This window comes from Gillisia sp. CAL575 (assembly GCF_000403785.1).
GTDB lineage: Bacteria > Bacteroidota > Bacteroidia > Flavobacteriales > Flavobacteriaceae > Gillisia.
The window spans coordinates 1-104,270 of sequence record NZ_APHJ01000024.1; the positions used below are offsets into that span (position 1 = coordinate 1).

The 104,270-nt window shown below is 34.0% G+C and carries 82 protein-coding genes, 1 rRNA gene and 1 pseudogene; 48 read left to right on the forward strand and 36 right to left on the reverse strand.

Annotated elements, in window-relative coordinates; all coding sequences use genetic code 11:
* Positions 1 to 1,381, reverse strand: a 1,381-nt coding sequence (locus I130_RS07535) for an MFS transporter (RefSeq protein WP_034921031.1), incomplete at its 3' end; no start/stop codon positions are given.
* A 133-nt stretch (positions 1,382 to 1,514) separates the two neighbouring features.
* Positions 1,515 to 2,537: a LacI family DNA-binding transcriptional regulator gene (locus I130_RS07540; RefSeq protein ID WP_034921033.1), complete on the reverse strand. Its 1,023-nt coding sequence runs from the start codon at positions 2,535 to 2,537 to the stop codon at positions 1,515 to 1,517.
* A 218-nt stretch (positions 2,538 to 2,755) separates the two neighbouring features.
* On the opposite strand from I130_RS07540, the gene I130_RS07545 reads away from it, so the two are divergent.
* From I130_RS07545 to I130_RS07560, 4 genes are all read left to right on the forward strand, one after another.
* Positions 2,756 to 5,668: a SusC/RagA family TonB-linked outer membrane protein gene (locus tag I130_RS07545; RefSeq protein WP_034921036.1), complete on the forward strand. Its 2,913-nt coding sequence runs from the start codon at positions 2,756 to 2,758 to the stop codon at positions 5,666 to 5,668.
* Between the two features lie 10 nt (positions 5,669 to 5,678).
* Positions 5,679 to 7,304, forward strand: coding sequence for a RagB/SusD family nutrient uptake outer membrane protein (locus I130_RS07550; protein ID WP_034921037.1), 1,626 nt, complete (start codon positions 5,679 to 5,681; stop codon positions 7,302 to 7,304).
* A gap of 15 nt (positions 7,305 to 7,319) precedes the next feature.
* Complete coding sequence (locus I130_RS07555; protein WP_034921040.1) at positions 7,320 to 8,477, forward strand: SusF/SusE family outer membrane protein; 1,158 nt, start codon at positions 7,320 to 7,322, stop codon at positions 8,475 to 8,477.
* Between the two features lie 123 nt (positions 8,478 to 8,600).
* Positions 8,601 to 10,046, forward strand: coding sequence for an alpha-amylase (locus I130_RS07560; RefSeq protein ID WP_034921043.1), 1,446 nt, complete (start codon positions 8,601 to 8,603; stop codon positions 10,044 to 10,046).
* A 64-nt stretch (positions 10,047 to 10,110) separates the two neighbouring features.
* Here the strand turns inward: I130_RS07560 and I130_RS07565 are convergent, their stop codons facing one another.
* From I130_RS07565 to gltB, 3 genes are all read right to left on the reverse strand, one after another.
* Entirely contained in the window at positions 10,111 to 11,103 is a 993-nt protein-coding gene (locus I130_RS07565; RefSeq protein WP_034921046.1) for an aldose epimerase family protein, read from the reverse strand.
* A gap of 208 nt (positions 11,104 to 11,311) precedes the next feature.
* The gene (locus tag I130_RS07570; protein WP_034921049.1) at positions 11,312 to 12,778 is read right to left on the reverse strand and encodes a glutamate synthase subunit beta; all 1,467 of its coding nucleotides are present in this window, start codon (positions 12,776 to 12,778) and stop codon (positions 11,312 to 11,314) included.
* A gap of 4 nt (positions 12,779 to 12,782) precedes the next feature.
* Positions 12,783 to 17,291 carry a glutamate synthase large subunit gene (gene gltB, locus I130_RS07575; protein ID WP_034921053.1) on the reverse strand — a complete coding sequence of 1,503 codons (4,509 nt, stop codon included), beginning with the start codon at positions 17,289 to 17,291 and terminating at the stop codon, positions 12,783 to 12,785.
* Positions 17,292 to 17,758: 467 nt separating this feature from the next.
* Between gltB and I130_RS07580 the strand changes: the two genes are divergently transcribed.
* The 4 genes from I130_RS07580 to I130_RS07595 all read left to right on the forward strand — a co-directional run bounded on the left by I130_RS07580 (position 17,759) and on the right by I130_RS07595 (position 20,963).
* Entirely contained in the window at positions 17,759 to 18,904 is a 1,146-nt protein-coding gene (locus I130_RS07580; protein WP_034921056.1) for a porin, read from the forward strand.
* Between the two features lie 15 nt (positions 18,905 to 18,919).
* Positions 18,920 to 19,258, forward strand: coding sequence for a P-II family nitrogen regulator (locus I130_RS07585; RefSeq protein WP_034921059.1), 339 nt, complete (start codon positions 18,920 to 18,922; stop codon positions 19,256 to 19,258).
* Positions 19,259 to 19,283: 25 nt separating this feature from the next.
* Positions 19,284 to 20,522: an ammonium transporter gene (locus I130_RS07590; RefSeq protein WP_034921062.1), complete on the forward strand. Its 1,239-nt coding sequence runs from the start codon at positions 19,284 to 19,286 to the stop codon at positions 20,520 to 20,522.
* Positions 20,523 to 20,702: 180 nt separating this feature from the next.
* Positions 20,703 to 20,963: a DUF1456 family protein gene (locus I130_RS07595; RefSeq protein ID WP_034921064.1), complete on the forward strand. Its 261-nt coding sequence runs from the start codon at positions 20,703 to 20,705 to the stop codon at positions 20,961 to 20,963.
* A gap of 27 nt (positions 20,964 to 20,990) precedes the next feature.
* Here I130_RS07595 and I130_RS07600 read toward each other — a convergent pair whose 3' ends face one another.
* Both I130_RS07600 and sucC read right to left on the reverse strand, forming a co-directional pair.
* Positions 20,991 to 21,995, reverse strand: a complete 1,005-nt coding sequence (locus I130_RS07600) for a mechanosensitive ion channel family protein (protein ID WP_034921067.1) — start codon at positions 21,993 to 21,995, stop codon at positions 20,991 to 20,993.
* A 308-nt stretch (positions 21,996 to 22,303) separates the two neighbouring features.
* A complete protein-coding gene (gene sucC / locus I130_RS07605; protein ID WP_034921295.1) occupies positions 22,304 to 23,494 on the reverse strand; it encodes an ADP-forming succinate--CoA ligase subunit beta in 1,191 nt (396 codons plus the stop codon).
* Positions 23,495 to 23,720: 226 nt separating this feature from the next.
* Between sucC and I130_RS07610 the strand changes: the two genes are divergently transcribed.
* The 7 genes from I130_RS07610 to I130_RS07640 all read left to right on the forward strand — a co-directional run bounded on the left by I130_RS07610 (position 23,721) and on the right by I130_RS07640 (position 34,243).
* Positions 23,721 to 24,899 carry an MFS transporter gene (locus tag I130_RS07610; protein ID WP_034921070.1) on the forward strand — a complete coding sequence of 393 codons (1,179 nt, stop codon included), beginning with the start codon at positions 23,721 to 23,723 and terminating at the stop codon, positions 24,897 to 24,899.
* Between the two features lie 162 nt (positions 24,900 to 25,061).
* The gene (gene lysA, locus I130_RS07615; RefSeq protein ID WP_034921073.1) at positions 25,062 to 26,267 is read left to right on the forward strand and encodes a diaminopimelate decarboxylase; all 1,206 of its coding nucleotides are present in this window, start codon (positions 25,062 to 25,064) and stop codon (positions 26,265 to 26,267) included.
* Between the two features lie 142 nt (positions 26,268 to 26,409).
* On the forward strand, positions 26,410 to 28,278 hold the full coding sequence (locus I130_RS07620) for a TIGR00341 family protein (protein ID WP_034921076.1): 1,869 nt from the start codon (positions 26,410 to 26,412) through the stop codon (positions 28,276 to 28,278).
* 157 nt (positions 28,279 to 28,435) lie between these two features.
* The gene (locus I130_RS07625; protein ID WP_034921079.1) at positions 28,436 to 29,065 is read left to right on the forward strand and encodes a chloramphenicol acetyltransferase; all 630 of its coding nucleotides are present in this window, start codon (positions 28,436 to 28,438) and stop codon (positions 29,063 to 29,065) included.
* Between the two features lie 79 nt (positions 29,066 to 29,144).
* Positions 29,145 to 29,600: an FKBP-type peptidyl-prolyl cis-trans isomerase gene (locus I130_RS07630; protein WP_034921082.1), complete on the forward strand. Its 456-nt coding sequence runs from the start codon at positions 29,145 to 29,147 to the stop codon at positions 29,598 to 29,600.
* 646 nt (positions 29,601 to 30,246) lie between these two features.
* Positions 30,247 to 33,051, forward strand: a complete 2,805-nt coding sequence (locus tag I130_RS07635) for a TonB-dependent receptor (RefSeq protein ID WP_232224041.1) — start codon at positions 30,247 to 30,249, stop codon at positions 33,049 to 33,051.
* A gap of 154 nt (positions 33,052 to 33,205) precedes the next feature.
* Entirely contained in the window at positions 33,206 to 34,243 is a 1,038-nt protein-coding gene (locus tag I130_RS07640; protein WP_034921085.1) for a flavin-containing monooxygenase, read from the forward strand.
* 74 nt (positions 34,244 to 34,317) lie between these two features.
* Here I130_RS07640 and I130_RS07645 read toward each other — a convergent pair whose 3' ends face one another.
* Positions 34,318 to 37,524: a carboxypeptidase regulatory-like domain-containing protein gene (locus I130_RS07645; RefSeq protein ID WP_034921303.1), complete on the reverse strand. Its 3,207-nt coding sequence runs from the start codon at positions 37,522 to 37,524 to the stop codon at positions 34,318 to 34,320.
* Positions 37,525 to 38,104: 580 nt separating this feature from the next.
* Between I130_RS07645 and I130_RS07650 the strand changes: the two genes are divergently transcribed.
* The 4 genes and pseudogenes from I130_RS07650 (at position 38,105) to I130_RS07665 (ending at position 40,822) form a co-directional block, all read left to right on the forward strand.
* A complete protein-coding gene (locus I130_RS07650) occupies positions 38,105 to 38,599 on the forward strand; it encodes a hypothetical protein (RefSeq protein WP_034921088.1) in 495 nt (164 codons plus the stop codon).
* 131 nt (positions 38,600 to 38,730) lie between these two features.
* A pseudogene (locus I130_RS07655) lies at positions 38,731 to 39,185 on the forward strand (DUF1801 domain-containing protein).
* A 136-nt stretch (positions 39,186 to 39,321) separates the two neighbouring features.
* On the forward strand, positions 39,322 to 39,636 hold the full coding sequence (locus I130_RS07660) for a putative quinol monooxygenase (RefSeq protein ID WP_034921091.1): 315 nt from the start codon (positions 39,322 to 39,324) through the stop codon (positions 39,634 to 39,636).
* Between the two features lie 517 nt (positions 39,637 to 40,153).
* Entirely contained in the window at positions 40,154 to 40,822 is a 669-nt protein-coding gene (locus I130_RS07665) for an ATP-binding cassette domain-containing protein (RefSeq protein WP_034921095.1), read from the forward strand.
* A 44-nt stretch (positions 40,823 to 40,866) separates the two neighbouring features.
* Here I130_RS07665 and I130_RS07670 read toward each other — a convergent pair whose 3' ends face one another.
* A complete protein-coding gene (locus I130_RS07670; protein WP_034921098.1) occupies positions 40,867 to 41,619 on the reverse strand; it encodes a DUF6503 family protein in 753 nt (250 codons plus the stop codon).
* 205 nt (positions 41,620 to 41,824) lie between these two features.
* On the opposite strand from I130_RS07670, the gene smpB reads away from it, so the two are divergent.
* Positions 41,825 to 42,280 (forward strand): SsrA-binding protein SmpB, encoded by a 456-nt coding sequence (smpB, locus tag I130_RS07675; protein WP_034921100.1) that lies wholly within the window; start codon positions 41,825 to 41,827, stop codon positions 42,278 to 42,280.
* 54 nt (positions 42,281 to 42,334) lie between these two features.
* Positions 42,335 to 44,818: a DUF5686 and carboxypeptidase regulatory-like domain-containing protein gene (locus I130_RS07680; protein ID WP_034921105.1), complete on the forward strand. Its 2,484-nt coding sequence runs from the start codon at positions 42,335 to 42,337 to the stop codon at positions 44,816 to 44,818.
* A gap of 187 nt (positions 44,819 to 45,005) precedes the next feature.
* Here I130_RS07680 and I130_RS07685 read toward each other — a convergent pair whose 3' ends face one another.
* Positions 45,006 to 45,647 (reverse strand): protein-L-isoaspartate(D-aspartate) O-methyltransferase, encoded by a 642-nt coding sequence (locus I130_RS07685; RefSeq protein ID WP_034921108.1) that lies wholly within the window; start codon positions 45,645 to 45,647, stop codon positions 45,006 to 45,008.
* A gap of 157 nt (positions 45,648 to 45,804) precedes the next feature.
* Between I130_RS07685 and I130_RS07690 the strand changes: the two genes are divergently transcribed.
* The 7 genes from I130_RS07690 (at position 45,805) to miaA (ending at position 53,104) form a co-directional block, all read left to right on the forward strand.
* Positions 45,805 to 46,770, forward strand: a complete 966-nt coding sequence (locus tag I130_RS07690; protein ID WP_034921112.1) for a Gfo/Idh/MocA family protein — start codon at positions 45,805 to 45,807, stop codon at positions 46,768 to 46,770.
* 195 nt (positions 46,771 to 46,965) lie between these two features.
* Positions 46,966 to 47,853 carry a 3-hydroxyacyl-CoA dehydrogenase family protein gene (locus I130_RS07695; protein WP_034921115.1) on the forward strand — a complete coding sequence of 296 codons (888 nt, stop codon included), beginning with the start codon at positions 46,966 to 46,968 and terminating at the stop codon, positions 47,851 to 47,853.
* A gap of 68 nt (positions 47,854 to 47,921) precedes the next feature.
* On the forward strand, positions 47,922 to 49,157 hold the full coding sequence (locus I130_RS07700) for a DUF1015 domain-containing protein (RefSeq protein ID WP_034921118.1): 1,236 nt from the start codon (positions 47,922 to 47,924) through the stop codon (positions 49,155 to 49,157).
* A 43-nt stretch (positions 49,158 to 49,200) separates the two neighbouring features.
* Positions 49,201 to 49,860 (forward strand): YggS family pyridoxal phosphate-dependent enzyme, encoded by a 660-nt coding sequence (locus I130_RS07705; protein ID WP_034921122.1) that lies wholly within the window; start codon positions 49,201 to 49,203, stop codon positions 49,858 to 49,860.
* A gap of 15 nt (positions 49,861 to 49,875) precedes the next feature.
* Positions 49,876 to 51,258, forward strand: coding sequence for an exonuclease domain-containing protein (locus tag I130_RS07710; protein WP_034921125.1), 1,383 nt, complete (start codon positions 49,876 to 49,878; stop codon positions 51,256 to 51,258).
* 93 nt (positions 51,259 to 51,351) lie between these two features.
* Positions 51,352 to 52,194: an ion transporter gene (locus I130_RS07715; protein WP_034921130.1), complete on the forward strand. Its 843-nt coding sequence runs from the start codon at positions 51,352 to 51,354 to the stop codon at positions 52,192 to 52,194.
* The gene (gene miaA, locus I130_RS07720) at positions 52,184 to 53,104 is read left to right on the forward strand and encodes a tRNA (adenosine(37)-N6)-dimethylallyltransferase MiaA (protein ID WP_034921133.1); all 921 of its coding nucleotides are present in this window, start codon (positions 52,184 to 52,186) and stop codon (positions 53,102 to 53,104) included. Before I130_RS07715 ends, miaA begins: the two co-directional genes overlap by 11 nt.
* Positions 53,105 to 53,436: 332 nt before the next feature.
* On the opposite strand, the gene I130_RS07725 is transcribed toward miaA, so the two are convergent.
* The 15 genes from I130_RS07725 to I130_RS07795 all read right to left on the reverse strand — a co-directional run bounded on the left by I130_RS07725 (position 53,437) and on the right by I130_RS07795 (position 71,589).
* A complete protein-coding gene (locus tag I130_RS07725; protein ID WP_083932883.1) occupies positions 53,437 to 58,158 on the reverse strand; it encodes an HYR domain-containing protein in 4,722 nt (1,573 codons plus the stop codon).
* 206 nt (positions 58,159 to 58,364) lie between these two features.
* Positions 58,365 to 59,084: a response regulator transcription factor gene (locus tag I130_RS07730; RefSeq protein WP_026837943.1), complete on the reverse strand. Its 720-nt coding sequence runs from the start codon at positions 59,082 to 59,084 to the stop codon at positions 58,365 to 58,367.
* Positions 59,085 to 59,087: 3 nt separating this feature from the next.
* Positions 59,088 to 60,647, reverse strand: a complete 1,560-nt coding sequence (locus I130_RS07735; RefSeq protein ID WP_034921142.1) for a sensor histidine kinase — start codon at positions 60,645 to 60,647, stop codon at positions 59,088 to 59,090.
* Positions 60,648 to 60,713: 66 nt separating this feature from the next.
* The gene (gene coaE / locus I130_RS07740; protein ID WP_034921145.1) at positions 60,714 to 61,304 is read right to left on the reverse strand and encodes a dephospho-CoA kinase; all 591 of its coding nucleotides are present in this window, start codon (positions 61,302 to 61,304) and stop codon (positions 60,714 to 60,716) included.
* Positions 61,301 to 62,257 carry a CdaR family protein gene (locus I130_RS07745; RefSeq protein WP_034921148.1) on the reverse strand — a complete coding sequence of 319 codons (957 nt, stop codon included), beginning with the start codon at positions 62,255 to 62,257 and terminating at the stop codon, positions 61,301 to 61,303. Before I130_RS07745 ends, coaE begins: the two co-directional genes overlap by 4 nt.
* Positions 62,247 to 63,257 (reverse strand): glycosyltransferase, encoded by a 1,011-nt coding sequence (locus tag I130_RS07750; RefSeq protein WP_034921152.1) that lies wholly within the window; start codon positions 63,255 to 63,257, stop codon positions 62,247 to 62,249. The genes I130_RS07745 and I130_RS07750 overlap by 11 nt, the downstream gene beginning before the upstream one ends.
* Positions 63,258 to 63,337: 80 nt before the next feature.
* On the reverse strand, positions 63,338 to 64,159 hold the full coding sequence (locus tag I130_RS07755) for an enoyl-ACP reductase (protein WP_034921156.1): 822 nt from the start codon (positions 64,157 to 64,159) through the stop codon (positions 63,338 to 63,340).
* Positions 64,160 to 64,305: 146 nt separating this feature from the next.
* The gene (gene recN, locus I130_RS07760; RefSeq protein ID WP_034921160.1) at positions 64,306 to 65,958 is read right to left on the reverse strand and encodes a DNA repair protein RecN; all 1,653 of its coding nucleotides are present in this window, start codon (positions 65,956 to 65,958) and stop codon (positions 64,306 to 64,308) included.
* Between the two features lie 61 nt (positions 65,959 to 66,019).
* Positions 66,020 to 66,910 carry a DUF4835 family protein gene (locus tag I130_RS07765; RefSeq protein ID WP_034921163.1) on the reverse strand — a complete coding sequence of 297 codons (891 nt, stop codon included), beginning with the start codon at positions 66,908 to 66,910 and terminating at the stop codon, positions 66,020 to 66,022.
* Positions 66,903 to 68,111 carry a bifunctional phosphopantothenoylcysteine decarboxylase/phosphopantothenate--cysteine ligase CoaBC gene (gene coaBC / locus I130_RS07770; protein WP_034921166.1) on the reverse strand — a complete coding sequence of 403 codons (1,209 nt, stop codon included), beginning with the start codon at positions 68,109 to 68,111 and terminating at the stop codon, positions 66,903 to 66,905. Before coaBC ends, I130_RS07765 begins: the two co-directional genes overlap by 8 nt.
* 6 nt (positions 68,112 to 68,117) lie before the next feature.
* Positions 68,118 to 68,447, reverse strand: a complete 330-nt coding sequence (locus tag I130_RS07775) for a DNA-directed RNA polymerase subunit omega (RefSeq protein ID WP_034921170.1) — start codon at positions 68,445 to 68,447, stop codon at positions 68,118 to 68,120.
* Between the two features lie 11 nt (positions 68,448 to 68,458).
* Entirely contained in the window at positions 68,459 to 69,286 is an 828-nt protein-coding gene (locus tag I130_RS07780) for an outer membrane protein assembly factor BamD (protein ID WP_034921173.1), read from the reverse strand.
* A gap of 198 nt (positions 69,287 to 69,484) precedes the next feature.
* Positions 69,485 to 70,360 carry a 4-hydroxy-tetrahydrodipicolinate synthase gene (gene dapA / locus I130_RS07785; RefSeq protein ID WP_034921176.1) on the reverse strand — a complete coding sequence of 292 codons (876 nt, stop codon included), beginning with the start codon at positions 70,358 to 70,360 and terminating at the stop codon, positions 69,485 to 69,487.
* The gene (locus I130_RS07790; RefSeq protein ID WP_034921180.1) at positions 70,353 to 70,730 is read right to left on the reverse strand and encodes a DUF6913 domain-containing protein; all 378 of its coding nucleotides are present in this window, start codon (positions 70,728 to 70,730) and stop codon (positions 70,353 to 70,355) included. Before I130_RS07790 ends, dapA begins: the two co-directional genes overlap by 8 nt.
* A gap of 160 nt (positions 70,731 to 70,890) precedes the next feature.
* Complete coding sequence (locus tag I130_RS07795; RefSeq protein WP_034921184.1) at positions 70,891 to 71,589, reverse strand: hypothetical protein; 699 nt, start codon at positions 71,587 to 71,589, stop codon at positions 70,891 to 70,893.
* Between the two features lie 167 nt (positions 71,590 to 71,756).
* On the opposite strand from I130_RS07795, the gene I130_RS07800 reads away from it, so the two are divergent.
* Complete coding sequence (locus I130_RS07800; protein ID WP_034921186.1) at positions 71,757 to 72,524, forward strand: 5'-nucleotidase C-terminal domain-containing protein; 768 nt, start codon at positions 71,757 to 71,759, stop codon at positions 72,522 to 72,524.
* 2 nt (positions 72,525 to 72,526) lie between these two features.
* Entirely contained in the window at positions 72,527 to 73,435 is a 909-nt protein-coding gene (locus tag I130_RS07805) for a bifunctional metallophosphatase/5'-nucleotidase (protein WP_034921189.1), read from the forward strand.
* Positions 73,436 to 73,526: 91 nt separating this feature from the next.
* Here I130_RS07805 and ligA read toward each other — a convergent pair whose 3' ends face one another.
* From ligA to I130_RS07830, 5 genes are all read right to left on the reverse strand, one after another.
* Entirely contained in the window at positions 73,527 to 75,527 is a 2,001-nt protein-coding gene (gene ligA, locus I130_RS07810) for an NAD-dependent DNA ligase LigA (protein WP_034921194.1), read from the reverse strand.
* 22 nt (positions 75,528 to 75,549) lie between these two features.
* Positions 75,550 to 76,230, reverse strand: a complete 681-nt coding sequence (locus tag I130_RS07815) for a VOC family protein (protein ID WP_034921197.1) — start codon at positions 76,228 to 76,230, stop codon at positions 75,550 to 75,552.
* 287 nt (positions 76,231 to 76,517) lie between these two features.
* Positions 76,518 to 77,099: a TIGR00730 family Rossman fold protein gene (locus I130_RS16790; RefSeq protein ID WP_034921202.1), complete on the reverse strand. Its 582-nt coding sequence runs from the start codon at positions 77,097 to 77,099 to the stop codon at positions 76,518 to 76,520.
* 57 nt (positions 77,100 to 77,156) lie between these two features.
* Positions 77,157 to 78,008 (reverse strand): peptide chain release factor N(5)-glutamine methyltransferase, encoded by an 852-nt coding sequence (prmC, locus tag I130_RS16795; RefSeq protein ID WP_034921206.1) that lies wholly within the window; start codon positions 78,006 to 78,008, stop codon positions 77,157 to 77,159.
* 47 nt (positions 78,009 to 78,055) lie between these two features.
* The gene (locus I130_RS07830) at positions 78,056 to 78,544 is read right to left on the reverse strand and encodes a GNAT family N-acetyltransferase (RefSeq protein ID WP_034921211.1); all 489 of its coding nucleotides are present in this window, start codon (positions 78,542 to 78,544) and stop codon (positions 78,056 to 78,058) included.
* A 28-nt stretch (positions 78,545 to 78,572) separates the two neighbouring features.
* Between I130_RS07830 and ribD the strand changes: the two genes are divergently transcribed.
* Genes ribD through I130_RS07850 form a run of 4 tightly spaced genes read left to right on the forward strand, consistent with a single transcriptional unit; the run spans position 78,573 to position 81,726 of the window.
* Positions 78,573 to 79,637, forward strand: coding sequence for a bifunctional diaminohydroxyphosphoribosylaminopyrimidine deaminase/5-amino-6-(5-phosphoribosylamino)uracil reductase RibD (gene ribD, locus I130_RS07835; protein WP_034921215.1), 1,065 nt, complete (start codon positions 78,573 to 78,575; stop codon positions 79,635 to 79,637).
* The gene (locus I130_RS07840; RefSeq protein ID WP_034921218.1) at positions 79,630 to 80,238 is read left to right on the forward strand and encodes an HAD family hydrolase; all 609 of its coding nucleotides are present in this window, start codon (positions 79,630 to 79,632) and stop codon (positions 80,236 to 80,238) included. The genes ribD and I130_RS07840 overlap by 8 nt, the downstream gene beginning before the upstream one ends.
* Positions 80,235 to 81,101, forward strand: coding sequence for an EamA family transporter (locus I130_RS07845; RefSeq protein ID WP_034921221.1), 867 nt, complete (start codon positions 80,235 to 80,237; stop codon positions 81,099 to 81,101). Before I130_RS07840 ends, I130_RS07845 begins: the two co-directional genes overlap by 4 nt.
* A gap of 10 nt (positions 81,102 to 81,111) precedes the next feature.
* Positions 81,112 to 81,726, forward strand: a complete 615-nt coding sequence (locus tag I130_RS07850) for an IMPACT family protein (protein WP_034921306.1) — start codon at positions 81,112 to 81,114, stop codon at positions 81,724 to 81,726.
* Here I130_RS07850 and I130_RS07855 read toward each other — a convergent pair.
* Positions 81,723 to 82,121 (reverse strand): acyl-CoA thioesterase, encoded by a 399-nt coding sequence (locus I130_RS07855; RefSeq protein WP_034921225.1) that lies wholly within the window; start codon positions 82,119 to 82,121, stop codon positions 81,723 to 81,725. The two genes, I130_RS07850 and I130_RS07855, sit on opposite strands and share 4 nt — an antisense overlap.
* A gap of 206 nt (positions 82,122 to 82,327) precedes the next feature.
* Between I130_RS07855 and dnaA the strand changes: the two genes are divergently transcribed.
* The 3 genes from dnaA to I130_RS07870 are packed head-to-tail and all read left to right on the forward strand — an operon-like array spanning position 82,328 to position 84,985.
* Positions 82,328 to 83,755, forward strand: coding sequence for a chromosomal replication initiator protein DnaA (gene dnaA / locus I130_RS07860; protein ID WP_034921229.1), 1,428 nt, complete (start codon positions 82,328 to 82,330; stop codon positions 83,753 to 83,755).
* A 10-nt stretch (positions 83,756 to 83,765) separates the two neighbouring features.
* Complete coding sequence (locus tag I130_RS07865; protein WP_034921233.1) at positions 83,766 to 84,230, forward strand: low molecular weight protein-tyrosine-phosphatase; 465 nt, start codon at positions 83,766 to 83,768, stop codon at positions 84,228 to 84,230.
* Between the two features lie 23 nt (positions 84,231 to 84,253).
* A complete protein-coding gene (locus I130_RS07870) occupies positions 84,254 to 84,985 on the forward strand; it encodes an SAM-dependent methyltransferase (RefSeq protein ID WP_034921237.1) in 732 nt (243 codons plus the stop codon).
* Here the strand turns inward: I130_RS07870 and I130_RS07875 are convergent.
* The 4 genes from I130_RS07875 to dapF form a co-directional block, all read right to left on the reverse strand.
* On the reverse strand, positions 84,982 to 85,641 hold the full coding sequence (locus I130_RS07875; protein ID WP_034921311.1) for a hypothetical protein: 660 nt from the start codon (positions 85,639 to 85,641) through the stop codon (positions 84,982 to 84,984). The genes I130_RS07870 and I130_RS07875 overlap by 4 nt on opposite strands.
* 760 nt (positions 85,642 to 86,401) lie before the next feature.
* Positions 86,402 to 87,445 (reverse strand): endolytic transglycosylase MltG, encoded by a 1,044-nt coding sequence (mltG, locus tag I130_RS07880; RefSeq protein WP_034921241.1) that lies wholly within the window; start codon positions 87,443 to 87,445, stop codon positions 86,402 to 86,404.
* Positions 87,435 to 87,965 (reverse strand): GNAT family N-acetyltransferase, encoded by a 531-nt coding sequence (locus I130_RS07885; protein WP_034921245.1) that lies wholly within the window; start codon positions 87,963 to 87,965, stop codon positions 87,435 to 87,437. Before I130_RS07885 ends, mltG begins: the two co-directional genes overlap by 11 nt.
* Positions 87,959 to 88,747 (reverse strand): diaminopimelate epimerase, encoded by a 789-nt coding sequence (gene dapF, locus I130_RS07890; protein WP_034921248.1) that lies wholly within the window; start codon positions 88,745 to 88,747, stop codon positions 87,959 to 87,961. The genes I130_RS07885 and dapF overlap by 7 nt, the downstream gene beginning before the upstream one ends.
* A 136-nt stretch (positions 88,748 to 88,883) precedes the next feature.
* Between dapF and I130_RS07895 the strand changes: the two genes are divergently transcribed.
* The 11 genes from I130_RS07895 to I130_RS07945 all read left to right on the forward strand — a co-directional run bounded on the left by I130_RS07895 (position 88,884) and on the right by I130_RS07945 (position 103,635).
* Positions 88,884 to 90,284: a trypsin-like peptidase domain-containing protein gene (locus I130_RS07895; RefSeq protein WP_034921252.1), complete on the forward strand. Its 1,401-nt coding sequence runs from the start codon at positions 88,884 to 88,886 to the stop codon at positions 90,282 to 90,284.
* 131 nt (positions 90,285 to 90,415) lie between these two features.
* Positions 90,416 to 91,864 carry a glyceraldehyde-3-phosphate dehydrogenase gene (locus I130_RS07900; RefSeq protein ID WP_034921255.1) on the forward strand — a complete coding sequence of 483 codons (1,449 nt, stop codon included), beginning with the start codon at positions 90,416 to 90,418 and terminating at the stop codon, positions 91,862 to 91,864.
* A gap of 177 nt (positions 91,865 to 92,041) precedes the next feature.
* Complete coding sequence (locus I130_RS07905; RefSeq protein WP_034921259.1) at positions 92,042 to 93,214, forward strand: DUF748 domain-containing protein; 1,173 nt, start codon at positions 92,042 to 92,044, stop codon at positions 93,212 to 93,214.
* A gap of 214 nt (positions 93,215 to 93,428) precedes the next feature.
* A complete protein-coding gene (locus I130_RS07910; RefSeq protein ID WP_034921263.1) occupies positions 93,429 to 94,013 on the forward strand; it encodes a hypothetical protein in 585 nt (194 codons plus the stop codon).
* 67 nt (positions 94,014 to 94,080) lie between these two features.
* Positions 94,081 to 94,761, forward strand: a complete 681-nt coding sequence (gene trmD / locus I130_RS07915) for a tRNA (guanosine(37)-N1)-methyltransferase TrmD (RefSeq protein ID WP_034921267.1) — start codon at positions 94,081 to 94,083, stop codon at positions 94,759 to 94,761.
* 113 nt (positions 94,762 to 94,874) lie between these two features.
* Entirely contained in the window at positions 94,875 to 95,228 is a 354-nt protein-coding gene (gene rplS, locus I130_RS07920; RefSeq protein WP_034921271.1) for a 50S ribosomal protein L19, read from the forward strand.
* Between the two features lie 502 nt (positions 95,229 to 95,730).
* Positions 95,731 to 97,146: a S8 family peptidase gene (locus tag I130_RS07925; protein ID WP_034921275.1), complete on the forward strand. Its 1,416-nt coding sequence runs from the start codon at positions 95,731 to 95,733 to the stop codon at positions 97,144 to 97,146.
* Positions 97,147 to 97,823: 677 nt separating this feature from the next.
* Positions 97,824 to 100,046, forward strand: coding sequence for an NADP-dependent isocitrate dehydrogenase (locus I130_RS07930; RefSeq protein ID WP_034921280.1), 2,223 nt, complete (start codon positions 97,824 to 97,826; stop codon positions 100,044 to 100,046).
* 158 nt (positions 100,047 to 100,204) lie between these two features.
* A complete protein-coding gene (locus I130_RS07935; RefSeq protein ID WP_034921283.1) occupies positions 100,205 to 102,571 on the forward strand; it encodes a TonB-dependent receptor in 2,367 nt (788 codons plus the stop codon).
* Positions 102,572 to 102,574: 3 nt separating this feature from the next.
* Positions 102,575 to 103,387, forward strand: a complete 813-nt coding sequence (locus I130_RS07940; protein WP_034921286.1) for a DUF4249 family protein — start codon at positions 102,575 to 102,577, stop codon at positions 103,385 to 103,387.
* Between the two features lie 26 nt (positions 103,388 to 103,413).
* Positions 103,414 to 103,635, forward strand: a complete 222-nt coding sequence (locus I130_RS07945; protein ID WP_034921290.1) for a DUF6095 family protein — start codon at positions 103,414 to 103,416, stop codon at positions 103,633 to 103,635.
* Between the two features lie 353 nt (positions 103,636 to 103,988).
* Here I130_RS07945 and rrf read toward each other — a convergent pair.
* Positions 103,989 to 104,098, reverse strand: a 5S ribosomal RNA gene (rrf, locus tag I130_RS07950).
* Positions 104,099 to 104,270 lie beyond the last annotated feature (172 nt).

Below are 104,270 nucleotides of genomic sequence, written 5' to 3' on the forward strand. Positions count from 1 at the left end.
AAATTGTGGCTGCCACAATTTGAGGGATCACTATAAAGAAATTAAAAACTCCCATATAATATCCCATTTTATTAGAAGGTAATGAACCTGATAACATAGCATAAGGAATAGATAGAATACTCGCCCAAGCGATCCCTACTCCTACCATTGCTAATAATAATCCTGTTTTATCTGAAAGAAAATAAATAGATATTAATCCAATTCCTCCAGCGCAAAGTGCTAATAAATGGGTGAATTTGTTACTTGTTCTTCTCGCCAGTACTGGTAATAGAAATGCAACTGCTGCTGCAACCCCATTATATACAGTAAACATCACCGTTACCCAATCTGCTGCATCATTATAAAGTACAGAAGTAGTGTCTGATGTTCCAAATACATGTCCTGTTACTGCTTGAGTTGTATAGATCCACATAGAAAATAATGCGAACCAGGAGAAAAATTGAACCCATGCTAGTTGCTTCATTGCCCTAGGCATGTTAAGCATATCTGTAATTATTATGGTAAAACCATTACGAACTTGCTGTTTTCGTAATTGAGATACTATTATAAAAAGTACACCTGCGACTAATAGACCTATAAAAAGTATATATAACTCTTTCGTTAAATCCCTAAAAAAGATAATTCCAGCGAACAAGGCTCCAACTGCAGCCATACTAATACCAGCAGTAAATTGAGATTTAATGTTTTTTTGTTTGTCTACAATCTCGTCATTTACTCTTGAAATTTCTTTATCTGCCTTATCAAAAGCAGCTAATTCTGCTGGTGAGTATTCTTTAGACTTAAAAACTGTCCAGAGAACTGCTAGTAAGAAAACCACACCACCAACATAGAACGACCATTTTACAGAGTCGGGAATAACTCCTTCTGCTGCAGTATTGCTAACTCCAAACCAGTTGGTAAACATATAGGGTAATAATGAACCAACAACGGCGCCAATTCCAATAAAAAAACTTTGCATTGAGAAGCCTAAGGTGCGTTGCCTTTCTGGAAGATTATCTCCAACGAATGCCCTAAAAGGTTCCATAGAAATATTAATGGATGCATCCATGATCCATAAAGTTCCTGCTGCCACCCAAAGAGTAGGCGAATTAGGCATAATGAATAAGGCTAAAGAGGAAAGAATAGCTCCTATTAAAAAGTAGGGCCGTCTTCGTCCTAGTTTTGTCCAGGTTCTATCACTAAAATAACCTATTATTGGCTGAACTACTAGTCCAGTAACTGGGGCAGCTATCCATAGAATTGGAATATCCTCTACTTGTGCTCCAAGAGTTTCAAAGATCCTCGAGGTATTAGCATTTTGTAAAGCAAATCCAAATTGAATTCCTAAGAATCCAAAACTCATGTTCCAGATCTCCCAGAAACTAAGATTGCGTTTTTGCATATCGTAAGATTAAATTTCTACTACGACAAGCACTATGACTCGTCAAAACGTATTTACGGAAGTGAAAATATCAGTTTTGACTAAAATTATAAGTTGGTAAAGATATATAAAATTTTAAATGCTCAAAGAGAAATTATCGTTTTGTAGAATTACGCTCTACTAAACCGGTTTCAATAATTATCGTTTCAAAGGGCTCATCCTCAGATTCATCGTTCTCTAATTTTCTAATAAGCAAGCGGGCTGCCTGTGCGCCCATCTCTTCTCCATGCTGATTTATAGTGGTTAAACTTGGGATAAATCTTTTTGAAAGTTCTCCATCTGTAAAGGCGATTACAGAAACATCCTTTGGCACATCTAAGCCTTGTTCTTTAAAAGCTTTAATTGCGTAAATCGCAAAATGCTCATTCACGGCAAAGACCGCATCCATAGCTTTATCACTTAAAAATTTGCTTATTTCTATTTCACTTTGGTCAAAATCATCCACTTTTAAGATCAAGGATTCATTTAACTCTATATTATTTTCAGATAATGCTTCTAAATACCCTTGAGTTCTAAGTTTTCCAACACTTACATAATCTATGGTACTTATTAGCCCTATGTTTTTACAACCTATATTTATTAAATGTTGCACTGCTTTTTTTGCACCCAAAGTATCATCAATAATTACCTTATCGCAATTAATCTCTTCTATAACCCTATCAAACATCACCAAAGGCATCCCCTGTTCTATCACCTCTGTTAAATGATGATAATCTCTTTTTTGCTGAGTCTCCTTAGCTACTGAAAGAATGAACCCATCTGTACTTCCATTCGCCAAGATCTCCATATTTATTACTTCTTTATCAAAAGAGTTGTTGGAGGTACATATTATTACATGATAACCCTTTTCGTTAGCCACCTTTTCTATTCCGCTTATCACGGTTGTAAAGTAATGATGAACGATCTCTGGAATGATTACACCAATAGTCTTGGATTTTCTGTTCTTTAGACTAAGAGCAATATTGTTAGGCTTGTAATTATATAGCTTAGCGAAGGCTTTTATTTTTTGACGAGTGTCTTCACTAATTTCAGCACTATCACGCAAAGCTTTAGATACAGTAGAAACAGAAACATCTAATTCTTTAGCTATCAATTTAAGGGTTAATCTTTTCTTCATAGGATATTAAAAGTAGGCAGTAAGTAGTTTGTTGTAAGCTACAACAAAATTACAAAAAAACGCTTATAAGAATTAAATACGAAAGTTGTCAACACGAAAACGTTTTCGTAGTGTCCGTAAGGCAAATGCGCAAGAAATTAACTTTTAGTTTACATACATTTAACCTCAGGAAGTGAAAATATACAGTTAAATTTTATTCAAATTAATCAAAATTATTTATGGAAAAATTTTTTAAAAGTTCGTTGATTCTGCTGTTAATGCTACCGATGAGCTTTTTTGCCCAACAAAGCTTAAGCGGTACTGTTACTGAAAGCGCTACCGGATTACCGGTTCCTGGGGTAAATATTATAGTAAAGGGTACAAGTAATGGAACAATTACCGATTTTGATGGTAATTACACTTTAACTAAGCTTGAGAACGAAAACGTTTTAGTATTCTCCTTTTTAGGATTTAATACCAAAGAAGTAATCTATTCTGGTCAAGCAACTTTAGATATTCTATTTGAGGAAAGCCAGAATGCTTTAGAGGAAATAGTAGTTATTGGATATGGATCTGTTAGAAAAAAGGATGCAACTGGTGCAGTGAACCAAGTTTCTACCGAAGAATTTAACAAAGGTCAAATAAGTACCGCCGGGGAATTAATAACCGGTAAGATTGCCGGAGTTAATGTTACCTCTGGAGGTGGTGCACCTGGTGAAGGTCAAAATATTGTAATTCGTGGTCAGGGATCTTTATCTTTAAATAGTTCTCCTTTAATAGTTGTTGATGGAGTTCCGATAAGTGATCTTAATGTAGGAGGATCAAGAAATGCTCTAGATTTCATTAATCCAAATGATATTGAAACCATGACCGTTTTAAAAGATGCGTCTTCTACAGCCATTTACGGTGCTAGAGCTGCAAACGGAGTGATCTTGATCACTACTAAAAGAGGAACCGGACAAGAATTTTCATTTAACTATTCTGGATCTACCAGTATTTTTCGTCCAACAGATTATGTAGACGTTTTAGATAGTGAGCAGTTTAAAACCTTAATCAATGAAGTTGGAACTCCAGAGGCTATAGAAAAACTTGGTACAAGTAGCACGAACTGGCAGAAAGAAATTTATAAAGAAGCAATTGGTTACAATCATGATTTAAGCACGATGGGTAACATTGGAGGTTTTATGCCAACAAGAGCCAGTATAGGTTATACAGATCAAGATGGTATTCTACAAGGAGACAACTTCTCTAGAACTACTGCATCTGTGAGTTTACGTCCAACTTTTTTAGATGGTCATATTAAAGTAGAAGTAAATGGTCGTGGAATGTATACTGAAAATACTTTCGCAAATAGAGATGCCATTGGAAGCTCAGTAGATTTTGATCCAACTCAGTCTATTTTTGATGCTAACTCTCCTTATGGAGGTTATTTTACCTGGTTAAATAATGAAGGAGTTCAAAATAATTTAGCTCCAACCAACCCAGTTGCATTGATTAATCTTAAAGATGATACTGCAGAAGTTAGAAGATTAATTGGAAATGCTAAAGTAGATTACAAATTGCATTTCTTTCCAGACCTAACCGCAACAGTAAATATTGGATATGATAAATCAAATAGTCACGGTAGAAATATAGTGTCAGACCAAATGCCTTCTTCCTCTTTAGACTGGAATGGTTCTTATTCAAATTACGTTAATAACGCGACGAATCAGTTATTCGATGCCTATGCAACCTATTCTAAAGACATAAATCAACATTCAATTTCGGCAGTTGCAGGATACTCTTACCAGAAATTTGAAAATGATGAGTACAGCTTTGATAGCGAAGCTCAAGAAGATGGTAATGATTTTGAATTCATAAATAAATGGAGAAGCACGTTACTTTCTTACTTCGGGAGAGCTAATTATAATTTTGATGACAGATATTTAGTAACTGCAACCCTTAGAGCAGATGCATCCTCAAAATTAAACCCAAACGATCGTTGGGGATATTTCCCATCATTTGCAGTAGCTTGGAATGTTTTTAATGAAGATTTCTTTAATTCTAACACAATAGACCAGTTAAAATTGAGAGTTGGGTATGGAGAGATTGGAAACGTTAACGGATTGGGAGATTATAATTTCTTAACTAGATACACAGGTAGTAGATCTAATGCTAATTATCAATTTGGATCTGGATATTTTCAAACCTACCGTCCAGAAGGAATTAATGAGGATTTAAGATGGGAAATTGGTAAAACTTTAAATGTCGGGATAGACTACTCTCTTTTTAATAGTAGAGTTTCTGGTTCTGTTAATGCTTATCTTAAGAAAACTGAAGACCTTATTAGCTTTGTAACTATAGATCCTTTTACCAATTTCTCTAACGGAATTGATAAGAATATTGGTGATATGGAGAATAAAGGAATAGAGTTTGAAATTAACGTAGTACCTGTACAATCAGATAATTTAAAATGGAGTATTGGTTATAATATTTCATACAATAAAAATGAAATAACAAACCTTCCAGTTCAAGTTGAAAAAGGTGGTATTAATGGTGGTACTGGTAACAATGTACAGCTTCATAAAGAAGGTTATTCTCCACTTAGTTACTGGGTTTACAAACAAGTTTACAATGAAGCTGGAAGACCAGTAGAAGGAGCTTATGTAGATAGAAATGGTGATAACCAAATTAACGAGCTGGATAAATACCTATACAAAGATCCTTATGCAGATATTATAATGGGATTAAATACTAATGTTAACTTTAAGGGATGGGATTTAGCGATAGTCTCTAGAGCTAATTTAGGTAACTACGCTTATAATAACATGGCATCCAGTAAAGCGCATGAAGATAGAGCCACTGCTAATAGCATCCTTACTAACTTACATACAGATTATTTTAATGCCGGTTTCCAAACAATTACAGAAACTAATCTTCAAAGTGACTACTACGTGCAGGATGCATCATTCTTTAAATTGGACAATATAACTTTAGGACACACTTTTGCAAATATCTCTGAAGACTCAAATCTTAGAGTGTATGGATCTGTACAAAATGTATTGACCATTACAGATTACGAAGGACTTGACCCTGAAATAGGTGGAGGTATTGATAATAGTTTCTACCCTAGACCTAGAACCTTTACTGTTGGTGTAAATCTGAACTTCTAATAATAGAAATATGAAAATGAATTATATAAAAAGATTAATATTAATCATTCCGGCACTTATAATAGTGTCGTGTCATGCCGATCTAGATCAAACACCTATAGATCCAGATAGTTTTACTGAAGCTGATGTGTTTGTGAATGCTGAAGAAGCTAAAGGAGCTTTAGCTAAATTATATGCTAGTTTGGCCCTAACAGGACAGGAAGGTCCATCTGGTCAAGCTGATATTTCTGGAATTGATGAAGGAACTTCTCAATATTCTAGAATGTTATTCAGCTTAAACGAACTTACTACAGACAATGCAGTTGTTGGTTGGGGTGACCCAGGTCTTCCAAATTTACATGCAATGAGTTGGGGAGCAAGTAATGACTTTACTACAGCAATGTATTATCGTTTAGCTCAAGAAGTTTCATTTTGCAACTCATTTATCTCTAATGCAGAATCATTAAATGATAATGCTGAAGTTAATGCTTACATCGCTGAAGCTAGATTCTTAAGAGCTTTTGCTTACTACAACTTAGTAGATCTATATGCAAATGTTCCTTTAGTAGACAAAGTTTCTACAGATTTACCAACTCAGTCTAGTCGTACAGATGTTTTTAACTATGTAGAGTCTGAACTTCTGGAAATTCAGGATCTATTGAAAGATAGTGGATCAAATGAGTATGGTCGTGTAGATAAAGTGGCTGCTTGGGCACTATTATCTAAACTTTATCTTAATGCTGAAGTTTATATAGGAGAGCCTCGTTATTCCGAGTCGGTTACATTTGCATCAAAAGCAATAAACTCTAGTTATTCTATTAATACTACAGACGCTAATGGAAATGGTTCGGCATATGACGAATTGTTCCTTGCAGATAACAATACGAATGGAGCTCAAAAAGAATTTATTTTCGCAATAAATTTTGATGGAGATCAATCTAGAACCTACGGAGGAACTACTTTCCTTGTTCACGCATCTATTGGAGGTACTATGAAACCTTCCGATTTTGGTGTAAATGGTGGATGGGAAGGTCTTAGAACTACAAAAGCTTTGGTAAACAAATTTGATTATGCAGTTACAGCTAAGGACGATGATGAAAATCCAACATCTTGGGCAGATGGAAGAGCAATGTTTCATAGTGATGGTCAAAATTTAGAGATCAATAAAATTGCAAATACATTTACAGATGGTTATGCCGTAACAAAGTTCAAGAATATAAAATCTAATGGAGAACAAGGAAGTGATGCTGGTGGAGATTTTGTAGATACAGATCTTCCTTTAATACGTTTGGCCGAAATTTATCTTACTTATGCAGAAGCTGTTTTAAGAGGTGGTTCTGGCGGTGATCAGCAGACTGCCGTGGGTTATATTAATGAGCTAAGAGAAAGAGCTTTTGGTGATAATACCGGAAACATCAACAGTGGTGATCTTACACTAGATTTCATCATAGATGAAAGAGCAAGAGAACTTTATTGGGAAGGTCAAAGAAGAACAGATCTTATACGTTTTAATGATTTTACATCTGGTAACTACCTATGGCCTTTTAAAGGCGGTGCAAAATCTGGAACGTCTGTAGAATCATTTAGAGCATTATTCCCTCTACCAAGCAATATAATTTTAATTAATACTAATCTTCAGCAAAATCCTGGCTACTAATAAATAAAAAACACAATGAAAAAAATAACAAACTTATTCATAGCGTTTATCGCAATCATTAGCTTAAATGCGTGTTCAGAGGACGATGAATTTACATTTACCGCTACACCAGATCCAGAAGGAATCTCGTTTACAAACTCTACATTAGAAGTTTATACGCTTAAAGCCGCGAATGCCGATAATTTAGCGGAGAGATTTGTATGGAATGCGGTAGATTTTGATGTTCAGACACCTATTAATTATGAGCTTCAAGGTTCTGCTTCAGAATCATTCGAAAGTTATTCAGTTTTAGGAGATGTTACTGCAACTAATCTTTCTGTAACTGTAGCTTCTATGTTAGACCTTGCTGCAGAGGCAGGTTTAGATAATGACCCTGAAACAGACCTTCCTAACACAGGTAATCTATATTTTAAAGTTAGAGCTTATGCTGGTAGTGATACCGGAAATGTTGTAGAACAATCTTCAGAAGTTTTATCTCTTGCAGTAATTTTACCTGAGGCATCTTTAGAAGAAGGTCCTTCTTTTAAAGAATTCTATTTAGTTGGAGATGCAACTGCTGCAGGATGGAGCAACGATAATAATAACACTCCATTATTTAGAGATGCAACAAATGAGAATATCTATTACTATACTGGAAGATTTGCTGGTGGAGATGAAATAGAAGGATTTAAATTGCTTGAAACATTAGGTGATTGGGATTCTCAATGGGGTGTAGATGGAGATTCTTTTACAAGCAAAGCTATTTTAGGAAATGATCCTTCTGCATTTGCTGTAGATTCAGACCAATACTATTCTTTAACCGTTAACAGAGAAGCGTTTACTTACTCTTTTACCGCTTTTGATGCTAGCGCAGCTGCTACTTATGATGTTGTAGGTATCGTCGGAGCCGGAACTTCTGTAGGATGGCCAAGTGACGATAATCCAACTCCAGATATCAAAATGACTAATTCAGATTTTGATAAACATATCTGGCAAGCAAATGATGTTGTTCTTACAGATGGCCCAGTAAAGTTTAGAGCTAATCTAGCCTGGGATGTTAATTGGGGAGGTGGAGAGAACTTCCCTAGCGGAATAGCAAATGGTGATGATATCATGGCTTCAGCGGGAACATATACTGTTTGGTTTAATGATATTACTGGACGTTATACTTTTATTCCGGTAGTAACTGAATAAATTTTAGATTTTAATTACACTAAAGCTGTCTAAAGATTAAGGCTTAACCTATTTCTAATTATTAGAAGTTAAGTTAAATCTTAATAATCCTTAGGCAGCTTTATTCATTTTAAACAATTACAAATGATAAAAAAAATAATATTTGGTGCTGCCGTTTCCGTCTTGATATTCGGGACATCATGTTCTACAGATAATGATCCTGTAGATCCTACAGACGATGTTGTTGGTGGTGGAGAAACACCAGAACAAGTAACAGCTAAACCTTTAAATTTATCCAGCTACGATAATGGTTCTGGAGTAATGATGCAGACTTTTTACTGGGATGTAGAACCAAGACATGAATGGTGGAAAATTCTTAACGATAAAGTTGCAGGATGGGCAGATGCCGGAGTAAACAAGATTTGGTTACCAGTAGCCACAAAAGGACAATCCGGTGGATATTCTATGGGATACGATCCTTCAGATTATTTCGATTTTGGTGAATATTTCCAACAGGGCACCCTTCCTACCAGGTTTGGAACTCGTGAAGAATTGGAAACCTTAATAGCTAGTGCACACAGTGCAGATCTAGAAGTGATAGCAGATATCGTGCTTAATCATAATTCTGGAGGTGGTGAGGAATTTAATCCCTTCAGAAATAAGAACACCTATACTTTATTTGACGAAACTCATGGGAATGCCTCTGGAATGTTCAATAGAAGTTATAAAGATTACCATCCAAATGATATTCATGAGAGAGATGCAGGAGATCTTTTCTATTCAGAGCAAGATGTGTGTCATGATCAAGAATATGTGCAGCAGTGGTTTTGGAAAAAAGAGAATTCGGTTGCCAAATATTACAAAAATGTAATGGGATTTGACGGGTGGAGATTTGATTATGTAAAAGGATTTGAACCTTGGGTAGTTAAAGCCTGGGTAGATGAAATTGGTGGTTTTGCCGTAGGTGAGAATTACGATGGAAATAGTGCGGTACTTGAGGAATGGGTAGAAGCTTCTGAAGCATCTGCGTTTGATTTTGCATGTTTTTATAAAATGGAGGAAGCTTTTGATAGAAATAATGATCTTACTTATTTAGGAAAAGATATGTTACGTAAAACATATCCAGATAAGGCGGTTACTTTTGTTGCCAATCATGATACAGAAAAAGATGATAACGAGGATAACCGCATAGATGAGGCTAATAAGATGAAAGCCTATGCTTATATTTTAACTCACGATGGGTATCCAACAATTTTCTATTCAGATTACGAAAATGCTGATTTTAAAGAGGAGATAAAAAACATGATTTTATTGCACAACACCTTAGCAACTGGAGATGTAGAAGTGCTTTATAATGACAATGATGAATATATAATGAGAAGAGCTGGAAGCACAAATAATCCAGGTTTAGTATTATATATAAACACCAGCGGAAATACTAAAAGACGTGAAATAGTAACTAATTGGACCTCCAAAAAGTTAATGGATTATGGAAATAATTCTTCATATTCTCCAACTACTGGAGGAGATGGTGTAGTGAGTATAGAAGCTCCAGCAAATTCTTATAGTATCTACTCTATTATGGAGTAAGAGTTTCAATTATTTAATAAAAAAAAGGTCGGATGATAACTCATTCGGGCTTTTTTTTGTTGAATTAATCTTTAACTACATTGAATTTATAGGAGATCTTATTTGTATAGGTATCCCCTGCATTTAGAATTGCAGAAGGAAAATTTGAATGATTAGGAGCATCAGGATAATTTTGTGCCTCTAAACAAATAGATGGAAATTGCTTACTAACTCTTGTATTGTAATTCCAATGATGAGGTAAATTCTTCGGAATAAAAATCACCACCGCTGGCTGATTGGTTTTCAAAATAAGCTCTATCTTAGTTTTTGCTGAGTAAACTCTTGCATCTGTTTCATCTAATTTATCCAAAACAAAAGTATCATCTACTTGAATATTTTCTATCTTTTTAGAAACCGAAAAGTTCTTTTCAGTTTCTAAATTCAGGGTTCTTAGAATTCCAATTGGTCTTAACTTAGCATCTACTTCCAGATTTTTAGCTGCATTAATTTGTAATTCATGACCACTAACACTCCCCTCTCCATTTAAATTGAAATATGTATGATTGGTAAGATTCACTATGGTTTTTTTGTCACTTTTTGCAGTGTACTCTATTTTTAATTCATTCTCTTCAGTAAGAGTATAGCAAACCTCAACTTTTAAATTACCAGGATACCCCTCTTCTCCATCTTCAGAAAAACAACTAAGAGACATAGAAGGATTTTCACCAAATGTTTGAGAATTCATATTCCATATTTTATGTTGAAGTCCTCTAATTCCTCCATGTAAATGCACCCCGTCATTTTGAAAAAGCTTATAATTAGTTTCATCTAATTTAAATTCACCATCAGAAATTCTTCCTGCATAGCGACCAATAGAGGCACCAAAACACATGTTTTCTTGTAAATATTCTTCTGTTATGTAATCTTCTTTCTTTTCAGGGCCAACTACAATATTTATTAAATTTCCTTCTATATCATTTATTTTTAGGCTGAAGACCGAAGCGCCTAAATTCAAAATTTCTAAAGTAGTTTCAGCTGTATTTGTAAGTTTATATATTTGAAGATTGTTTGTAGTCATGAAAATTATAGTTAAGTCCGGTTAAAATTTAAACGAACTTCAAAGGTCGTAATTATTTATTTCTGAACATTTCACTTTTATAATCTTATCTACTTCATTATATATTACTTAAAAAAACCCCAAGTGAAAGTTCACTCAGGGTTAATTGAAATATTTATTTTAAAATTAAAAATCCCGAAGAATTAAAATCTTCACTGAAGAGGAGCAATTAAATTCTTGGTAGATCTCCTTCTCCTTTAAGAGGCAGATCTGAAGAACCCATTAAATATTCATCTACATAATAAGCAGCTTGACGCCCTTCTGAAATTGCCCAAACTATCAATGACTGACCACGTCTCATATCTCCAGCTACAAAAATTCCGGGCACATTACTTTTATAGTCTTCAATAGAAGCCTGAATATTTGTTCTAGCATCCATCTTTAAACCAAGCTGTTCCGCCAAAGTTGTTTCACTCCCTGTAAAACCTAAGGCTAGCAACGCGAGATCACAATCCCATCGTTTATCTGTCCCAGGAATTTCTTCTAACAGAGGTCTTTCTCCTAATTTATGTGTCCATTCTACCTCTGTAGTGATCAAGCCAATAAGATTTCCCTGTGCATCCCCCAAAAACTCTTTTGTAGAAATACTCCATTCCCTGTCTGCACCTTCTTCATGAGAAGAAGTTGTTTTAAGCTTCATCGGCCAATAAGGCCAAGGCTGATCTGCTGCACGATCTACCGAGGCCTTTTTCAAAATCTCAAAATTTAGTACACTTTCTGCTCCTTGTCTAAATGATGTTCCAATACAATCACTTCCTGTATCTCCTCCCCCAATTACCACTACATTTTTTCCTTTAGCTGAAATTTCATTTCCAGAAAATTCTAGTCCATCTACTCTTCTATTATTTTGTCCAAGAAAATCCATGGCTTGATGTACTCCTTTTAAATGCGCACCTTTAATAGGCAATTGTCTGTTAACTGTGGCTCCTCCACAAAGCACAATTGCATCATGATTTAGTTTCACTTCTTCAATGGCAATATTTTTCCCTACATGAGCATTTGTAATAAATTTGATGCCTTCCTGTTCTAAAACTTCCAATCTTCGATCAATAACATTTTTCTCCATTTTAAAATCTGGAATTCCATAACGAAGTAATCCTCCAATTTTCTCATCCCTTTCATAAACAGTTACCTCATGCCCAGCTCTATTTAATTGTTGTGCTGCAGCTAATCCAGCCGGTCCAGAACCAATAACTGCAACTTTTTTATCAGTTCTATGCTCCGGAATTTGAGGTTTCACCCAGCCATTTTTAAAAGCTTCTTCGGCAATGTTCTTCTCTATATTTTCTATGGTTACCGGATCTTCATTGATATTAAGCACACAGGCTTCTTCACATGGGGCAGGACATAACCTTCCTGTAAACTCTGGAAAATTATTAGTGCCATGTAAAATTTCAGCTGCTTTTTGCCACTTTCCTTGGTAAACGGCATCATTAAAATCTGGGATAAGATTCCCTAAAGGACAACCACTATGGCAAAAAGGAATACCACAATCCATACATCTAGCGCCTTGATCTTCTAATTCAGATTCTTTTAGCTTTACTGTAAATTCATTATAATTATCAAGTCTATTTTCAACCGGTGCGTAATCTTCTGTCTTTCTTTTGAATTCCAAGAATCCTGTTACCTTTCCCATTTTCTTACTCCGTTATATCTGTTAATTTTTCTTCTTCTAATCTTATCAATGCCAGTCTATATTCTTCAGGAAGTACTTTCACGAATTTATTCAGACTAGTTTCCCAGTTTTCTAAAATCCTTTGAGCGTGCCTGCTTTGTGTATAATTATAATGATTAGTAATTAATTGATGTAATTGCTCCTGATCTTCACTTTCCGTAACTGGTTCTAGGTTTAGATCACTTGTATTGCAATTCTTTTTAAACGAATCATTTTCATCAAAAACATATGCTATTCCTCCACTCATTCCTGCGCCAAAGTTTCTTCCTGTTTCTCCTAGAATAACAGCTACTCCTCCAGTCATATATTCACAACCATGATCGCCAATTCCTTCAACCACAGCCTGCGCTCCACTATTTCTTACACAAAAACGCTCTCCTGCAATTCCATTAAAATAGGCTTCCCCCTCTATGGCGCCGTATAAAGCTACATTTCCTATAATGATATTTTTCTCTGCCTCTAATGTAGATTCTTCTGGTATCTTTACAATTATTCTACCTCCAGATAGCCCTTTCCCTACATAATCATTTGCATTTCCATCTATCTTTAAAGTTAAACCTCGGGTTGCAAAAGCTCCAAAACTCTGACCTGCAGCTCCTTTAAAATTGACCTTTAAAGTATTGTCTGGCAAGCCTTGTTCTCCATAGATCTTAGAAATTTCATTGCTTAAGATTGCTCCTACTGCTCTGTCTGTATTGTGGATCTTAAGATCTAACACGGTCTTTTCCTTTCTAAAAAGTGCTGTGTGTGCCAATTCTATAATTTCAAAATCTATAGATTTTTCCAGATGATGGTCTTGAGAGGCTGTATTGTAAATATCTACACCTTCTGGCGTTTCAATTTTATGAAGTATTGGAGAAAGATCTATTCCCGCTGCTTTAAAATGATCGATAGCTTTATTTCTATTCAATTTATGAACCTGACCCACCATTTCATCAACGGTTCTAAAACCTAATTGCGCCATGATCTCTCTTAATTCTTCAGCAATAAAATACATGTAGTTCACCACATGCTCTGGCTTGCCCTTAAATTTCTTTCTTAAATCTGGATTCTGAGTAGCAATACCAACTGGGCATGTATTTAAATGACAAACACGCATCATTATACAACCCGACGCTACCAAAGGCGCTGTGGCGAAACCGAATTCTTCTGCACCTAAAAGACAAGCTACTGCTACATCTCTACCGGTTTTTAACTGTCCGTCACACTCCAACCTTATTCTACTTCTAAGATCATTTAAAACCAAAGTTTGCTGAGCTTCAGCAATTCCTAGTTCCCATGGTAAACCTGCGTGTCTAAGCGATGTTAGCGGGGAAGCTCCCGTCCCACCATCATATCCAGAAATTAAAATCACATCTGCCTTGGCTTTAGCAACTCCAGCAGCGACGGTTCCAACCCCAACTTCAGAAACCAGTTTTACATTTATTCTAGCTGCTCTGTTAGCAGATTTTAGATCATATATTAACTGCGCCAGATCTTCAATAGAATAAATATCGTGATGTGGTGGCGGAGAAATAAGACCTACGTACGGTGTGCTATTTCTTGTTTTAGCTATAAATTTATTCACTTTAGATCCTGGCAAATGTCCGCCTTCTCCTGGCTTAGCACCTTGAGCCATCTTTATCTGAATTTCGGTAGCATTAGTAAGATAATTACTCGAAACTCCAAATCTTCCTGAAGCCACTTGTTTTATCGCGCTATTTGCCCAATCTCCATTGGCATTCTTATAATATCTGTTAGAATCTTCTCCTCCTTCTCCACTATTGCTCTTTCCGCCTATTCTATTCATTGCAATGGCAAGATTCTCATGAGCTTCTTTACTTATAGAACCATAAGACATAGCCCCGGTTTTAAATCTTTTCACGATCTCTGTCCAAGGTTCCACTTCAGCTAAAGGAATAGGATCAAAATTAGAAAATTCGAACATTCCTCTAATAGTCATTAACTGTTTAGACTGCTCATTAACCAACGCTGCGTATTCTTTATAAGTCGCAGGATTATTGGTTCTTACAGACTCCTGTAATTTTGCAATGGTCACTGGATTAAACATATGCTTTTCTCCATTTCTTCTCCAGCGATAATCCCCTCCAATCTCCATTCCTATAGACCCAGGAATATTTCTCTCCTTAAAAGTTCTTAAATGTCTTTTTGCAACCTCTTTTTCTACTTCATATAGGCCAATACCTTCAATTCTACTTGGGGTATTTGGAAAGTATTTATCTATAAGTGCAGAGTTGAGTCCCAAAGCTTCAAATAATTGAGAACCTCTGTAAGAATTAAGGGTGGAGATACCTATTTTATTCATAATCTTCACTACCCCTTTCCCAACAGCTTTGTTATAATTATACACCGCATCAACAAAACCTATATTATTAAGGTTCTTTTCTTCAATTTGTTCATTTATAATCTCATTCACTAAATATGGATTAATAGCACTCGCTCCATAACCAAATAGTAAAGCGAAATGATGAACTTCCCGAGGCTCAGCAGATTCTATTATAAAGCTCATTTTAGACCTTTTACCTATTTTAAATAAACCGTTATTTAAATAAGAACATGCAAGTAATGCAGGTATTGGAGCCATATCTTTATCTACACCTCTATCCGAAAGGATCAAAATGGTATATCCTTCGTCTATTTTCTTCGAGGCAGTTTTCAACATAACTTCAAGCGCCTCTTCCAATCCATTTAATCCTTTTACAGCACTATATAAAATAGGAATGCTTACCGACTTGAAATCTGGATGTTCAAAATTTTTGATCTTATCTAGGTCTTCTTTAGAAATAACTGGATTTTGAATCATGATCTTTTTGCAGTAATCTGGTGATATCTGCATTAAATTTGAATCTGTTCCCAGAGTAAGACTGAGATCTGTGATTAACTCTTCACGAATTCCATCTAAGGGCGGATTAGTTACTTGGGCGAACATTTGTTTAAAGTAATTGTACATCAACTGAGGCCTTTGGGATAATACCGCCAATGGAGTATCTGTACCCATAGATCCAATTGGCTCTTTACCTTGACCGGCCATTGGTAAGATGATGGTTTCTATATCTTCATTTGTATAACCAAAAATATTCTTTCTTAAGTTGATTGGAGTTTTTTCCAATTCTAAAGGCTCATGTCTGTAAGGAATCTCTTTTAATGGAATTCTATTTTGTGAAAGCCATTTTTTATAATCATGATTTCCAGCTATTTTTTCTTTTATCTCTTCATCATTGATAATTCGGCCTTCTTTCATATTTACAAGGAACATACGTCCAGGCTGCAGTCTGCCGTGATATGCTATATTCTCAGGCTGTAAATCTAAAACTCCCGTTTCTGAAGACATGATTACATAATCATCTTTAGTTACAGAATATCTAGAAGGTCTTAGTCCGTTTCTATCTAATACTGCACCTATATAATCTCCATCTGTAAATGGTACAGAAGCGGGCCCGTCCCAAGGTTCCATGATGCAACTATTAAATTCATAGAAGGATTTTTTAGTTTCACTCATTTCCTTATGCTTCTCCCATGCTTCAGGAATCAACATCATCATAATTTCCGGAAGTGACCTGCCAGACATTAATAATAATTCTACAACCATATCCATAGATGCAGAATCTGACTTACCTTTTAATATAATTGGAAATAATTCTTTTAGATCATCATCAAAAAGATCACTTTTCAATAACTCCTCTCTACTCCTCATTCGGGCAATATTTCCTCTTAAAGTATTGATCTCACCATTATGGCACATATATCTAAAAGGTTGTGCGAGATCCCAAGTTGGGAAGGTATTGGTTGAAAATCTTTGGTGTACCAGCGCGAGTCTAGTAACAACCTTTGGATCTAAAAGATCTTTATAATAGAACTTAATATCTTCGGGCATTAAAAGCCCTTTGAAAATAAGAGTTTTAGTTGAAAGACTTGGCAAGTAAAAATAAGCTCTTTCAGATAATTTAGATTTTAAAATAATATGTTCTGTTACCTTTCTGGCTGCAAAAAGCTGGATCTGGAATTTCTGATCATTCATTCCTTCTTCAGGTTTGCCTATAAATATTTGCTCTATAAAAGGCTCTACTTCTGCTGCTATAGCTCCCAAATGTTCATTATCTACCGGAACATTACGCCAACCTAATAAAACCAATCCTTTAAGTTTAATTTGCTCCTCAAAGATCCGTTTACAATATTCTCGCTGATTTAATTTTCTGGGCAAAAACACATTACCCATGGCGTATTCGCGAGCTTCCGGAATTTCAAAATCACAATTTTCCACAAAAAAGTCATGCGGTATATCTATCAAAATTCCCGCTCCATCTCCGGTCTTTCCATCGCTACTTACAGCACCTCGATGCTCCAATTTTTCTAAGATCTCTAAAGCTTTATGTATAATATCATTAGATTTCTTTCCTTTTAGATTGCATATAAACCCTGCTCCGCAATTTTCATGTTCAAATTCGGGTGAATATAAGCCTTGTTTCTCTTTCATCTTTTAATCAATTTTTCATCTTATTCTTTCCTAAAGTAGAGAATAAACTCAATATTGAATAATAATTAATAAACTGATTTTTACATTTAATAATTTCTCAAAAAATCAATATTTTATTTTGAATTTGATAATTAAATCCGGTTTAATTATCAGATTAGTAATAAATTTTTACTTCATATTTTATAAAAACGAAGATTCTACAACTTTTATATAAGATTGAAAATCAGAATCTGACGTTTTAATCGATTTTTAAGGGTGTTTTTCCACTCTTATTCTTATAAATAAGTAAAATTTCATCAAGAATATAACAATTTACAATACATTAAGCATAAAAATATTATCACCCCCTAAATTTTAGGGGGTGATAATTCATAATTCACTAAATTTAAACACTTACCCCTATTAATTTTAAGGTTTAGTTCAAAATATATTTAGTTTAGTAGCCAACAAATTAAATGTATATCAATATGAAAAAAATCTATCTACCTCTTGTTATGCTTTTTGCTCTCAATTCTTATGCACAAGAAGAAGACGCTCCAACAAAAAGTTTCCAAATATCAGGTTCAGCTGACGTATATGCACGTTTCAATTTAAATTCCTTTAATAGGAATTATGACGATATGGATGCACCTTCTCCTGCGACTTCTTTCGCCAATGACCCGGGATTTGCAATAGGTATGGCCAACGTAATAGCGAGTTATGAATTTGGAAAAGTAGGTGCAGTTGCAGACCTTGTATTTGGACCTAGGGGAGAAGATGCAGTTTTTAATTCCACGGGGAGTTCTAATATAGTAAATCAACTTTATGTTTACTGGAACGTTAATGATAAAGTTAGCTTAACGCTTGGTAACTGGAATACCTATTTGGGTTATGAAGTTATTTCTCCAACTGCAAACTTTAATTATTCTACTTCTTACATGTTCTCTTATGGACCTTTCTCTCATACGGGACTAAAAGCAGATTTTGTTTTAAGCGATGAGTTTAGCGCTATGGTAGCGATTATGAATCCTACAGATTTTACTGAATTTAATCCTGCAGGCACCTATACTCTTGGAGCACAACTTGGATATGCTAAGGATGCAGGAAGTGCATATTTAAATTTTCTTTACGGAGATCAAGACGGAAAACTTGATGGAAATGGGAATAATGGCGGAGATGATTCTTCGGGATCAACCTTTCAGGTAGACCTAACTGCAGGTGTAGATCTATCCGATGACTTTTACTTAGGCTTTAATACTACTTACAACACTACCTCTACTGGAGAAGCCTATACAGATACTGGCATACGAGATGTGGATGGAGACGATTTCGGGTTTTATGGTGCCGCAATATATCTTCAGTATAGCTTAAGTGACAGTTTTGCAATTGGTACAAGAGGAGAATATTTCCAGGAATTTAATGGCGGTGCTGGAGCTTTAGGTGTATATGATGCAGATGGCGATGCTGGAGTATTTGCTGTAACCGTTTCAGGAAATATTGCAATAGGAGATCTAATGTTAATTCCAGAGATACGCCTTGATTCCGCAGACCAAGATATATTCACTAATAAAGAAATAGATGGAACCCAAAAAAGTCTGGCATCCCTTCTTCTAGCAGCAGTTTATAAATTCTAATCTAAACATATAAAAATGAAAAAAATAGAAGCCATCATCAGGAAAGCAAAATTTTCTGCAGTTAAAAAGGCCTTACATGAAAAAGGCATCAACTTCTTTTCCTACTGGGATGTTACCGGTTTGGGAAATGAAACACAAGGAAGTGTTTATCGAGGAGTGTCCTATAGCACAAGCGATATTCAGCGTAGATATTTATCTATCGTGGTAGACGATTCTTATGAGGAATCCACTATCGAAGCTATTCTTAAAGCAGGCCGCACAGGAGAAGTGGGAGATGGAAAAATATTTGTTTCCGAAATCAGTGAAGCATATAGAATTCGTACTGGGGATAAAGGAAAAGAAACTCTAAACTAATTATTAAAGCTTAAAATGTTAATATATGGACTCAGGATTATTTACAATAAACAATGTATGGATGATGATATGTACCGGACTGGTATTTTTCATGCATCTCGGTTTTTCATTGCTCGAAATTGGACTAACAAGGCAAAAGAATACCATAAATATACTCTTCAAAAATCTATTTATTATTTGTGCAGGTTTACTTATGTACTATATAGGAGGTTTCAATTTAATGTATCCCGGATTTGAAGAAGGATCTGCAGGGATTTTAAAATTTGCAGGATTTGGAATATCGGCACCAGAAAATGGAATGCTTGCTGAGTATGCCAGCGGAGGTTATACTTGGTGGACAGATTTTCTTTTTCAAGGAATGTTTGCAGCTACTGCAGCAACTATAGTATCTGGGGCTGTTGCAGAACGTATTAAGATTGGAGGATTTATGATATTTGTTGTTATTTACGTAGGACTTATTTATCCAATAGTTGGCTCGTGGAAATGGGGTGGTGGATTTCTTGATGCAATGAATTTTTATGACTTTGCAGGATCAACCCTAGTTCACTCTGTTGGAGGATGGGCCGCGTTAGTAGCTATATTTATATTAGGACCTCGTATTGGTAAATTCAATGAAAATAACAAACCGCAACCAATTCCTGGGCATAATATTCCGTTTGCAGCGGCAGGAGTACTAATTTTATGGTTAGGATGGTTTGGTTTTAACGGAGGATCTGTACTTTCTGCCGATCCTGCAATTACTTCTTTGGTACTTGTAACAACTTCTTTGGCAGCAGCAGCTGGTGGAATTTCAGCTTTTTTAACATCTACTTTAATGTATAAAAACTATGACCTCACTATGTTCTTAAACGGAATATTAGGAGGACTTGTGGGTATTACCGCCGGAGCCGATTTAATGTCTCCAAATGAAGCTGTAGTAATTGGATTAATTGCGGGTGTTGTTATAGTATTTGGAGTAGCGCTTATAGATAAATTAAAACTTGATGATCCTGTAGGTGCAGTTGCTGTACATTTAATATGTGGAATTTGGGGTACACTCGCCGTAGGAATATTTGGAAGCATGGCAGGAATAGATCAGTTCTTTATTCAATTAGCTGGTGTTGGAATTGTAGGTGCCTTTTGTGTAATTAGTACTTTCATAATTCTTAAAACAATTAAAGCTGTAGCTGGATTAAGAGTTTCTGAAATAGAAGAATTAGAAGGTTTAGATAGACATGAGCATGGAATGGATGCATATCCAGATTTTAGATCTAATGAGCATTAAGAAATAATAAAGTTCCTCGATGCAAGCATATAAGATATTTAGTAGAAGAAAGCTTTCTCGATGAAAACCTTAGGTTTTCCAACTTTCTTCTTCGTATAATGTAAGCATCGGGGAATTAAACTCTAGGAGATTAATATCGCAATTTTTCCGCTTGCTCATAAAAATGTTTATTTTTGCAATATGGGATTAACAAATAACGACACATTTAAAAAACTAAGAGTTGCGTTAAAATTACGCGATGATGATATAGTACAAATTTGTGCACTGGTAGATTTTAAAGTTACCAAAAGTGAGCTAGGTGCGATCTTTAGAAATGAAGATCATCCAAAATATGTGGAATGTGGAGATCAATTCTTAAGAAATTTTCTGAATGGGTTGGTGATTCATATGCGCGGACCAATGCCTAAGAAAAACAAACCAGAAATAGAAAACAAGAGCTAGAAATCTCAGGAATTATATTCCTGAGATTTAATTATTTTCGCTATCAGTTTTAGATTCAGATTGTTTTTTAGCTTTTTTAGATATGGCGCTTTGATGCAATTCTCCCTTTAACTTTTTACCTTCTTGAGCTTCCTTCAAATCATGTGCATTCTGAATTTCTACATGTGTTGGAAATGGTAAATCTATACCTGCATCATTCATTGCCTGTTGAGTTTGTAATAAAACTTTTGACCAAATTTGGACAACACTTGCGCGATCGCTTTTCGTCCACCATCGAACACGAATAGTCAACCAACTATCTGCCTGATCCCAAACTAAGGTTTCTACAGGTTTTTCTGAACTTACACCCTCCACTTTTTGTACCGTCTGTTTTAGAATTTTCATGGCTTCCAAATAATCTTCATCATAACCCACACCAACATCATATTGGGAACGTATAAGTTCATGCGCAGTTATTACCTTGACTGAGTTATTATAAACTGTATTATTTGGAATAACCACTCGTTGACCGTCGTAGGTGGTAATTATCGTAGATCTTATTTGCACCATTTCTACTGTACCTTCAAATTCATTTACAACAATCTGATCTCCAATTTTAAATGGTTGCCTAAGTAATATTAGAATTCCTGCCAACCAATTTTGTAAAATATCCTGAAAAGCAAAACCAATAGCCACCGAAGATACCCCAAGACTAGCAATTAAATCGGCTGGACTTAAACCTGGTGCCATTATAGTAAGAGATAGTGCTATCCCAGCAATTACAATTATGTAGCGAGTAAAAGCACCAAGAAGATCACCAAAGTTCTCGCGCCCTCTTTTATTCATCAAACGATTAACGACTTTACCTAACCAACGTCCTAAATATAAGAATGCAATAAAAACAGCTATTCCAATAAGTATGTTCGGTAATGCTCTGATAGTTCCATCAACCCAACTATCTAATTTTTCTATTATAGACTGTGGATTTACATCAATTTCGCCTGTTTTATCTTTTGGGGTATCTTGGAGAGTAAAAAATAAGGGAATCTTCATAAATTTATTTTAAATGGTCAAAATACATTTTTTTGCATTTAAAATATCATAATGGAAACCTAAATCAACTTGTATCGCCAATTTATTATCACCAAATCATAGTGATTTGAATTGAGAAGAATACACGAATAATCGTGATTAGCTACAAAGATGGCTCTCAAGAATTAATGCTTAAATATAAATTTAACGTAAGTAACCTTAGGCCAAATATTTTTAATATTTTTTTAATACCCTACGATTAGCCCTACCCTAACAAAAAAGGTCCCAAGAAATATCTCGGGACCTTTTTTAATAAACTATTGAAAAGTTTAAGCTAAAACAGCCTGAACTTTATCTGCAGCTTCTTGGAATTCTATTGCACTTTGTACATCCAATCCGCTATTATCTATAATTTCTTTTGCTATATCTGCATTAGTACCTTGTAAACGAACAATAATAGGCACATTTATGTTCCCCATGTTCTTATATGCATCTACAATTCCTTGTGCAACACGATCACATCTTACAATACCACCAAAGATATTAATAAGGATCGCTTTTACATTTTCATCCTTTAAGATAAGTCTAAATGCCTCTTCTACTCTCTTTGCATCAGCAGTTCCACCAACATCTAAAAAGTTAGCTGGTTCACCACCTGCTTGTTTAATAAGATCCATTGTTGCCATTGCAAGTCCGGCTCCATTCACCATACACCCAACGTTTCCGTCGAGATCTACATAGTTAAGTCCAACTTCTCTCGCTTCAACTTCAACAGCATTTTCCTCACGAATATCACGCATAGCTGCATAATCTTTGTGTCTAAATAATGCGTTATCGTCTAAAGTTACTTTAGCATCTACCGCCATTATTTTATCGTCACTTGTTTTAAGAACAGGATTGATTTCAAATAAAGCAGAATCAGATTCTACATAAGCAGTATAAAGAGCAGTAACGAATTTAGTCATTTCTTTAAATCCATTTCCACTAAGTCCTAAGTTAAAAGCGATTCTTCTAGCTTGAAAACCTTGTAATCCAACTGAAGGATCAATTTCTTCAGTAAAAATTAAATGCGGAGTTTCTTCTGCAACAGTTTCTATATCCATTCCACCTTCCGTAGAATACATAATCATATTACGGCCTGTCGTTCTATTTAGAAGAACAGACATATAATACTCTTCTGGCTCACTATCTCCAGGATAATAAACATCTTCTGTAACTAATACTTGGTGAACTTTCTTACCTTCAGCAGAGGTTTGAGGAGTAACCAGATTCATCCCGATTATTTGTCCTGCAATTTCTTCTACTTCTTTAAGATTCTTAGCAAGTTTTACCCCACCACCTTTACCACGACCCCCGGCATGCACCTGAGCTTTTATTACGTGCCAACCAGTTCCGGTTAATTCAGTAAGTTCTTTTGCAGCCTCAACTGCTTCTTTTGGGGTACTGGCAACAATACCACGCTGAATGCGCACTCCAAAGCTATTTAAAATTTCTTTTCCTTGATATTCGTGTATGTTCATAATCTGCTTTTCTTCAGTATTAATTACGGAACGCAAAAGTAACAAATGTAAAAGTATTGTACCAATCTTTTTTGGGTTATAACTCTCTTCTCCTCAAAAGCTTTATAAAGCATATCTAATAATAACAATTTGTATCCCGAATTCACTAAATCGTTATAGCGTTTTCCCTTGATAATATTACATAAAACAAGAATTCTATCTTATTTTTGTAGATTAATTTTTTTAGATGAATAAAGGATTATTAGCTTTAGCAATAGGTGGTTTTGGGATAGGAATGACAGAGTTTGTGATGATGGGAATTTTACCAGATGTTGCCGGTGCTTTGGATATAAGTATTCCAAAAGCAGGACATTTTATTTCTGCCTATGCGTTAGGGGTGGTGGTTGGCGCTCCTTTAATTACAGCTATTGGTGGAAAATGGCCAGCACATAAGGTCTTACTATTATTAATGCTTTGGTTCACAGTCTTCAACACACTCTCTGCTTTTGCTGGAAGTTATGAAATGTTACTCGCTGCTAGGTTTTTGTCTGGTTTACCTCATGGAGCTTTTTTCGGAATTGGAGCCGTGGTAGCTGGGAAACTAGCTAAACCAGGAAAATCTGCTCAGGCCATTGCAACTATGTTTACTGGTTTAACTTTAGCCAACGTTTTAGGTGTTCCTCTTGGCACCTATTTGGGACATCAGTATAATTGGGGGATTTCATTTTTAATGGTTGGTGTTATAGGTATTCTTGCCATGTTGGGAATTAAATTTTGGATGCCAGATCTGGATAAATCTTCTCCAGACGGATTTAAAAAAGATTTAAAGGTTCTTAAAAAACCCGAGCTTTGGATGGTGATTTTACTTACTACTGTTGGGACAGGAGGGTTTTTTGCTTGGTATAGTTATATAGCCCCATTAATAACTAATGTGGCAGGACATGATGAAAGTGTGGTGAGTTATGCTATGATCCTTGCTGGAGTTGGAATGGTCGTTGGAAACATCTTAGGTGCAAAATTGGCAGAAATGTTTAGCCCTATATATGCAGTTATTCTTACTCTAATCACAATGTCAATTCTATTAGTTGCCAATTCTTATCTGGCTCATGATCCAGTTTTCATTTTAATTATGACCTTCCTTATAGGTATGGTTGCATTCTGCATCTCTACTCCTATTCAAATGGCAGTTATAAATTCATCTAAAGGTTCAGAGATGTTAGGTTCTTCTTTAAATCAAAGCGCATTTAATATGGGAAATGCCTCTGGAGCATATTTGGCGGGATTACCAATTGCCATGGGATATGGTTTTACCTCTGCAACATTGGTAGGTGCTGCTATGGCAGGAAGTGGAGTTTTAATAGCTATTGCAGTTATTTTGATAAGAAAAAGACATTCAGAAAGAATTCCTGTCCCCGTGGAGAATTAGTGATCGCCATCTGCCACGAAAGACGAAATATCATTTATTATGATTAAATTCATAAAATTTAAATATTATAAAATGCACAAATTGTTAGAATGTGTTATATTTTTATAAAATTTATAGTCTACAAATAATCTAGAGTATTTTTGCCCGCAATTTAATTTCCATATGAATAATCAAGACCTTTTAAACATAGCTGCAGAGTATGGCAGCCCAGTATATGTGTATGATGCTGAAAAAATTGAGTCTCAATATAATAGACTTACTTCCGCATTTAAACAAGTGGATAGCCTTAAAATTAATTATGCAGTAAAAGCCTTATCAAATATTTCTATTCTGAAGTTATTTAAAAAATTTGGAGCGGGATTAGATACCGTTTCTATTCAGGAAGTTAAATTAGGTTTGAAAGCGGGGTTTGAGCCTTCAAAAATCATATATACTCCCAATGGAGTTTCTTTGGAAGAAATTGAAGAAGCAACCACTTTGGGAGTACAAATAAATATAGACAACCTTTCCATTTTAGAACAATTTGGAACCAGACATCCTAAAATTCCTGTATGCATCAGGATCAATCCTCATGTAATGGCTGGCGGAAATAGTAATATTTCTGTAGGCCATATAGATTCTAAATTCGGAATTTCCATTCATCAAATTCCGCATTTATTAAGAATTATAGAAAATACGGGGATGCATATAAATGGGATCCATATGCATACAGGAAGTGACATTTTGGATATTGAAGTGTTCTTATATGCATCTGAGATCTTATTTGAAACGGCTAAGCACTTTCCAGATCTCGATTTTATAGACTTTGGAAGCGGATTCAAAGTTCCCTACAAACCTGGTGATATTGAAACCAATATAGAAGAATTAGGCGAAAAATTAAGCGAGCGCTTTATAAAATTCTGTAAAGAATATGGCAGAGATCTTACTCTTGCTTTCGAACCTGGAAAATTCTTGGTTAGTGAAGCTGGGAAATTTGTTGCAAAGGTAAATGTGATTAAACAAACTACCTCTACAGTTTTTGCTGGGATAGATTCAGGTTTTAATCATTTAATACGGCCGATGCTTTATGGATCTCGACATGAAATAAGCAATATTTCTCACCCAGATGGGAAAGAGCGATTCTACTCTGTAGTAGGATATATCTGCGAAACAGACACTTTTGCTACCAATAAACGTATTCCTGAAATTAAAGAAGGAGACCTTCTAAGTTTTAGCAATGCCGGTGCTTATTGTTTTAGCATGGCCAGTAATTACAATTCTAGATATCGCCCAGCTGAAGTCTTATGGTATAATGGCGAAGCTCATCTTATAAGAAAAAGAGAGGTATTTGAAGACTTGGTTTATAATCAAGTTGAATTAGAATTTTAATTTTTATCCTTTAATTGGGGTTTTCTGCAGTAAGACTATTTTAAAAAAATAATGAGTTCTTGGAAATCCCCAACTTTTGGTTAAATCTAAACTGAAAGTTCTCAAAAGTGATATCTTGCAGCGTAATCGCAGCTATCCAACTATGTTTTATCTAGTTCATCATCCAGACGATTTTGAGAAAATTACAGAGACTGTAATTCCGTTTTTCGAAAAATCTAATTTTACTCTTCTTACACTTCCTATATCAAATCAGTTTTCACCAGAAGAGGATTCGGTATTAGTCACTTACCTCTCCGATTTAAATTTTAAAGACTTATTACTTAAGACTACTAAACATAATTGGAATTTGGCGGTCCTACCACATCCCGAGGGTCAAAAAGCAATAAAATTATTGGGGATCACTGGCAAAATGGAAGAGATTACGATGGAAATCTTGGATGGAGAAGAAGTGAATGAATTGGATTTGCTTTATTGTAATGAGATTCCTGTATTACAATCTGTAAATGTAGGAGATGTTCTTATTTTTTCTGAACAAAAAGGAGCACAAGGTTTTATTTCTGAAGTATATCAATTTATAAAAAACATCAGAAGGTTGCCAGGGTTAATTCATAAATCATTTCTCTTAACTGCAGACGAAGAACAAATTATTCACACTTCGGCTTTAGGAATTATTGCGGTGGAACATCCTTCGGCTTCAGTGATCTCTAAAAGATTGCTAGAAAACATAGTGTTGAATGATGGGAAATTTCAGGTACTCATACTTTCGCCACAAAGCATTTTTCAGCTATTAACTTTTCTATTCAAAAGTTTACTACCCAACCCTACTTTCAAGGCACAATTACCCTCATTTATAGGATATATTAAAACAACAAATCTAAAGATCGAGAATGGGGAGCCAATAGATTTCTCTATAGATGGGGAAAAATTAACGGCGAAAGAAATAAACTTAAACGTACACAACCGGGAAATAAAACTTCATCAAAAAAGCGAATATGCATCAAAAAATGAAGGTGTAGACGAAAAAAAGAATCTCAAAATAGACAAATTACCCACGGGAGAAAAAAGGGAAGAGCTTACACAAAGAAAAATGCCTTTTTTACCCAGAGCTACCACAGAGGAATTTCAGGAATTATTCAAAGTTTTAAAAGAGAATGCAAAGCTTAGCTCTTCATTTTTAGTGATGATGATCCTCGCGACCTTAATTGCCACATTTGGATTATTTGGAGATTCATCTCCAGTAATTATTGGCGCTATGATACTTGCTCCCATCATCGCTCCTATTGTTTCATTTTCTATGGGAATGGTGCGATATGATACTAATATGCTTAAAACAGGAATAGTTACCATCTTAATTGGAACTATTGTGGCATTAATATTTGCAGCCGGAGTAAGTATGATTATACCTCTTAAAGTGCTGACCTCAGAAATTGATGCACGTCTCACTCCTACCCTTTTAGATATGGGAATAGCGGTAGCCTCTGGGATTGCAGCAGCATATGCGCATGCAAAAGAAGGTATTGCGAAAAGTTTGGCTGGGGTAGCAATTGCCGTTGCCTTGGTACCTCCATTGGCTGTAGCAGGAATAGGTATTGGTTGGTGGGACTGGGATGTGTTTTCTGGTGCTTTTCTTCTTTATTTAACCAATCTTGCAGGAATTATCATGTTTGCGGGTCTCACATTTCTACTTTTAGGTTTTGCACCTTTTAGACGCGCAAGAATGGGATTAGTTTATACGCTTATAACCATTAGTATTGTTATGATTCCTCTTTCCCTCTCTTTTAATAGAATTAAGCAAGAAGCCAATATAACCTCAAAATTGGAGGGAACAAATTTTGATAAGATTTATCTTAGAGATGTAAAAGTTAGAACAGGAAAACCGATCATGGTTTCTTTAAAATTAGTGAGTCCGGAAGCAATAGATTCTAAAGAAATGGAAACTATTAAGGAACAAATTGAAGAAAAAATTGGAGAACCAATAATTTTAGAAGTTATTTCTGCTATTGAATTTTAACCCAAATTAAAGGATTTATACTTTTTTATCTTGCCAGTATTTATGGAGCTTTGCCTAAACATTTTTGTTTTAATAGCTATCGAAAAAATTTAAAGTAAAATGTTCTAAGGATCTTGATTCAATAAAAATATTACAGCATAAAAAGCCTACATCAAAGATGAAAAAATTGGATTTGAAAAATTGGAATAGAAGAGAGCATTTTGAATTTTTCTCAAGCTTCGATGAACCTTTTTTCGGGATAGTTTCTGAAGTTGATTGTACAAAAGCCTATAAATTCTGTAAAAATAATAATCGTTCCTTTTTTGCGCATTATTTGCATAAGGCATTAACCGCGGTTAACGAGGTTCCAGAATTTAAGTATAGAATCTTGAATAACGAAGTAGTGGTGTATGAGGAAGTGCACTCTGCCGCGACCATTGCCAGACCAGATGGTACTTTCGCTTTTTCATTTGCTGAGTTCGATTCAGATTTCTCAGTTTTTCAAGAAAGATTGAATAAAGAAATTGAGGAGGTTCAAAATACAACAGGATTAAGACTCAGCGATGCTTCACAACGTTTAGATGCAATCCATATTTCATCATTTCCTTGGCATAAACTTACAGGCCTAACTCACTCTCGAAATTTTAAATATCCAGACAGTGTTCCAAAAATAACCTTTGGTAAAATGTATGCAATGGGAAATGAGAATAAATTACCAGTTGCTATTAACGTTCATCATGGATTAATGGATGGTTTTCATGTGGCTAAATTCCTTGAAGTATTTCAAAAATTATTAGATTCAGAATAAACTATAAGAATTTCATAATTTAAATTTCTGCTTTAAAGCAGTGTTTACATTTCCTATATTTACCCTCAAAAAAATAACTATGAAATATCCCCTATTAGCATTTGTATTTATCTTATTTCTATCCTGTGATAATAATGATAAGGAGAATGTAGATTATAAAGTTCAGAACGAAAAAGAAATTGCTGAATACATCAGCGAAAATAATTTAAATGCTCAAAAAAGCAATTCCGGATTGTACTATGTTATAGAGGAAGAAGGAGCTGGTGTGCAACCTACTTCAAATTCAGATGTTACCGTTGCCTATAAAGGATATTTTTTAAATGGATCTGTATTCGATCAAAGTAATTCTAACGGGATAAGTCTCAACTTACAACAAGTTATAAAAGGTTGGACAGAGGGAATCACTTATTTTAAAGAAGGGGGATCAGGGCTTTTACTAGTTCCAGCGCATCTTGGATATGGAAATAATAACTCCAATGGAATTCCCGGGGGTTCAGTACTTATTTTTGAGATTGATTTGATTTCTGTTAATTAGAAAGTCATTAGTTGTAATAGGATAGTTTTCTGAGGACTATTATTTACTAAAAAGTTGGTAACTATATACTTGAATATGAGTTAATTCTAAGACTTTTAAGTTTACACTGAATAATCTAACTGAATAAAAAAGCTTCAAAATTAAAACTTTTGAAGCTTTTTTATTTTACATCTTTAGATCGCCTATTTACACATTCATATAAAACTTAGAAAAAGATCACAATTCAAATATTTGTAACCTGTTTAAAACAAGCATTTTCCGTTTTAATCTTTTATAAGTAGATTTTATCTAAAAAGCCACCATTACGCTCACAATCTATTGCCTATCAGTCGATTAGACCCCACGATTAAATTTTACCTATATTCGTTCCTTGGTTCCAAGGATATTCATCCTTAATTATTCAAAAAATAGTGAGTTGAAAATTGACTCATTAATCTTTATAATTTTCCTAAAACTATAATTAATAGAGAATAGGAAATCACCCTTTTTTGAAAACCCAAAATTTTAGTTCACATAATTCTTATCTGATCTCGGTTATTCTACCCTATCAGTGTCCTCCCAATATTTTAAATGAAATCCAGATTTGGAGTTTCACAATTCACATGTGTTGAAAATCAACATATATTTCAATTAAATATTTAATGAAATGAGAAAAGATTACTCAAAAAGATCATTACCCAACTTATTAAAATCACAAAGCAAAATGCCATTGGCCCTAAAATATAGCCTTTTCATTTTCGCTCTCTGTACATTTCCAATGTCGGCTTCCAGTAATAATTTTAATATTACAATAGAGAACAGTAATTCATACCAAGAGCGCGAGGTTACCGGAATTGTAAGAGATAATACTGGAACTCCACTCCCAGGTGCAACAATTTTAGTTAAAGGAACCAACATAGGTGTACAATCAGATTTTGATGGGAAATTTAGCTTGATGTTACCTGAAGATAAAAACATTATAGTTATTTCCTTTATAAGTTTTAAAACTAAAGAGGTGGATGTTTCAAAATCAAAGACCATTGATGTAAAATTAGATGAGGCCGCTGCAAGATTAGATGATGTAGTGATCATTGGAAGTCGCGGGAAACCACGAACATCTTTCGATTCTCCGGTTCCTGTTGATAATATCTCAACCGCAGAATTAAAGCAAACCGGCAAAGGAGTGTTGGATCAACAGCTTATGGCTAAAGTACCATCTTACAACTCTACAGAACAACCAGTATCTGATGCTGCAGCACATTTTAGTCCTGCAGGCCTTAGAGGTTTGTTTCCTAGTAGAACCTTGGTTTTGGTAAATGGTAAAAGAAAGAACTTAAGTGCATTAGTTTATAGCTATGTAACCCCTGGTCGTGGGGAAGTAGGTGTAGATATGAAAGCAATACCATCTGCAGCTTTAGAACGAGTAGAGATCCTTAGAGATGGTGCTGCCGCGCAATATGGTTCTGATGCCGTTGCCGGAGTAATCAACCTTGTGCTTAAAGAAAATTCGGATCCATTTATAAATACTGGTTATAGCGTAACTACAGAAGGGGATGGAGAACAGTACCAAATTGAAACTGGGTTTGGAGTTAAAATAGCCGATAAAGGCTTTGCAAACTTCACTTTTAGTTATTTCGATCAGAAACAAACTCAGAGAGCGGGAACAATAACCAGCGTAGAAGATGAAGCTAACTATTGGGGAGTTACAGATGATACAGATTTTACAATATCAGATCTGCAATCTTTCTTACAACGTAATCCGAGTGCAGGATTCCAAGTGGGATCACCAGATGTAACCATAACCAATTTCGCTTACAATACAGGTTATACTTTAGATGAAGAAACTAATACTGAAATTTATTCTTTTGGTACATTGGCTAATAGAACCGGATCTTCTCCTCAATTTGCAAGAGTTCCTTACTGGGTTCCTGGTTTCGAACAAATTTACCCGGGTACTGATTTTTTCTTAGCAGAAATGGCACCTAGAATTAATGATTACACTTTTGCATTGGGTTTAAAAACCACTTACAATGAGTGGGATTTCGACTTAAGTTCTACTATGGGAAGGAACAGAATAGATTATTATATTGAAAATTCCTTTAACCAATCTTTTGGAGCAAGTAGCCCATCAGACTTTTATAATGGGGCTCATCAATTTAGCCATGTTGTAAATAATCTTGATGTAGTTAGATCTTTTGAAGATACTGGATTAAATTCCTTAACTGTAGGATTTGGTGCAGAGCATCGTACAGAGCGTTTTGTTACTGAAGAAGGAGAATTTGCTTCTTATGGAGATGGTACGCCAGACGATCTAACAGATAGAACGGGATCTGAATCTTTTGGTGGATTTAGACCCGAAAATGCTTCTAATGATTACAGGAGTAATATAGGTCTATATACAGATGTGACAGCAGATATAACTGAAGACTTCCTACTGGGAGGAGCTGTACGTTATGAAAATTATTCTGATTTTGGATCTAATTTAAGCTGGAAAGCAAATACCAGATATAAAACATTAGATAACAAATTAGCCATAAGAGGTTCTATAAGTACTGGTTTTAGAGCGCCAGCCTTACACCAAATTTATTATACGGCTACTACTACCACTCTTACAGAAAACGGAATACAACAAAATGGAATTTTGAACAATGCAGATCCTGCATTACGCGCTTTAGGGATTCCAAAATTAGATGCAGAAACCTCTTTTAATCTTGGAGCAGGTTTGACTTATAGATTCAGTAGAAAAATTGGTTTAACAATGGATGTTTATCAAATAGATGTTGATGATAGAATTGTGCTTTCTGGTCAGGTAACTCCAACCGGAGATCCAAGCAGTCCAATAGATCAAACCCTATCTAGTGTAAATGTAGGAGCTGCAGGATTCTTTTTGAATGCTATTAATACGCGTACAAAAGGAATTGATATTGTATTTAGTTATGATAATATTGAATTAGGTAAAGGATTTTTAAGTGGTAGTTTAGCTGCTAACTTTAATAAAACTGAAGTAAGAAGCACTCAGTTTCCAAAATTCATTGAAGACAATAATCTAGGAGACGCTTTATTCTCTAGAGAAGACGTATCTAGAGTAGAGTCATGGAGACCTAGATCTAAGATCATAGGTTCAATAAATTATACTTTAGATAAATTCTCTACGAACTTATCTATGATGCACTACGGAAAAGTTACTTATAGACACCCAAGTAACCCGGCAGATGATGCTACTTATGGCAGTAAGTTATTGACTAATCTTAGTTTTAGTTATGATTTCACAGAGAAAATCGCTTTAACTGTGGGAGTTAATAATTTATTTAATGTGTATCCAGATACTTTTGCAGATGCTTATAGTAATAATGGAGGTGTTCCTAAAGACCGAAACTTAGATTTCGTAGGAAGATTCAAATACCCTTGGCAAACCACTCAATTTGGAATTGATGGTACAAGAATATTTACCAATATAGCTTTCAAATTCTAGAACATAAGAAAGTTTATATAATCCGCATTCAAGTAAAACTGAATGCGGATTTTTTTTTGACAACATTATTATAGGAATTTCTTTAGCTATATTAAGCCTTACCAAGTTAGAAGAGTCCGCTTAACTCTACTATATTTGCATTAAACCCTAAAAAATGTTCGATTTTATTATTGTAGGTAGTGCACAAGCTGGCCTTAGTATGGCTTATCACTTGAAGCAAATGGGGAAATCTTTTCTTGTTGTGGATAAGGAAAGTAAAATTGGAGAGTCTTGGTTAAGCAGATGGGATTCATTAACTCTTTTTACACCTACGGAATTCAATCATTTAGAAGGAATGGAATTTCCTGCTCCAAAAGGGCATTACCCCAATAAATATGAAGTCGCAGACTATTTTGATGCTTATGTTGAAAAATTCGAACTGCCTATTCAGTTTAATATTCTTATAACTTCAATAGAAAAAAAAAACGGGATATTTATATTGACCCACCAAAATGGAGAGTTAAAATGCTCCAATGTTATAGTTGCTACAGGCCCGTTTTATACACCTTATACGCCTCCCTTTTCGATTAAAATTAATAAGGAGGTTAGACAGATACATAGTAACTTTTATAAGAATAGTGAACAATTACAGCATGGTGACACTTTAGTTGTTGGCGGGGGAGATTCTGGATTTCAGATCCTTGATGAGGTCTCACAAAATGGATTGACAACCTATTTTGCAGGTCCAGATGATGCTAAAACCTTACCTCAAGAAATTTTAGGAAAAACATTATGGTGGTGGTTTACTAAAACTGGTTTTCTTAGTGCCAGCAAACATTCCTGGATTGGTAAAATGATAGCAAATAGACCTCAACCAATAATTGGGCTTGATATTAAAGAAATTTTAGACAGAAAGAACGTTCATCTTGTTGGAAGAGCATTAGATGCAGATGAAAAATCTATAAACTTTGATAAGGAGGAAGTAAGCAGTATTAAAAATATAGTTTGGGCAACAGGATACCGCCCAAATTTTAACTGGATACAAGGTCTAGAACTAGATAAAAATGGATATCCTAAAAACAAAAGAGGAATAAGTTCTATAAAGGGTTTATACTTTATTGGTTTACCTTGGTTACATACTCGAGGCTCTGCCACTTTAGGTGGAGTTAAAAAGGATGCAGCTTATATATCTGAGATCATAGAAAAACAGTAAAACTACATATGGATATAAATAGAAACTGCTCCAGAAATGGAGCAGTTTTTTTATGCTTATAATTTTGAAGAAGCTTAGAAAATATATCTAAGACCAACTTGCATTTGCCATCTAGAATCTAAACTAAAGTCATTTGTAAAAGTGTTTTTCTGAGATGGATCAAAACTATATACCGGAGTATTTGTATCATCTACAGAAACACCCAGAGGTTGATCGTTCACAGGCAATTCAATTACTCCCCAATCAGAATTGATTAAGTTTCCAAGGTTCAATACGTCTAAACTCAACTGGATGGTGTTTGTTCCATTTGCAACCCTAAAGTCGTAATCTTGTAAGAATTTTACATCCCAACGTCCTCTCCAAGGGCTTAATACGGCATATTTCTCTGCATAATCTCCTCTTCTATCTCTTAAGTAATCATCTTGCTGAATATAAGATTCAAAAGCAAGTCTTTGGGCTTCCTGCTCTGCATCAGTCCCAGTAAAATTATAACCTGAAAGATCAGATTCGGTAGGAATATAAATCAAATCATTTAATACAGAACCATCATTGTTGATGTCTCCAGAATAAGTATAAGAGAATCTACCTCCCTGTGCGTATTCATAAAATGCTCCAAAAGAAGTTCTCCATTGTTTGTTTTCACCATAACTGAAGGATTTATTTAGTTGTCCTACGATTCTATGCTTATCTCCATAACGAGATGTTGTACTTACCGCTTCATTCACATTTCCAAATGCCGGGTTTCTATCGTAAGCATCACTAGAAATCTCAGCATCTAGGGAACTTGCATCTTCAGCCTCTAAATAATTGTAAGCAATAGTTGCAAACAATCCATTATTAAAAGTCTTTTGTAATTTAAAAGACCAGTTAAAAGAATACCCAACATCTGTGTTAGAGAAAACATACGCATTGGTAACTCCACCAAATTCGTTAACAGCTCTATCAGAATTTAAATATACCATTCTATTATCTGCTCCATTAAGAGTTCCTGTTGGTGTTGCCAATCCATAGTTTCTTACCATTTGAGAATTCACATCTCTTGTGTAGATGATATCTGTGGTAGCAAGAATACCGTTTTCAAATTTATAATCGAATCCTAAGTTACTTCGCCATACTTGTGGAAATTGAAAATCTGGTGCAGAAGTAGTGTAAAAGAAAAAGTTAGGGTTTGCAACTTGGTTTCCAATCCATACGAAAGGTAAACGGCCTGTAAAAATCCCAGTTCCACCTCTTACTTGTAGTGTTTTATTTCCTCTTACATCATAGTTAAAACCTAATCTTGGGGAGAATAACAATTTCTTGGAAGGAAGTTCCAGGCTATTTAATTTAGTTTCTGCCCCATTTTCATCAAAATAAGTGATTCCTGGCTGGTAGTTTCCATCAGGAAAGGTTCCTCCAGCGGCTCTATCAATATTTTCTTGAATCTTGTCTTTTGTATCAAAATATAAAGGCTGATCTACTCTTAATCCGTAAGTTAATGTAAATTTTTCTGTTGCCTTCCATTTGTCCTGAGCATAGAATGCTAATTGTCCAACATTGGTCTCAGCTAAAGCCCAAGAATCATTTGAATTATTATTGTCAAATATTCCTTGTGCGTTAGCTAATGCTGCGCCAATAGTTCCGTTATTAATTGCTTCTTCAAAACTTCCAGCTCCACCTCTAACACTTGTAAAAGCATCAAAAAATGTACTTATTGGTCCCTGTCCTGCATCAGGATTTCCTCCAAAATCATATAAACCTAAGTTGAAAGAGTTATCGAATTCAAATTTTTCAAAACTTCCACCAATAGTGATTGTGTGGTTTCCAAGTAGAAAGTTTAGGTTATCTGTTATCTGATAAACATTTTGTTCTAATCTGTTATTGATAGAAAAAGGCTCATGTCCTGCAACTATATAACGAACTCCATCTTCTTGGATATTAATTGGCGGCGCAGGTGCAGAGAAAGGATCTCTACTATCGTCAAAATTCGTATAACCCGCTTGGAATTTGTTAGTGATAGTTCCAGAGAAATTAGAGTTTAATTCCACTAAAAAAGAGCTGATCTTATTATTGATTCTGTATCCTGAATTTCTAAACTGTAATGTTGTAAGGTCTGGACCCCTTCTACCAATTGCTTCTCTGTTGGCAGGCACATCTCTGGATGCATCCAAAAAGTTGTAGATAAAAGCTAATCTGTGTTTGTCTGACACATTCCAATCTAATTTGAATAGTCCCTTTGTAGATTCTGTTTTATGAGTATAACCTTCATATGCTCCAGTATCATAACCTAAAGTTCCTAATTGAGTAGAAACAAAATCAAGATCATCTGCAGTTACCCTAGAAACATTAGATCCAGATAATCCAGGTCTTGATGCTACAAAGTTAGATCCTAGATCTTCTCTATCATCTTTTTCAAAATTACCAAATACAAAAAGTTTGTTTTTTATAATTGGTCCTCCAACACTAATTCCATACTGAGCTTGAGAAAGATCTGGAACAATGATGTCATCTCCGGCCACTTTTCCACCTGTTAAATCCTCGTTTCTATAGAATCCGTAAACTGTACCTTTCCAAGTATTAGTTCCACTTTTGGTAACTGCATTTACAGATGCACCAGTAAAACCAGCCTGAGTAACGTCGTAAGGCGCAGTGGAAACCTGAATTTGTTCTATCGCATCTAAAGAGACTGGTTGTGCGCTGGTCTGTCCTCCAGGTGTTGCTGCATCCAATCCGAATGGATTATTAAAAATAGATCCATCTAAACTGAAATTATTGAATTGGTCATTTCTACCTCCAAAAGATCCATTGCTAGAAGCAGTTGGCTCTAACCTGTAAAAATCTGCAGCAGATCTTGTAATAGTTGGCAAGGTTTTTAACTCTCTACTTCCAATACTAGTCTCTGCACCTGTTCTATCACTGTTAATAATTGCGTTTTTGGCGCTGCTTATTACCACTGCATCTAAGGCTGTAGCATCTGCAGCCATTGTAACTTCTAAATTAAAAGTTTGACCTAATTTTAGATCTACATCTGTTAAAATATATTCTTTAAAGCCTACAAAACTAATAGTGATGGTATAAGGTCCACCAATTCTTAGGTTCAATAAAGTAAATCTCCCATCAAAATTAGTAACAGCACCATATACAGTCCCAGTCGGGGTATGCACTGCTTTTACATTAGCTCCAGGAAGCACAAGATCTTGAGCTTCATAAACAATACCACTCATTTCTGCTGTAGTTACCTGAGAAAATCCGGTAAAAGACAGCAAAATAGCAGTTACAAATAAAAGTAAATTGCGTTTCATTTTTAATTTTTTAATTGGTGTGTTATGATTGTTAGTATTTTGCAAAATTACTGTAAAATAATTGTAAAAATTAGCTCATTGTTGCGAAATAACTAATTAAAACAGGCCTTCGGTTTATCTTAAATTTGACAACATAATAAATTTATAACTTATTGGTTTAAAACAAGTTATATTTAAAAGTTTGTTTTCTAGTTTTCAGGTATGAAATTATTTATATATATAACCTTTCAAAAAAATTAAATTTTTAAAAATTCTGTGAATTCCACTAGACTAGAATTATATATCCTCTTAGCCTTTTTTGAATTTGAGATTACTTGTTATCAAAGATTAAAAATATAATAGACCTAATAAATGAAATACGGAGACTGTCTTATAATTCATAAGGGAAGTGAATACATTTAAAAAGCAGATTCATTATTATCAAATTGAACCTTAGACCATTTTTTTGTATTTTTAGTTAATTAATAGTTTGCTACCCAAGCACTCACAAAATCCTCAATTTAGGTTGACAAGCCAATTAAAACTACCCTATATTTATTCGAAATAAAATTCAACGACTTGAATTGTAAATACGTAAGGTATGAATAGTCTTAAATCACCTATATTATTTTTGTTGCTAATAATAGGAATTTCATTTTCCTGCAAAAATGAATCTGAAAATCTAGAAATTGGTTTGAATGAAAGCATTCTTCATGATGAGCTAGAATATTTAGTGACAGATTTTAACATTTTACCTATAGATAAACATACTAATAGATACAGAATAAAATTTAAAGTGATTAATAATTCCAAAGTTGCAGAGCACACTTGGAACAACTCGATTGCATACATCGTAGATTCTAAGGGAAATATTTACAATAACAATACAGAGCTTCAAATCAAACTTAATCAAAGAGAATCTTTTGGATGGCAAGAGGAGTATCACACCCATCCTAATTCGGAAGAAACCACTACCTTAATTTTTGATCTACCAAAAAATGTTATCCAACCCTTTTTAAAAGTATCAGGGAAATTTATGATAGGTGATGTTTTGGATCTTCACGAGTATAAAAAGATGAAAGTAAAATTGTTTTAAGGAGGTTTATAATTGAAGAAGTGACAAGAATACCTTTAAGCAAACATGATGTTCAGACATATTTCGATAGTTGACTAAAGGTTTACTTATATGAAGATATCATACTTACAATTAGGGAAATTGAACGAATAATGCAAATAAAAGCAACATCCCCAGATGATTATATAGAAAAGATCCCTGAAGATCGTAAAGAAAGTATGTCCAGATTGAGGACTGTAATAAAAAAAAACTGCCAGAGGGTTTTCAAGAAACGATGAGTTATGGGATGATAGGTTATGTGGTTCCTCACACTATATATCCAGATGGATATCATTGTAATCCAAAATTACCATTACCTTTTATAAACATTGCATCCCAGAAAAATTTTATTGCAATATATCACATGGGAATTTATGCCAATAAAGACTTACTAGATTGGTTTACAAGTGAATTCCCTAAACACAGCAATTTAAGGTTGGATATGGGTAAAAGTTGCATAAGATTTAAAAAAACAAAGGATATCCCTTTTGAGCTAATTGGAGAACTTACTACAAAAATGACTTGTGAAGAATGGATAAGGATTTACGATTCTAACTTAAAACGTTAGTTTCATTAGCTTTTATAAGTAAGAACTGTCTAAAGCGGTTATTTTATAAACCCTAATTTGTCTTTTTAGTATATTTCAAAAAAAGTTCTAAATTTACGTAGTGACCAATAATTATTTACCCTACAAAAATTCAAATATGTATAAGTACGGACTTAGCGTAAAATTTAAATCGACTGAGGATAACGGACAGAAATTGTCTTCGGTATTATTAAAAGCTTCAGAATTAGTGTCGAGAGCCAAAGGATGTCAGCTATATTTAGTAAGTCTAGATGCAGACGAAACAGACACTGTATGGACTACAGAAATCTGGGATTCCAGAGAGGATCATGAAAATTCCTTATCTGTTATAGGAGTAAAAGAGCTTATTTCTCAAGCCATGCCCTTGCTTGTTGCTCCACCAGAAAGAGTCAAGGAAATAAAAATATTAGGAGGCTATGGTATCAATCCATAACCACGTCATATTAAAATTGATTTATCAAATTCTTATTTGAAAGAGCTAAGAACCATATTTATTACATCTTTATCTTTTGGTTTTTAGAAAACATTCCCTTTGCTGCGGCGCCGTGCTTATTAGTATATATCGTATATAAAAGAATAAAATAATCCTGTATAATTTTATAAAAAAAACTGTAATAATTAAAAATCCTACATTCAATCAATTAACTTTAATTCCAATTACCTAGAGAATGAATGTCAAAGCAATTTGGAGCTATTATATAGATATTAATATCGTTAATTTAGTTTTCTCCTTTTTCATTATGTTTTTATTCAATAGATATTGGGGCATCTTCATGTTCTGCACTCTTGGGATTTTTGTTGGACGGTTTGCCTTTAAATATTTTAAAAATAACGAGTACAATCTTTACTACAACCTGGGTTTTAATAAATTGAAATTGCTTAAAATAGTCTGGGTACTAAATCTTATTGTTGCCATCCCGCTATTAATAATTGCTTTAATTTTATAAAGCATGGGACATCTTCTGGAAATAAACGAAGCGCATAAATATTTTGGTCAAAAAAGGATTTTGGAGAATATTTCTTTCGAACTAAACACTGGAGATATTCTGGGAGTCTTCGGAAGAAATGGCTGCGGAAAATCTTCGCTATTAAAGTTGATATTTGGAACTTTATCTGCAAACAAAATCCAAATTAAATTTGATTCAGAAATAATTGAGGCCAAAGAAATAATTCCACGGCAACTCGTTGCTTATCTTCCACAGGACAGTTTTTTGCCTAAAGGAATAAAAGTTAGGGATATCATTCCTCTTTTTTGCGATGATGAAGAAAAGCAAAACAAAGTTTTCTACGCTCCCGGTGTTTCAAAATTCGATAATACTAAAATCGGAAAGCTTTCTATGGGACAATTGAGGTATTTGGAAACATTATTGGTAGGTTCTCTGGATCATCCGTTTATTATGCTAGATGAACCATTTTCTATGTTAGAGCCACTATATAAAGAACTTCTCAAAGAGCTTTTAAGAAAATTAAGTAAAACAAAGGGCATCATTATTACAGATCATTATTATCATGATATTTTGGACATTACAAATGCAAATTTTCTTATAAAAGACGGGAATAGAATAGAAATTTCAGAAAAAATTGATCTGGAAAAGAACGGATATCTCTCATCTAATTAAAACTTTCCGCCTCAATACCTATTATTTTAGTCTCAGGTAGTAGTCTAAGATTTTTTCAGCTTTACATGAACATCTGTAGTCTCAATTTTAGAAAGTAATTTTAATTTACCTTCTTCAAATAATTCATCAAGTTGACATAGATCGGTGTTAAAATCGTCTTGAGTATAATTTTTATAATCTACAAACCTAATTCCTTCGATAACACGCGGATTATAAGCTTCTCTAAAACGAAGTCCGCCTTCATTTATATGAAACTTATAAGCAAGATAATCTATAGTAAAATTCTCTTTATGGATCCAATATAAAAATTCATCATGATGATCTGTTCCTCCTCCATTCTGACTAAAAGTAACTTTCAATTGGTAATAGGGCATTCCATTAATTTCTGCATCCCCCACTAATTTCTTGTTAACCGCTTTGTCATTTAAACCATATGGTAAATGTGCGAAGTAATGAACCGAATTTATACTCCCTGTATATTTAACAACCATACTATCTGGCACAGTGATTAAACTATCATTTAAGAATCTTTTATAACCAGTGTTACTTACTACATCAAGAATGGTATCTATCCCAAGAGAATCAATAATTTCACGTTCTAAAAGGAACTCTCCACCATTTCTAACACTTTTATATTGGTTATCTCGAAATTTAAAATCAATGCTTGCATTTTTGTAAATATCACCACCAGCAGTAGCTATTGTTTTATTGATGATCTCATCTGCAGACAACTGCTCTTTTTCATTTTGGCAGGAAGCAAATAGCAGTAATATGGCTAATATTGAAAGGTATCTCATAATTCAGTTAAAATAGGCGCTAAGATAAAAAAATTAACACAATAGAAGTTTTATAATCTAGCATATCACTATTCTAAGACTATAATTTTCTTAAATCCTTACATCTAATATAATTTGTCCCTAATTAATTAGAACGAAGCAATCTTGAAACTTTACAAAATCATTATAGGAATTTCTAAAGAAACCTTCCTACTTTTGTGCCTCTATGAAGAATACCATCAACATAAAGAACCGTAAAGCGAAATTTGAATATGAATTTCTGGAAACCTATGTAGCAGGAATAAAACTTGCCGGGACAGAGATCAAAGCAATTCGATTAGGGAAAGCGTCTATTACAGAAAGTTTTTGTGAGTTCCAGAATAATGAACTCTTTGTAATAAATATGCATGTAGAAGAATATTCTCACGCCACACACTTTAATCATAATCCCAAAAGTGAGCGTAAACTTCTTCTGCAAAAGCGAGAGCTTAAAAAGTTGGAGAAAGAAGTTAAGAATACTGGCTTAACTATTATTCCCATCAGACTCTTTATTAATGATCGCGGAATAGCAAAGCTTAAAATCACCTTAGCTAAAGGTAAGAAGTTATACGATAAGCGAGAAACAATGAAAGACAGAGACAATAAACGTAGCTTAGATCGAATTAAAAAAGAGTTTAATTAAGCTAATCCCGCATTCCTTTTATTTAGCTATTTTGCAGAAATAAATCCTCTGCTTATGAATGGTAGCTTAAAATTTCTCTTATTTCTCTCACTTTTTTGTCAATTTACATTCGCACAAGTTTCTGGAACTGTTAGGGATAACAACGAAATTCCTCTCCCCTATGTTAACATTTATACCGAAGATGGAACACAAGGAACTACCACTAATGAAGATGGAGATTTTGAGCTCCGTATATCCAAAACAGGCGAATACGAATTAGTTTTTCAGTTTTTAGGCTATCAAACTCTCAAAAAAAAGATAATTGTAGAAAAATTTCCTTTTCAATTAGATGTCCAATTAACTTCAGAAACTACCAATCTAGACGAGGTTACTATCAACTCTAAAGACAATCCAGCTGATAGAATTATTCGAAATGCCATTACAAGCAGAAAGGAAAACCTTGAAAAATTAGAACAATACACAGCCAATTATTATTCCCGTGGATTATGGAGAATTAAAAATGCTCCAGAAAAAATCTTGGGTCAAGAGCTGGGAGATTTGGGTGGTGGATTAGATTCTACCAGAAGCGGAATAATTTATTTAAGTGAAACTATTTCTGAAATAACTTTTAGTGCTCCAGATAATTTTAAAGAGAAAATAATCGCCTCCAAAGTAAGTGGGAATGATAATGGCTTCAGCTTAAATTCTGCTGAAGAATCTGATTTCTCTTTTTATAACAATACGATAAACATCAATGCAGAGATCGTTTCTCCCATTGCTGATTACGCTTTTAATTACTATAATTATAAATTGGAAGGTGTATTTTATGATAATGAAGGTCACCTCATTAATAAGATTCTCGTAGCTCCTAAACGTCCAAAAGATCGGGTTTTTAGTGGTTTTATTTATATCGTAGAGGATACTTGGCAGATCTTTGGCACAGAATTAAAAACTACGGGACAAGCAATCCAAGTTGCACCAATTGAGGAACTCACTTTCACACAAAACTTTAAATATTCTGAAGAAAATAAGTTCTGGATCAAGATTAGTCAGGCAGTAGATTTTAGTTTTTCGATGTTTGGAATTGGTGGCGATGGAAGATTTACCGCAGTTTACAGCAATTATAATTTTGAACCTCAATTCGAAAATAGAACATTTACCCGAGAAGTTCTGAGTTTCGCTGATCAGGCGAATAAAAAAGATTCTTTATACTGGAATAAAATCAGGCCGGTACCTTTAACTACTGAAGAGTTAACAGATTATGTAAAGAAAGATAGTATTCAAGTACTAAAAAGCTCTAAGAAATATCTGGATTCTGTAGATACTGCTCAAAATAAGTTTTCGATCTCCAGTTTGCTTTTTGGCTATAGCTATGGAAACTCTTATAAAAAGCAGCGATTTAGCATTTCTTCACCGCTTTTTGGAACTCATTACAATACAGTACAAGGATTTAATACTTCTGTAGATGTTTCCTTTCGAAAGAACCAGGATGATAATTTTGGAGAGTATTGGAGAGTTTATTCAGAAATGAATTATGGATTTTCCGATGATTGTTTTCGAGTGAAAGCAGGTTTTCAGAAGAAGTTCAACAATTTCTCTAAGCCTATTTTAAATTTGGAAGCTGGAGTAGAAACTGCACAGATAAACCCTACTCTTCCAATTTCTGAAAGAATAAATGATATTACTAGTTTGTTCTTCGAGCGAAATTATCTGAAATTATACGAAAAGAAATTTGCTGAAATTTCATATCAGCAAGAACTTTTTAACGGATTCAGTTTGTTTTCAGATGTTAGTTATCAGCAACGAAATGCGTTATTTAATACCAGTGATAATTCGTGGGTAAATCAGGATGAAATTGTTTACACTTCTAATAATCCGTTGCAGCCAGAAAATTTCGGGACTGCTCCATTCGAAGATCATCATATTTTCAAACTTAATGTTTCAGGAAGAATAGATTTTGCACAAAAATATTTGAGCTATCCAGATAGCAAGGTGAATGTTGCTTCTAACAAATTCCCAACCTTATGGCTCACCTATGAAAAAGGTTTTGGAAGTGATATTTCTGAATATAATTTCGATCAAGTACGCGCAGCGCTTACCCAAACTGTAAAACTAGGCAATAAAGGTAATTTTGGATACACACTAAAAGGAGGTGCATTTTTAAAAGATAATGAAATTGCATATTTAGATTATCAGCATTTCAATGGCAATCAGACCCGAATTGGAAGTGGTAGTTATCTTAATAAATTCAATTTATTGCCTTATTATGAGCTTAGCACCAAAAACAACTATTTGGAAATGCATGCTGAACAGGATTTTCAAGGTTGGATCCTTGGGAAACTACCTTTGATAAATAAATTGAATTACAATTTAATTCTTGGTGCACACGCATTATCTATTGAAAACAATAAGCCTTATACAGAGTTTTCTGTGGGAATAGACAACTTAGGATTCGGGAAATATAGGTTATTGAGATTGGATTATGTAGTTTCTAATTATCAAGGAAAAACGGAAGGAGCTTTTATCTTCGGACTTAAATTCTTGGGGGTTTTTGAGTAAGTGAGAACACCTTTTCTGTCATTCCGACGGAGGAGGAATCCCTACAACCCTTAGAACTTTAAAAAAGATTCTTCAATTCGTTGCACTTCTTTCAGAATGACAAATCAATCCTTTTGTCACATCGAGCGGAGTCGAGATGTTATTTGACCCTTCGACTCCGCTCAGGGAGACAAGAGCATTAAACTAATTAATTTTTATCCTCTAAAAGAGGAACAAATCTAAAGTCGCCAAATTCCTTTTTCTCGAATTCTTTAGCAGACTTTCGTACAAAAAGTGTCATTACTTGTACGTTTTCTCCCACCGGGATCACTAAGCGTCCACCAACTTTTAACTGAGCCAATAACGGATTTGGAACATATGGCGCTCCGGCGGTAACTATAATCTTATCGTAAGGTGCATATTCATCTAATCCTTTGTACCCATCTCCAAAACTTAAATATTTTGGTCTGTATCCTATTTTAGATAAAAATAATTTAGTTTTTCTGTATAATTCTCGTTGGCGTTCTATACTATAGACCTTTGCTCCTAATTCACATAAAACAGCCGTTTGATATCCACTTCCAGTACCAATTTCCAGTACTGTATCACCTTTCTTAAGTTCCAATAATTCGGTTTGAAAAGCAACGGTATAAGGTTGAGAAATAGTTTGATCTGCCGCAATTGGAAATGCTTTATCCTGATATGCATGATCCTCAAAACTACTATCCATAAATAGATGTCTAGGAATCTTATTGATTGCAGCCAAAACCTTTTTATCTTTTACTCCTTTTGCCTCCACAATTGCTGCCAATTGCTGCCTTTTCCCCTTATGTCTAAATGTATCCTTCAACTTAATAAATTCCGATTATGGCATAAAATTAAACATTCTAAGTCAAGGCTTCAAGCTAAGTTTTAATTATTATTTAACGATTGCACTAAATCATTTACACTCAAAATGGTATTGGCTTTATGTCAAGAAATGCTATTTTTGTTGAAAACATAAAAACATGCTAAAAGCTGGTGTAATTGGTGCTGGACATTTGGGGAAGATCCATTTAAAACTGCTCCAACAATCTTCGGAATATGACTTAATTGGATTTTATGATGGAGATAAGCAAAGAGCTAAAGAGATAGAAGGTGAATTTGGATATAGAAGTTTCGATTCTGCTGAAGCTCTTATTGAAGCTGTAGATATGATAGATGTGGTAACTCCTACCATCACTCATTTTGAAACCGCGAAAAAGGCAATCATCTCTGGAAAACATCTCTTTGTAGAAAAACCTATTACTTCCACCTATGCTGAAGCTGAAGAATTGATTCAATTAGCAAAGAAACATCAAGTAAAAGGCCAAGTTGGACATGTAGAACGTTTTAATCCAGCATTTACTGCCGTTAAAGATAAGATTGGACAGCCTATGTTTATTGAGGCGCATAGATTGGCAGAATTCAATCCTCGTGGTACAGATGTGCCAGTAGTCTTAGATCTAATGATCCATGATATAGACGTTATCTTGAGCGTGGTAAAATCTAAGGTGAAGAATGTATCTGCAAGTGGAGTTTCAGTAATCAGTGAAACCCCAGATATTGCAAATGCTCGAATTCAATTTGAAAATGGATGTGTTGCCAATTTAACTGCCAGCCGAATTTCCCTTAAGAATATGAGAAAAGCGCGTTTCTTTCAACGTGATGCTTACATTTCAGTAGATTTTCTTGAGCGTAAGTGCGAAGTGGTTAAGATGAAAGATGCTCCTAAAGATCCAGATGATTTTGCGATGATTCTGCAAAATGCTGAAGGCGTTAAGAAACAGATCTATTTCGAGAATCCTACTATAGATACCAACAACGCAATTTTAGATGAGTTGGAATCTTTTGCGCAAGCGATAAATAATAATACAGAGCCAGTTGTAAGCTTAGAACAAGGGGCTGAAGCCTTGAAAGTTGCAAACATGGTAATAGAAAGTTTTAAAAAATAGAGCTTAATGATTATATTCAGACTATAGTTAAATTGTGTCGACGGGATGACAGGTTGAGCGGAGTCGAAACCTCCATTTTAAACTAGAAAGTTCTCGAATTTAGTTTATCCTGAGCGAAGTCGAAGGGCTCGTACAGAAAATATGATGATCTTTTAACTATTTGAAAAAATCAATAAAATCAATAAAAAATATAGCATGAAGAATATAGCAGTAATTGGAGCAGGAACTATGGGTAACGGAATTGCCCATACTTTTGCACAAAGCGGATACCAAGTAAACTTAATAGATATTTCTAAGGAAAGTCTTCAAAAAGGATTGGATACTATTTCTAAGAATTTAGATAGAATGCTTGCTAAAGAAAAGATCACAGAGGCTGATAAAAAGGCAACTTTGAAGAATATACATACCTTCATAGATATCCCTTCAGGTGTTAAAAATGTTTCTTTGGTAGTAGAAGCCGCAACAGAGAATGAAGATCTTAAATTGAAGATCTTTGAACAATTAGATTCTAATTGTGATGAAGATACTATTCTTGCTACTAACACTTCTTCGATCTCTATTACCCAGATCGCTTCAAAGATCTCTAATCCCTCTAGAGTCATAGGAATGCATTTTATGAATCCAGTGCCGGTGATGAAATTGGTAGAGATCATAAGAGGATACAATACCAGTGATGAGGTTACTAAAACGATCATGGATCTTTCAGAAAAACTTGGGAAAAGCCCTGTAGAAGTTAATGATTACCCCGGTTTTGTGGCAAATAGAATTCTTATGCCAATGATCAACGAAGCTATTGAAACCTTATACAATGGCGTTGCGGGTGTTTATGAAATAGATACGGTGATGAAGTTAGGGATGGCTCATCCAATGGGACCTTTGCAATTGGCAGATTTTATAGGACTAGACGTGTGTCATTCTATTCTTGAGGTGATGTACAAAGGTTTCAAAAATCCTAAATATGCAGCATGTCCTTTATTAACAAATATGGTACGTGCAGGAAAACTCGGAGTGAAATCTGGGGAAGGTTTCTATGATTATTCTGAAAATAGAAAAGCTGAAAACGTTTCAAAACAGTTTAGCTAAAAATCCAGACACCAAAGAACTAAGCTGCATTTAAAAATGCTGCTTTATAATTTCTGAAACCAAATTCATTGGCGAAAATAGTTCCGTTTAAAGCAGTAAGGCCTACTAAAGATAAGGCAGCAATGGTTGCATCCCGACCTTATGAGGATTATTCTGTGGGAGAATTAAAGGCACAATTAGACTACAATCCGTTTTCTTTCTTGCATATTATAAATCCTGGTTATAAGTTTCAGCATGAAATTACTGGTGAAAAACGTTTTCAGCTTGTAAAGAACAGATACTTGGAATTTAAGGAAGAAGAAATCTTTATTCAAGATCCTTCAGCTTGCTATTATTTTTATAAAATAGTGACCAGAAATAATATGTTCTGCGGAATTATTGCGGCAGCGAGCGTTCAGGATTACGAAGATAATCTTATAAAAAGGCACGAAGACACTATAGCATACCGGGAAAATTTATTTAAGGACTATTTAAATGTGGTAGGTTTTAACACAGAACCTGTGCTCCTAACCTATCCGGATTCAGAAATTATAGACAATCTGATGAAGAAAGTAATGCAGGGCGAACCGGAATATGAGTTTTCTACTTATAATAAGGAAACTCATTTTTTATGGAAGATTTGTGATGCCGAATCTGTTAATCAGATAAAATCTGAATTTGAAACTATGCCCACGCTTTACATAGCAGATGGTCATCATAGAAGCGCCTCCTCCTATTTACTCGCTAAAGAATCTAAGGCTGCGAATCCTAATCATACCGGGAATGAACCATATAATTATTTTATGAGTTTTCTTATTTCTGAAAGTAAATTACAGATTTATGAATTTAGTAGATTAATAAAAGATCTTAATGGTTTAAGTAAAGAGGAATTTTTAATGCAGTTGGATCTTTGGTTTAGAATAGAAAGCAGAGGATTAGAAGTTTATACACCTACAAAGAAGCATCAATTTAATATGTATCTTGACGGGGAATTTTATTCTTTATATCTCAGGAAAACGAATTATGAATTCACAGATTCCCTGAGTAGTTTGGATACTTATATTTTATATCAGAAGGTATTAAAACCTATTTTAAATATTCAGGATCTGCGCAATGATGATAGGATAGCTTACATCCATGGAAGAAATGATTTAATTGAGATTAAGACGCAAGTAGATAATGGTAATTTTGTTGTAGGTTTTGGAATGCTGCCGCTAACTATAGACGAAATAAAGAAAGTGGCAGATGAAGGCTTAACTATGCCTCCAAAAAGCACGTATATTGAGCCCAAACTAAGAAGTGGATTAACGGTTTATGAGTTTTAGGAACAATAATTCTTAACAGAAAAATAATTACTTAAATTAGAAAATGGAAATTTCCGAAAACATTAAAAAACACATAGAGGAACTTGGAGAAAAAGTAAGCTTAGTTGCAATTTCCAAAACAAAACCGGAAAGTGACCTTATGGAAGCTTACCAAGCAGGTCAACGGGTATTTGGAGAGAACAAGATCCAGGAAATGGCAGAAAAGTGGGAAAACCTCCCAAAAGATATACAATGGCACATGGTTGGACATGTACAACGCAATAAAGTGAAATACATGGCTCCTTTTGTGACTTTGATTCATGCCGTTGATAGCCTTAAATTATTAAAAGAGATCAATAAGGAAGCAGAGAAAAATGAGAGAATTATCTCTTGTTTGCTTCAGATTAAAATTGCTGAGGAAGAATCTAAATTCGGACTTGAAGCAGAGGAAGCAAAAGAAATCCTAGCTTCTGATGAGTTTATAGAATTGAAGAATATTCAAATAACAGGATTAATGGGAATGGCCACAAACTCTGACGATGAAGCAAAAGTGAGAGGCGAATTTGATTATTTAAGATCTGTTTACGTCGATTTCAAGAAAAAACAACCTCAATTTGAGGTGCTTTCTATGGGAATGAGTGGCGACTACAAAATAGCAGTAAGCTGCGGAAGTAATATGGTGAGAATAGGAAGTGCTATATTTGGAGAACGGAATTATAATTAAGAAGAAAGAGAATTTTTGTACGCAATACTAGACATAGAAACTACCGGTGGTAAGTATAATGAAGAAGGAATTACAGAAATAGCCATTTACAAATTTGATGGCTCTAAAGTAGTAGATCAATTTATTAGTCTTGTTAATCCAGAACAACCCATTCAACCTTTTGTAGTTGGACTTACGGGTATTAATAATGACATGCTTAAAAATGCTCCCAAATTTTATGAGGTAGCAAAGCGAATTGTAGAAATCACCACGGGATGTATAATAGTAGCACACAATTCTAAATTTGATCATAGAATTCTAAGGTTGGAATTTCGCCGCTTAGGTTTCGATTTTGAGCGAAAAACTCTTTGTACCGTAGAATTATCCAAAAAATTGATTCCGGGACAGGCTTCCTATAGTTTAGGAAAACTAGTGAAATCATTAGGAATTCCTTTAAGCGATAGGCACAGAGCTAATGGAGATGCACAAGCAACTGTAAAGTTGTTTAAAATGCTAATGGCAAAAGATCTGGAAAAAGAGATTCTTAAAGCTTCTGTTAGAAATGAGCCTTCCAAACAAATAGATACCAAACTCATTCAGATAATAGATGAATTACCTTCTATAACAGGCGTCTACTACCTACATAATGAGGAAGGTGAGATTATATACATTGGTAAAAGTAAGAATATAAGAAAGCGCATCAATCAGCATTTCACTAATGATCATCATACATCTAAAGAAGTTCAGAAAGAAGTAGCATCTGTGAGTTTTGAAGCAACAGGGAATGAACTGATTGCATTATTAAAGGAAAACGAAGAGATTAAGCAGAATAAACCCAAATTCAACAAAGCTCCTAAAAAGAATATTTTTAATTATGCTTTGTATCAATTTGTTGATGAGAATGGATACATCAATTTAAAGATTGCAAGATCTGATGCTCGTAAAAAAAGCATTACCACCTTTACAAATTTGCAACAAGCAAAATCTGTGCTTCATAACATTGTAGAAAAACATCAACTTTGCCAGAAGCTTACAGGATTACACTTAGGAAACGGAAACTGTTTCAGCTATACCTTAAAATCTTGTTATGGTTCCTGCATAGGTGAAGAAACGCCTGAAGAATATAATTTGCGAGTGAAGGAAGTCATACAATTACATAGCTTTAATAAGCAAAATATGCTGGTTATTGACCGAGGCAGGGAAATAGATGAAAAGAGTGCTCTGCTTGTAGAAGAAGGAGAGTTTAAAGGAATAGGGTTTTTCAACCTGAACCATCAAATGAATAATTTGGATATTGTGCGATCTATTATTACTCCTATGGCTAATGATAAAGATGCAAGGCATATCATACAAAGTTATCTTAGAAAGAATAACAAATTGAAGATTATTCAACTTGCTACTCAAGATTCAGATATTTAACACCAATCTCCCATTTTAGCTTCAAGAACTCTAGGGATAAATCACTTATTACAGAAAATAGCTAACTTTAGACACAATTAAAAATCTCCTTATTTGAAAAAAATAAACTTCGATAAAGATCATGCTGCCTGGAGAGTAAAGCTTTATCATATAATTTATGGTGCAGATACTCGTCTAGGAAAGCTGTTTGATATTGTTCTTCTGGTTCTTATTGTATTAAGTATTATCCTGGTAATGCTGGAAAGTGTAGCCAGTTACAATATTAAATATCACGATCAATTTTATATTGCAGAATGGATAATAACCGTCTTCTTTAGTATCGAGTATATTCTAAGGATCATCACCATAAATAAACCTAAGAATTATATTTTCAGTTTTTACGGAGTTGTAGATTTACTTTCTACTATCCCTTCTTATATTATCTTTTTTGTGGGTGGAAGCAATATGTTTTTGGCGGTTCGCGCATTGCGTTTACTTAGAGTATTTAGAATCCTTAAGGTCACTAGATACATTGGAGAATCCCAAAAATTAATAAGTGCCTTAAAAAATAGTAGAGCTAAGATCAGCATCTTCCTTTTCGCGGTATTAATAATTTGTATAATTACAGGTACCTTAATGTATTTAGTAGAAGGCCCAGAAAATGGGTTTACAAATATTCCTTTAAGTATTTACTGGGCTATAGTTACTCTTACCACCGTTGGCTTTGGAGATATTCATCCTTTAACTCCTTTAGGAAGATTTATCGCATCGTTTATTATGATTATAGGTTATGGAGTGATCGCTGTTCCTACAGGAATTGTTGGTGCAGAAATCTCCAAGGATTTGAATAAAGCAAGTGGAGTAAGACCTTTTGAATGCACCAATTGTGGAGAAAAAGAGCATAAGATATCCTCAGAATTTTGTCATAATTGCGGTAAAAAATTAAATGAAAACTAATCTTCTTATTAGTGTTGTTGGGCCAACAGCCATTGGAAAGACTGCCTTAAGCATTAAAATTGCCAAAGCTTTTGGCACAGAGATTATTTCTGCAGACTCGAGACAGTTTTATAAAGAAATTCCTATTGGAACTGCGGCCCCAGATAAAAAGGAACTAACTGCAGCTCCTCATCATTTTATTCATAATAGATCTATTGAAGAAGATTATTCTGTTGGAGATTATGAAAGGGAGGCTTTAGAAAAGTTAAACATTCTTTTTAAAGATTATAATGTGATGGTTTTAGTTGGCGGCAGCGGACTTTACATTAAGAGTTTAATTGAAGGTTTGGATAATTTTCCAGAGATAGATCAAGATATTCGAGATCAGCTAAACGACAGACTTTTAAATGAAGGTCTGGAAACTTTGAAAGCGCAGTTAGAACAACTAGATCCAGAATATTATAATAAGATAGATACCAGTAATCCACATAGAGTTATTCGTGCATTAGAAGTTTGTCTAGGTTCCGGAAAAACTTTTTCCTCTTTTCTAAATCAGCCTAAACCTTCCAGAAATTTTCAAACCATTTCTATTGGTCTTACCGCCCCTAGAGAAGAAATTTATGAGCGCATCAACCGCCGAGTAGACATTATGATGGATGAAGGTTTGTTGGAGGAGGCGCAAAAATTGTATCCAAAACGCCGCTTAAATGCTTTAAATACGGTAGGTTATAAAGAATTATTCTCATTTTTTGAAGGCAGAATAGATTTAGAAAATGCTGTAGAAGAGATAAAGATGAACTCCCGCAGATATGCAAAAAGACAATTAACATGGTTCAGAAAAAATAAAGATATTAATTGGTTTGATTATAAAACTCCTTTTTCTGAAATTGAAAATTTTATAATGTCTGAAATTCAGGAGAAATATAAGTAGGTAAATATTGTTCAAAAAATATTTAATTGAAATTTCACGTCTATCTGTTTTATTCCCCATCACTTCACTCTGAACTTGATTCAGGGTCTTTTCCGTACTATTTGAGACACTGAAAAAGTTCAGCATGACGGCATTCCGAATCGTCACCCTAAACTTGTCTCAGGGTCTTCTCACGAATTAGCAAGATACTGAAACATGCAGTCACTAGGTTTTATAAGCGACAAACGTATCTTATTGTCATCTCGACTTTAGGATAGAGCACTATTCAAAATGATTTGCTTCATTGAGATTCTTCAGTCCACTATGTTTCCTTCAGAATGACATTATCAGAATCAATCTATTATCACTCTTAAAATATCCATTCCTTCTGAAGTAAATAATTTAAGAACATAAACGGCACTTTGTACTCCAGTAAGATCCATGCTATATATTTGGTCTCCTTCAGAAAAATCTTTAAAAAGGATCATTCTTCCTCGGAAATCAAAAACTTCTACTCGCTGAATTGTTACTCCTGCGGGCGCAGCAAACTGAAACGGTCCGGAAGTAGGGTTTGGATAAATAAAAATATATTCTACATCTGGTTCCGGGTTAATATTACAATCTCCAGTAACAGTAACAATCGCTGATGCGCTAGTAGAATTACCGCTAGCATCTGTTGCCGTGAAACTCACTATATTATCCCCAATCTCTTTACATCCAAAATTGAGCTTACTCAAGCTAAAACTTAATTCTCCACAATTATCTGTAGTTCCATCGTTTAACATCTCTGGAGTGATGCTTACAGATCCAAATTCATTTAGTGCTACACTAATGTTCTTCAAATTAATTATAGGTGCAGATACATCCTTAACTAAAACGATTACTTCACAACTGCCATTAATCTCATCATTGGAGTAAGTAAGAGTAATTCTATTTTCTCCGAGATCATCGCATGTGAAATTCTCTTTATCTATAGAAAACTGAAGATCTTCAGGTCGCGCTGTAAATAAACTCGTTGCATTTAAAGTAGCAAAACCATTTTCATCCAATTCCAGATTAACCGACTCCTTACACACTACGGTAGAATCTGTCATAGTGGTTACAATAATTGTTACTGTAGCTACATTAGAATCTTCAAAACCATCCTTAGCTATATAGGTAAAAGTATCTACCCCAGAAAATCCAGGATTTGGAATATAATCGAAAGAGCCATTCGAATTAAATACCAAGTCTCCATTTATAGTTGAGTTTTGAATAACTGCCGTAAGTTCCCTCCCCGCTGGACTAGTATCATCTCCTAAAACTCCTGGAGCTGAAATTGACAAAATCATATCGACCTCCGAAGAATAAGTGTCATCATTTGCTATTGGAGCCGTATTAGGAAAAGAAGTGTCGTTTACTATGATTGTAACAGTTGCAATATTGGAATTACCAATGCTATCATTTGCCACATACGTAAAAGTATCTTCTCCCGTAAATCCATTATTTGGAGTATAGATGAAAGAACCATCTGAATTTAAAGTCAGTGTTCCACTGGAAGGTTGACTTTGTATTACTGCTGTTAGTGCATCGTTATCTGCATCGGTATCATTTCCTAAAACCCCAGGAGTACCAATTGATAAGCTTGTATCTTGATCTAAAGAATATGTGTTATCTAGAGCAACTGGAGGAGTATTCGCAGTATTATCTTCAGTTAAGACCACATTAAATATACAAGTTGCTGAATTGCCTGTAACATCCTCTATTCGTACCATTACTTCTGTGGTTTCAAAAATCACAGTTCCCACATCTGGAATTTGTTCAATTTTCGTGACAGCGCAATTATCGGAAGCTTGAGCCTGTAATGAATAATTTGGCAAGGAAAATCCGTATTCGGGATTAAATATTTCATTTTGATCTCCAGGACAAATAACAACAGGAGGTATGGAATCTTTTGCCTCTAGTTCTATTTCGCAAATATCTATTTGATCTTCAAATTTCGCAGTAATGGTAAGGCGATGGGAACCATTTATTCGAAATCCGGGAGTAATATTTTGTGTAATAACAGCTCCTTCTATATTGGTACTTATGGTAGATGCAATATCTGGGATAAGGTAGCTACAATTTGAATCCACCTCAAAAGTTTGCTCTCCAGGGCAATTTGTTATTTGCAACTCGGTACTTTTAAAGAACTTAATATTGAAATTACAGGTAAAAAAGTTATTGTTTTCATCACCTACTCTGAAAGATGCATTCATATCTTCAGTAACCACTGTACCTACCTCTGGGGTTTGAAAATAATTGAGAGTGCTACTGCAATTATCTGAACTGGAATACAAAGTTGAAAAATCCGGTACTGTATAGGTTTTATCTGTAGTATATTCTACCAATATTTCGCTAGGGCAAGTTATTTTTGGGGGAATACTATCTCTTAAATCAAGTATAAAATCACATTCGCCAACAATGTCTCCTCCAATCCCATCATAAACTTTAATGTTTACAGATAACGTATTTCCGTTTCTGGTTTCTGTTTGATCGAAGTATGGATCATTCTCAAAATTCTCAAAATTACTGAGTATGTTGGAATATTCTGGAACTTCAAAACTACAGTTTTCATCTAAAGATAAAACTGTGGTTTGATTTGGATCTGGACAATCAAAAGTTGGAGATGGAGTTTCCTCATTCTCAGTTATAGTAATATCAAAACTACATGTAAAAGTATTATCTGAAGCATCAGCCACCATAAAAGTATTGGTAGTAGTTCCAATTGGAAATTCACTTCCTGAAACCAAACCATTAGTCTGCGTAATTGTAGATCCAGCGCAATTATCGCCAAATGTTGGAGCTGTATACGTAATAACTTTACCACTCTCTCCGAAAGCAACAGTTTCAGAAATATCATTCGGACATGAAATCGTTGGATTTTCGTTATCTATTACCGTAATTGTAAAACTACATTCATCTGTCAACCCGGCTCCGTCGGTAGCTCTAAAACTTATAATAGTTTCTCCAACAGGAAATAAATCTCCAGAATTTAAACCAGTATTATCTATTCTAGTAATTGTTGGTGGGATTCCAGAATTATCGGTAGCTGTAGTATTTGCAAAAGTTACTACCGCTCCACATTGTCCCGAATCTGTATTTTTTGAAATATTAGTTGGACAACTAATTACAGGAGGTTCTATATCAGTGTTTTCAGTTATAGTAACATCAAAATTACAGGTAAATGTATTATCTGAGGCATCTCTAACTTCAAAAGTATTGGTGGTAATCCCAATTGGAAATTCACTTCCAGAAGCTAAACCTCCTGTTCGTACAATTGTAGCATTAGCACAATTATCATCGAATATTGGAGCATCGTAATCAATCACTTTTTTAGTCTCGCCAAAAGCAACAGTTGAAGTAATAGGTACTGGACATGAAATAGTGGGATTTTCATTATCGGTGATAGTGATTGTAAAACTACATTCTTCTGAAGTGTTATCAGATGAATCTGTGGCTTCAAAACTCAATATAGTTGTTCCCACAGGGAAAACATCTCCAGAATTCAAATTGATATTGTCTGTTCTAACAATAGTAATGTCTTCTCCAGAATTATCGGTAGCTGTAGCATTTGCAAATGTTACTACCGCTCCACATTGTCCCGAATCTGTATTTCTAACAATATTAGCTGGACAAGTTATTGTTGGATTTTCTGTATCTGTAGTATTATCTGCTGGTAAAACAGTAATAATAAAAGTGCATGTAGATTTATTTCCACAAAGATCTGTAGCAGTGAACTCTATATTTGAATCTCCTACTGGAAATTGACTTCCCGAAGTAAGGCCGACGGTTTGTAATATAGTTACACTATTTACATCAGTAGCTGTTGCATTCTGAAAAGTTACTACCGCAAAATTATCACCCTCAATAGCTTTTACCTCAATACTATCCTGACATGAAATTATAGGTTCAGCACTATCAAAAGATGGAGTTCTTTGATATATTTCCAAGTGAAACTCTAATTTATTTGGAAAAAAGGTGTGAGTAAAAAAATTATCAATATGCGTTCCAAAAATCTTTGAGTTATTGATATAAAATTTATCACAACTATTAAAGGATAAATCTACTGGAAAGTCAATATTGGATTTAAAATCATATTTAAACTTTTCATTAGGATCATACACTTTAATTTTAAAAACATCATCGTCATCTCCGTCATATATATCATGTGAAAGTTTTAATAAATCTCCCAAATTAAAATTGGTTGATAAACTAATAAATTTTTCAAAATCAACTCTTCCATCATAATCAATAACATAAATAAAATCAAAATTATCAACGATAACACTACCAGGAGATTTAATACCAGGCAATTCTCCTATTAAGTTAAGATTATCATCAAATATATTTACAGAAGGCCTAGCATTTCCAGCATGACTAACATAAATAGTTTTATCTGAACTCACAGCTATTCTATAAGGTAATCTAACATTGTTATTAATGCTCTTTAAAACACCTGTTTTTTTATCTACAATTCTAATTCTACTTGATGGCGTCCTTTCAGGCCCTTGTTTTCCATCATTATACTCGGCTATATAAATATTTTCTGTATCCACATCAATACCCATTGGCCGGAAATATGAGGTTAGAATCGAGCGTTTATAAATACCATTACTATCATACACTTTAACTTGTCCATTATCCTCAAAACTTTCACCGCCTGCCAAAAAATCAGCAATATATATAGAACCTTCATCATCTATAGCAATATCAAGAGGGCTATTTAAATCCGTTATAAAACTGGAATTTATAGTTGAACCAACGGAATTACGCTTTTGGACACCATTACCAAAAGTTAGGGTATATACATTACCTTGAAGATCTGTAGCAATCGCAACAGTAATATCATCGCTATTTAAGGAAGTGACAGATACAGTAGGTAATTTAAAATCTTTTTTCCAATCTAACAAAGGTGTGACACTAACCTGCCCCACCACACTCAACGTAGAAAAAAACATAAAAAACAACACGCAAAAAAACATCATGGAATTCTTAGCAAGGCGATTGCCTTGCATATTTTGAACCCATAAAATGTTAGCGTAGTTATGTTTCATATCTAGTGCTTGGGAAATACAAATATAATGTTGATTCCCGTAAAATATTGTGCCTAATGCTTAACATTATAATACAAAAGGACTGTATAAAAGTTGCAATGGCATTATAGACGCATTAAATTCCAAGAAATACTTCTCAAAATTCACACCCCAATATGCCCTACCACTTTTATACAGTCCCTTTAAGAAACTGAAATTCCTTCTATTTAGGCTTCGCCCTCTTTATTCTTAACTACCAGTCTAAATCCTTCCCCGTGAATGTTTAAAATCTCAACATTCTCGTCTACTTTTAGATACTTACGCAGTTTGGCGATATACACATCCATACTTCTAGATGTAAAGTAGTTATCGTCTCTCCATATCTTGGTAAGCGCCAATTCTCTCGGCATAAGATCATTTTCATGTAATGCCAACAATCTTAATAATTCGTTCTCTTTTGGAGATAATTTTATAGGCTCTTTGTCTTTGTAAGTCAAGAATCTTAACTTAGAGTTCAAGTGTAAGCCACCAATCTGGAATTCAAATTGTTTACTATCTGCAACGCTATCTGTAGCTTTACGCTGCATAATAGCTTTAATTTTCATTAGAAGAACTTCACTATCAAAAGGTTTGTTTAAGTAATCATCTGCTCCTACTTTGTATCCTTTTAATACATCTTCCTTCATTGCTTTTGCAGTTAGAAAAATAATTGGCACATCTTCATTTTTGTCCCTAATTTCTTTTGCAAGAGTAAAGCCGTCTTTATACGGCATCATTACATCTAGGATACAAAGATCGAAATCGTCTTTCTTAAACTTTTCAAAACCTTCCATTCCATTTTTAGCATGAGTCACCTCATAGTCGTTCATTGCTAAATAATCTTTTAGCACAGTTCCAAAATTTGGATCATCCTCAACTAATAAAATTTTCTTGTTTTCAGTTTCCATATATTATGTTATTAATGGTAATTTAATTATAAATGTACTTCCTCTTCCACGTTCACTCTCCACATGAATGGTAGCGTGATGGTCGTCGAGGATTCTTTTTACATATGCAAGACCCAAACCATGACCTTTTACATTATGTATATCTCCGGTATGTTCCCGGTAAAATTTCTCGAATATTTTCTTCTGAACTGCTTTACTCATTCCAGAACCTTGATCTCTGATCTTCAAAATTATGGAATTTCTAACGTTTTCTGTATAAATATCAATTTTAGGTTCCTCAATAGAGTATTTTATAGCATTATCTAAGATATTTACGATCACATTTGTTAAATGATCTTCATTTCCTAAAACTGAAGATTTCAGTGCTCCAAAATGATTTTTAATATAACCGTTCCTGTCCTCAACTATCAATTCTACATGCGTTAACGCATCTTCTACTAGATCATGAAGCTGTAATCGCTCCTTTTTAAGATCTAACTCATTCTTCTCTAACTTAGAGATCTGCAGAACATTTTCAACCTGTGCGTGCATTCTCTTATTTTCTTCTCTAATCATTTGCAGATATCTCGTGACCTTACTTTGATCACCTGAAACCTTTGGATTCTTAATTGCATCTAGCGCTAAATTGATGGTAGCTATAGGAGTTTTAAACTCATGCGTCATATTATTTATAAAATCCGTCTTGATCTGCGAGATCTGTCTTTGCTTAATTAATTGTGACAAAGCACTAGAGTAAGCGATCACAATAATGAGAGTAAATATTATGGATAAAGCAGCCATAAGAATTACTGAAGAAAGCACAACCTCTTTCTTCTCAGTAAAATTAACCAGAAGCTGATAATTACTCTTTCCCGAAATATCTAGAAATAATGGAACCGAATAAATTCCAGGGGAATCGATTACAAAATTGTCTGAATGAACTTTGGTGGCGAGTGAATTGGCATAAACTCCATATTCAAAAGCCGATTTTAAATTATAATTCTTTAATTCTTCTTTTATCGTTGCTTCCAGCTCTGGCTTAGATAGCCTTTTATGAATTGGAATTTTAGAAGTAAATTCAGAAATATAGGCACTTAACATGTCTTTTTCTACCTCTTCCATTCTCATTAAGCGATCCAAACGTTCCTCGGGAGATATAATTCCAGAAACCTGATCTTTATTCAAAAAATCGTTTACCCTATTATTTATAATTGAAGCAAGTTCTATACTATCTGAAGTAGAGACCAAAAAATCTGAAGACTCTTTATGATTATCTTCTAATGACTTATTGTAATCGCTATTTGAATCCTGTCCAAACTCATTTAAACCGAAATATTTTTCAAGATTTACACTATTCAATTTTAGAGAAGTGCTATCTTCAAAATCAAAATTAAACCAAAATGCTTCTAACTCCTTGTTTTGAAGATCTTTGGAAACATTTATAAGAACTTGTTTAGCATTATAAGAAAACTGCTCTTCCTTATCATCTACAGTACTTTTTATCCAATATCCTTGTACGAAAATTATCCCAATGAGCGATAAGCTCATCAGTATAACGAGGAGGAAGAATAATCGTTTATTCATGCCTCAAAAATAAGATTTTAACATTTAGAGGCTCACCAGTTTAACCAAACGTTAACAAAACAGTGGCTAATTTTTATCAGTGTTTATCAGAATTTCGTGAAGATTTCGCACCTGCTCTTTTGTAGATGAAAGATTTTTATTGAAAATTTCGAAATTAGATAATTTTCTTTTTTCTTCATCGCTCCATTGATGCTTCATTCTTGCTTCAATTTCTTCCAGGGTACTTTTATCTCGAGCCTGCAATCTTTTTATTCGATCTTCTAGTGGAGCGGTAACTAAAATCACAAGATCACAATTTTTATAACCTCCAGATTCAAATAGAATAGCAGCTTCATAAAGCACATAAGAGCTGTCTTGCTTATTCTTCCATTTAATAAAATCTCTAGCCACTGCTGGATGCACGATTTCATTTAATTGCTGAAGTTTTTCTGGGGAATTAAATACCTTATCTGCTATATATTTTCTATCTAAATGTCCATCGTTATAAGCTTGTTCCCCAAACAATGAAACAATCTTAGCTTTAACTTCCGAGTTGGTATTCATTAAATACTTCCCAGCATCATCTGCAATATAAATAGGCACTTTTAATTCTTTAAGAAAGCTGGCTACTGTAGTTTTCCCACTACCTATTCCTCCGGTAAGTCCTACTATCCTCATCGTTTAATTACAAATTGAATTTTCTTCTCGTTAAGCCTAATATTGTTTACTTGTGTTGGTTCTTCTATAATTTGTGCAATTAAAAATCCATCACTGTCGTGTGAATTTTTAAAATCTACAGCAACTACAAAGGAAGAGGTATCAATTTTTTCAAAGTCCTTTAAGCTCACCTGATAATAAATAACAACATCTTTGGGAAAGATTACCACATTAGTTCCCTCTGGTACATTTAGTAATTTTATTGGAATCTCCACTTTGCCTTCAGTAAATTTTTCAGTCCTAACCGAGTAATTTACCTCCTCTTGATAAAATGAAACATCTTTAATATTACCTGTCTCCAATTGAACTTTCCCTTGCACATCATTGCTAATATTATTGATCTTTAAAGGTTTCGTATTTATTGATCTAAGCGTATCTAAAATGTTAGCAGAACCACTCACCATCACAGAATCTGGTTGTAGCTTTATCTCTTCTAATGCTGAATAACCCACAGAAAAACTGAGATCTATAGTAGATAAAACAACAATTTTTTTAACCGCTCTTTGTTCAAAGTTTATTTTTACATTCTTCTGAAGAAAAACAACTTTTTCATAATCAAGATTTAACTGTGATAAAATAGCAGTCTTTTGTTGTTCAAGATCATAGAAAAGTGACTTTCCATCCTCAGTGGCATCACTAATATCTATGGTTATTTTTTGAGGAAAAACTCTGTTCCAGGCAATATAAAAACCGCGATCACGAATCCTTAGATCTAACGTTCTGGGAGTATCTCCTACCAAGATTTTATCCTTTGGAAGATTGGTGTAAATAATAGGCATTTCTAATACCTCGGTGTATTCCTTTGAAAATTGGACAACTACCCATATCACCGCGGAAAATCCAAGAAAAAATGAGAAAGTCTTTAGAGGCCCTCTTTTAATCCATGGTTTTCTTTCTTTCAATTTAGTTTTCATTTGTAAAAAATAGCTTAGGAAATGCTTCCTGAGGTTGCATTTTTAAAAATTTCAGTTTCCATATAGAGTTTAAATAGCCTACACCATATCCTAGGAACTGTATAAATGTTGCTATTATTGCAGCAATTCCAATATAAACACTTTTATTTTTTATTCCCGCATCTATTCCAATTATTAAAAAATAGAGCAAATAAAGCCATATTAAAAACGAAGCTCCTAGCAACCATATAATTAGTGCAAATACAAATCCTGCAATAAATAAAGAAGGAAACCAAAAAGTGATTTTAGCAGATTCAGGATGCCAGGAATTTAAAATTGGACGCACCATTCCAAATTTATTTACTTGAGTATAGAATTTATTCCAATCTATTCTGCGTTTATGAAAAACTACTGCATTTGGAATAAGTATAGTTTGAAAACCTACTTTAAGTAATCGCAATGCCAGATCTGGATCTTCACCTGGATGGATCAGTCCGAAACCTCCAGATTCTAAAAAGGCTGTTTTAGACAAACCCATATTAAAACTTCGTGGCTGAAATTTATTAACAGCTTGCTTGTTTCCGCGAATTCCTCCTGTGGTTAATAAGGAAGTCATCGAATAGTTAATCGCTTTTTGAAGATCTGTAAAACTTTCGTGTGCCGAATCTGGACCACCAAAACAATCGTAATAATTAGAAGTTAAAAAAGAATCTACTTCTTGTAAATAATTTGGAGGAAGTATTACATCTGAATCCAGAATAAGGAAGTAGTTTCCTTTAGCCAGTTTCATTCCATAATTTCTAGAATCTCCTGGCCCAGTATTCTCTTTGTAATAATAACTGATATTCAGACTATCTTCAAACTCCTTAATAATTTCTTCTGAAGAAATAGTAGAACCATCTTCCACAATTACTATTTCAAAGCTGCCATTAAAATCCAATTCTTTCAAGCTCACCAATAATTCTCGGATCTCATCTGGCCTATTGAAAACAGGGATTATAAAAGAATATTCTAATAGCATTTCTAATAAAAATTTAGATTTTTTAAGATAAAACTAAGCCCCGATATTCGGGGCTAAATTCTTTATATTTTCCATGGATATTACTCCATATCTTTCATAAAAGTATCCATTACTTGCTGGCTAACTCCCATATTTGAAAATCCACCATCATTATAAAGATTTTGAAGTGTTACTCTTTTTGTAAGATCAGAAAATAAAGAAATAGTATAATTTGCACAATCCATAGCAGTTGCATTTCCAAGTGGAGACATTTTATCTGCATAAGCTATAAATCCGTCAAATCCTTTTACTCCTTGTCCAGCAGTAGTTGGCGTTGGAGATTGAGAAATAGTATTTACTCTTACCTTTTTATCTTTTCCGAAGAAATATCCAAAACTACGAGCAATAGATTCTAAATACGCTTTATTATCTGCCATGTCATTGTAATCTGGGAACACTCGTTGTGCTGCCATATATGTTAATGCCACAATACTTCCCCACTCATTCATCGCATCTTTTTTGTAAAGAGCTTGCATGGTTTTATGGAAAGAAACCGCAGAAACATCCCAACCTTTGGTTGTATAATCATAATTCATATCTGTATAGTGATTACCTTTTCTCACGTTTACAGACATTCCTATAGAATGCAATACAAAATCTAATTTCCCGCCAAGAATCTCTTGAGCTTTATCTACTAAATTTTCAAGATCTTCTACTTTCGTAGCATCTGCAGGGATAATTTGGGAATTTGTTTTTTCAGCAAGCTGATTGATGCTTCCCATTCTCATTGCGATTGGTGCATTGGTAAGAACAAAACTTCCACCTTCTTCATGAACGCGTTCTGCAGTTTTCCAAGCGATAGAATTTTCATCTAAAGCTCCAAAAATAATTCCTCTTTTCCCTTTAAGTAGATTGTATGACATATAAGTTGTTTTTTTTGGTTGTATTAGCTGGCAAATATAATAAACTTCAAATCAAGAACCTCGGGGTAAGCCCACGAGCTTTGAATTGGAAAATACTTTAACCAGATTCAATGCAAGCCTCGCGTAATTAAGCCCTTAATGAGGGATTAATTGAGCAGGGCTTTTGCATGCGCCATCGCCGATTCACTTTTAGTGTTTCCGCCGAGCATCATTGCAAGCTCTACTATTCTATCTTCTGTTGCTAGCTCTTCAATTTTTGTCACGGTAGTTTCGCCAATGTCTTCCTTGAAAATTTTAAAATGCTTACTTCCTTTACCTGCTATCTGTGGTAAATGAGTGATCGCAATTACTTGCATACTCAAACCCATTTTTTGAAGAATATCTCCCATCTTTTGAGCAATATCTCCCGAAACCCCAGTATCTATTTCATCAAATACGATGGTTGGCAACTTGCTTTGTGTAGCAAGAATACTTTTTACTGCTAACATAATACGTGATAATTCACCTCCAGAAGCTGCTTTTTTAAGCTCATTAAAATCCCCCCCTTTATTTGCAGACAAATACCAGTTTAAAATATCCTGCCCATTGGCGAAAAATTCTGATTGTTGGCTAAGCTCAATTTTTAATCTTGCATTCGGCATTCCTAGCTCACCAACTATTTTCTCTACAGTTTGCACGAAACTTGGAATGATTTTTTTACGCTTATTATATATCTCAAAAGAAATACTTTCCAATTCCTTTCTGCTTCTCAATAGCTCTTGCTGTAACTTTTCAAGATCGGCGTCTGCATTTTCTGTTAGTGCTACTTTATCATTTAGAGTATTCTTGATCTCTATTAATTCCTCTACACTACCGGCTGCATGCTTCTTTTGCAAATTATAAATAAGTTGCAATTTCGCATTTACTTGATCTAATTCTTCAGGATTCGCTTCTACGCGCTCCAAGGAATTCTCCAATTCTTGCGCAACATCATCAAGTTCTATAATTACACTCTCAATTCTCTCTTGAAGCGCAGCATAGTTTGTTGAAAATTTAGAGATCTTAGAAAGATCTGTTTTTATCTCTTTAAGCCCAAACAAACTTCCAACTTCTTCCTGCTGAATCTGGTTGATCGCAGAACTTAAATGTTCTGTAAGAGTTTCAACATTACTAAGCTCTTCATAACGCTCTTCCAACTCCTCTTGCTCTCCCGCTTTAAGTTTAGCTTCTTGTAGTTCGTTAAGCAAAAAAAGATTGTAATCATGCTCTTTTAAGGCTTGAGATTGATCTTCTTTTAAAATACTTAATTGCTGTTGTAGTTTTTTATGATCCTTTAATCCTTTTTTATATTTCTGAAGGATCTCCTGATTTTTAGATAATGTATCCAACACCTGAAATTGGTATTGATTTTCTCCTAAGCTTAAGGTTTGGTGTTGCCCATGAATATCAATTAAAAAGTCACCCAATTTAACAAGAACTGGTAAGGTAACAGGAGTATCATTTATGAAAGCCCGTGATTTACCTGAAGCTAAAATTTCTCTTCTAATGATAGTATGCTCCTCAAAATCTAAATCTTCGGTTTCAAAAAACCTTTTTAAGGAGTAATTGGAAATGTCAAACACACCTTCGATAATGCACTTATTCTTTGCATTTCTTATGGCGCTGTAATCTGCCCTTTTTCCTAATAAAAGGCCTAAAGCCCCTAGCATTATGGATTTTCCAGCACCGGTTTCTCCGGTAATTATGGTAAAGCCCTGCTGAAGATTGATTTTTATATCTTCAATTAGAGCGTAGTTTTTTATAGATAATTCGGTAAGCAAGGTGTAATAATTTTGAAGCTAAAGATACGGGAGAATTTCTTCGGAATCAAAAAGGAAATTGCTAGAATTGAAGCTTGCTCCAATTTTCTGCATATAAAGGAGCTATTCTGTTCAAAGCCTCTTTTAATTCAGTAACCGGAACACTTGGTCCTCCGCTAAAAACCTGTTCAATTTCCTGAGCTTTAGCATCAAAGAAAACTCTCATTAATAAGGAGTTTGGCCTGCTCTCACTCATCTTTTTTAAATTTAAGATAGAAGATGTTATAGCTTGTTTTCCTTTCGGAATATCTTTGTGCATAACATCTAAACCTAATCTATGGTATTGATACAATGTTGTTCTATAACCTAGAAATGCATTAGACAAAAGATCTGCATTTAATCTATATCTAGAGCGAGTTCCATCAGATCCCTTCCATCCTGCAGAATTTCCTTGTTGTGCGGTGGTAACTATTCTATTTGCTTCTTCATAAAAAGGAGTTCCACCTTCTAATTCAAAAGTATCTGCATCTAAACCTAAAATGGTATATACATAATAAGAGATCACAGAAACAAGGTTAGAAGAATAAGCGTTCTCGCTATAATTTAATGGTTCGAATTCCCTGTAATTAAAAGTGAATTGCTCATCATTAAAATTGAAAACCGGAGAAATCAAGGAAGATCCAAAAACTGGCCTTGAAGATTGAACTTGGATAGTTCCGGTAAAAGTTTCATTATCAAAATTAACGATATTAATAAAAATACTACAATTAATTCGTTCCTGATTTTGATATGTAGACCCAGTCCAAGTTGTTTTATTTACGAATTCTGACAAGGAAGTTTGCAAGGTTTTAAAAACCGTTAAGTTGCTTTGCCCAGTCTGGTCTGCATTTATAATTACCTCACAATTAAGTTCCTGTGCGCTTATAACCGAAACACAAAAGAACAAACAAAATATCAAAATTATTTTACTCATGGAATAAAGATATAACTTCCTTTAATATATCCTGTGCAACTTCTGTTTTAGACTTCAACTCGTAATTTTTAATTTCTGTTTTGGAGATTATACTAATCTTATTGGTATCTTTTTTAAAACCAGCACCTTTATCTTGAAGAGAGTTGAGCACTATAAAATCTAAATTCTTCCTTTCTAATTTAGATTTTGCATTCTCCACTTCATTATTAGTTTCTAAAGCAAAACCAATTAGTTTTTGGTGTTCTTTAATTTTACCTAAAGATGCTAATATATCTTGAGTTGGAATTAACTCGATGTTAAAATTAGATTCTTTCTTTTTTATTTTTTGATTTACTACCTCTTTGGGCTTATAATCTGAAACTGCTGCTGCCGCAATCACAACATCTTGATGTACGAAATGAGCATGTGCTGCATCGTACATTTCTTGTGCGCTCGTAACTCGAATAAGTTGAATGCTGGAAGACTCCAATTGTAAATAAGTAGGCCCAGTTATAAGAATCACTTGTGCTCCTAATCTTGCAGCTCCCTTAGCAAGCTCGAAGCCCATTTTCCCACTGGAATGATTTCCTATAAATCTCACAGGATCTATAGCTTCATAAGTTGGTCCTGCAGTAATAAGTATTTTTTTATTCCGAAGCGGTAATTGCGATAAAAGATCTTTTTCCAAAAAAGAAACTATATTTTCCGGTTCTGCCATTCTACCTTCTCCCACCAAACCGCTGGCAAGTTCTCCAGATTCTGGCGGAATCAAAATGTTCTTATAAGATTGTAAAGTATCTAAACTACTTTTGGTTGAAGGATGCAAGTACATATCCAAATCCATAGCTGGAGCAAAATATACAGGACATTTAGCCGAAAGATATGTTGCTAGTAAAATATTATCGCTGTTCCCTGAAGCCATTTTAGATAAAGTATTGGCTGTAGCAGGGGCTATAAGCATAAAATCGGCCCAAAGGCCGAGTTCTACGTGATTGTTCCATGTGGCATTCTCATCTTCATCTGATGTGAAGTTAGAAATTACCTCATTTTTGGAAAGTGTGGATAATGTAAGTGGAGTAATAAAATCTTTAGCCGAAGGGGTCAAAACAACTTTAACCTGAGCTCCGGCTTTTATAAATAGTCTTACCAAAGAGGCTGTCTTATAGGCAGCGATACCGGCAGTTATTCCCAACAGTATTTTCTTGCCTTCTAGCACTCCCATCTTTACTTATGCTTCAGAAGATTCAGTAGTATCTCTGTAGTAAATTTTATCATCTAACCATTCTTGAACTGCCAAAGAATGTGGTTTAGGCAATTTTTCGTAGAATTTAGACACTTCAATTTGCTCTTTATTTTCAAATACCTCATCAAGGCTATCGTTATATGTAGCAAATTCGTCCAATTTCTCCAAAAGCTCTTTTTTGATCTCAGAGTTAATTTGAGTTGCTCTTTTTGCGATCACAGAAATAGCTTCATAAATATTACCTGTTGGAGCATCTACTAAATTCTTGTCAATTGTAGTAGTATTAATTGGCGCATTAATCTTTTTTAAATCCATCATCTGTCTTATTAAAAATTTTGTAATCTCGATTCTAAGTCCTTATTGTTTGCTTGTATCATTTCGTAATACTCACTCCCTTCAGGATAGTATTTATTATAGTTACTGTAAAAGCCTTTTGCTGCATTCAATCTTTCTTGCATTAGAACCTCGTAACTGTTTATTGCTAGTTCGTAAGCAGAATCGAACCTAAAATAAAAGGCCGCTTCTCTAAAAGGAGAACCAGGATAATCTGTAATAAAATTATTAAATGCTACAATAGCCGACTTATAATTCTCGGTGTGGTGATATTGTTTAGCAATATTATAAGCTTTCTTTTCTAGCTTAATACGCAACTCGGCCACGTACCCATTAGCTTGATCTAAAAACTCACCGTTAGGATATTTATCTATATATTTTTGTAATTCTCCAATTGCCTTAACTGTCTCCGCTTGGTCTAAATCAAATCTGGGAGAATCGGCGTAATAACTTTTGGCGCTTTTATAAGCAGCTTCTTCTGCCTTATCACTATTCGGATAGGATGCAACAAAACGTTCAAATTGATATGCAGCTAATTGACTATCGCCTAATTGATAATAAGTATCTGCATACAAAAAGGTTAATTTTTCACCTTGAGGCTTCCCTCTATATTGTGGAACTATCTGTTCGAAAATACGAAGTGCTTTTCTAAATGTAGACTTACTGTTTTCTACAATAGCCTGATTATAAAGCTCTTCTGCTAATGTGTATTTTTTACCCGCATCGTCGCTCTTTAGTACCTTTTGGTATTCACTGCAAGACGCCAGCATTAAAAACACACCCAATAATAATAAACCTTTTTTCATCCTTTGTAAAAACATCTGGCAAAAGTACTCTTTTCTATGATATTAAAAAACTTAAAACCTAGCAAATAGTACTGCCCAATTAATCAAAAATCCCAGAGCAGATCTACGTGATATATCTTTATGCTTCGGGCGATATGTCATTTAAAAATTTCGAGACAAATGATTCGAAGGTTATCATGACAAGTCTCTAACAATAAATCCCTAAATGAGGGATTAATACCGATCTACGAATGTTTGTAATTCCTGCTTCAACTTATCTGAAACTTTCACTAGCGGTAAACGAACTACTGGCTTACAAGCATTCTTAGCTTCTAATAACGATTTAATTCCAGCAGGATTGCCTTCAGCAAAGATCAAATCTATAGAAGGTGCTATTTTATAATGCAACTTATAAGCCTCTTTCACCTTCCCGTCCAAGCCTAAACGCACCATTTGGGAAAATTCTTTAGGCAAACCTTGACCAATCACAGATATCACTCCGTGACCTCCAGCTAGTACCATTGGCAAGGTGATCATATCGTCGCCAGAAATCACAAGAAAACCTTTTGGAACTATAGAAATGATTTTCATTGCCTGTACAATATCTCCTGCCGCTTCTTTAACTCCTATTATGTTCGTGAAATCTGTTGCTAATCTTTTAATAGTTTCAGGTAAAATATTAGAAGCTGTTCTTCCAGGAACATTATATATTATTATAGGTTTAGATGAAACCGCTGCCAAGGCTTTATAATGTTGATAAATCCCTTCTTGAGATGGCTTATTATAATAAGGAGAAACAGAGAGAATCGCATCAAAGGCATCGAGATCTGTATTTTGAAACTCATTTACCAAAGCTGCGGTATTATTACCTCCAATTCCCAAAACTAAGGGAAGTTCCCCGTCGTTAGCCTCTATAATGGTCTTTTTAACTAGTTCCTTTTCAGAATCGCTTAAAGTTGCACTTTCACCTGTGGTTCCAAGAACTACGATATATTCTATCTCATTTTTAATTTGATCTTTCACCAAATTCTTAAGTCCTTCTACATCTACCGTAAAATCCTCTTTAAAAGGGGTGATAATTGCAACTCCGGTACCTATAAATTTATTCATCATTATTATTTTTAAACTGTTTTAAAAATTTTATCAATTCTGAAGTAAATAGCTCCACTTCATCTCCAGACCTTATAACCACGTCTAGAATGTCCTCGTTTTTCGTATTATTTCCCACTTTCAAACTTGCATTACATGTTGCAGTTAGAAGTCTTAATAACAAACTATTTTCTTCAGCAAAAGTAATAAGTAAATCAATGTGATTTTGGGTAAAATCCAACAATTCTTTATTATTGAAATTCCCTAAAACATTCAGATCATCTTCAACAAAAGTTAAGCCGTTAAATTCTGGAAAACTCTCTTCCTTTTTTTTAAATAACAGAAGCTGAAAACTATAATCTTTCAGATTAAATTCTTTTTTTATTTTCAAAAACTCTTTGCAGCCTTTATATTAGTCGAGCTTAATAATATTGCCACAGAACTTAAAGGCATTTTAAATTGGACTGATGAATCTCTATAAGAATTTGAAATTTTCCTGTTAACTAGAGCATATTTAAGGCCTTTTAGCATAATTTTAAATAAAAAAATCTTTAAGTGAAATCATCTAGTTTCAAACTTTTTTCCGAAGTAATAAAAAAGAGCACTAGAAACAAAGCACTTCCCATTCTTATAATGCTTTCAGAAATCTCCACACTAATATCCTTAAAATAAAAAACTCCCATATCTCGCAGCACATTTGCAAAAATGATACTTATTGCTAAGGATATAAAAAACATAGATTTCTTAGAAAAAGAATTCAAATAATACACCATTGCAGTAAAGCCTAATGCCCCAAGATTGAGGTAATAAAAAGTATAAACCGTGGTAGTTATATCGCCTGAGATATAAGTTTTCATTTCATTAATATGCAGCAATAATAAATAAGTATTTAATCCGATTATACTAAATAAATACAACAGCATAATATAGCTCATGTTCTTCAACCTGAAATGTTTGGTAGCCTCCATAATTAAAGGTAGATAACTTATTGCCTGAAGAAGCAAAATTAGCTCCCCAAATACCCAAAATGTACTTAACAAGCCAATACAATAGGAAATTAAAGTGAGTCCTAGAAACATGTAGAAATAAAAATTATAAAATTTGCGCTTATGGATGAACCATAAAAATGCAAAAATAAAATACCCAATATGGCTCATAATATCTAGCCAAAATATATTAGCAAATAATGCATATATACTAGCTAGCAATAAGGCTAAAAAGCCAATTGAATCTATTATTCTAAACTGCATAGCAATTATTAAAAAATTAAGAGGGGAATATTTGCTTCAATTTCTTTGCTTAACTAGTATAATTAAATAGTCTAACAAAATACTAAGGATTTTAAAAGTAAGGGTTTTCCAGAAATATCATTTCAAATATCTGTTTATATTTGCGCCACTCGATAAAACCCTTATTAATGACCTTTAGATTCTTCTCTATCTTACTGCTTTTATTGTCTTTAGTTGCCTGTAAGAACAATGCTCACATTACCTCCTCTCCCTCAAGAATAACTGGAAAAAGAATCTCAATAGATAAAACAATTCCCGCAAATTCAGAAATTGAGGCCTTTATTAAGCCTTATGCAATTCATTTAAATAACACCTTAGATAGCACTTTGGCCTTCAATCCTAGCAATTTAAGTAAAAGTGATGGTAAGCTTAATACTGCTTTAGGGAATATGATGGCAGATTTGGTAATGGAACAGGCTAATCCAATTTTCTCATCTCGCACTGGGAACAAAATAGATATGGTTCTTTTAAATAAGGGAGGAATTAGGTCTGGAATTGGGAAAGGAGCTGTTACATCAAGGACAGGATTTCAGCTAATGCCGTTTGAAAATGAGATCGTAGTGGTACAGATCTCTGGAGAAAAGATGCTTGAAATGATTAGCTATCTTGAAGAAGCAAAAACGGCACATCCTATTAGCGGACTCGAATTAAAAGTTGATAAAGATTTTAAAACCATAAGTGCAAATATTCAAGGAGAATCTATTAAGCCTGAAAAAACCTATTTCGTAGCAACTTCAGATTATTTACAACAAGGTGGAGATAATATGGTATTTCTAAAAAATCCTATAAACCTTTATAAAATAGATTACAAGCTTAGAAATGCGATCATAGATCATTTTAAAAAAGTAGACACTTTAAAAGCTTCAATAGATAACCGATACATCCAAATTCCCTAAAAATGAAAAGAAGAAATTTTATTCAGCAAACAGCTGCAACCGGAGCTTTTATAGGATTGGGCGGATTATCGCTTTCTTTTTCTGAAAAAGCCAAAAAGCACATCACCATTTTGCATACCAACGATGTGCATAGCCATATAGAACCTCTAGGACCAAATGATCCTAGAAATCCTAATATGGGCGGTGTTGCTAGAAGAGCGACATTAGTGGAGCAAATTAGAGCTGAAAACCCAAATACACTGCTTCTAGATGCCGGAGATATCTTTCAAGGAACTCCATATTTTAATTTTTATGGAGGTGAATTGGAGTTTAAACTTATGAGCAAATTGAAATATGATGCCGCAACATTGGGGAATCATGATTTTGATAATGGTCTGAGCGGACTTCTATCGCAGATGCCTCATGCAGAGTTTGATTTTATATCTTCCAATTACGATTTTAGTAATACCATTTTAAATGGACAAACCTCTCCTTTTAAGACCTTCATGAAAGATGGAGTGAAAATTGGTGTTTTTGGTGTAGGTGTAGAACTAAAGGGTTTAGTAAACGAGAGTCTTTATAAGGAAACTAAATATTTAGATCCTGTAGAGATTGCCACAGAAATGACCCGGATCTTAAAACAAGAACAGAAATGTGATCTTGTAATCTGTTTATCTCATTTAGGTTATGAATATAAAAATGAATCTAAAATATCCGATGTCTTATTAGCTACACAAACAAAAGATATAGATTTGATTATTGGTGGACATACTCATACTTTTCTAGATAAACCCACAATCCTTAAAAATCTTGAAGGCAAAAAAGTATTGGTCAATCAAGTAGGTTGCTACGGTCTTTATCTAGGCCGTATAGATTTCTATCTAGATCACGAGAATAAGATAGATAGCAGCGGAGTGAGCATAGGCATCTAAGTTTAGAAAACCGGGCAAACCTAAACCGCTCTGAGAATCCCTTTAAATTTTTATGCCTCCCGAAAACGGTCGGGATGGATATTTCCTGGGTTTATGAGGGATTCAATTTTTCAAGAAACTCGTCTTCACTTAAAATCTGTGTCCCCAGTTTTTCTGCTTTTGCTAATTTACTAGGACCCATATTTTCTCCTGCAACCAGATAATCGGTTTTTGCAGAAATAGAACTGGAAACCTTTCCCCCATTATCTTCTATCAGTTTCTTAAGATCTGTTCTAGAAACTTTAGAGAATACACCGGAGATCACAAAAGTATTTGCTTGTAAAATATCTGTTTGATTGGCTAATTTCTCGGCAGATATTTCCAATTGCAAGCCAAAATCCATTAATCTATTAATAGTGTTTCTGTTTTCTTCTGAAGCAAAAAAATCGGTGACACTCTGCGCTATTCGCTGTCCAATTTCATCTACGTTAATAAGATCTTCTACTGTGGCCAGCATTAAATTTTGAATACTTTTATAATGCTTAGCCAGTTTTTTAGCTACAGTTTCTCCAACATACCGAATTCCTAACGCAAACAACAATCGCTCGAACGAAATCTCTTTAGATTTTTCAATTCCAAGAATCAGGTTATCTGCAGATTTCTCTGCCATTCGTTCCAATGGTAAAACATCTTCTTTTTTCAGTGTATATAAATCGGCGTAGTTATGAATTAATCCAGCCTTTACCAATAAGGCAACTGTTTCTCCTCCAAGACCTTCAATATCCATCGCTTTTCTAGAGATGTAATGCTGAATTCTCCCAACTATCTGAGGAAAACAGCCATTATCATTCGGGCAATAATGATGTGCCTCACCTTCCGCTCTTACCAGATCTGTCCCACATTCCGGGCATTGCTTTATGTATTGAGTTTCTTCGGAATTTGGGTCGCGTTCAGTAAAATCTACCCCAATAATCTTAGGGATAATCTCGCCTCCTTTTTCAACAAAAACAGTGTCTCCTTCTCGAATATCCAACTTCTGAATTTGATCTGCATTGTGTAGTGAAGCTCTTTTCACAATGGTTCCAGCCAGCTGAACAGGATCTAGATTTGCAACCGGAGTAATTGCTCCTGTTCTCCCAACTTGGTAGGTGATCTCTCTTAATATAGTTGATTCCCGTTCGGCTTTAAACTTATAAGCGATTGCCCAACGTGGAGATTTCGCGGTGCTTCCTAATTCATCTTGTTGATGCAAATTATTCACCTTTATTACTACTCCATCTGTTTCATATGGAAGATCATGTCTATGTATATCCCAATACTGAATAAATTTTAGAACTTCATCTATGTTTTTTGTTAGCTTAGCTTCTTTGGGCACTTTGAATCCCCAACTTCTAGCTTTTTCCAAGCCTTCATACTGAGACTCAATATTCAAATCTCGACCTACCAGACTATAAAGCAGACAATCTAAAGGCCTTTTTGCAACCTCAGCACTATCTTGCATTTTCAAACTTCCAGATGCAGTATTTCTCGGGTTAGAAAAAGGTTCTTCCCCAATTTCCACACGCTCTGCATTTATTTTCGCAAAGCCTTCAAAAGGAAGAACAATCTCTCCTCGAATGGCGAATTTGTCTGGGAAATCCCCAGTTAAAGTTAAAGGTAATGTTCTTATAGTCCTAATATTATTAGTTACATCATCCCCTTGAAAACCATCTCCTCGAGTAACTGCACGAGCTAACTTTCCGTTTTCATAAGTCAAACTTATAGAAGCACCATCATATTTTAATTCACATACATATTCCAAATCCCCATCCACCATTTTTTTAACTCTGGTTTCCCATTCTTCCAATTCCTCTTTTGAATAGGAGTTGGAAAGAGATTGCATAGGAAAATCATGAACTACAGTCTCAAAGTTCTTAGTAATGGCTCCACCAACACGCTGCGTAGGTGAAGAAGAATCAAATAATTCAGGGTTTTTCTCTTCTAGATCCTGTAATTCTTTCAATTTCATATCAAAATCGAAGTCACTAATCTCTGGGGAATCCAACACATAATATTTGTTATTATGTTGCTCCAATTCATCCCTAAGCTGCTTGATCTTTACTTCTGTAGTCATTTATAAAAATTATGCTGAATAATTATTTTGACAAAGGTTTTATCATCTCCAATTCTTGACTTCTGTATTGAAAATTATATTCCTTTTCGTTATGTTCTAATTGAATTTTAAATTCTGAATTATAGGCTTTATCACCAGTAGGGAACCAGGTTTTAAATTTGCTATTTATAATAATTAACAATCCTTCATCATCTCCAATAGCACAAAATTTTTCGAAATTTCCCTCAAAAACCTCTAAGCCTATATTAGTACTTAGAAATTTATATTTTTCATGAATATCTTCAGTTGCTAAGCCAATCTCACTGATGCCCAAAATACTTTTTTCAGAAAAGCTTTCTTCTGATTTACCATTAAAATTTCTTCGTGAAATAAATTCCATAATATTCATGTCTGCATCATAAAAATAAAGAGATTTCGCATCCCAACCCGTAAAATCTATAATTTCTAAATCTTCATATTTCAAAACTTTCACTTTATTCTTCAACCATTTTAAAGCCTTTTCTTCTTCTTTATCTGGAATATGAAACGCTATATGATAAGGCGTAAAACTTTCAGCTTTCTGAAAATGCAAAATAGTATAACCAAGTTGTAATTCGAAAGATTTTAATGTAGAATTAAGTATTACAAGACCCAGAACATCCTTGTAAAATTCTTGCTGCTTTACGATATTCTTACAACTAATATTGAGTCTTGTAATTTTCATTAATTATTTTATTGCTGCGTGACTAAACTGAGCTTTTTGAAGTTTCTAAACACTTATGCTTTGTCAATCTCAGCCTGCCTATAAAAACATTTCACTAAATATCCATTAGTCTGATAAAGCAAGCTTAAATCGCATCATCTTGAAATCACTTAAGGTAATTCTTCGACCCTGTTAGGATGCTGAAACAAGTTCAGCATGACGAAAAGCTTGAATCTAACTAGCTAAATGTAATTCTACCACAAAACCAACCAATCAAATAATATTAATCCCAGACTTATTATACAAAATCATGTCTGATTCTTATTCATCCATTTCGGCACTGGCATTGGCTCAAAATGTCTCATTTTATCTATTAATTCTTCAATATTACTAGCTACTAAAACCAGATTCATATTAGATTTTTTCAGTAAACCTTTAGCAACCATTTTATCCATCATCTCCAAAAGATCATCATAATAATTGTTGCTATTTAAGATTCCAATAGGATGCTTATGCAATCCTAATTGTCCCCAAGTGAGTATCTCAAAAAGTTCTTCCAGTGTTCCAAATCCTCCAGGTAATGCAATAAACCCTTCACTTAGATCATGCATTTTTAGCTTGCGCTCGTGCATGTTATTAGTTGTAATAAGTTCTGTTAAACCGGTATGCACCACTTCTTTTGTCTTCAAAAAATCGGGGATCACTCCAATTGCTGAACCCTTGTTATCTAGGATTCCTTTGGCAACTTGTCCCATTAATCCAAGTTTGCTCCCACCATAGACCAATTTTATATTATTCTTAGCCAAATATTCTCCTACATGGTAAGCTTCTTCAAAAATAACAGCATCTACGCCATCACTGCTGGCGCAAAATACTGCAATACTTTTCAAGTTGTTCTTATAATTATTATGAGTTATCAAATTGGAAGTGGATTTAAAAATTATATATTATTGTTTTATTCCCTTTAACATCCTGTAATTTCCGAAAATGTCTTTTTTAAGAGTGGTCTTGAATCCAGATTTTAGCATTAAGCTTTCAGTCTCTTTGGCTAGATATTGATTGATCTCAAAATACAAACTCCCTCCTTTAACTAAACTGGTTTTTGCGAGATTAGTGATAGCTTTATAAAAAATAAGCGGATCATTATCCCGAACATACAAAGCTCCTTCTGGTTCATTCTCTAGGACATTCCTATTCATTTCATTTTTCTCCAGATCCCGAACATATGGTGGATTAGAAACAATAATGTCAAAAGGTTCTGATAATTTTTCTAAACGAAGAATGTCATGAATTTCAAATTTCACATCCACCCCATTTGCTTCTGCATTTTTGGTTGCTATTTCTAAAGCTTCATTAGAAATATCTAAAGCTGTAAGCTTGGCATTCGGCAAATTCTTAGCTAGGCTAATTGCTATACAACCACTACCTGTACCAATGTCCAATATATTTATAGCTGAAGTATTAATTTCAGTAAAGCCTGAGAGGATCCAAGAAACCAATTCTTCTGTCTCTGGTCTTGGGATCAATACATTTTTATCTACGTGGAATTTTAATCCAAAGAATTCAGTTTCCCCTATTATATACTGTATTGGCTCATGTTGTTGTAGCTTTAGTAAGATCTTATCAAAAAGCGGTAGTTTCTCAGAAGATAATTCCTTTTTAGGATCTAAAGCTAAATCCAATCGAGTCACATTTAAATAGTGCGCTATTAGAATATTGAAAAATGAATTGATCTCCTCTGCGGGATATTCATTTTTCAACCCAATAGTAAATTGCTTTTTATAGTCTAGCAGTAACAATACTCAGAAGCGTTTTTTAAATTAAGAATATAGAAAACCCTATTAATCTAATCTAGATCTTTGAGCATCCACATGGTACAATTATAATGTCCTGTATCACCCATTGGCTTCTCTAAAGATTTAAATCCTGAACGATTGTATAGCCGGCGGGCATCTTCCATATATGGTAAAGTTTCAAGGTAACATTGTTTATAACCCTCTGCTTTTGCGTAATGCAAGCAAGTGTTCATCATTGCTGCTCCAATACCTCTACCTCGAGCCGTTGGTAAAAAATACATTTTTTGAAGTTCAGAAATGCTTTCATCCGCATTTATCAATGGACCAATCCCAGCTCCACCAATAATTTCCCCTTTTTCTTCTACGACAAAATATTGCATGTGGTCTTTATCGTAGGTAGCAAACATATCGTCCAACGATTTATCCTCATAAGCCGTGCCCACTTTAGGCACTCCCATTTCTACTAAAACTTTTCTCACCACCTTGGCAACACTCTGGTTGTCTTTAGGTTGAATCTCACGAATTTTAAAACTGCACATTCTTACTAATTAATCCTATTTTTGTGATGTGAAGATACACGAAAAATATATAAAAAGGTGCATACAATTAGCTGAAAATGGACTAGGAACTACCTATCCAAATCCGATGGTTGGAAGTGTGATAGTTCACGACAATAAAATAATTGGCGAAGGCTGGCATCGCAAAGCTGGAGAACCTCATGCAGAGGTAAATGCCATTAATTCTGTCGAAGATAAATCCTTACTAAAGAAGGCAACGATCTATGTAAGTCTTGAGCCTTGTTCCCATTATGGAAAAACGCCACCCTGTAGCGATCTAATAATTGCAAGCGGAATTAAAAAAGTTGTAATTGGAAGTATAGATCCTTTTCCTTCAGTTTCTGGTAAAGGCATTAAAAAATTGATGGATGCAGGCTGTGAAGTTATCTTGGGAATTCTCGATACAGCATGTAACTCCTTAAATAAACGATTTTTTACATTTCATAAAAACCATAGACCCTACATTATTTTAAAATGGGCACAAAGCACAGATGGCTTTCTAGCACCAATTTATTCTGAAGAAAATCATAACAGGGAACCAGTTTGGATCACTAATAAATATTCCCAGCAACTAGTTCACAAATGGCGTGGTGAAGAGGCCGCTATTTTAGTAGGAACAAATACTGCCGTTATGGACAATCCTAACTTGAACACAAGACTTTGGAAAGGCTCAAATCCAGTAAGAATACTCATAGATAAGAGCTTAAGATTACCAAGGGATTCTGCACTTTTAGATGAAAGTATTAAAACCATTGTTATTTGTGATAAGGTATCTAAACAAGAAAAATCTAAAACTTCTTCTGAAAATTTAATCTTTGAACCCATCGATTTCAACAAGGAGATTACAGCAGAAATTTGTAGCATATTATATAAATATGCCATTCAATCTATAATTATTGAAGGCGGGGCTAAAACAATTCAGTCATTTATAGACTCTGGCCTTTGGGATGAGGCTCGAGTATTTACTGGAGATGTTCATTTTAAAAAAGGGACAAAAGCGCCCTTACCCTCGGGAACATTTAAAGAAAAGAACACTCAAACAGGAGATATTTTAAGAATTTACACCAATGATTAAAACAATTATATTCGATTTTGGAGATGTTTTTATCAATCTAGATAAACCTGCAACTTTTAGAGAACTCCAAAAGTTGAATATTAAAGAGCTGCCCGAAGACATGCTTCATATTAATCAGCAATATGAAATGGGTCTTATCTCTTCAGAATCATTTAAAAATTCCTACATAGATAATTTCTCTTCTTTAACACATGAAGGAATAACTAATGCTTGGAACTCCATATTGGTGGATTTTCCAAAATACAGATATCTATTCATCAAGAAACTTTCAGAAGAAAAGAATTACCAACTAATACTTTTAAGTAACACTAATGAGATTCATATAGATTGGATCAAGGAGAAAGTTCCGTTTTTTGAAGAATTCAAATCTTGCTTTGACGCATTTTACTTATCTCATGAAATAAATCTACGAAAGCCAAATTCGGATATTTTTGAATTCGTTTTAAACAAACATCAACTTAAACCTGAAGAATGCCTATTTATTGATGATGTTTTAGAGAACACCAAGGCTGCCGAAACATTAGGAATACATGTTTGGAACCTAGAACCCGCCCGAGAAGATGTAATTAATTTATTCACTACCAACAAGGCATTATTTTGATATATCTACTCCTAAGTATTCTCTCCTCCAGCATTATTTTTGTTGTTTTTAAATTATTCAAACGATTTGAAATTAATACACTCCAAGCGATCATCGTTAATTATTTTATTGCGTGTTCAGTTGGATACTTTGGATTTGTAGAGGATGCCAATATTAGGGAAATACCAACGAAGCCTTGGTTTTACGGCACTTTAATATTAGGACTTTTATTTATAATCGTCTTTAATCTTGCAGCAATAACAACACAGCGCAGCGGACTTTCAGTAGTTTCTGTAGCCACAAAAATGTCTGTAGCGATTCCTGTATTATTTGGAATCTTATATTTCAATGAGAGCACAGGAATTTTAAAAATATTAGGGATTATTCTGGCTTTAATAGCGGTTTATTTAAGCTCTATAAAAGCCAAATCAGGAATTGCTATCAAGAAAAAAAATCTCCTTTATCCTATCTTAGTATTTATAGGTAGCGGGCTTATAGACACTCTTATTAAATTTATAGAGTCTGGATATGTAAACAAGAATGACGTTGCCCTTTTTTCTTCCACAATATTTTCTGTCGCAGGTACTATTGGGATTTTAGTATTAATATTTCAAGGAATTACCGGCAAATTAAAGATCACTGTTAGAAATATAATTGGAGGTATCGCTCTTGGAATCCCCAATTTCTTCTCCATTTACTTTCTAGTAATGGCCCTTAGAAATAACGGATTTGAGAGTTCCACAATCTTTACTATAAATAATGTTGCCATAGTTTTGGTTTCTACTATTCTTGGAATTATATTATTCAAAGAAAAATTAATACCTAAGAACTGGATTGGGATCATTTTAGCGGTCATCAGTATTCTTTTGGTTGCAAATAGTTGAATTTAATATTGTGAAAGACACTTATCAAAGTATCACCAAAGCTTCTGAAGAAGTTATATTCAAGGATAGGAATTCCAAATTTTTCGGATATGCCTTTCCTATTAAATCTGAAGATGAAGTAAAAAGACATATTGAAAATCTTAAAAAGAAACACCATCAAGCAAGGCATTGGTGTTATGCTTGGCAGTTGGGAAAAGATGAACAAGACCATCAGTTTAGAGCTAATGATGATGGGGAACCGTCGAATTCTGCAGGAATGCCAATTTATGGCCAAATTCAATCTTTTGATGTCACTAATATTCTAATCGTAGTTGTGCGTTATTTTGGTGGAGTGAAACTTGGAGTAGGCGGATTAATAAATGCCTACAGAAGCGCTGCACAAATGGCCTTAGAAGAAAGTAATATATTAAAACGCACTATAGATGATTTATATTTATTACAATTTGATTATCCAGAAATGAATGTAGTCATGCGAATAATAAAGGAACATAATCTTAATGTAGTAGATCAGCAACTTGCTTTGGACTGTAAAATATTTATTTCAGTAAGAAAAAAGGAATCTGAAGCGATTTTTGATAAATTTTCCAATGTTTATAAAGTCGAAATTAAAGAGCTAGAGCATTAAACCTTCAACTTATCTAAAATATATTCCGGGCATCTAATTGGTTTTCTAGACTGTGAATCCATAAATACTAACACTGTACTTGCAGTTGTTAGCAACTCTCCTTGCTGATTATAGATTTCATAATCAAATTCAATTTTAACACTTGGAGTTTTTATTAATTTTGTTACTATTTTAAGCTCATCATCAAACAATGCCGACCTAATAAATTTAAAATGTAATTCAAATACAGGCAACATTACCCCTTCCCTTTCCATAGATTTGTAGGAGACCCCTAATTCATCAAGCCACGCCAGTCGTGCTATTTCAAGGTAATCTGCATAATTCCCATGGTGCACCACTCCCATTTGATCTGTCTCTGCATATCTGACTTTAACATAAGTATTATGACTTTTCATAGGATTTTATCGGGATAAGTTAGGTAGGTTTTTGTACATTCAACAAACGAAGTAAGTATGCATAAAATTTTCTTAAAATTCAAGGGTGAAAGCGTTTTTTTATTAGATATTTTGTTCACATATTTGTTCTCCGAGAAGTTAAAGCCTAATTTGTGCTTAACAGATTTTCAACGATCTACTAACCAATTTATAACCAAGTAATAAGCATGTCAAAAACTGCGCAATCAGTTTGGAATAGCTGTCTAGCTTTTATCAAAGATAACATCACCCCCCAAGCTTATAAAACTTGGTTTGAACCTATACAAGCAGTAAAACTTACAGACTGTGCCTTGAGCATACAAGTACCCTCTAAATTCTTTTATGAATGGCTGGAGGAACACTATGTAAAACTTCTAAAAGTTTCTTTAACCAAAGAACTTGGAGAAAAAGCAAAACTGGTATATGTTATTAAAATGGAGAATACCTACGGGAACAAAATTCCATTTACAGAGAAAATACCTAGCACACAACGAAGCCATATGACTTCTCAAGAAGTAGATGTACCAATAAAAAACAAAAATCCAGAGCTAAGAAATCCTTTTATTATTCCAGGGATTAGAAATGTTAAGATTGAATCTCAGCTTAATCCAAATTATAGTTTCGAAAACTTTCTTGAAGGTGATTCTAACAGGCTAGCTCGTTCTGCGGGTTTAGCTGTATCCAATAAACCAGGAGGAACATCATTTAATCCTTTATTGATCTTTGGAGGAGTAGGCCTTGGAAAAACGCATTTATCCCATGCTATTGGGGTAGATATTAAAGATAAATATCCGGAAAAAACTGTTTTATACATCTCTGCAGAGAAATTTACACAACAATATATAGAATCTGTTAAAAAGAATAATAGAAACGATTTTATTCATTTCTATCAGATTATAGATGTTTTAATCGTAGATGACATTCAGTTATTATCTGGGAAAGCTGGAACTCAAGATGTGTTCTTTCACATTTTTAACCACCTACATCAAAACGGAAAGCAGGTTATTTTAACCAGTGACAAGGCACCTGTAGATATGCAAGATATTGAGCAACGCTTATTATCTCGTTTTAAATGGGGACTTTCCGCAGAATTACAACATCCAGATTTTGAAACTCGTGTTTCAATTATTAAAAATAAATTGTATCGAGACGGTGTGGAAATGCCAGAAGATATTATTGAATTCTTAGCAAATAATATAAAAACCAATATTAGAGAACTTGAAGGCGCAATCATATCATTAATCGCGCATTCTTCTTTTAACAAAAAGGATATTACGCTAGAGCTGGCTACAAAGATCGTAGACAACTATGTTAAGAATACCAAGCGAGAAGTTTCTATAGATTATATACAAAAGATCGTTAGTGATTATTTTCAAATGGATGTAGAAACACTCCAGTCTAAAACAAGAAAGAGACATATTGTTCAAGCCAGACAACTTGCAATGTTCTTTGCCAAGAAGTTAACAAAGGCTTCACTAGCGAGTATTGGAAGCCAAATTGGCAAGAGAGATCACGCTACTGTACTTCATGCATGTAAAACTGTAGACAATTTAGCTGCTACAGATAAGCAATTCAAGAAGTTTGTAGAGGACCTTAATAAAAAACTTACGCTATAATTTATATTTTATGAAAACCAACGTTTTAATGGTGTGTCTCGGAAATATCTGTAGATCCCCACTGGCCGAAGGAATTCTAAAGTCTAAAACAGATTCTGAAAAAGTCTATATAGACTCTGCAGGTACTGGAAATTATCATGTAGGAGGCTTACCAGATCCGCGCTCTATAGCAATTGCGAAAAAGCATAAATTAGACATCACTACGCAAAGAGGCAGACAATTTACTGTTCAGGATTTCGACCGATTTCATCATATTTATGTTATGGATACCTTTAACTATTCAGATGTGATCTCTCTGGCTAGAAATGAAGAAGACAAAAAGAAGGTAAAACTTATTTTGGATGAAATATTTCCTGGAGAAAATGTGGATGTCCCAGATCCTTATCAAGGTTTAGCTGAAGGTTTTAAAAACGTTTACAGAATGTTAGATGAAGCTTGCGAGATAATTGCTGCTAAATTGAAAGATAAAAACTAGCCCAACCAAAATTGAATTTTATTATGAGCACTTCTATCTTTAAGTTTTCAGGAAAATTATATTTAATTCCGGCCACTTTGGGAGAATCCAAAATTTCTGAAGTTCTTCCAGATTCTATTGGGGCTATAATCGGAAAAATAGATCACTATATTGTAGAGAACGAAAAGACGGCAAGAAGATCAATAAAACAAGTATTTCCAGAAAAACCCCAATCCTCATTAAAGCTAAATACTTTAAATAAGCATACGGATGTGTCTATATTATCTACTTTTTTAGATCCCTGTAAAGAGGGAATAGATGTTGGCTTACTTAGTGAAGCTGGCTGTCCAGGAGTTGCAGATCCAGGTGCCGAGATAGTAAAATTAGCACATGAAATGGGAATTCAGGTAATTCCTCTGGTTGGCCCCTCCTCTATCCTTTTAGCTATGATGGGTAGTGGAATGAATGGTCAAAGTTTTACTTTTAATGGGTATCTACCTATAGATAAGAAAGAGCGAAAACAAGAACTAAAAATATTGGAGAGAATCTCTTCAGAAAGAAATCAAGCGCAGCTGTTTATTGAAACTCCTTATAGAAATAATCAATTATTTGAGGATTTAATACAAATATTGAATCCTGCTACCAAACTTTGTATTGCTTGTGATTTGACGCTTTCATCAGAATATATCATAACGAAGTCTATTCTAGACTGGTCTAAAACAAAAGTAGACCTTCATAAAAGGCCTACTATGTTTATAATTCAGAAAGATGTTTAAGAAACAGCTATAATTGCTTTCGCTTTTCTTTCTGGCTGAACGAAAGAAGTATCGTATCCTGAAAACTTCTTCATATAATAACCAAGTGTAGTTCCAAATGCATCGCTAAATGCTGTTGCTCCCCAACTTCTAAGATATTTTTTCACACTTCCAGGACCTGCCAGATGCGCGGCAGCTAAAATTCCAGATTCTGTAATAAGAATCCCATTTATTCTTTTTCCTACAAATCTTTTAATATCCCGTTTTAGTATCCATTTATTTCTGGAAGCATTTGCATAAAAAGCAGCCTCTTGTAATTCTGGTGAATCTAAGAACAATTGAGTGTCATACACTCCAATTAATCTTAAGGTTCCTTTTCCAAATTGATATTTCCCCATGTAACCGTATTGATTAATGGTTTTATAGTTACCTCGAGATTCTTTAAAACCCAAAGCTTCTTTAAAACCAACATAAGATTTCCCCAATTGAGGCGTTACCTTAACAACCTCTAAGGTTTCTTCGGGCATTTCCTCTGTGTTGGGAACTGTGTATTCTAATGGTGCAAGGGAAGAGGTGACATATATATCTAAATTTGCAGCTTCCTTGGTAGAAAAACTAAAAAATATAGCACCTGATAAAATAGGTAGAATTGAAAATTTTGCAACTTTCTTTTTCATAATGTTTTGATTCTGAGAAGCAATTGGTGTTAAAATTAATTTTAACACCCTTCTCGATTTCGCCGTGCAAATGTACAACAAATTTTAATAATCTGACATACAGTATGTTAAACAAATTATAAGTTTATTTCAATCCTCATAAAAGTTTTAACCTATTGATTTTAAACAAGTTAATCGCTTTCAGTAATTATCATCTTTATTCTCCATTTGGGAAGTATCATTTAATAAAATTATAATTGACAGGTCTCAAGGAAAATTCAATCCCATAATCTAAAATAATTATTACCTCATCGAATGATAATTTTCTGCTTTTTCTTTTTCTAAAATAGTAATGAAAAATTAAATCATTCATGATTTTTAATAATAAGGCCCAATTAGCATTACTAATATTAAAGAAATAGAAATCCTGTTTGGATCAGCATCAGAAATTGCAAATAGAAGGAAATAGCGGTTGAATTATAAATTGGATATCTATTATATACACTTACAAAATCTGTAGAATAAAAAATTTTTTAGTGCTGGTAATTTCTCAAAAATTAGAAGTTTTATTTAAGGTAATAATATCTTAACCTCTAAAAATATCTCAACAATGAATGCATTAGTATCCATATTAGCTTAACATTTCAGGCAGAGTATTGATAATCGAAATAAAATTAAAAAAATAATTCTCTATAAGCCTGATTAAGCAGCAGCATAAATAAATTAATAGGATGTGCGAAGTAGTGATGGAATTCAAATTCGTGAAGCTTCGTAATTCTTATTACCTCCTAACTCCCTGTTTATTTATCCATCTCACATAAGCTTGCTTGTTTCTATTGTGCTGAGCTAAATTTTCTGCAAATTTATGATACCCAAAATTCTCTACATCGGCCACGAAATAAAAATACTCATGTTTCCCATAGTTTAAAACTGCATCTATAGAAGAAATATCAGGCATAGCAATAGGACCTGGAGGTAGTGCGATATTCATATAAGTGTTATAAGGAGACTCCAACTTAAGATCTTTATAAAGCACTCTTTTAATAATAGTATCAAAATTCCCTGATTTTTCTTTTATCGAATAAATTACAGTTGGATCTGCTTCCAATTTCCAACCGTTATTAAATCTATTCATATAAACACCAGCAACTTTTGGCCTCTCATCTACCTTTGCAGTTTCTTTTTGAACGATTGAAGCCACTACTGTAACTTGATTTGGCGATAAACCAATCTGCTTTGCTTTATCCAATCTATCCTGATTCCAAAACCTTTTATGCTCTGTAAGCATTCGCTCTCTAAAACCCTCTGCAGAAGTATTCCAAAAGAATTCATATTTATTAGGAATATATAAACCTAAGGCCTCTTCTTTATTCAAATTATTAGCATTTAAAAAAGACTCATCTTGCATGGTTTCCAATAATGAAATGCTGTCCGCTTCAATTTGAACTGAAATTCTTCCAGCGAGCTCCTCTAGTCTTTCTTGATTATTAAACACAACAGAAACTGGTGTGTTCTGACTTCTAAGAACATTAACCAGATCGTTGTTATTCATTCCCTTTTTCAGAATATATTTCCCTGCTTTTACGTTTGAAGCATAACCCTTCTTTTGAGCTACAACATCAAATGATGATAGATCCTTAAGCAAGGGTCTTAAACTATCTATCGCACTTTGATAGGTTGCGCCAGATGGAATATACACTATTGAAGTATTACCTTCGAATTTAGTATTCGGAGAGAAAATTGAATTATAAACAGAGTAACTGAATATACCTAATGCTATAAGCCCGAGAAGAGCGATAATCCAAAGAATTTTTTTAATATACATTGTTTATTAATTGGTAGAGTATTTCGTCTTTAAATTTTCCATTTACTAAAACCCAGTCTTTCTTAATGCCAATAGATTTAAAATCACATTTTTCAAATAATTTGACACTGGCTAAATTATCTGTAGTAACATTTGCATACACCTGATGTAATCCTAAATGAGTAAAACAATAGTTACTAATCAATTTTAAAACTTCCCCGCCAAAGCCCTTACCGCGGTTTTCATCATTTATTATAAGAATCCCCAAAGCAGCTCTTCTGTCTTTAGGCTCCAGATCAAAAATATCTATTAATCCAATTGATGTGTTATCATTACTACAGATCATTAATCTAAGCTGTTTTACATCAAAAATATCACGGTGAGAATTTTGAAGATATTTTTTGATTAAAAATCGAGAATAAGGTACTCGTGTGGAACTTATCTCCCAAAAATCTTCAGAGTTTTCAACCTCCAGAATAAAATCTAGATCTTCGGGCTCCAGCGCCCTTAAATATATCTTATCTCCTTTTAAAGTTAACATTCAAATTCTCCTTTAAAGACTTTTGCAGTTGGGCCGGTAAGCCAGATATTGTGATAAGCTCCGTTTTCATTTTCAAAAGAAACTTGTAACTTGCCTCCTGGGGTTTCCAGATGTATTAAACTCGCATCTGTTTTACCTATTGCATTAACAGCAAGCGCCACCGCAGTAACACCAGTCCCACAAGAATAGGTTTCATCCTCTACTCCTCTTTCATATGTCCTTACCAAAAAAGTGTCTTTATCTGTTTGCTGAACAAAGTTCACATTGGTTCCCCCACAAGATTCATATTTTTCTGAGTATCTAATAGCTGCTCCATCTCGTTTCACATTGATATCTCCCACTTCATCTGAAAATAGAATATGGTGTGGAGATCCGGTATCTAAGAACAATTCATCTTCATTTATTCCCTTTGCTAAAACATCTTGCATCTTCAAACTCACAATATCTCCATCTATCGTTGCTTCATGATGGCCATCTATTGCATTGAAACTTGCTTTTTTATCGATGATTCCAAGGAGATTTGCAAATGCCACCAAACATCTGCCACCATTACCGCACATACTGCTTTGATTACCATCAGAATTATAATACACCATCTTAAAGTCTTCAGAAGCAATTTCAGAATTTTCTAAGAGGATCAAACCATCAGCACCAATTCCGAATCTACGATGACACAGTTCATGCACAAGATTGGTATTATTTTTGGAGAATACATCATTACGATTATCAACCATTATAAAGTCGTTACCTGTACCGTGGAATTTGTAAAAAGGAATATTCATGAATGCAGATTTGAATAAAACAAATATACAACAATCACTTAAAAACAATCGTTGTATATCAAGGCTTTTAGACCTTTCTAATATTTGATGGCAGATTGATTAGTTTTTTTATAGAATTAAAATTATAAAGTAAAAAATGAAACAATTTATTAAATTACTTAGTGTTTCCGTTTTGGGTGGAGTTTTAACTCTAGGCTCTTATAAACTAATAATACATGAAGATGAATCTTTTTATAAGCGCACTCCAGTAGAACAAGAAATATCTTCGTTTATTCCAGTTTCCAGTTCTAAAAACATCTACGGAACAAATGCAGACTTTACTGAGGCTGCAGAAAAAACAGTTCATTCAGTAGTGCATGTTAAAAATGTTGCCGTTTTCGACAAGCCAAATAATGTCTGGGAATATTATTCTCGAGGCGGAACTACCGGTAAAGCTCTACAAGGAGCAGGCTCTGGTGTCATAATTTCGCCAGATGGCTATATAATTACCAATAACCATGTTATAGATGGTGCTGGAGAAATTGAAGTGACTCTAAATAATAATAAAACTTATGTTGCAAAACTAATTGGAACAGATACCAAAGCAGATATCGCTCTAATTAAAATAGATGAAGAAGACCTAGAGTACATTCCTTTTGGAAATTCCAATAATGTTAAACTAGGCGAATGGGTCTTGGCAGTGGGGAATCCTTTTAACCTAACTTCTACTGTTACTGCAGGAATTGTAAGTGCAAAAGCAAGAGATTTAAATATTTATGATGGTAGCCCACAATCCTTTATTCAAACCGATGCTGCAATAAACCCGGGAAATAGTGGTGGTGCACTTGTAAATATAGATGGCGAACTAATTGGAATTAATACCGCTATCACTTCTCAAACGGGTAGTTATATTGGTTATGGTTTTGCTGTTCCTTCTAACAATGCCAGAAAAATCGTAGAGGATATTATGGAATATGGAAATGTTCAGCAAGGCATTTTGGGAATTAGTGGTATAGATGTGAATCAAAATATTTCTAAAGAATATGAACTTACAACATCACAGGGAGTTATTGTAGGTTATGTGGAATCTGGAAGTGGAGCTTCTCTGGCTGGGATTAAACAAGGAGATGTAATAAGACAAATAGATAATATTGAAATAAAAAAAATGGCCGATCTCACAGGTTATCTGGGTTCTAAAAGACCAAAAGATGTGGTGAAGGTTAAAATATTAAGAGATGGAGCAGAACGTGAGCTCACAGTAACATTAACAAAATATGAAACTTTTGCAATTGAGAAAATTGGTTTAGAAATCACCAATGCATCCAAAATGGATCTTAAAGAATATAAAACCACCAATGGGGTGAAAATATCTAGGGCGTTAAAGGGAGACAAACAATCTCAAGCCTTAATTGGAATTATCATTACCAAAATTAATGATCAAAAAGTTAATGATGTAGATGAAGTTAAGCGAGTTTTAAACTCAAAGAACCCATCTGAGCCTATTAGTGTCACTTTTGTTAATAAAGATGGGAAGGAATTAACCTATATCTGGAGGTAAATTTATTCTACACGAAACAATAACCTACTGTAATAATTATAGTAGGTTATTTTTTATATAAATATTTCACGAAAACGTTTGAAATATATACTTTTGCAGCGTTTTAAAACAAAATATAACTCAAATAAAAAATGGGATTTAACGAAGTTTACGAAAAAGAACTTGCTTTTCAAGCAGACCGCAGACGTGCCTCTGTGGAGTTTATTAAAATAATAAGCGATCTATGGTATGACAAATCTATAGAATTGGTTTTATTCAGAAATCAACTTATCAATAGAAATGTAAGTGACATTCTTAACCTACATGAATATGCAGGTGCATTTGTAGAAAAGCCCATCTCAATTTTTGATTCTGTTGAAATAGCACAGGCAATAAAAGATCTGGATCTTCCTCCAGCAAAATTAGACATTGGTAAACTTACTTATGAGTATCACTTAGAAGATGTAGATTATAATAATGCAAAGTCTTTTATTTCATCTAAATTAAAAGACGCTAAAGATTACCAAGATATCACTCCAAAAGACGTAGTTCTATACGGATTTGGAAGGATTGGTAGGTTAGTCGCCAGAGAATTAATGACCAGAACTGGAGTTGGTAGCCAACTTAGGCTTAGAGCTATTGTTACTCGTGGTAAAGTAAATGCTACTATATTAGAAAAAAGAGCTTCTCTTTTAAGAAATGATTCTATTCATGGAGATTTTTCAGGAACTGTTTCCGTAGATGAGGAAAACTCCGCTTTAGTAATTAATGGAACTACGGTTCATATTATTTCAGCAAATAATCCAGAAGAAATAGATTATACGGTATACGGGATTGACGATGCACTTATTATAGACAATACCGGTGCATTTAGAGATCAGGATGATTTAGCAAGACATTTAACCTCTAATGGAGCTAGTAAAGTTTTAATTACGGCACCTGCAAAAGGAGTTCCAAATATTGTTCATGGGGTTAATCACACAGAACATAATCCAGATGAGATCTCTATATTCTCTGCAGCATCTTGTACTACCAATGCTATAACCCCAGTTTTAAAGGCCATTCAAGATTCTTTAGGTGTTGTGCATGGTCATTTAGAAACGATTCACGCATATACTAATGACCAGAATTTGGTAGATAATATGCATAGTAAATACAGAAGAGGTCGTGCTGCTGGTTTAAATATGGTAATTACTGAAACTGGAGCCGGGCAAGCCGTAGCAAAAGCTTTACCTATATTTGATGGAAAATTAACTTCAAATGCAATTAGAGTACCTATTCCTAATGGATCTTTAGCAATATTGAATTTGGAAGTAGAAGCTGCAACCTCTCTAGAGGGCGTAAATACCATTCTAAAAAAATATGCTCTAGAAGGTGAATTAGTAGAGCAAATAAAATATTCTATAGATAATGAGTTGGTATCTTCAGACATCGTTGGTTCTTCTGCTCCTTCAATTTATGATAGTAAAGCAACCATAGTAACTGAAGATGGAAAGAATATTGTACTATATATTTGGTATGATAATGAATATGGATATAGCCATCAAGTAATTAGATTGGCAAAATACATTGCTAAAGTTAGACGATTTACTTATTACTAGCATTCTTATAATTCTCAGAATATCAGTATATTTAAAAAAGGTTCAGAAATTTCTGAACCTTTTTTTTTATTTCTGATCTATTTTTATAATACTTTAATATCCTCATTCAGCTCAATAAACTACTTGACTTATTAAGGCTAATTATTTTAAGTAATTTGCATATTCAACGATGACAAGATGACTTCAGAAAAAAAGAAAAAAAGGAAAGCTTACAAAAAGAAGCGTTATACCGCTCCACTAATTATTTTGGTTTTGTTAATTGCGGCAAGAATTTATTTACCCTATTGGTTAAAAGACCATGTAAATGAAGCCTTAGCTGAAATTCCCGGGTATTACGGGCAGGTAGAAGATATCGATGTTTCATTATATAGAGGAGCCTACGAAATAAAAGGCATGTATTTAAATAGGGTAAATGCAGATACCCAAGTACCATTTCTTAATTTCCCATCTAATGATATCTCCATAGAATGGAAATCTCTTTTTAAAGGAAAGATAGTAAGTGAAATAATAATGTATAAACCAGAAATCATCTATATTTTTGAAGACCAAAATGAAGAAATTCCCGAAGAAGAAGGTGGCTCTGCAAATATAGATGACTGGACAAAGGTATTAACAGATCTTGTTCCGATAGATATTAACCATTTTGAGGCACACAACGCCAAAGTAGCTTTTGTAGAATTGCAAAAAGAACCCAATGTAGATCTCTATATAAATAATGTAGAGTTGGTTGCCGATAATTTAAGGAATGTTGTAGGTGCTAACAGAACCCTCCCCTCCCCTGTTACTGCCACTGGAATCACCATTGGTCAAGGGAGCATGAAACTTGATGGTAAAATGAATCTTGTAAAAGAGATCCCAGATATGGATTTAAGCCTATCTATTGAAGGCGGAGATGTTACGGCACTTAATAATTTCACTAGACCCTATGCGGGAATAGATTTTGAAAGTGGAACGTTTGGACTTTATAGTGAAGTTGCAATTGCTGATGGTTATATGAAAGGTTATTTAAAACCTTTACTTACAGACACAAAACTAATTGGAAAAGAAGATGGTGTATTAGGAGTATTATGGGAAGGATTTGTTGGCTTTTTTAAATTTATTCTAAAAAATCAAAGCACAGATACCTTGGCAACAAAGGTTCCGCTGGAAGGAGACCTTAATAATGTAGAGGCTGGAGTATGGCCAACAGTATTCAATATTTTTGAGAATGCATGGATCAAGGCTTTTTCTGGTGAGGTAGATGATGATATTGAATTTAAAGATGCTTTTAAAGAAAAAGAACTATCTAGAGAAGAAAAAAAGGAATTAAGACAAGAAAAAAGGGAAGAAAGGAAAAATGATGATAATTAAAATGATATAATAGCTAAGATAAATTACCTTGAAATAAGATTATATAACTAGAATTCTAAATAAATTTAAATTTTGATAAAGTTCAAGGAAATTTATTCTTTTATTAAGAGTCATTTGGTTGAAATGAAACTGACTTAATTTATATTAATTAATAATTTTAACAATAACTATTTTTTGAGAACGTTGTTAGGAGTACCAAACAAAAAACAATAAAATGAATAAACTATTATTATTAGGATTAGCGATCCTCTTTCTCACATTTTCGGCAACTGCTCAGGATAGTGAAGAAAGCGAAAATCCTGTGGAAGATGAATTTACAAGAATTATTGAAGGATCTAATGATTATCAAGGTTACAAGGTTGTAGACTACAACGATCTAGTGAAACTTAAACAGAATACTGCAAATTTTATTTCCAATATAAATAATGAAATTGTAACTCAAAAGAATACTATAGATCAACAGCAAAAGGAGGTAATTCAGTTAAAGAAAAATTTGGAAAGCACTCAGGACAATTTAAAAGCAGTGACTGCAGAAAAAGACGCTATCACGTTTTTAGGAATGCCTTTTAGCAAAGGAACTTACATGGCATTAATGTGGGGAATTGTAGCGATCTTAATCCTATTCTTACTTTTCTTTATTTTTCAGTTCAAAAAAGGTCATGTGCAAACCTCTGAGGCTAGAAATAATTTGATAGAGACTGAGAAAGAATTTGAAGCTTTTAAAGCAAAGTCTCTTGTGAAGGAGCAAAGGCTTGGTAGATTATTGCAAGACGAAAGAAATAAAGCTAGTGATAAATAAATAAGATTTCTTCAGAAGCTTTAGCTTATACATATTTCGCATCTTTGCATTTTTAAAATTAACTAGCATGCGCATAGATATTATAACAGTTGTTCCCGATATTCTTACAAGTCCGTTTGAGGTTTCCATTTTAAAGCGAGCTATAGAAAAAGGCCTTGTAGAGATACACTTACACAATCTTAGGGACTATGTAACTGATAATTATAAACAGATAGATGACTATCAATTTGGCGGCGGCGCAGGAATGGTAATGATGATTGAACCAATAGATAAATGTATTACAAATTTAAAATCTCAAAGAGATTATGATGAAGTGATATATATGACGCCAGATGGTGATAAATTTGACCAAAGAACGGCAAATGCTCTTTCCTTAAAAGGTAATATTATTATACTATGTGGACATTATAAAGGTGTAGATCAAAGAGTACGAGATCACTTTGTAACGAAAGAGATCTCTATTGGAGATTATGTATTATCTGGTGGCGAATTAGCAGCTGCCGTGGTTTGTGATTCTATTATTAGACTAATTCCTGGAGTTTTAGGTAATGAAACTTCAGCATTAACAGATTCTTTTCAAGATGATTTGCTGGCACCACCAGTCTACACGAGGCCTGCAGATTACAAAGGTTGGAAGGTACCAGAAATATTAACCTCTGGAAATTTCCCAAAAATAGAATCATGGCGAGAAGATCAGTCCTATGAAAGAACTAAGAAATTACGTCCTGATTTATTAGGAGAGGAATAATTCAAAATTCTGCTTGTTTATAGTTTTAAATTTTCTAATTTTGCACTCGTTTCTATATTAACCTCTGGCGAGATCCGTGAATGTTGATTTAGACTTTATTAAAAATATTAATTATGGAATCCCTAATTAAATTCGTTCAAGACGAATTCGTTACTAAAAAAGATTTTCCTGAATATTCTGCAGGTGATACAATCACTGTCTACTATGAAATTAAGGAAGGGGCTAAAACTCGTACCCAGTTTTTTAGAGGTGTAGTTATTCAAGTTAAAGGAAGTGGTTCTTCCAAAACTTTTACCATTAGAAAAATAAGTGGTACAGTTGGAGTAGAACGTATATTCCCAGTTAACTTACCTGCATTGCAGAAAATTGAAGTTAATAAGCGTGGTGCCGTTAGAAGAGCTCGTATTTATTACTTTAGAGGTCTTACAGGTAAAAAAGCCCGTATCAAAGAACAGAGAAGAAGATAATTATTTTTCTCTTGAGAAAATAAAAAGCCCCTTAATTGGGGCTTTTTTTATGCTAAACAATTTACTACCCCTAGGATCGCCTCATTAGCAAAAGTTTTATTTTTAAAACGTGTTCCTCTAAAACACCTTGAGCCGGATTTGCCACAAAGATTATTTACTTTGCCTTCCGTATTACTTACCCACCCATATCCAGTTGACTTCCAAATCACCTCTTTTCTAATTTTTATTCTATTTCACTAACCTTATACATTGAATAATTCTATAATTTTCTAAAAATTTTAAGTATTATAAAGGCAATATTATCCTCTATTAATAAAAACAAACATAATTGGCTATATAATCAAAAATAGAATAATATTATACCTATAAAAACTAATCTTAACCCTTATAACATATAGGATTAACTCATATCATTATTTAACAATTGTTGAGTGTTAAATAATAATAGGACTCATAATTTTATATTAAATTCAGCGACATTAACCGTTAAAAAAAAATAAAAATGAAGAAATTGAAAAAATTGGCGTTGTCTCTTTGCGCGATGGGAGTTTTATTTACCTCCTGTGAAAAGGATGAAGCTACAGAGAACGCTACAGATGTAGTAAATACAGACCTTCAAGAGCCTGTATTTAAAAATTATATGGTAATTACCAAAAGCACTGAATTAACCAAAAGTGCAGAAGAATTTCTAAAAGCCTCTGGAGGAAATATAGTAAAAACTATTCCTGAAATAGGAATTGCAATTGTACAATCTGATGACTTGGACTTTATGCAAAAGACTTTGAAGAGTAAAGAAATTCAATCTGTTGTTCCAGATTATGAAATTCAATGGATACCATCTACAGAAAATGAGCTTACGAGCATGAATGCTTCAACAGAAGCTTTAAGTCCAAGTGCAGGTGATACTGAACCTGCATATATTCGTTTATGGGGTATGGATGCAATAGATGCTCCAGAGGCATGGAATGCGGGATTCACCGGTAAGGGAGCAAGTGTATTTGTTCTTGACTCAGGTATAGACAGGGATAATGTTGAATTTGCACAAACTCTCAACAAAGATCTTTCCGCTTCCTTTGTAGCAGGTGAAACCTATTATACAAGACCAGGAAGATTTACTAATCATGGAACTCACGTTGCTGGAACTATAAATGCAAATAAGAATAATTTTGGAGTAATAGGAGTTGCTTATGAAGCAGAACTTGTTGCTGTAAAAGTTTTATCTGAATTTACTGGTAGTGGTGCATTTAGTTCTATAAACGCGGGTATAGTTTATGCAGGTAATAACAATGCCGATGTTGTTAATATGAGCTTAGGTGCTACGTTTAACAAAAACGGTAAGCTGACAGATGCTGATGGCGTGGAATTTAAAATTCCTGCAAAATTTATTCAGGAGATTATCCTTGCGCAACAAAGAGCAATAGATTATGCTTTCAACAAAGGGGTAACCATCATTGTTTCTGCTGGAAACGATGGGGTAAATTATGATGGTAATGGATCGGAAACTAAGTTGCCAGGTAGCATGAACAACGTTATTACAATTTCCGCTACTGCTCCAGAAGGATGGCATCCATTTTTAAATCCAGATACAAATTTAGATATTCCTGCTAGTTATACTACTTATGGTAGATCATTAATTGACCTTGCAGCACCAGGTGGTGATGGAGATGTATCTCAATTGGATATGATATTTAGTGTTGCAAGTGGTGTGGACGCTTTTAATTACAATGCTGGTACCAGTATGGCTTCTCCACACGCAGCGGGAGTTGCTGCACTGATAATAGCTAAAAACGGTGGACAAATGAGTCCTCATGAAGTTGCAAAACAAATGATTAATTCAGCAGATAAAGTAGATGGAAACGGTCAAAGTCTTTTCTTTGGAAAAGGTCGTGTAAATGCATTTAGAGCAGTGACAGAATAATCAATAATATTTTAATTTAAAAAGCCCTTTAATTGGGGCTTTTTTTATGGAAAAATTCTAGCTATTTATAAATAAGTCAATAAATTTATTTACAAATGTTAATAAGTTTAACTCACAAACTGTTGATAACTAAATAGTTAAAAATATTTAATTCCTCGAAATTTGATTGTAAATTTATATGTGCTTTTAATTTAAAGGAATGACAAAAGGATTTCTTTTTTAATTAAAGTGATGTAAAGATTTCTTTACATAGGTTCTAATCTTCTATATAACGCATATTTTGCTAAGCAAAAGTAGTTTGAAAGATTTGACCGGTTTTGATATAATTTAAGCGCGTTTGTGAGTAAATTATGTCGTTTTGCAGTAGCGCACGAAATAAGTTCTATTAATTAACTTATAAATGATCTTAAATGATCTAGCGGTAAAGCGTTATTACATTAGAAGCCATTTCAATATACAAAGTATATTGAAATGGCTTTTTTAATACTAAATTTTCCCTAAAACCTTTATTTTAGCGCAATCTCACCTATGATAAAAATTCTAAAATACGTATCTTCGCGAGACTTAGGATTTTACATCCTATTTTTTTCGAAATCCATAAATAATTAATAGACCTATTAAGTTATCAGAAATTTATTTTATAACTGAACTCGGTTTATTCTTAAATAAATACTTAAATGAATCAGAGATCAAAAATAATTTACACTAAAACAGATGAAGCTCCAATGTTGGCAACCTTCTCTTTTTTGCCTATAATCAGAACTTTTACTAATTCGTCTAATATTGAGATTGAAGCAAAAGATATTTCTTTAGCTGCTCGAATACTTTCTGCATTTTCAGATCATTTACCTGAAGACCAAAGAGTGCCTGATGCTTTAAAAGAATTAGGAGATTTAGTTACAAAACCTGAAGCTAACATTATAAAGCTTCCAAATATAAGTGCATCAGAACCTCAATTAGAGGCTGCCATAAAAGAACTTCAGGAAAAAGGATTTGATTTACCTAATTATCCTGGTGAACCAAAAAATGAAGAAGAAAAGAATATTAAACAAAAATACAATAAGGTTAAAGGTAGTGCTGTAAATCCAGTTCTTAGAGAAGGTAATTCAGACAGAAGAGCACCGAAAGCTGTGAAGAATTATGCAAAAGAAAATCCACACTCTATGGGTAAATGGGATTCTAACTCTAAAACCCATGTTGCGACTATGGATTCTGGGGATTTCTTTCATAATGAAAAGTCTTTAACTCTAAATCATTCCGATGTTTTATCTATAGAATTAGAAGATGCTAATGGAAAAACTAGCATTTTAAAAGATAATTTAGAAGTACTGGACGGAGAAATTATCGATGCTACCGTAATGAGCAAATCTGCACTCATATCATTTTTGAATGATCAAATTGTAGATGCTAAAGAAAAAGACGTACTGTTTTCATTACATATGAAAGCAACTATGATGAAGGTTTCAGATCCTATAATCTTTGGTCATGCTGTACGCACCTTTTTTAAAGATCTTTTTGAAAAACATAACAACACCTTTAATAAAATTGGTGTGAATGTTAATAGTGGTTTAGGAGATTTATTAAATGCACTTTCAGAATTACCAGAAAGTAAGAAAAAAGAAATAGAAGCTGATCTAAGTGAAGGTTATAAAAATGGACCTTCTCTAGCCATGGTAAATTCAGATAAAGGTATTACTAATCTACATGTTCCTAGTGACGTAATTATTGATGCTTCTATGCCTGCAATGATAAGGACATCAGGAAAAATGTGGAACACAAAAGGTGCTCTTCAAGATACAAAAGCTGTTATACCAGATAGTAGTTATGCTGGAATCTACCAAGCTACTATAGATTTTTGCAAAGAAAATGGTGCTTTTGACCCTACAAAAATGGGAACTGTTCCCAATGTTGGATTAATGGCACAAAAGGCAGAAGAATATGGTTCTCATGACAAAACTTTCGAAATTGCATCAAGTGGATTGGTAAAAGTGAAGAATTCCAAAGGAGAAGTAATTATTGAGCATGCTGTAGAAGAAGGAGATATTTGGAGAATGTGTCAGGTAAAAGATGCACCTATTCAAGATTGGGTAAAATTAGCTGTATCTAGGGCTAAAGCCTCTGGAGTGCCAGCTATATTTTGGTTAGATGAAAATAGAAGCCATGATGCTGAAGTAATTAAAAAGGTAGATAAATATTTAGCTGAAGCAAATACAGAAGGCCTTGATATTCAAATAATGCCTCCATTCGAAGCTACCAATTACACCCTAAAACGAGTAAAAGCAGGACAAGACACAATTTCTGTAAGCGGAAATGTTCTTAGAGATTATTTAACAGATCTTTTCCCTATTTTAGAGTTAGGTACCAGTGCCAAGATGTTATCCATAGTTCCTTTAATGAATGGTGGGGGTTTATTTGAAACTGGCGCAGGTGGATCTGCTCCAAAACACATTCAACAATTCTTAGAGGAAGGACATTTAAGATGGGATTCTCTAGGAGAGTTTTTAGCGCTTGCAGTATCATTAGAACATTTAGGTGAAAAATTCGATAATAGAAAAGCATTAATACTTTCGGAAACATTAGATGAGGCGACAGAAGAATTTTTACGAAATGACAAATCTCCATCTAGAAAGGTCAATGAATTAGATAACAGAGGTAGTCATTTTTATTTAGCTCTATACTGGGCTCAAGGGCTGGCTAGACAAGACAAAGATCAATCTTTAAAAGATGAATTCTCCAAAATAGCAATGCAATTAGCAGAAAATGAAACTAAAATTCTAAAAGATTTAATTGATGCTCAAGGCAAAAAAGTAGATATCAATGGGTACTATTATCCTAGTGATGATCTAACTAGTAATGCAATGAGACCAAGTTTAACTTTAAATGAAATATTGGGAAAATAAAATCCCCTGAATTAATATTTGAAAAGCCCCAATGAAATTCATTGGGGCTTTTTTTATTAATAAAAATATTGAATAAACGTTTTAGAATTGTTTCATAAGAACTTTATAGTTTTTATGTGTATTAAACAACATATCCTATATTTACTTCAAAAAACAGTTTGAATAAATTTACCTCGATCTTATTCCTTTTCTTTTTTAGCCTCCTTCAAGCCCAAGAAACATACACTATTAATGGTGTAATAAAAGACGAATCTAGTAATGAAACCCTATACGGTGTTAATATTTTAGTTACCGATTTAAACTCTGGTGTTGTTAGTAACGAATATGGTTTTTATTCTTTAAAACTTCCAAAAGGTTCACACAATTTAATAATCTCATATATAGGATATCAAGAGCAATCTATTACAATAGTCATTGATCGAAATAGTACTTTTAATTTTTCATTAATAGAATCTTCAGAAAATTTAGAGGAGATAGTTATTACTAGCAATTCCCAGAGATCAAATATTCGAGGACCAGAAATGAGTGTTAACAGATTAGATATAAACACCATACAAAAACTACCAGTTGTTTTTGGTGAGGCAGATGTAGTGAAATCTTTATTACTATTACCTGGTGTTTCAAATGCAGGAGAAGGTTCATCGGGCTTTAATGTAAGAGGTGGTGCTGTAGATCAAAATCTTATTCTATTGGATGAGGCTACAATTTATAATTCATCACATCTATTCGGACTATTTTCGGTTTTTAATCCAGATGCAATTAAAAATTTAAAACTTTATAAAGGAGGAATTCCAGCAAAATATGGTGGTAGAGTTTCATCAGTTTTAGAGATTTTCCAAAAAGATGGTAATAGTAAGGAATTTAAAGCGAATGGCGGAATTGGGATAATCTCCAGTAGGATTCTAGCCGAAGGGCCAATTGTTCAAGATAAAGGTTCGTTTTTAATTGGAGGAAGAAGTTCCTATGCTCACTTATTTCTAAAATTAACTGAGAACGATAACACTGCATATTTTTACGACCTAAATACCAAGTTGAGTTATAGATTAGATAATAGTAATACCCTCCTATTTTCCGGGTATTTTGGAAGAGATGTGTTCAACATTAGTGATAGCTTCAAAAACACTTATGGAAATGCGGTCTTTAATCTAAGATGGAATCATGTGCTTACAGATAATATTTTCACTAATTTATCAGTCATTTATAGTGATTATTATTATGGTCTTACCCTAGATTTTGTTGAGTTTAATTGGAACAGCGGAATTAAAAACCTCAATTTAAAGTACGATTTTAGTCAGTATGTTAGTGATAATCTTAGCCTTGAATACGGAATTCAAAACACATATTATGAATTTAATCCTGGAGAGATAGAGCCAAGTACTCCAACATCAGGAATTATCGATTATAAATTAACTAAAAAGTATGCCTTTGAAACTGCCGTATATTTATCTGCAGAACAGCAATTAAGCGATAACCTAACTGCAGAATACGGTTTGAGATTTAGCAATTTTTTTAGATTAGGACAAGATGAACTTAATATATACAATAATGATCAGGCAGTAATTTTCAACAATGATTTTAAAATATATGAAGGGGCGTTACCAATTGATTCTAAATTTTTAAAGAAATCTAAAGTCGAAAAATATTTCCAAGCACTAGAACCAAGATTAGCCTTAGCTTTTAGTCTTAGCAACAATCAATCTATAAAAATTAGTTATAATAGAATGACTCAATATTTACATCTCATTACCAATACCAGCTCACCCACTCCATTAGATATTTGGGCTCCAAGTGGGAAATATATAGACCCGCAAATACTCGATCAAGTTGCGCTAGGCTATTTCCGAAACCTTAAAGAAGATGTATACTCTCTGGAAATAGAAGGTTTTTATAAGAAGATAAAAAACAGAATTAATTATATAGACGGTGCCAATCTTATTGCTAATAATGCAATTGAACAAGTTATACTGCCTGGAAAAGCGAGAGCTTATGGATTAGAATTATTATTAAAAAAAAATAAAGGAGCTTTCACTGGATGGTTTGCCTACACCCTATCAAAATCAGAACAGAAAACACCTAGTAGAACAGCATTAGAAACAGGAATTAATAATGGTACTTGGTATAATACTGCTTATGACAAAACCCATGATATCTCCATAACTGCAAGTTATGAACTAAGTGAAAAATGGCAAGTTAATAGTACCTTCAATTACCAAACTGGGTTACCTACTACATATCCCAACGCACAATATAACTTTGAGAGCTTAGTGATCCCAGTTTATTCTGCAAGAAATAGTGAACGTTTACCTGCGTATCATAGACTGGATATTTCAGCTACTTACACTCCAGCTAAAAACAAAAATAGAGATTTTAAATCTTCATGGAACTTTGGGATCTACAATTTATACGGAAGGAGAAATGCAGTATCACTAAGCTTTAGAAATAATGAGGATTCCAATATGAATGAAGCAGTGAGACTATCCATTTTTGGTATAATACCATCTGTAACCTATAATTTCAAGTTTTAGATAATGAAAATAGCCTTTAGAGTATTCGCCTTCTTATTATTAATGATAAGCTTGTCATGTGAGGATGTGGTTCAAATCGATTTACAAGAATCAACACCACGATTGGTAGTTGAAGCTTCAATTATATGGAAGAAAGGCACCAATGGAAATTATCAAATTATTAAATTAACTACAACTAAGCCATATTTTGAAACAGATTATTCCCCAGCGACAGGTGCTATAGTTGAAATTAAAACTCCAAGTGGTGAAACATTTAATTTTATAGAAGAATATGCTGGTATCTATACCAATACAAATTTTGTCCCTAACCTAAATGCAGAATACCAGCTAACAATTCTATTTAATGAAGAAATATATACTGCCTCAGAAAGTATGATTCCCGTAGTTAATTTAGAAGAAGTAGAACAGACATTTAATGGAGGTTTTAGTGGAGACGAAATTGAGCTAAGAGCTTATTTTTCAGACCCTGCTGAGATTCCTAACTATTATCTATTTAAATTCTTATTACAAGAAGATATCACACTTCAAATTTATGAGGATGAGTTTACAAATGGCAATAGAACCTTCGCATACTTTTCGGATGAAAACCTAGAAGTTGGGGATATGGTATCTTTCGAAATACAGGGAATATCAGAAAGATTTTATGAATACCTTTATATCTTAAGCTCTCAGGCTGGAGAAAGTAATGGAGGTCCCTTCCAAACTCAACCAACAATTGTAAGAGGTAATATAATTAATGAGAGTAATCCTGATAATTTTGCATTTGGTTATTTTAGACTATCAGAAACTAACAATCTGGACTATAGAATACAATAATTACTGCATAAATCAATTAATGCACCATGAAACACACTAACAAAAAACAGCTTGGCAAAGGAATTAAATACTTAGCCGGAGCTTTGCCCTTAACCCTCTTAGGCCCTGTCGTTCTCTATTCTGCATTTCATAATAAAGAACATCCATATTATATCTTCGTTCTAATATTTGGGCTAATGGCCTTTATTGGAGCAATTATATTGATGTTTCTTGGAATTCGAACAATTATGAAAGCCTTATTTGATTGAGAATAACTATAAGATCAAAACAACAGAATCCAAATTTTGGTCGTCAAGTACTAATTTAAAGCTAGATTAAGTTATCATAATTATAATAGTTATGCGTCCCACTCCGGCTTCGCCTTGTGCCGGGCTTTCCGCGCTACGCGGTAGCTCGCCTCAATCCCTGGCCGATTTCTCATAAACATCAAACTTCTTTTAGCTTAGGAGTAATTCTCTTAGGATCTCTACGCAAAGTATTATCTATTATTACCCCAAAATATCCAAACCAAAAAAACCCCTCCATTATAGATGAAGGGGTTTAATTAGAACTTAATGTAAACAAAAAAAGCACCTATCTATTGATAAGTGCTTTTCAAAAAAAAAGGCGACGACATACTCTCCCACAATACAGCAGTACCATCTGCGCTAACGGGCTTAACTTCTCTGTTCGGAATGGGAAGAGGTGAGCCCCGTTGCTATAGCCACCTTAAAAAATGAGTTAGAAAGTTTAAAAGTATTAAAGTTGTAAAGGTTTGTTGCCTTTTAACTTTTGTACTTGTTACTTTTTAACTGCGCCTTTGGCGCTAATAAGATTAACATATGGGAAATAAACAATAGAAGAAAATTAGATTAAATAATTAATAGCACCTTAGATAGGTTTT

Coding starts and splice junctions, on each gene's coding strand:
- I130_RS07630 (WP_034921082.1), top strand. CDS start 29,145: ATGAAATATCCCCTATTAGCATTTGTATTTATCTTATTTCTATCCTGT.
- I130_RS07695 (WP_034921115.1), top strand. CDS start 46,966: ATGAAGAATATAGCAGTAATTGGAGCAGGAACTATGGGTAACGGAATT.
- I130_RS07870 (WP_034921237.1), top strand. CDS start 84,254: ATGAGCACTTCTATCTTTAAGTTTTCAGGAAAATTATATTTAATTCCG.
- I130_RS07560 (WP_034921043.1), top strand. CDS start 8,601: ATGATAAAAAAAATAATATTTGGTGCTGCCGTTTCCGTCTTGATATTC.
- I130_RS07645 (WP_034921303.1), bottom strand. CDS start 37,524: ATGAAACGCAATTTACTTTTATTTGTAACTGCTATTTTGCTGTCTTTT.
- I130_RS07885 (WP_034921245.1), bottom strand. CDS start 87,965: ATGTTAACTTTAAAAGGAGATAAGATATATTTAAGGGCGCTGGAGCCC.
- I130_RS07840 (WP_034921218.1), top strand. CDS start 79,630: ATGATTAAAACAATTATATTCGATTTTGGAGATGTTTTTATCAATCTA.
- I130_RS07595 (WP_034921064.1), top strand. CDS start 20,703: ATGGGATTAACAAATAACGACACATTTAAAAAACTAAGAGTTGCGTTA.
- I130_RS07855 (WP_034921225.1), bottom strand. CDS start 82,121: ATGAAAAGTCATAATACTTATGTTAAAGTCAGATATGCAGAGACAGAT.
- I130_RS07755 (WP_034921156.1), bottom strand. CDS start 64,159: ATGTCATACAATCTACTTAAAGGGAAAAGAGGAATTATTTTTGGAGCT.
- I130_RS07565 (WP_034921046.1), bottom strand. CDS start 11,103: ATGACTACAAACAATCTTCAAATATATAAACTTACAAATACAGCTGAA.
- dapF (WP_034921248.1), bottom strand. CDS start 88,747: ATGAATATTCCTTTTTACAAATTCCACGGTACAGGTAACGACTTTATA.
- I130_RS07600 (WP_034921067.1), bottom strand. CDS start 21,995: ATGAAGATTCCCTTATTTTTTACTCTCCAAGATACCCCAAAAGATAAA.
- I130_RS07555 (WP_034921040.1), top strand. CDS start 7,320: ATGAAAAAAATAACAAACTTATTCATAGCGTTTATCGCAATCATTAGC.
- I130_RS07745 (WP_034921148.1), bottom strand. CDS start 62,257: ATGAAAACTAAATTGAAAGAAAGAAAACCATGGATTAAAAGAGGGCCT.
- I130_RS07590 (WP_034921062.1), top strand. CDS start 19,284: ATGGACTCAGGATTATTTACAATAAACAATGTATGGATGATGATATGT.
- I130_RS07545 (WP_034921036.1), top strand. CDS start 2,756: ATGGAAAAATTTTTTAAAAGTTCGTTGATTCTGCTGTTAATGCTACCG.
- I130_RS07900 (WP_034921255.1), top strand. CDS start 90,416: ATGGGATTTAACGAAGTTTACGAAAAAGAACTTGCTTTTCAAGCAGAC.
- I130_RS07780 (WP_034921173.1), bottom strand. CDS start 69,286: ATGTTTTTACAAAGGATGAAAAAAGGTTTATTATTATTGGGTGTGTTT.
- I130_RS07610 (WP_034921070.1), top strand. CDS start 23,721: ATGAATAAAGGATTATTAGCTTTAGCAATAGGTGGTTTTGGGATAGGA.
- I130_RS07735 (WP_034921142.1), bottom strand. CDS start 60,647: ATGAATAAACGATTATTCTTCCTCCTCGTTATACTGATGAGCTTATCG.
- sucC (WP_034921295.1), bottom strand. CDS start 23,494: ATGAACATACACGAATATCAAGGAAAAGAAATTTTAAATAGCTTTGGA.
- I130_RS07570 (WP_034921049.1), bottom strand. CDS start 12,778: ATGGGAAAGGTAACAGGATTCTTGGAATTCAAAAGAAAGACAGAAGAT.
- I130_RS07705 (WP_034921122.1), top strand. CDS start 49,201: ATGGAAATTTCCGAAAACATTAAAAAACACATAGAGGAACTTGGAGAA.
- I130_RS07800 (WP_034921186.1), top strand. CDS start 71,757: ATGACCTTTAGATTCTTCTCTATCTTACTGCTTTTATTGTCTTTAGTT.
- I130_RS07905 (WP_034921259.1), top strand. CDS start 92,042: ATGACTTCAGAAAAAAAGAAAAAAAGGAAAGCTTACAAAAAGAAGCGT.
- I130_RS07750 (WP_034921152.1), bottom strand. CDS start 63,257: ATGCTATTAGAATATTCTTTTATAATCCCTGTTTTCAATAGGCCAGAT.
- I130_RS07830 (WP_034921211.1), bottom strand. CDS start 78,544: ATGTGCAGTTTTAAAATTCGTGAGATTCAACCTAAAGACAACCAGAGT.
- miaA (WP_034921133.1), top strand. CDS start 52,184: ATGAAAACTAATCTTCTTATTAGTGTTGTTGGGCCAACAGCCATTGGA.
- ligA (WP_034921194.1), bottom strand. CDS start 75,527: ATGACTACAGAAGTAAAGATCAAGCAGCTTAGGGATGAATTGGAGCAA.
- I130_RS07640 (WP_034921085.1), top strand. CDS start 33,206: ATGTTCGATTTTATTATTGTAGGTAGTGCACAAGCTGGCCTTAGTATG.
- lysA (WP_034921073.1), top strand. CDS start 25,062: ATGAATAATCAAGACCTTTTAAACATAGCTGCAGAGTATGGCAGCCCA.
- I130_RS07865 (WP_034921233.1), top strand. CDS start 83,766: ATGAAAACCAACGTTTTAATGGTGTGTCTCGGAAATATCTGTAGATCC.
- I130_RS07625 (WP_034921079.1), top strand. CDS start 28,436: ATGAAAAAATTGGATTTGAAAAATTGGAATAGAAGAGAGCATTTTGAA.
- I130_RS07945 (WP_034921290.1), top strand. CDS start 103,414: ATGAAACACACTAACAAAAAACAGCTTGGCAAAGGAATTAAATACTTA.
- I130_RS07540 (WP_034921033.1), bottom strand. CDS start 2,537: ATGAAGAAAAGATTAACCCTTAAATTGATAGCTAAAGAATTAGATGTT.
- I130_RS07635 (WP_232224041.1), top strand. CDS start 30,247: ATGAGAAAAGATTACTCAAAAAGATCATTACCCAACTTATTAAAATCA.
- I130_RS07940 (WP_034921286.1), top strand. CDS start 102,575: ATGAAAATAGCCTTTAGAGTATTCGCCTTCTTATTATTAATGATAAGC.
- dnaA (WP_034921229.1), top strand. CDS start 82,328: ATGTCAAAAACTGCGCAATCAGTTTGGAATAGCTGTCTAGCTTTTATC.
- I130_RS07670 (WP_034921098.1), bottom strand. CDS start 41,619: ATGAGATACCTTTCAATATTAGCCATATTACTGCTATTTGCTTCCTGC.
- rplS (WP_034921271.1), top strand. CDS start 94,875: ATGGAATCCCTAATTAAATTCGTTCAAGACGAATTCGTTACTAAAAAA.
- I130_RS07805 (WP_034921189.1), top strand. CDS start 72,527: ATGAAAAGAAGAAATTTTATTCAGCAAACAGCTGCAACCGGAGCTTTT.
- mltG (WP_034921241.1), bottom strand. CDS start 87,445: ATGTATATTAAAAAAATTCTTTGGATTATCGCTCTTCTCGGGCTTATA.
- I130_RS07910 (WP_034921263.1), top strand. CDS start 93,429: ATGAATAAACTATTATTATTAGGATTAGCGATCCTCTTTCTCACATTT.
- I130_RS07680 (WP_034921105.1), top strand. CDS start 42,335: ATGAATGGTAGCTTAAAATTTCTCTTATTTCTCTCACTTTTTTGTCAA.
- I130_RS07620 (WP_034921076.1), top strand. CDS start 26,410: ATGTTTTATCTAGTTCATCATCCAGACGATTTTGAGAAAATTACAGAG.
- I130_RS07795 (WP_034921184.1), bottom strand. CDS start 71,589: ATGCAGTTTAGAATAATAGATTCAATTGGCTTTTTAGCCTTATTGCTA.
- I130_RS07775 (WP_034921170.1), bottom strand. CDS start 68,447: ATGGATTTAAAAAAGATTAATGCGCCAATTAATACTACTACAATTGAC.
- I130_RS07585 (WP_034921059.1), top strand. CDS start 18,920: ATGAAAAAAATAGAAGCCATCATCAGGAAAGCAAAATTTTCTGCAGTT.
- dapA (WP_034921176.1), bottom strand. CDS start 70,360: ATGAATAAATTTATAGGTACCGGAGTTGCAATTATCACCCCTTTTAAA.
- I130_RS07665 (WP_034921095.1), top strand. CDS start 40,154: ATGGGACATCTTCTGGAAATAAACGAAGCGCATAAATATTTTGGTCAA.
- trmD (WP_034921267.1), top strand. CDS start 94,081: ATGCGCATAGATATTATAACAGTTGTTCCCGATATTCTTACAAGTCCG.
- I130_RS07650 (WP_034921088.1), top strand. CDS start 38,105: ATGAATAGTCTTAAATCACCTATATTATTTTTGTTGCTAATAATAGGA.
- I130_RS07690 (WP_034921112.1), top strand. CDS start 45,805: ATGCTAAAAGCTGGTGTAATTGGTGCTGGACATTTGGGGAAGATCCAT.
- I130_RS07730 (WP_026837943.1), bottom strand. CDS start 59,084: ATGGAAACTGAAAACAAGAAAATTTTATTAGTTGAGGATGATCCAAAT.
- I130_RS07815 (WP_034921197.1), bottom strand. CDS start 76,230: ATGAAAATTACAAGACTCAATATTAGTTGTAAGAATATCGTAAAGCAG.
- coaE (WP_034921145.1), bottom strand. CDS start 61,304: ATGAGGATAGTAGGACTTACCGGAGGAATAGGTAGTGGGAAAACTACA.
- I130_RS07930 (WP_034921280.1), top strand. CDS start 97,824: ATGAATCAGAGATCAAAAATAATTTACACTAAAACAGATGAAGCTCCA.
- I130_RS07875 (WP_034921311.1), bottom strand. CDS start 85,641: ATGAAAAAGAAAGTTGCAAAATTTTCAATTCTACCTATTTTATCAGGT.
- I130_RS07765 (WP_034921163.1), bottom strand. CDS start 66,910: ATGAGTAAAATAATTTTGATATTTTGTTTGTTCTTTTGTGTTTCGGTT.
- gltB (WP_034921053.1), bottom strand. CDS start 17,291: ATGAAAGAGAAACAAGGCTTATATTCACCCGAATTTGAACATGAAAAT.
- coaBC (WP_034921166.1), bottom strand. CDS start 68,111: ATGGGAGTGCTAGAAGGCAAGAAAATACTGTTGGGAATAACTGCCGGT.
- I130_RS07580 (WP_034921056.1), top strand. CDS start 17,759: ATGAAAAAAATCTATCTACCTCTTGTTATGCTTTTTGCTCTCAATTCT.
- I130_RS07550 (WP_034921037.1), top strand. CDS start 5,679: ATGAAAATGAATTATATAAAAAGATTAATATTAATCATTCCGGCACTT.
- I130_RS07660 (WP_034921091.1), top strand. CDS start 39,322: ATGTATAAGTACGGACTTAGCGTAAAATTTAAATCGACTGAGGATAAC.
- I130_RS07895 (WP_034921252.1), top strand. CDS start 88,884: ATGAAACAATTTATTAAATTACTTAGTGTTTCCGTTTTGGGTGGAGTT.
- smpB (WP_034921100.1), top strand. CDS start 41,825: ATGAAGAATACCATCAACATAAAGAACCGTAAAGCGAAATTTGAATAT.
- I130_RS07925 (WP_034921275.1), top strand. CDS start 95,731: ATGAAGAAATTGAAAAAATTGGCGTTGTCTCTTTGCGCGATGGGAGTT.
- I130_RS07725 (WP_083932883.1), bottom strand. CDS start 58,158: ATGAAACATAACTACGCTAACATTTTATGGGTTCAAAATATGCAAGGC.